The organism is Pantoea sp. BRR-3P (assembly GCF_039621635.1).
Taxonomy (GTDB): Bacteria; Pseudomonadota; Gammaproteobacteria; order Enterobacterales; family Enterobacteriaceae; genus Pantoea; species Pantoea floridensis.
In genome coordinates, this window is sequence record NZ_CP155066.1 from 3047158 (window position 1) to 3162500 (window position 115343).

106 protein-coding genes (1 of these 106 running past the window's edge) are annotated in these 115343 nt (G+C 55.3%); 35 read left to right on the forward strand and 71 right to left on the reverse strand.

Annotated features, from left to right (window positions below; all coding sequences use genetic code 11):
- Window positions 1-309: 309 nt before the first annotated feature.
- The 4 genes from AAGR08_RS14230 to phoB form a co-directional block, all read right to left on the reverse strand.
- Window positions 310-1413, reverse strand: coding sequence for a cobalamin-independent methionine synthase II family protein (locus AAGR08_RS14230; protein WP_345827171.1), 1104 nt, complete (start codon window positions 1411-1413; stop codon window positions 310-312).
- A gap of 168 nt (window positions 1414-1581) precedes the next feature.
- On the reverse strand, window positions 1582-2508 hold the full coding sequence (locus AAGR08_RS14235; protein ID WP_345827172.1) for a phosphate ABC transporter substrate-binding protein PstS family protein: 927 nt from the start codon (window positions 2506-2508) through the stop codon (window positions 1582-1584).
- Between the two features lie 326 nt (window positions 2509-2834).
- The gene (phoR, locus tag AAGR08_RS14240; protein WP_097094748.1) at window positions 2835-4148 is read right to left on the reverse strand and encodes a phosphate regulon sensor histidine kinase PhoR; all 1314 of its coding nucleotides are present in this window, start codon (window positions 4146-4148) and stop codon (window positions 2835-2837) included.
- A 14-nt stretch (window positions 4149-4162) separates the two neighbouring features.
- A complete protein-coding gene (gene phoB / locus AAGR08_RS14245) occupies window positions 4163-4852 on the reverse strand; it encodes a phosphate response regulator transcription factor PhoB (RefSeq protein WP_007887040.1) in 690 nt (229 codons plus the stop codon).
- Window positions 4853-5049: 197 nt separating this feature from the next.
- On the opposite strand from phoB, the gene sbcD reads away from it, so the two are divergent.
- Together sbcD and AAGR08_RS14255 are read left to right on the forward strand one after the other, a co-directional pair.
- Window positions 5050-6267: an exonuclease subunit SbcD gene (sbcD, locus tag AAGR08_RS14250; protein ID WP_345827173.1), complete on the forward strand. Its 1218-nt coding sequence runs from the start codon at window positions 5050-5052 to the stop codon at window positions 6265-6267.
- Window positions 6264-9941, forward strand: coding sequence for an AAA family ATPase (locus AAGR08_RS14255; protein WP_345827174.1), 3678 nt, complete (start codon window positions 6264-6266; stop codon window positions 9939-9941). The genes sbcD and AAGR08_RS14255 overlap by 4 nt, the downstream gene beginning before the upstream one ends.
- A 58-nt stretch (window positions 9942-9999) precedes the next feature.
- On the opposite strand, the gene AAGR08_RS14260 is transcribed toward AAGR08_RS14255, so the two are convergent.
- Genes AAGR08_RS14260 through AAGR08_RS14270 form a run of 3 tightly spaced genes read right to left on the reverse strand, consistent with a single transcriptional unit; the run spans window position 10000 to window position 11701 of the window.
- Complete coding sequence (locus AAGR08_RS14260) at window positions 10000-10656, reverse strand: DUF799 domain-containing protein (RefSeq protein ID WP_097094751.1); 657 nt, start codon at window positions 10654-10656, stop codon at window positions 10000-10002.
- Window positions 10653-11012 (reverse strand): DUF4810 domain-containing protein, encoded by a 360-nt coding sequence (locus AAGR08_RS14265; RefSeq protein WP_097094752.1) that lies wholly within the window; start codon window positions 11010-11012, stop codon window positions 10653-10655. Before AAGR08_RS14265 ends, AAGR08_RS14260 begins: the two co-directional genes overlap by 4 nt.
- An 11-nt stretch (window positions 11013-11023) precedes the next feature.
- Complete coding sequence (locus tag AAGR08_RS14270; RefSeq protein WP_097094753.1) at window positions 11024-11701, reverse strand: CsgG/HfaB family protein; 678 nt, start codon at window positions 11699-11701, stop codon at window positions 11024-11026.
- 153 nt (window positions 11702-11854) lie between these two features.
- On the opposite strand from AAGR08_RS14270, the gene AAGR08_RS14275 reads away from it, so the two are divergent.
- The gene (locus AAGR08_RS14275; protein ID WP_345827175.1) at window positions 11855-12274 is read left to right on the forward strand and encodes a cell envelope integrity TolA C-terminal domain-containing protein; all 420 of its coding nucleotides are present in this window, start codon (window positions 11855-11857) and stop codon (window positions 12272-12274) included.
- On the opposite strand, the gene AAGR08_RS14280 is transcribed toward AAGR08_RS14275, so the two are convergent.
- Window positions 12234-13295 (reverse strand): AraC family transcriptional regulator, encoded by a 1062-nt coding sequence (locus AAGR08_RS14280; protein ID WP_345827176.1) that lies wholly within the window; start codon window positions 13293-13295, stop codon window positions 12234-12236. The two genes, AAGR08_RS14275 and AAGR08_RS14280, sit on opposite strands and share 41 nt — an antisense overlap.
- A gap of 151 nt (window positions 13296-13446) precedes the next feature.
- Window positions 13447-14451, reverse strand: coding sequence for a phosphotransferase (locus AAGR08_RS14285; RefSeq protein WP_097094756.1), 1005 nt, complete (start codon window positions 14449-14451; stop codon window positions 13447-13449).
- Window positions 14452-14711: 260 nt separating this feature from the next.
- Here AAGR08_RS14285 and eat point away from each other — a divergent pair, with 260 nt between their 5' ends.
- Window positions 14712-16076 (forward strand): ethanolamine permease, encoded by a 1365-nt coding sequence (gene eat / locus AAGR08_RS14290; RefSeq protein ID WP_097097586.1) that lies wholly within the window; start codon window positions 14712-14714, stop codon window positions 16074-16076.
- A 76-nt stretch (window positions 16077-16152) separates the two neighbouring features.
- Here the strand turns inward: eat and mak are convergent, their stop codons facing one another.
- Window positions 16153-17064: a fructokinase gene (gene mak / locus AAGR08_RS14295; RefSeq protein ID WP_345827177.1), complete on the reverse strand. Its 912-nt coding sequence runs from the start codon at window positions 17062-17064 to the stop codon at window positions 16153-16155.
- Between the two features lie 145 nt (window positions 17065-17209).
- On the opposite strand from mak, the gene rdgC reads away from it, so the two are divergent.
- Both rdgC and AAGR08_RS14305 read left to right on the forward strand, forming a co-directional pair.
- Window positions 17210-18121 (forward strand): recombination-associated protein RdgC, encoded by a 912-nt coding sequence (gene rdgC, locus AAGR08_RS14300; protein ID WP_097094758.1) that lies wholly within the window; start codon window positions 17210-17212, stop codon window positions 18119-18121.
- Window positions 18122-18209: 88 nt separating this feature from the next.
- Window positions 18210-19604 (forward strand): hypothetical protein, encoded by a 1395-nt coding sequence (locus AAGR08_RS14305; protein ID WP_345827178.1) that lies wholly within the window; start codon window positions 18210-18212, stop codon window positions 19602-19604.
- Between the two features lie 32 nt (window positions 19605-19636).
- On the opposite strand, the gene ppnP is transcribed toward AAGR08_RS14305, so the two are convergent.
- The 7 genes from ppnP to aroL all read right to left on the reverse strand — a co-directional run bounded on the left by ppnP (window position 19637) and on the right by aroL (window position 25289).
- Window positions 19637-19921 carry a pyrimidine/purine nucleoside phosphorylase gene (gene ppnP / locus AAGR08_RS14310; RefSeq protein ID WP_007887052.1) on the reverse strand — a complete coding sequence of 95 codons (285 nt, stop codon included), beginning with the start codon at window positions 19919-19921 and terminating at the stop codon, window positions 19637-19639.
- A gap of 104 nt (window positions 19922-20025) precedes the next feature.
- On the reverse strand, window positions 20026-20703 hold the full coding sequence (locus AAGR08_RS14315) for an AroM family protein (protein ID WP_345827179.1): 678 nt from the start codon (window positions 20701-20703) through the stop codon (window positions 20026-20028).
- A 2-nt stretch (window positions 20704-20705) separates the two neighbouring features.
- Window positions 20706-21638: a DUF1177 domain-containing protein gene (locus AAGR08_RS14320; RefSeq protein WP_345827180.1), complete on the reverse strand. Its 933-nt coding sequence runs from the start codon at window positions 21636-21638 to the stop codon at window positions 20706-20708.
- Window positions 21639-21653: 15 nt separating this feature from the next.
- The gene (locus AAGR08_RS14325; RefSeq protein WP_345827181.1) at window positions 21654-23213 is read right to left on the reverse strand and encodes an OPT/YSL family transporter; all 1560 of its coding nucleotides are present in this window, start codon (window positions 23211-23213) and stop codon (window positions 21654-21656) included.
- Window positions 23214-23402: 189 nt separating this feature from the next.
- Window positions 23403-24155 (reverse strand): IclR family transcriptional regulator, encoded by a 753-nt coding sequence (locus AAGR08_RS14330; protein ID WP_345827182.1) that lies wholly within the window; start codon window positions 24153-24155, stop codon window positions 23403-23405.
- 309 nt (window positions 24156-24464) lie between these two features.
- Window positions 24465-24656: a YaiA family protein gene (locus AAGR08_RS14335; RefSeq protein ID WP_097094764.1), complete on the reverse strand. Its 192-nt coding sequence runs from the start codon at window positions 24654-24656 to the stop codon at window positions 24465-24467.
- Between the two features lie 108 nt (window positions 24657-24764).
- Window positions 24765-25289, reverse strand: coding sequence for a shikimate kinase AroL (gene aroL, locus AAGR08_RS14340; RefSeq protein ID WP_345827183.1), 525 nt, complete (start codon window positions 25287-25289; stop codon window positions 24765-24767).
- 285 nt (window positions 25290-25574) lie between these two features.
- On the opposite strand from aroL, the gene AAGR08_RS14345 reads away from it, so the two are divergent.
- Window positions 25575-26276, forward strand: coding sequence for a DUF2076 domain-containing protein (locus tag AAGR08_RS14345; protein WP_345827184.1), 702 nt, complete (start codon window positions 25575-25577; stop codon window positions 26274-26276).
- Here AAGR08_RS14345 and AAGR08_RS14350 read toward each other — a convergent pair whose 3' ends face one another.
- Window positions 26277-26720: a YaiI/YqxD family protein gene (locus AAGR08_RS14350; protein ID WP_097094767.1), complete on the reverse strand. Its 444-nt coding sequence runs from the start codon at window positions 26718-26720 to the stop codon at window positions 26277-26279. It abuts the gene before it with no gap.
- 148 nt (window positions 26721-26868) lie between these two features.
- Between AAGR08_RS14350 and proC the strand changes: the two genes are divergently transcribed.
- Window positions 26869-27681, forward strand: a complete 813-nt coding sequence (proC, locus tag AAGR08_RS14355; RefSeq protein ID WP_097094768.1) for a pyrroline-5-carboxylate reductase — start codon at window positions 26869-26871, stop codon at window positions 27679-27681.
- Between the two features lie 170 nt (window positions 27682-27851).
- On the opposite strand, the gene AAGR08_RS14360 is transcribed toward proC, so the two are convergent.
- From AAGR08_RS14360 to AAGR08_RS14390, 7 genes are all read right to left on the reverse strand, one after another.
- On the reverse strand, window positions 27852-29378 hold the full coding sequence (locus AAGR08_RS14360; protein WP_345827185.1) for an FAD-dependent oxidoreductase: 1527 nt from the start codon (window positions 29376-29378) through the stop codon (window positions 27852-27854).
- 145 nt (window positions 29379-29523) lie between these two features.
- A complete protein-coding gene (locus AAGR08_RS14365) occupies window positions 29524-30690 on the reverse strand; it encodes an amidohydrolase family protein (protein ID WP_345827186.1) in 1167 nt (388 codons plus the stop codon).
- Window positions 30683-31456, reverse strand: a complete 774-nt coding sequence (locus AAGR08_RS14370; protein WP_345827187.1) for a glucosamine-6-phosphate deaminase — start codon at window positions 31454-31456, stop codon at window positions 30683-30685. Before AAGR08_RS14370 ends, AAGR08_RS14365 begins: the two co-directional genes overlap by 8 nt.
- Window position 31457: 1 nt before the next feature.
- The gene (locus AAGR08_RS14375) at window positions 31458-32981 is read right to left on the reverse strand and encodes a sodium:solute symporter family protein (protein ID WP_345827188.1); all 1524 of its coding nucleotides are present in this window, start codon (window positions 32979-32981) and stop codon (window positions 31458-31460) included.
- A gap of 289 nt (window positions 32982-33270) precedes the next feature.
- On the reverse strand, window positions 33271-33573 hold the full coding sequence (locus AAGR08_RS14380; RefSeq protein WP_097097587.1) for a PsiF family protein: 303 nt from the start codon (window positions 33571-33573) through the stop codon (window positions 33271-33273).
- A gap of 103 nt (window positions 33574-33676) precedes the next feature.
- Window positions 33677-33931, reverse strand: coding sequence for an anti-adapter protein IraP (iraP, locus tag AAGR08_RS14385; RefSeq protein WP_097094773.1), 255 nt, complete (start codon window positions 33929-33931; stop codon window positions 33677-33679).
- Window positions 33932-34138: 207 nt separating this feature from the next.
- On the reverse strand, window positions 34139-34273 hold the full coding sequence (locus tag AAGR08_RS14390) for a hypothetical protein (RefSeq protein ID WP_345829948.1): 135 nt from the start codon (window positions 34271-34273) through the stop codon (window positions 34139-34141).
- 262 nt (window positions 34274-34535) lie between these two features.
- On the opposite strand from AAGR08_RS14390, the gene AAGR08_RS14395 reads away from it, so the two are divergent.
- On the forward strand, window positions 34536-37616 hold the full coding sequence (locus AAGR08_RS14395; RefSeq protein WP_345827189.1) for a beta-galactosidase: 3081 nt from the start codon (window positions 34536-34538) through the stop codon (window positions 37614-37616).
- Here AAGR08_RS14395 and AAGR08_RS14400 read toward each other — a convergent pair.
- Entirely contained in the window at window positions 37555-38859 is a 1305-nt protein-coding gene (locus tag AAGR08_RS14400; protein WP_345827190.1) for a multidrug efflux MFS transporter, read from the reverse strand. The genes AAGR08_RS14395 and AAGR08_RS14400 overlap by 62 nt on opposite strands.
- A gap of 392 nt (window positions 38860-39251) precedes the next feature.
- Here AAGR08_RS14400 and AAGR08_RS14405 point away from each other — a divergent pair, with 392 nt between their 5' ends.
- Window positions 39252-39503 carry a biofilm development regulator YmgB/AriR family protein gene (locus AAGR08_RS14405; protein WP_097094776.1) on the forward strand — a complete coding sequence of 84 codons (252 nt, stop codon included), beginning with the start codon at window positions 39252-39254 and terminating at the stop codon, window positions 39501-39503.
- 12 nt (window positions 39504-39515) lie between these two features.
- On the opposite strand, the gene AAGR08_RS14410 is transcribed toward AAGR08_RS14405, so the two are convergent.
- The 3 genes from AAGR08_RS14410 to AAGR08_RS14420 form a co-directional block, all read right to left on the reverse strand.
- Window positions 39516-39833, reverse strand: coding sequence for a hypothetical protein (locus AAGR08_RS14410; RefSeq protein WP_097094777.1), 318 nt, complete (start codon window positions 39831-39833; stop codon window positions 39516-39518).
- A gap of 172 nt (window positions 39834-40005) precedes the next feature.
- Complete coding sequence (locus tag AAGR08_RS14415; protein WP_097094778.1) at window positions 40006-40305, reverse strand: I78 family peptidase inhibitor; 300 nt, start codon at window positions 40303-40305, stop codon at window positions 40006-40008.
- A gap of 459 nt (window positions 40306-40764) precedes the next feature.
- The gene (locus AAGR08_RS14420) at window positions 40765-43350 is read right to left on the reverse strand and encodes an EAL domain-containing protein (protein ID WP_345827191.1); all 2586 of its coding nucleotides are present in this window, start codon (window positions 43348-43350) and stop codon (window positions 40765-40767) included.
- A gap of 217 nt (window positions 43351-43567) precedes the next feature.
- Here AAGR08_RS14420 and AAGR08_RS14425 point away from each other — a divergent pair, with 217 nt between their 5' ends.
- The gene (locus AAGR08_RS14425; RefSeq protein WP_097094780.1) at window positions 43568-44215 is read left to right on the forward strand and encodes a CPBP family intramembrane glutamic endopeptidase; all 648 of its coding nucleotides are present in this window, start codon (window positions 43568-43570) and stop codon (window positions 44213-44215) included.
- 36 nt (window positions 44216-44251) lie between these two features.
- Here the strand turns inward: AAGR08_RS14425 and AAGR08_RS14430 are convergent, their stop codons facing one another.
- On the reverse strand, window positions 44252-44983 hold the full coding sequence (locus AAGR08_RS14430; protein WP_345827192.1) for an SDR family oxidoreductase: 732 nt from the start codon (window positions 44981-44983) through the stop codon (window positions 44252-44254).
- A gap of 98 nt (window positions 44984-45081) precedes the next feature.
- Here AAGR08_RS14430 and AAGR08_RS14435 point away from each other — a divergent pair, with 98 nt between their 5' ends.
- Window positions 45082-45462 carry a helix-turn-helix domain-containing protein gene (locus AAGR08_RS14435; RefSeq protein WP_345827193.1) on the forward strand — a complete coding sequence of 127 codons (381 nt, stop codon included), beginning with the start codon at window positions 45082-45084 and terminating at the stop codon, window positions 45460-45462.
- 141 nt (window positions 45463-45603) lie between these two features.
- On the opposite strand, the gene AAGR08_RS14440 is transcribed toward AAGR08_RS14435, so the two are convergent.
- The gene (locus AAGR08_RS14440; RefSeq protein WP_176519132.1) at window positions 45604-45771 is read right to left on the reverse strand and encodes a hypothetical protein; all 168 of its coding nucleotides are present in this window, start codon (window positions 45769-45771) and stop codon (window positions 45604-45606) included.
- 213 nt (window positions 45772-45984) lie between these two features.
- Between AAGR08_RS14440 and AAGR08_RS14445 the strand changes: the two genes are divergently transcribed.
- Window positions 45985-46155, forward strand: a complete 171-nt coding sequence (locus AAGR08_RS14445; RefSeq protein WP_007887091.1) for a hypothetical protein — start codon at window positions 45985-45987, stop codon at window positions 46153-46155.
- Between the two features lie 111 nt (window positions 46156-46266).
- Complete coding sequence (locus tag AAGR08_RS14450; protein WP_064740385.1) at window positions 46267-46500, forward strand: hypothetical protein; 234 nt, start codon at window positions 46267-46269, stop codon at window positions 46498-46500.
- Between the two features lie 114 nt (window positions 46501-46614).
- Here the strand turns inward: AAGR08_RS14450 and yniD are convergent, their stop codons facing one another.
- The 6 genes from yniD to AAGR08_RS14480 form a co-directional block, all read right to left on the reverse strand.
- Complete coding sequence (gene yniD, locus AAGR08_RS14455) at window positions 46615-46722, reverse strand: small membrane protein YniD (protein ID WP_097094784.1); 108 nt, start codon at window positions 46720-46722, stop codon at window positions 46615-46617.
- Window positions 46723-46801: 79 nt separating this feature from the next.
- On the reverse strand, window positions 46802-47230 hold the full coding sequence (locus AAGR08_RS14460) for an OsmC family protein (RefSeq protein ID WP_097094785.1): 429 nt from the start codon (window positions 47228-47230) through the stop codon (window positions 46802-46804).
- Between the two features lie 64 nt (window positions 47231-47294).
- Complete coding sequence (lldD, locus tag AAGR08_RS14465; RefSeq protein ID WP_345827194.1) at window positions 47295-48485, reverse strand: FMN-dependent L-lactate dehydrogenase LldD; 1191 nt, start codon at window positions 48483-48485, stop codon at window positions 47295-47297.
- Window positions 48482-49270: a transcriptional regulator LldR gene (gene lldR / locus AAGR08_RS14470; protein WP_345827195.1), complete on the reverse strand. Its 789-nt coding sequence runs from the start codon at window positions 49268-49270 to the stop codon at window positions 48482-48484. Before lldR ends, lldD begins: the two co-directional genes overlap by 4 nt.
- The gene (lldP, locus tag AAGR08_RS14475) at window positions 49267-50913 is read right to left on the reverse strand and encodes an L-lactate permease (protein WP_345827196.1); all 1647 of its coding nucleotides are present in this window, start codon (window positions 50911-50913) and stop codon (window positions 49267-49269) included. The genes lldR and lldP overlap by 4 nt, the downstream gene beginning before the upstream one ends.
- A gap of 237 nt (window positions 50914-51150) precedes the next feature.
- Complete coding sequence (locus AAGR08_RS14480; protein WP_345827197.1) at window positions 51151-52311, reverse strand: cyanate transporter; 1161 nt, start codon at window positions 52309-52311, stop codon at window positions 51151-51153.
- 87 nt (window positions 52312-52398) lie between these two features.
- On the opposite strand from AAGR08_RS14480, the gene AAGR08_RS14485 reads away from it, so the two are divergent.
- A complete protein-coding gene (locus tag AAGR08_RS14485) occupies window positions 52399-53259 on the forward strand; it encodes a LysR family transcriptional regulator (protein WP_097094790.1) in 861 nt (286 codons plus the stop codon).
- Window positions 53260-53346: 87 nt separating this feature from the next.
- The gene (locus AAGR08_RS14490) at window positions 53347-54708 is read left to right on the forward strand and encodes an amidohydrolase family protein (protein ID WP_345827198.1); all 1362 of its coding nucleotides are present in this window, start codon (window positions 53347-53349) and stop codon (window positions 54706-54708) included.
- Between the two features lie 28 nt (window positions 54709-54736).
- Here AAGR08_RS14490 and AAGR08_RS14495 read toward each other — a convergent pair whose 3' ends face one another.
- Window positions 54737-55024 carry a hypothetical protein gene (locus AAGR08_RS14495; protein ID WP_345827199.1) on the reverse strand — a complete coding sequence of 96 codons (288 nt, stop codon included), beginning with the start codon at window positions 55022-55024 and terminating at the stop codon, window positions 54737-54739.
- Between the two features lie 72 nt (window positions 55025-55096).
- On the reverse strand, window positions 55097-55294 hold the full coding sequence (locus AAGR08_RS14500) for a hypothetical protein (protein ID WP_039333073.1): 198 nt from the start codon (window positions 55292-55294) through the stop codon (window positions 55097-55099).
- Between the two features lie 401 nt (window positions 55295-55695).
- On the opposite strand from AAGR08_RS14500, the gene dbpA reads away from it, so the two are divergent.
- The 3 genes from dbpA (at window position 55696) to AAGR08_RS14515 (ending at window position 60043) form a co-directional block, all read left to right on the forward strand.
- Entirely contained in the window at window positions 55696-57075 is a 1380-nt protein-coding gene (gene dbpA / locus AAGR08_RS14505; protein WP_345827200.1) for an ATP-dependent RNA helicase DbpA, read from the forward strand.
- Window positions 57076-57203: 128 nt separating this feature from the next.
- Window positions 57204-58166: a chemotaxis protein gene (locus tag AAGR08_RS14510; RefSeq protein WP_345829924.1), complete on the forward strand. Its 963-nt coding sequence runs from the start codon at window positions 57204-57206 to the stop codon at window positions 58164-58166.
- 320 nt (window positions 58167-58486) lie between these two features.
- Window positions 58487-60043 carry a methyl-accepting chemotaxis protein gene (locus tag AAGR08_RS14515; RefSeq protein ID WP_097094793.1) on the forward strand — a complete coding sequence of 519 codons (1557 nt, stop codon included), beginning with the start codon at window positions 58487-58489 and terminating at the stop codon, window positions 60041-60043.
- A gap of 79 nt (window positions 60044-60122) precedes the next feature.
- Here AAGR08_RS14515 and AAGR08_RS14520 read toward each other — a convergent pair whose 3' ends face one another.
- The 4 genes from AAGR08_RS14520 to AAGR08_RS14535 form a co-directional block, all read right to left on the reverse strand.
- Window positions 60123-61406 (reverse strand): HAAAP family serine/threonine permease, encoded by a 1284-nt coding sequence (locus AAGR08_RS14520; RefSeq protein WP_097094794.1) that lies wholly within the window; start codon window positions 61404-61406, stop codon window positions 60123-60125.
- 457 nt (window positions 61407-61863) lie between these two features.
- Entirely contained in the window at window positions 61864-62859 is a 996-nt protein-coding gene (locus tag AAGR08_RS14525; RefSeq protein ID WP_345827201.1) for a glycosyltransferase family A protein, read from the reverse strand.
- Window positions 62856-64163, reverse strand: a complete 1308-nt coding sequence (locus tag AAGR08_RS14530) for an oligosaccharide flippase family protein (protein ID WP_345827202.1) — start codon at window positions 64161-64163, stop codon at window positions 62856-62858. The genes AAGR08_RS14525 and AAGR08_RS14530 overlap by 4 nt, the downstream gene beginning before the upstream one ends.
- Window positions 64164-64179: 16 nt before the next feature.
- Window positions 64180-65157 carry a glycosyltransferase gene (locus tag AAGR08_RS14535; RefSeq protein WP_345827203.1) on the reverse strand — a complete coding sequence of 326 codons (978 nt, stop codon included), beginning with the start codon at window positions 65155-65157 and terminating at the stop codon, window positions 64180-64182.
- Window positions 65158-66188: 1031 nt separating this feature from the next.
- On the opposite strand from AAGR08_RS14535, the gene AAGR08_RS14540 reads away from it, so the two are divergent.
- The 6 genes from AAGR08_RS14540 to AAGR08_RS14565 all read left to right on the forward strand — a co-directional run bounded on the left by AAGR08_RS14540 (window position 66189) and on the right by AAGR08_RS14565 (window position 76530).
- On the forward strand, window positions 66189-67841 hold the full coding sequence (locus AAGR08_RS14540; RefSeq protein WP_345827204.1) for a sensor histidine kinase: 1653 nt from the start codon (window positions 66189-66191) through the stop codon (window positions 67839-67841).
- Complete coding sequence (locus AAGR08_RS14545) at window positions 67834-68535, forward strand: response regulator (RefSeq protein WP_345827206.1); 702 nt, start codon at window positions 67834-67836, stop codon at window positions 68533-68535. The genes AAGR08_RS14540 and AAGR08_RS14545 overlap by 8 nt, the downstream gene beginning before the upstream one ends.
- 175 nt (window positions 68536-68710) lie before the next feature.
- Window positions 68711-69799: an ABC transporter substrate-binding protein gene (locus tag AAGR08_RS14550; protein WP_097094800.1), complete on the forward strand. Its 1089-nt coding sequence runs from the start codon at window positions 68711-68713 to the stop codon at window positions 69797-69799.
- 74 nt (window positions 69800-69873) lie between these two features.
- Complete coding sequence (locus AAGR08_RS14555) at window positions 69874-71643, forward strand: iron ABC transporter permease (RefSeq protein ID WP_097094801.1); 1770 nt, start codon at window positions 69874-69876, stop codon at window positions 71641-71643.
- Window positions 71636-72706, forward strand: a complete 1071-nt coding sequence (locus AAGR08_RS14560; RefSeq protein WP_097094802.1) for an ABC transporter ATP-binding protein — start codon at window positions 71636-71638, stop codon at window positions 72704-72706. Before AAGR08_RS14555 ends, AAGR08_RS14560 begins: the two co-directional genes overlap by 8 nt.
- A gap of 311 nt (window positions 72707-73017) precedes the next feature.
- The gene (locus AAGR08_RS14565) at window positions 73018-76530 is read left to right on the forward strand and encodes an autotransporter outer membrane beta-barrel domain-containing protein (protein ID WP_345827207.1); all 3513 of its coding nucleotides are present in this window, start codon (window positions 73018-73020) and stop codon (window positions 76528-76530) included.
- A gap of 127 nt (window positions 76531-76657) precedes the next feature.
- Here AAGR08_RS14565 and AAGR08_RS14570 read toward each other — a convergent pair whose 3' ends face one another.
- The 8 genes from AAGR08_RS14570 to proB form a co-directional block, all read right to left on the reverse strand.
- Window positions 76658-78403 carry an amylovoran biosynthesis protein AmsF gene (locus AAGR08_RS14570; protein ID WP_345829925.1) on the reverse strand — a complete coding sequence of 582 codons (1746 nt, stop codon included), beginning with the start codon at window positions 78401-78403 and terminating at the stop codon, window positions 76658-76660.
- 202 nt (window positions 78404-78605) lie between these two features.
- Complete coding sequence (locus AAGR08_RS14575) at window positions 78606-78899, reverse strand: hypothetical protein (RefSeq protein ID WP_097094804.1); 294 nt, start codon at window positions 78897-78899, stop codon at window positions 78606-78608.
- Window positions 78896-79240: a hypothetical protein gene (locus tag AAGR08_RS14580; protein ID WP_176519195.1), complete on the reverse strand. Its 345-nt coding sequence runs from the start codon at window positions 79238-79240 to the stop codon at window positions 78896-78898. The genes AAGR08_RS14575 and AAGR08_RS14580 overlap by 4 nt, the downstream gene beginning before the upstream one ends.
- Before the next feature lie 2 nt (window positions 79241-79242).
- The gene (locus tag AAGR08_RS14585; RefSeq protein ID WP_097094806.1) at window positions 79243-79710 is read right to left on the reverse strand and encodes a hypothetical protein; all 468 of its coding nucleotides are present in this window, start codon (window positions 79708-79710) and stop codon (window positions 79243-79245) included.
- A 185-nt stretch (window positions 79711-79895) separates the two neighbouring features.
- On the reverse strand, window positions 79896-80174 hold the full coding sequence (locus tag AAGR08_RS14590; protein WP_097094807.1) for a hypothetical protein: 279 nt from the start codon (window positions 80172-80174) through the stop codon (window positions 79896-79898).
- Window positions 80175-80589: 415 nt separating this feature from the next.
- Window positions 80590-81321: a S24 family peptidase gene (locus AAGR08_RS14595; RefSeq protein WP_345827208.1), complete on the reverse strand. Its 732-nt coding sequence runs from the start codon at window positions 81319-81321 to the stop codon at window positions 80590-80592.
- A 353-nt stretch (window positions 81322-81674) separates the two neighbouring features.
- Window positions 81675-82928, reverse strand: coding sequence for a glutamate-5-semialdehyde dehydrogenase (proA, locus tag AAGR08_RS14600; protein WP_345827209.1), 1254 nt, complete (start codon window positions 82926-82928; stop codon window positions 81675-81677).
- Between the two features lie 10 nt (window positions 82929-82938).
- Window positions 82939-84042 carry a glutamate 5-kinase gene (gene proB, locus AAGR08_RS14605; RefSeq protein ID WP_097094810.1) on the reverse strand — a complete coding sequence of 368 codons (1104 nt, stop codon included), beginning with the start codon at window positions 84040-84042 and terminating at the stop codon, window positions 82939-82941.
- A 246-nt stretch (window positions 84043-84288) separates the two neighbouring features.
- Here proB and ompC point away from each other — a divergent pair, with 246 nt between their 5' ends.
- Window positions 84289-85380 carry a porin OmpC gene (gene ompC, locus AAGR08_RS14610; RefSeq protein WP_097094811.1) on the forward strand — a complete coding sequence of 364 codons (1092 nt, stop codon included), beginning with the start codon at window positions 84289-84291 and terminating at the stop codon, window positions 85378-85380.
- Between the two features lie 81 nt (window positions 85381-85461).
- Here ompC and crl read toward each other — a convergent pair whose 3' ends face one another.
- The 3 genes from crl to gpt form a co-directional block, all read right to left on the reverse strand.
- Window positions 85462-85863, reverse strand: coding sequence for a sigma factor-binding protein Crl (gene crl, locus AAGR08_RS14615; protein WP_097094812.1), 402 nt, complete (start codon window positions 85861-85863; stop codon window positions 85462-85464).
- 109 nt (window positions 85864-85972) lie between these two features.
- Window positions 85973-87220 (reverse strand): esterase FrsA, encoded by a 1248-nt coding sequence (frsA, locus tag AAGR08_RS14620; protein WP_345827210.1) that lies wholly within the window; start codon window positions 87218-87220, stop codon window positions 85973-85975.
- 121 nt (window positions 87221-87341) lie between these two features.
- A complete protein-coding gene (gpt, locus tag AAGR08_RS14625; RefSeq protein ID WP_007887137.1) occupies window positions 87342-87800 on the reverse strand; it encodes a xanthine phosphoribosyltransferase in 459 nt (152 codons plus the stop codon).
- A gap of 255 nt (window positions 87801-88055) precedes the next feature.
- On the opposite strand from gpt, the gene pepD reads away from it, so the two are divergent.
- From pepD to AAGR08_RS14645, 4 genes are all read left to right on the forward strand, one after another.
- Window positions 88056-89516: a beta-Ala-His dipeptidase gene (pepD, locus tag AAGR08_RS14630; RefSeq protein ID WP_176519196.1), complete on the forward strand. Its 1461-nt coding sequence runs from the start codon at window positions 88056-88058 to the stop codon at window positions 89514-89516.
- 279 nt (window positions 89517-89795) lie between these two features.
- The gene (locus AAGR08_RS14635; protein ID WP_097094815.1) at window positions 89796-91301 is read left to right on the forward strand and encodes a sugar ABC transporter ATP-binding protein; all 1506 of its coding nucleotides are present in this window, start codon (window positions 89796-89798) and stop codon (window positions 91299-91301) included.
- Window positions 91298-92296: an ABC transporter permease gene (locus AAGR08_RS14640; protein WP_097094816.1), complete on the forward strand. Its 999-nt coding sequence runs from the start codon at window positions 91298-91300 to the stop codon at window positions 92294-92296. Before AAGR08_RS14635 ends, AAGR08_RS14640 begins: the two co-directional genes overlap by 4 nt.
- A gap of 27 nt (window positions 92297-92323) precedes the next feature.
- The gene (locus AAGR08_RS14645; protein ID WP_097094817.1) at window positions 92324-93394 is read left to right on the forward strand and encodes a sugar ABC transporter substrate-binding protein; all 1071 of its coding nucleotides are present in this window, start codon (window positions 92324-92326) and stop codon (window positions 93392-93394) included.
- A 32-nt stretch (window positions 93395-93426) separates the two neighbouring features.
- Here the strand turns inward: AAGR08_RS14645 and dinB are convergent, their stop codons facing one another.
- Window positions 93427-94479 (reverse strand): DNA polymerase IV, encoded by a 1053-nt coding sequence (gene dinB / locus AAGR08_RS14650; RefSeq protein ID WP_345827211.1) that lies wholly within the window; start codon window positions 94477-94479, stop codon window positions 93427-93429.
- A gap of 98 nt (window positions 94480-94577) precedes the next feature.
- Window positions 94578-95369 (reverse strand): FkbM family methyltransferase, encoded by a 792-nt coding sequence (locus AAGR08_RS14655; RefSeq protein ID WP_345827212.1) that lies wholly within the window; start codon window positions 95367-95369, stop codon window positions 94578-94580.
- Between the two features lie 312 nt (window positions 95370-95681).
- On the opposite strand from AAGR08_RS14655, the gene dpaA reads away from it, so the two are divergent.
- Complete coding sequence (gene dpaA, locus AAGR08_RS14660) at window positions 95682-96425, forward strand: peptidoglycan meso-diaminopimelic acid protein amidase (protein ID WP_097094820.1); 744 nt, start codon at window positions 95682-95684, stop codon at window positions 96423-96425.
- On the opposite strand, the gene AAGR08_RS14665 is transcribed toward dpaA, so the two are convergent.
- Window positions 96396-97163 (reverse strand): class II glutamine amidotransferase, encoded by a 768-nt coding sequence (locus AAGR08_RS14665; RefSeq protein ID WP_097094821.1) that lies wholly within the window; start codon window positions 97161-97163, stop codon window positions 96396-96398. The genes dpaA and AAGR08_RS14665 overlap by 30 nt on opposite strands.
- A gap of 51 nt (window positions 97164-97214) precedes the next feature.
- Window positions 97215-97793, reverse strand: coding sequence for a D-sedoheptulose 7-phosphate isomerase (gene lpcA, locus AAGR08_RS14670; protein WP_097094822.1), 579 nt, complete (start codon window positions 97791-97793; stop codon window positions 97215-97217).
- A gap of 243 nt (window positions 97794-98036) precedes the next feature.
- Between lpcA and fadE the strand changes: the two genes are divergently transcribed.
- Window positions 98037-100481, forward strand: coding sequence for an acyl-CoA dehydrogenase FadE (fadE, locus tag AAGR08_RS14675; protein WP_097094823.1), 2445 nt, complete (start codon window positions 98037-98039; stop codon window positions 100479-100481).
- A 45-nt stretch (window positions 100482-100526) separates the two neighbouring features.
- On the opposite strand, the gene mtnK is transcribed toward fadE, so the two are convergent.
- Window positions 100527-101726, reverse strand: a complete 1200-nt coding sequence (gene mtnK / locus AAGR08_RS14680; protein ID WP_097094824.1) for an S-methyl-5-thioribose kinase — start codon at window positions 101724-101726, stop codon at window positions 100527-100529.
- 105 nt (window positions 101727-101831) lie between these two features.
- Here mtnK and mtnA point away from each other — a divergent pair, with 105 nt between their 5' ends.
- Window positions 101832-102851 (forward strand): S-methyl-5-thioribose-1-phosphate isomerase, encoded by a 1020-nt coding sequence (gene mtnA / locus AAGR08_RS14685; protein ID WP_345827213.1) that lies wholly within the window; start codon window positions 101832-101834, stop codon window positions 102849-102851.
- A gap of 88 nt (window positions 102852-102939) precedes the next feature.
- Here mtnA and AAGR08_RS14690 read toward each other — a convergent pair whose 3' ends face one another.
- Genes AAGR08_RS14690 through AAGR08_RS14700 form a run of 3 tightly spaced genes read right to left on the reverse strand, consistent with a single transcriptional unit; the run spans window position 102940 to window position 104778 of the window.
- Window positions 102940-103482 carry an acireductone dioxygenase gene (locus AAGR08_RS14690; RefSeq protein ID WP_345827214.1) on the reverse strand — a complete coding sequence of 181 codons (543 nt, stop codon included), beginning with the start codon at window positions 103480-103482 and terminating at the stop codon, window positions 102940-102942.
- Window position 103483: 1 nt separating this feature from the next.
- Complete coding sequence (gene mtnC / locus AAGR08_RS14695; protein ID WP_097094827.1) at window positions 103484-104167, reverse strand: acireductone synthase; 684 nt, start codon at window positions 104165-104167, stop codon at window positions 103484-103486.
- A complete protein-coding gene (locus AAGR08_RS14700) occupies window positions 104164-104778 on the reverse strand; it encodes a methylthioribulose 1-phosphate dehydratase (protein ID WP_097094828.1) in 615 nt (204 codons plus the stop codon). Before AAGR08_RS14700 ends, mtnC begins: the two co-directional genes overlap by 4 nt.
- Window positions 104779-104908: 130 nt before the next feature.
- Between AAGR08_RS14700 and AAGR08_RS14705 the strand changes: the two genes are divergently transcribed.
- Together AAGR08_RS14705 and AAGR08_RS14710 are read left to right on the forward strand one after the other, a co-directional pair.
- A complete protein-coding gene (locus tag AAGR08_RS14705) occupies window positions 104909-106069 on the forward strand; it encodes a pyridoxal phosphate-dependent aminotransferase (protein WP_345827215.1) in 1161 nt (386 codons plus the stop codon).
- Window positions 106057-106827, forward strand: coding sequence for an amidohydrolase (locus AAGR08_RS14710; RefSeq protein ID WP_097094830.1), 771 nt, complete (start codon window positions 106057-106059; stop codon window positions 106825-106827). The genes AAGR08_RS14705 and AAGR08_RS14710 overlap by 13 nt, the downstream gene beginning before the upstream one ends.
- A gap of 43 nt (window positions 106828-106870) precedes the next feature.
- On the opposite strand, the gene katG is transcribed toward AAGR08_RS14710, so the two are convergent.
- The 9 genes from katG to AAGR08_RS14755 form a co-directional block, all read right to left on the reverse strand.
- Entirely contained in the window at window positions 106871-109069 is a 2199-nt protein-coding gene (gene katG / locus AAGR08_RS14715) for a catalase/peroxidase HPI (protein ID WP_097094831.1), read from the reverse strand.
- A gap of 355 nt (window positions 109070-109424) precedes the next feature.
- On the reverse strand, window positions 109425-109760 hold the full coding sequence (gene uraH / locus AAGR08_RS14720) for a hydroxyisourate hydrolase (protein WP_097094832.1): 336 nt from the start codon (window positions 109758-109760) through the stop codon (window positions 109425-109427).
- Entirely contained in the window at window positions 109757-110251 is a 495-nt protein-coding gene (uraD, locus tag AAGR08_RS14725) for a 2-oxo-4-hydroxy-4-carboxy-5-ureidoimidazoline decarboxylase (protein WP_345827216.1), read from the reverse strand. Before uraD ends, uraH begins: the two co-directional genes overlap by 4 nt.
- Window positions 110252-110261: 10 nt before the next feature.
- Window positions 110262-111521 (reverse strand): allantoate amidohydrolase, encoded by a 1260-nt coding sequence (gene hpxK, locus AAGR08_RS14730; RefSeq protein WP_345827218.1) that lies wholly within the window; start codon window positions 111519-111521, stop codon window positions 110262-110264.
- Window positions 111518-112753: an alanine--glyoxylate aminotransferase family protein gene (locus AAGR08_RS14735; protein WP_345827219.1), complete on the reverse strand. Its 1236-nt coding sequence runs from the start codon at window positions 112751-112753 to the stop codon at window positions 111518-111520. The genes hpxK and AAGR08_RS14735 overlap by 4 nt, the downstream gene beginning before the upstream one ends.
- 21 nt (window positions 112754-112774) lie before the next feature.
- Window positions 112775-113506 carry an amino acid ABC transporter ATP-binding protein gene (locus AAGR08_RS14740; RefSeq protein ID WP_064740345.1) on the reverse strand — a complete coding sequence of 244 codons (732 nt, stop codon included), beginning with the start codon at window positions 113504-113506 and terminating at the stop codon, window positions 112775-112777.
- Window positions 113487-114143 carry an amino acid ABC transporter permease gene (locus AAGR08_RS14745; protein WP_007887184.1) on the reverse strand — a complete coding sequence of 219 codons (657 nt, stop codon included), beginning with the start codon at window positions 114141-114143 and terminating at the stop codon, window positions 113487-113489. Before AAGR08_RS14745 ends, AAGR08_RS14740 begins: the two co-directional genes overlap by 20 nt.
- A complete protein-coding gene (locus tag AAGR08_RS14750; protein ID WP_007887186.1) occupies window positions 114140-114805 on the reverse strand; it encodes an amino acid ABC transporter permease in 666 nt (221 codons plus the stop codon). The genes AAGR08_RS14745 and AAGR08_RS14750 overlap by 4 nt, the downstream gene beginning before the upstream one ends.
- A 3-nt stretch (window positions 114806-114808) precedes the next feature.
- Window positions 114809-115343, reverse strand: partial view of a transporter substrate-binding domain-containing protein gene (locus AAGR08_RS14755; protein WP_345827220.1) — the 3' portion only. It continues 251 nt past the right edge of the window; the window shows 535 of its 786 coding nt (coding positions 252-786); its start codon lies beyond the right edge, outside the window; the stop codon is at window positions 114809-114811.

Below are 115343 nucleotides of genomic sequence, written 5' to 3' on the forward strand. Positions count from 1 at the left end.
CAGCGTGTTATACCGGTCAAAACGCCAAAGCGCAGGTGATTTAAACTACTTTTCTTCTGTTCGCAGAGGGATAAATCGACAACGGCGCAAATTAGAACGTTTATAGCGAAGAAAGGCAATACAGGATCGGAAAACCAGAAGGATATAACAAGATAGCGGCATAAAGCAGTGAATCACGGCGGATTAGCGGTAAAACACCCCAGATGATTTGCTTAAACTTTCCTCAGAGCGAAAGATTTCTTTGCATAAATCCGCCTGAAAATGCACAAAAGGCGCGATTTACGCGCCTGTTTGCTCAGGTTTACAGCATCACCAAACGCTTTTAGCGATATCGACCACCAGACGAATCTTCTGCCACTGCTGCGCTTCGCTCAGGCTGTTCCCCTCTTCCGTTGAGGCAAAACCACACTGTGGGCTCAGGCAAATCTGGTCCAAGCTTACGAACTGCGACGCTTCCTGCAGACGTGCTTTCACCTGCTGCGCGTCTTCCAGCTCGCCGGTTTTGGTGGTGATCAGCCCGAGAACCACCTGCTGATGGCCTGGCTTGAGGAAGCGCAGCGGTTCAAAGCCACCCGAACGCTCGTTATCATACTCCAGATAGAAGGCATCAATATTTACCCCGCCAAACAGCACTTCGGCCACCGGTTCATAGCCGCCTTCAGAGATCCAGGTTGAACGGAAGTTGCCGCGACACACATGCAGCCCAACGGTCAGATCTGCTGGTTTGCCTTCCAGCGCGCTGTTCAGTACGTGAGCGTAGATGCGCGCCAGTTCCTGTGGATCTTCACCCCGTTCACGGATCTGCTGCTGCTGTTCGGTAGAGCACAGATAGGCCCACACCGTGTCATCCAGCTGCAAATAACGGCAGCCTGCGTCGTAAAACGCTTTGATAGCATCTTTGTAGGTTTGCGCCAGATCGGCGAAGTATTGCTTAAGGTCGGGATAAACCGTGGCATCAATCACCTTACGGCCGCCGCGGAAGTGCAGCACGCTTGGGCTCGGAATGGTCATCTTCGCCACCGCATCGCCCGCAATGCTTTGCAGGAAACGGAAGTGATCCAGCATTGGGTGATGCGGATTAAAAGCCACTTTGCCGGTGACTTTCACGCCGTGGGCTTTGGTCTGTACGCCATTGAATTGAATGCCCTGCTCCGCCTCGAACAGCTCAACGCCGAGCAGATCGCCGAAGAAATCGAAGTGCCACCATGCACGACGGAATTCACCATCGGTAACGATTTGCAGGCCATTGGCGCGCTGCTGCTCGACGACATTGCGGATTTCACGGTCTTCAACCTGACGCAGTTGGTCAGCATTGATTTCACCTTTGGCGAACTGCTCGCGCGCCTGCTTGATAGCGGCAGGACGCAAGAAACTTCCCACGGTATCGGCACGGAACGGGGCTTGAGCTGGCATCTTCACTCCTTTAACCCCACGTATAATTACGACAGGGTATAATTTCATTGGGTTATTTTAGCCGTCTGGATGGCTACATGTCCAAGAAGAGTGCCACGCTATGCTCATCCCGGCAATAGAAGAAATTTCAGCTCACATGAAGGAATTTCATGATCAGATGCACGTTCTTCAATTTCCTTCAACGGCGGCACGCGCCTGTGCCATTTGGCTGTCCGATAACGGCAGATAACCGGCTTCGCTCACCCGCCGCTGTCCTTGTGGTGATAGCACCTGATGCAGGAAGGCATTGACCAGCGGCGGTAAGGGTTTGCCCGGCGCTTTATTCACGTAGATATACAGCGGACGCGACCACGGATAACGGCCGCTACGAATGGATTCGGCATCCGGCATCACGCTTTCGCCCGCCGGCGTATCCACCGGCAGCATTTTCACACCGCTGAGATGAAAGCCAAAGCTAGCGTAGCCAATGCTGTTCGGTGTGGCGGCGACGGCCTGTACCACCGCTGCGGAACCGGGAAATTCAGCGACATCCGCCCGAAAATCGCCGTTACACAGCGCCTGCTGCTTAAAGAAACCCCAAGTGCCTGAAGCGGAGTTGCGGCCGTAGCGCTGAATGCTGCGCGTCGTCCATGCGCCGCGACTCAAGCCGAGATCGCCCCAGTGCTGCGGCACCTGTTGCGCGCCACACAGTCGGGTAATGGAAAACAGCGCATCAAGCTGCTGCGGCGCGATATGCGACAGCGGATTGTCCTGATTAACGACCACCACCAGCGCATCCATCGCCACCGGAACCGCCAGCGGCGGGTAGCCGTAGCGGGCGATAAACAGCTGACGTTCATCACTCTGCATCGGACGGCTCATCGCCCCCAGCTGCGCCGCCCCCGCCGCCAGTGCGGTAGGCGCCGTTGAGGATCCCGCCGCCTGTACCTGCACGTTCACACCCGGTGACTGGCGGCTGAAATCTTCCCCCCACAACGTCATCAGGTAACCTAGCGTATCCGATCCCACGCTGCTGAGATTGCCCGTCAGCATAGTTTGTTGGGCGTGCGCTAAAGCAGAGCAAAGCAGCAAGCAGGAGAGCAACAGCGATTTCATGAGTGGTTCCGCAATTCAATAAGGGCTCTATTCTGTCGCGGCGCGATTTATCGCGCAATTAAATGCGTCATGGCAGCCAGCGAGGCGCGAATAGGTCGCCATGAAAGGCGTAATGCTCGTCAGTTAAGCATGCATCGGTCACCATGAATGGTGACCCTACGTGGATATCGCCGGGTTTTCGTAGGGTGCGCATTCATGCGCACCTGCATAAACAGGCATTTTTTTGCTTAAGTGAGCGGCATCACGCCATGAATGGCGCCCCTACGTTTGCGGAGCTGGGTTTTCGTAGGGTGCGCACCTGAATGCATAGGCAATAAATTGACTCACTAGGTGTTAACACGCTCTTGAGCCACGTTAGCCACAATCAACCGTGGCGGCAGAAGAAAGCTGAAGCAGGTTTCCTGATGCGGCACGCTGGTGATCTCCAGCCGCGCATTATGATGGCCCAACGCGTGTTTCACGATCGCCAGCCCTAGCCCGCTACCGCCGGTGGCGCGCGAACGTGCTTTATCCACGCGATAGAAGCGTTCAGTCAGGCGCGGCAAGTGCTGCTCGCTGATGCCGGGGCCGTCATCGCACACCTTAAACTGCGCGCCTTGTTTGGTACGCAGCCAGCTGATGTCGATACGCGTCCCTTCCGGCGTGTGGTTCACCGCGTTATACACCAGGTTGGAAATGGCGCTGCGCAGTTGCTCATCATTGCCAAATACTTTGAGATGCGGATCGGTATGGAAATGGAGGGTATGACGTCCCTGACTCAACGTTTCTGCTTCACGCTGCAGCAGCAGCAGCATGCCCGGCACATCTACCGTCTCTTTCAGATCGATGGCCGGCGCCGCTTCAATACGCGATAAGGTCAGCAACTGTTTTACCAGGCTGTCCATGCGGCGCGTTTGCTCTTGCATGGTGTGCAGCGCTTTGCTGCGCGTGCGCTCGTTCATCACTGCGTCATCCATCATCTCCAGATAACCCTGCAACACGGTGAGCGGCGTGCGCAGTTCATGACTAACGTTGGCAAAGAAGTTACGTCGCGCGCCTTCCAGCTGGTGCATCTGGGTAACATCACGCGCCACCATCAGCCATTGCCCTTCACTGTAAGGCATCACGCGGAATTCCATATGATGCTGATTATTGAGGATCTGCGTCAGCGGCGCGTCAAAATTGCGCTGACGGATATAGCGGGAAAACTCGGGATAGCGCAGTAAGTTGAGGATGTTCTGCCCGTTATCCTCTGGCCAGCGCAAGCCCAGATGCTGCTGCGCCAGGCCATTACACCAGAAAATGGTGCCCTCTTCGGTGGTGAGCACCACGGCATCCGGCAGCGATTCTGCGCCGCTACGGAAACGTTTGATCAGGTTACCCAGCTCGCGCCGACGCCGGCGGTTACGCAGCTGCATCTGATACAAACCGTAAAACAGCGGTTCCCAGCTGCCGCGCCCGGCAGGCGGCGTCATGGAGCGATCAACCCACAGCCAGTGCGACAGGCGCATGAGATTCCTGAAGTGCCAAAACAACACGCCGGTGACGGCAATCAGTAGCAGCCACGGCAGATAACCGAACAACAGACCGAGCACCAGCGCAGGTAAACACACCAGCGCCAGCTCAATCAACAATCTCTTCCAGGAGAGTCGTTCCAGCACGGTAAAAACTCCGTTTAGTAGCGGGCAGAGAAACGATACCCTGTTCCGCGAACGGTTTGAACCATGCGATCGTGGCCGGTGAGCTCCAGCGCTTTGCGTAAACGGCGAATATGCACATCGACGGTACGATCTTCGACATACACATTGGTGCCCCAGACGTGGTTCAACAGCTGCTCGCGACTGTAGACGCGTTCCGGGTGGGTCATAAAGAAGTGCAGTAATTTATATTCGGTCGGTCCCATCTCCAGCGGCGTGGTTTCGGACATCACACGATGCGAGGAGGGATCGAGGCTTAAACCCTGCATCTCAATCACCTCTTCCACCGCCATCGGTGAAATTCGGCGCATGACCGCTTTGATACGCGCCATCAACTCTTTCGGCGAGAACGGCTTGGTGATGTAATCATCCGCGCCCACTTCCAGACCACGCACGCGATCTTCCTCTTCACCACGCGCCGTCAGCATCATCACCGGAATGTCGCGCGTCATCGCTTCGCGTTTCAAATGTTTAATAAATTGAATGCCACTGCCACCGGGCAACATCCAGTCCAGCAGAATTAAATCAGGCCAGGGTTCGATCAGCTTACCAATCGCGCTGTCATAATCTTCCGCCTCAATAGGCTGGTAATCATTCTGTTCCAGCACGAAACATAACATTTCACGGATGGGAGCTTCGTCTTCCACAACCAAAATGCGCTTAGCCATTGTAACTCCTGCTAGTGTGACACCGTGTCACTGGGATTTGCGGCGCCATTATGCGTCAGTTTTATGACACTTTTATGAAAACCCCGCCCCGTGATAAATAGATAAAAAACAGAAATGTGACAAGCAAAATCCCCTTTTTTCGTTTGCTACTGAAGCCGTTATACTTGCGCATTGTTTTTATTTAGCAGGAAGCATACATGCGCATCATTCACACCGCTGACTGGCATCTTGGCCAGTTCTTTTACAGTAAAAGTCGCGCCAGGGAACATCAGGCGTTTCTCGACTGGCTGCTGGATCAGATTGTGCAGCATCAGGTGGATGCGCTGATTATCGCCGGCGATCTGTTTGATACCGGTTCGCCGCCGAGCTATGCGCGTGAAATGTTTAACCGCTTTGTGGTGGCGCTGCAGCCCTGCTGCTGTCAGCTGGTGCTGCTGGCGGGCAATCACGATTCGGTTGCCACCCTGAATGAATCGCGCGAGCTGCTGGCCTGCCTGAATACCCAGGTGATCACCAGCGCCACACCGCAGGGCGAGCAGCAGGTGCTAACGCTGAAGCAGCGCGATGGCGCGCCGGGCGCGCTGCTGTGCGCCATTCCTTACCTGCGCCCGCGCGATATTCTGCGCAGCCAGGCCGGACAATCCGGGCGCGAGAAACAGCTTTCGCTGCTGGAAGCGATCGAGCAGCACTATCAGCAGTGCTTTGCCGCCGCCCAGGCGCAGCGCGAGGCGCTGACGAACAAACTGCCCATTATCGCCACCGGCCATCTCACCACCGTTGGCGTCACCAAAAGTGACTCGGTGCGCGACATCTATATCGGCACGCTGGATGCCTTCCCGGCGCAGGCGTTTCCACCGGCTGATTACATCGCGCTCGGCCACATTCATCGCGCACAGCGCATCGCTAACAGCGACCATATTCGCTACAGCGGCTCGCCGATTCCGCTCAGCTTTGACGAACTTGGGCGTGAAAAGAGCGTGTTTCTACTGGAGTTCAGCGCCACGCTTGATGCCGTTACGCCGTTGACCATTCCACTATTCCAGCCGATGCAGATGCTTAAAGGCTCAATGGCGGAGATCGAACATCAGCTGGCGCAGTTCAGCGAGCGTGCCAGCGAACATCCCACCTGGCTGGATATTGAGATCACTACGCAGGAATATCTCAGCGATTTGCAGCGCCGCATCGAAGCATTAACAGAAAATCTACCGGTTGAAGTGCTGCTGGTGCGCCGCAGCCGCGAACAGCGGCAGCGCAGCCTGGAACGTCTGGAAAACGAAACCCTGAGCGAATTAAAAGTCGAAGAGGTTTTTGCCCGCCGCCTGGCGCAGGAAGAGCAGCTGGATGCTGAGCAGGCCGAGCAGCTGACGCTGATGTTCCGCCGCCAGCTTGCAGCGCTGGAGAATCCATCCGCATGAAAATTTTGACGCTCCGATTTAAAAATCTCAATGCGCTGCGCGGCGAATGGTTTATCGACTTCCGTCGCGAGCCTTTCGCCAGCAACGGCCTGTTTGCCATTACCGGTGCCACCGGCGCGGGCAAAACGACGCTGCTTGATGCCATTTGCCTGGCACTTTATCACCAGACGCCGCGCCTTGGCGTGCTGTCGCAAACGCAGAATGAGCTGATCACCCGTGACACCGCCGAATGTCTGGCAGAAGTGGAATTCGAAATCAAAGGCGAAGCCTGGCGCGCCTTCTGGAGCCAAAACCGCGCGCGCGGGCTGGTTGACGGCAAATTGCAGGCGCCGCGCGTCGAGCTGGCCCGCGTCGCCGATAATCAAATCATCGCCGATAAAGTGGGCGACAAGTTAAAAGCGATCGAAACCTTATCAGGACTGGATTTTGCCCGCTTTACCCGCTCAATGATGCTGTCACAGGGCCAGTTTGCCGCCTTCCTCAATGCGAAACCTGGCGAACGCGCCGAGCTGCTGGAAGAGCTCACCGGCACCGAGATCTACGGACAAATTTCGATTCAAATCTACGAACGCTGGCGCAGCGCACGTGGCGAGCTGGAGACGCTGCGCGCCCGCGCGGGCGGCATGTTGCTGCTGGATGAAGCGCGACGGGCAGAACTGACGCAGCAGCTGGCGGAGCTGAGCGCTCAGGAAAAAACGTTAAGCGAACAGCTAATACAGGCCCAGCAGCAGCAGCAGTGGCTGACGCAGTCACAGCAGCTGGCGCAGGAACAGCAGCAGGCCGAACAGGCGCTGCTGAGCGCACAGCAGGCATGGCAGCAGGCCGATAGCGATCGTCAGCGCCTGGCGCGCGCGGAACCGGCGGAAAAGCTGCGCGATAAACTCCAGCAGCGCGAACGGCTGCAAGCCGATCGGCAAGCTCTGGAACAACACTCACAGCAGTTGCAGAGCCAGCAGCAGCAAGCCAAAGCGACGCTAGAGCAGAGCGAGAATCACTATCAGGCAGCACAACAGGCGCGTGAGCAAGCGCTACAACAGCAGCAGCAGCTGGAAACGCTGCTCACCGAGCAGGTCATTCCGCTCGATCACAACATCGCGCATACGGCGCAACAACTTGAGGAACAGCAGCGGCTGCATGCCCAGCAGCAACTGACACTGCAAAACAGCCAAAGCGCGCTCACCCTGCAACAGCAGGTGAGTGAACGTTTACAGCAGCAGCTGGCGCAGCAGCAGGAATATCGTAGCCGCGAAGCGGCGGTGGCCCATTGGGGCGCAGAAATAACCCGCTGGCAGGCCGACATTGCCCGGTTGACCGAACGCGAACAGGCGCTGACACAGCTGGCTCAAAAACAGCTGCAGCAGCGCAGCCAGCTTGAACAGCTGCAACAGGCGCAGGCACAGCGCGAGCAGGCCGCGCAGCCTCTGCAACAGGCTGAAGCACAGGCCGCACTGCAACAGCTGCAAGCAGAGCAAGTACTGACTTCGCTTGAGAATGAGCTCAGCAGCTCGCAGCTGCGGACCGCCCTTGCCCAGCATCAAAAACAGCGTCCAGCGCGCCAACAGCTCACTCTGCTCGCCGCTCAGTGGCAATCGCTACAACCGCAACGCTTACAGCGTCAGCAGAAATTAGCCCAGCTGCAGCAACAGCATCAGCAAGCAGAGCAGGCGTTGCAGGAGCTGCGCGAGGATTATAAGCGGGAACATCAGGCGCTGCTTGATGTGCGCAGAATCTGCGAGCTGGAGCGCACCATTGCGCAGCTGGCCGAGGAACGTGCAAAGTTGCAGCCAGATCAGCCCTGCCCGCTGTGTGGCTCATGTCAGCATCCGGCGATTGCGCAATATCAGCAGCTTGAACCTGGCGCAAATCAGCAGCGTCTAAACGCGCTGGAAACACGCGTGGCGCAGCTAAAAGAATCCGGTACGGCCAAAGGCGAGCAGCAGAAACTGTCACTGCAACAGCAGCAGGCATTGCAGCAGGAAATCAGCGAATACGATCGGCAGATTGCGACGGCAGCCACTCAGTGGCAAGCGCTGTGTGGTGAGCTGGCACTTACCTGCACGCTGGAGCAGCAGGCCGAATTTGCTCAATGGCAGCAGCAGCAGGATGCACAGGAACTGACTCAACAGCAGCAGCTTCAGGCGCGGGAAGACGCGGTGCGCGCCGCACAGCAGGCGAAGGATGCGCATCTGCAACAGCAGCAGCAGTGGCAACAGCACCAAAACCAGCAGCTATTGGCGCAGCAGCAGATCGCCAATATCCAGCACGTGCTGGAAGAACATAGCCAGCATGAAAGCAGCGAACGCCATGCGCATCAGCAGCTGGTGCAGCAGCTGTCACACCAGGTAGAGCAGCATCAGCTCAGCCTGCCAGAGCCGACCGCGCGCGATAGCTGGCTCGACGCACTACAGCAGCGCTGGAGGAAATGGCAGGATAGTGAGCGGTTGCTAGCTGAATTGCAGCCACAGCGGGCAAAAGCCGAGAGCGAACGCAGCAACCTGCAACAGAATCTGGAACGTGAACAGCGGCGCAGCGCTGAGCTACAGCAAACGCTCAGCGCCTTGCAGCAACAACAGCAGCAATTGCAGCAGCAACGTCAGCAGCTGTTTGGCGAGCAATCAGTGGCGACAGCGCGTCAGCAGCAGCATGCCGCCCTCCAACAGTGTGAACAGGTGCTGGCGCAGCAGTTGCAGCAATGGCAACAGGCGCAAAGCGCGCTGCACGGCCTGAAGGGGCAGTGTGAGCAAATTGCCGCGCAGCAGCAGACGTTGCATGATCGCGTAGCCGCGGCTGAAGCCGCCCTGCAGGCGGCGCTACAGCAGAGTGATTTTGCTGATGAAGCCGCGCTGCGTGCCGCACTGCTGGAGGAAAGCGAGGTGCAGCAGCTGCGTCAGCGGCTGCAAACGCTTGAGCAGCAGCGTCAGCAGCAGTTCACGCTACACGAGCAGCTCACCCTGCGACAAGCCGCACATCAGCAGCAGCGTCCGGCGGATCTCCGCGATGACACCGCCGCCAACATCCAGCAGCAGCTGGAACAGCTGCGTATTGCGCTGCGCGACAATGCCCGTCAGCAGGGTGAAGCGCAGCAGCAATTGCAGAGCGATGCCGAACAGCGTCAACAGCAGCAGGCGCTGCTGGCACACATCGCCGCCGGGGAAGTGGAGCTTGCACAGCTTGGTCGCCTGAACGATCTGGTCGGCTCGGCTAAAGGCGATAAATTCCGCCGTTTCGCGCAGGGGTTGACGCTTGATCACCTGGTATGGCTGGCGAACCGGCAGCTGGATCGTTTGCATGGTCGCTACCTGCTGCAACGCCGCATCAGCGAGGAGCTGGAGTTGCAAGTGGTGGATACCTGGCAGGCGGATGCTACGCGCGATACGCGCACGCTATCGGGTGGTGAGAGTTTCCTGGTAAGTCTGGCGCTGGCGCTGGCGTTATCCGATTTGGTCAGCCATAAAACGCGTATCGAATCGCTGTTCCTCGATGAGGGCTTCGGCACGCTGGATGCCGAGACGCTGGATACCGCGCTGGATGCGCTCGACGCGTTAAACGCCAGCGGTAAAACCATCGGCGTGATTAGCCATGTTGAAGCGATGAAAGAGCGCATTCCCGTGCAGATTAGAGTGCGCAAGATGAACGGATTGGGTTACAGCAAGCTGGAGCTGCCGGGCGAGTAAACCAGGTCGTCATAAATGGCGACCTTACGAAGGGTGCGCATTGCTGCGCACCTGGTTTTTACCTTACGGTCGCCAACTTATAGCGCGGGCCGACCAGTAAACCGCCCTGCTCGTTTTGCGCTAACAGGCGAGCGCTGGTAACGCCGGCAATGGTATGGGCTTTATCCGAGACATTGCTGGAAATCTGCTTGATGGCTGCCGACACCAGCATGCCGATAAGGCCGCCGTTGTTATTGTTGTTGTCTTCCGCATCGCTGGCGGTGGCAACGCCCTGCCAAATCTCTTTACCCGTGCGCAAATCCACCAGACGTGCCGTCGCCGATACGGTAGTGACGCTCTGGATCACCTGATAGCTGCTGCCGTAATCGTTAACGGAAATATAAAGTGCACTGTCCGCATGGAAAATATCGTGCAGGCGCTGTGGGCTAACCGCTTGAATTTCATGACCGTTAGTCAATCCATTCTGCTGGAAAGTTTCATCCACCACCGCGACCGGGAACACGTAATAGCCCGCTTCTGCCAGCGGTTCGGTTACCAGCGACGTGAAACTGCTCGCCGCGTTCACATCAGGAGCTTTGTTATCTGCCGGCAATACCAAAATAGAGGCGGGTTTGCTGGCGCGGAATGCGCTGTAGTCGTAGGGTTTTTTATGCGGTGCACAGCCGGTCAGCAGCAGTGCCGCCAGCACGCCACAAGCAGCAATGAGTTTCTTCATTGTGCAACTCCTTGTTTTTTCTTCATCAGAAAGTCCATATAGGGGGCAGATTCCGGGAACAGCTGTTTTTCGGTAGCAAACTGTCCGAAGGCTTTATCGGTAGCACCGGTTTTGGCATACAGCAGCCCCAGCTGCGCGTGCAGACCCGGTGCGACCGGCTTATTAACGGCCCTGGCTTTTTCGATATCCAGATTCAGCGCGTCGATCTGCTTCTGCGGATCGCTATCTTTTTTGTAGTAGCTGTAGATCTGCTGCTGGTAATCCCCCCAGTAATAGATCGGCTCCGGTGCTTTAGGCGCACAACCCGCCAGCACGCCTGCGGCGATCAGTGCCGCACTCAGTTGCAACATTTTCATGCTCAATATCCTTATTTCGCTGGACGCCATGCGCCGCTGTTAATGCCATCCACTAAGTGATCCACCGCTTCACGGATCGCCAAATCCATCACTTTGCCATTCAGCGTAGAGTCATAGCTGGCGGTGCCACCAAAGCCAATGATCTCACGTGCCGACAGCTGGTATTCACCGGCACCTTGCGCGCTATACACCACTTCGGACGTGGTCACATCCACCACGTTCAGGTTCACTTTGGCGTACGCGACCTGGCTCTTACCACGACCGAGGATGCCCCACAGCTGCTGATCGCCCACTTCTTTGCGACCAAACTCAGTAATATCACCGGTGATGATGTAGCTGGCACCCTTGATATTCTGCTCGCTCTTTTTAAAGCCCGCTTCCTGCTGCAACTCTTTCAGGTTGCTACGATCCAGCACGTTGAAGCGATTGGTCTGCTGCAAATGCGTAACCAGAATGGTTTTTGATTGATTGCCGAGACGATCAACACCATCTGAGAAGATGCCATTCATATACGAGGAACGGTTATCGAACTGTCCAACGGCAATCGGGCTGCGTACGCCTTGATACGCAGGCTGGCTGGCCGCGCGTACCTGTGGCGCTTCAATGGCGCGTGACGATTCGGTGGCACAGCCGCTAATCAGCGTCGCGCTTAACAAGGAGAGTGCCGCAAGGGCATATTTTTTCTGCATTTCTAATCCATGAATCAAGAAAGGATAACACCGCAAGACTGCGGCAAATTCTGGTTCTGCCGACTGTCAGAGTAATGCCATAGCATTGATTGAGTCGGTCTGTAGACTGTCGGCAGAGCGAGAGAAAACCTTTAGTGAAAAATAGGCATATTAATGAATTTAATTAATAGAATGATGGGATTATTGGGCGGGTTAATGATTATTGCTTTACTGAGTGCCTGCCAGCATTCTCAGCCAAAGCAACAGGATAGCATCGTCAATCTGTGCCAGCCGCAGAGCGAGCCGGGCAGCGCATCCTGTAAATGGGCTGATGAGATGCAGCATCAGCTTAACCAGCATTTCCGCGATGCCCCGCGTTATGCTGGTCAGCAATGTCTGGTGCGTCTGGAGTGGCAAACCAGCGGGCGCTATGCGGTGACCCAGACGCAAGGCGATGAAACGCTTTGCCTGCGCGCCTGGCAACTTATTGGCCAAACCAAGGACCTACCGCCCCCGCCCGATCGCAAACAACCGGCGTGGTTCGGTTTTGCCCCTAGCTCGCCAGCCCATCCTGGCGCCACTGGCGCGGGCTGATGCCAAACCAGCGGCGGAAGGCGCGTGAAAAGGCGCTGACTTCGGAGTAACCGAGCAGCAGCGCCATTTCCGAGATCGGCAGCTGCTTTTGTTGCAGATAATGCGTGGCCATCTCACAGCGCACCTTATCCACCAGCGCCGTGAAGCTGATCCCCTCTTCGCGCAGTCGCCGTTGCAGCGACCAGCTCGACAGCCCCATTTTTTCAGCAATCTCTTCCAGCACCGGTTCGCCCTGCATCAATGAGAGATTGACCTGCGAGCGCGCCTGTTCTACCACGCTTTGCAGGCTGGCAGAACTGTTAAGGCGACGAATGGCATCCTGCATTACCATCAGCAGCATCGGATCCTGCTCTGGCATGGTGCGCAACAGATCGCGCTTCGGGATCAATAAGGAGTTAAACGGCTGATCAAACCACACGGGCGCATCAAAGACTTTGCAGTGCTCGTGCCACTGTTCAGGACGCGGATGTTCGAAATGTACCTCGCGCGGCGCCCAGTTTCTCCCCGCAACGTGGCGGATCAAATTGAGGAACATGCCGAGCGTCAGCTCTGCATCCTGACGCCGCGACAGAATGGCGCCGTGGCGCACCTGGTAATCGAGCCGCCAGCAGTCGCCCTTATCCACCAGCCGCGTCAGCGTATCATGCTGGTGCCACGGAAAGGCATTCACTACGTTATGCAGCGCCTGCTCCAGCGTCGGCGAGCACAGGCCGATATAACCAATCAGGCCTAATGACTGCGGTTTGAACTGCTTGCCGTAATGCAAACCGAAGTTATCAAAACCGGAGTGACGTGCCGCCTCCTCCATCACGCGACAATAGTTCACCAACCCCAGACTTAACGTTGGGCTTGCCAACAGCTCTGAGTTAATCCCGCTGATACCGAAGATGCGATCGACATCGCCGCCCTTGTCCGTAATAAACGCGCTAAGTCCAGTGGCCGCCGCCGCCAGCACGCCACGGTTGCTGGCGCTGACGGATAACGCGCTAAACGCTGCCGTCGGTGTCATCATTGATTGCATTAGAACCTCACAGGGTGGCGTGAATGAAACAGGTGGAGGATTCCAGCAATTTTCATACCAGGCGGATGATCTGCGGGTTTTGTCGTAGGGTCGCCATTGATGGCGACCTCAATTGCGCAGTGACAGCGCAAAGCTGCTCACTGCTGGTGCATCAAACGCCGAGCGGCAGCTGATTGGTTTCCAGATAACGGCGGCAAAGCCGTACCGAATGATCGGCCCACTGCGGCCCCAGACTCCGCGCCATGTCGGTTTCCGCGTGCGATCCCATCCACGCTGTCATCTGAATACGCCGCTGGATCAGCAGCGTCGGCACCAGCGCCATCTCTTCATCGCTGATGTGGGCCACTTTTTCATAGCCGAGGATCCAGTTATCTACCCATTCGGCAGCGCGTGGATGGTGCTCGACAAAACTGACCGCCGCCGCCAGATCGTGCAGATACCAGCCGAGCCCGCAGTCATCAAAATCGATCACCCGCGTTTCGCCCTTGTGCAGCAGCAGATTGGTTAGACGCAGATCGGCGTGGATCAAACCATAACGATCCGCGCCTTTGCCAAAGCCCTGCAGCTCTTGCCCCACTCGCGCCACCGCCTCCGCAACGATGCCGTGATCGGCCGGATTAAGATTCGGCGCATCCTGCCAGCGTCCCCAATGGCTGCGATCGCTGACCATGGTGTGATGATCCCAAATGATGCGCTGGAAAGCGGCCGGTTTCTGCCAGCTACGGCTGTGCTGATGCAGGCGGGCGGTAATCTGTCCCAGCTGCTGAAAGGCTTTGGGATCGACATCGGTAGTTGGCATCTCCCCCTCGATCCAATGGAACAGCACCGCGTAGCGCTCGCCGCCATCCGCCATCGGCAGCGTTAGCACGGTTTCACCCTCGCTGGTGGGGATCGCCTGCGGCACCATAATCCCGGTATCGCGAAGCGCATCCAGCCACAGCAGTTCGCTCAGAATATCTGCTTTGCTGTGATAATTAGGACGATGCAGCCGCAGCGCATAACGCTTGCCCGCCGCCATCAATAAGAAAGTGGCATTTTCAGAACGACACAGGAGCTTCAGCTCCCCGCACAGCGCGGCAGGAAAACGGGCCAGCGCCTGGTGCGCCAATAAGGTGATTTCCGCATCGGTTAAGGTATCGGATTGTTCGGCACTCATTCATCAGTCTCCAGCATCAAGCACGTGTTATCAGCATGGAATGACGTCGTCCTGACCGCTTGACCGCAGACAACCCAAAGTTGACCGCAGCGTGCATCTGGCACTTTTCTTGCCGCAGAGTTGACCGTGGAGGACAAAACTCACTGCGCCCGCGTCAAGTTTTCCCGCATAAGGCGGCGGCATTATCACTTCACTGTAGCGCAAACAATAAAAAAGCGCGGTGAAGCTGCCGCACCAACAATGACGACGGGGAGAAGATGATGACGACTAAGCTCAAACCCACGCTGGGCACCCTGCATTTGTGGGGCATCGCGGTTGGACTGGTGATTTCCGGTGAATATTTTGGCTGGAGTTACGGTTGGGGCGTGGCGGGCACGCTGGGATTTTTGATCACCACCGCGATGATCGCCACTATGTATACCTGCTTCATTTTCAGCTTTACCGAACTGACCACCGCGATTCCGCATGCCGGCGGCCCGTTTGCCTATAGCCGCCGCGCCTTTGGTGAAACCGGCGGCCTGATTGCCGGCCTGGCCACACTGATTGAGTTCGTGTTCGCACCGCCCGCTATCGCGATGGCGATTGGCGCCTACCTCAACGTGCAATATCCCGATCTCAATCCGAAAACCGCTGCGGTGGGTGCTTACGTGGTGTTTATGACGTTGAATATTCTGGGCGTGAAACTGGCAGCGATGTTCGAACTGGTGGTCACCGTGCTGGCGGTACTTGAACTGCTGGTGTTTATGGGCGTGGTATCGCCGGGCTTCAGCATCGCCAATTTCGCCGCCAACGGCTGGGCCGGTAGCGATCACTTTGGCATGCCTGCGCTCTCCGGTATCTTCGCTGCCATTCCGTTCGCCATCTGGTTCTTCCTGGCCATTGAAGGTGCCGCAATGGCAGCCGAAGAGGCCAAAGATCCCAAACGAACCATTCCTAAAGCCTACATCACCGGCATCATGACGCTGGTGGTGCTGGCGATTGGCGTGATGCTGCTGGCCGGCGGCGCGGGCGACTGGCGCAAGCTGTCTGACATCAACGATCCGCTACCGCAGGCGATGAAGATGATTGTTGGTGAGCACTCGAACTGGATGCATATGCTGGTATGGATCGGTCTGTTTGGCCTGATCGCCAGCTTCCACGGCATTATTCTGGGCTATTCCCGCCAGTTTTTCGCCCTCGCCCGCGCCGGTTATCTGCCGCAAAGCCTGGCGAAACTGTCACGCTTCCAGACGCCGCACCGCGCGATTATCGCCGGTGGCTTAATAGGGATCGCCGCGATTTACAGCGATGGTTTCGTCAATTTGCAGGGCATGACGTTAACCGCCGCGATGATCACCATGGCGGTGTTCGGCGCGATTGTGATGTACCTGATGAGCATGCTGAGCCTGTTTAAACTGCGCCGCACGGCACCCGAAATGGAACGCAGCTTCCGCGCGCCGGGCTATCCGATTGTGCCGGGCATTGCGCTGGTGCTGTCGCTGGTGTGTCTGGTGGCAATGCTGTGGTTTAACCCGGTGATCGGTGGCTTATTCGTGGCGATTATGGCGGTGGGTTACGTCTACTTCCTGGCCACCAAATCACAACGCGATAACGCGCCGCAGGATTCGATGTTAATAGGTGAGTGATGTTTGCAGGTCGCCATCAATGGCGACCCTACGGCATATGCGGGTTGTGTTGGGTCGCCATTCATGGCGACCTCTGTTAACCCTTCACCGGCCACAGCCACGCCGCACCGCGTACGCCGCTTGAATCACCGTGCACCGCTTTCAGCACCGGGGTTTCACACTCACGGCCAAATACCCACTGCTTCATCAGCGCCGGCACGGTTTGATACAGACGATCGTTATTGCTCATTCCGCCGCCCAGCACAATCACATCCGGATCAAGTAAATTCACCACCTGCGCCAGCGATTTCGCCAGGCGCATTTCGTAGCGATTCATCGCCAGCTCTGCCACGGGATCCTGCTGCTCAATCAGCTTAATGATCTCAGCCCCTTTCAAAGCCTTACCGCTCAAACGCTGGTAATCGATGGCAAAACCGGTGCCAGACACGAACGTCTCAATACATCCCTGCAACCCGCAATAACACGGCACTTCCGCGCGGTAACGCAGCTCATCTTCATCCATCCACGGCAGCGGATTGTGGCCCCATTCGCCGGCGTTACCGTTACCGCCGATGCGCGACTCGCCGCCAATCGCCACGCCCGCGCCTGAACCGGTACCGATAATCACCGCAAACACCAGCGACTTTCCGGCGCCTGCTCCATCCACCGCTTCGGAAACCGCCAGACAATTCGCGTCATTGGCGATGCGCACGTCACGATTCAGCGCCTGCGCCAAATCCTTATCCAGCGGTTGCCCGTTTAGCCAGGTGGAGTTGGCATTTTTCACCCGCTGGGTGTAAGGCGAAATCGTGCCCGGAATGCCGATGCCGACGGTACCCTGCTGCCCGGTTTTCTCTTCCGCTAACAGCACTAAATCGACAATCGCCTGAACCGTGGCAGCGTAGTCATCACGCGGCGTATTGACGCGATGGCGGAACAACTCTTGTCCCCGATCGGAGAGTGCAATCACTTCAATTTTAGTGCCGCCTAAATCAATCCCAATCCGCACGATTTATTCCTCATTATTCGTTCTGGTGACCAATACAGTAGAAGGCTGAATCGGGAAAGGCAATGAAACGAATCCGATGTTTCGCTATCATGCGCGCTGACTTTGAGACTTGTGCGCCCGATCGCACCCACGGTAAGGAATCCCGATGTTGTGGTTTAAAAATATGATGGTTTATCGTCTGAATCGTGACATTCCGCTGTCCGCAGACGATCTGGAAAAGCAGCTCGACGCCTTTACCTTTTCCCCGTGCGGCAGCCAGGATATGGCGAAAACCGGTTGGGTTTCACCGATGGGCAACCGCAGCGAAGCGCTGACGCATGAAATCAACGGTCAGATGGTAATTTGCGCGCGCACCGAGCAAAAGATCCTGCCATCGCCGGTGGTGAAACAGGCGCTGGAAGCCAAAATCGACAAGCTGGAGGCGGAACAGAGCCGCAAGCTGAAGAAGACCGAGAAAGACTCGCTGAAAGATGAAGTGCTGCATAGCCTGCTGCCGCGCGCGTTTAGCCGCTTTAGCCAGACGTTTATGTGGATCGATACCGTCAATAACCTGATCATCGTTGACTGCGCCAGCGCCAAAAAAGCCGAAGATACGCTGGCACTGCTGCGTAAAAGCCTCGGTTCATTGCCGGTGGTGCCGCTGACGCTGGAGAATCCGATCGAGCTGACGCTGACTGAATGGGTGCGTTCCGGTGAATTGCCGGCCGGTTTTGCCCTGATGGATGAAGCCGAGCTGAAGGCGATGCTGGAAGATGGCGGCGTGATCCGCTGCAAGAAGCAGGATCTGATCTCCGATGAAATCGCCACGCATATTGAAGCCGGTAAAGTGGTCACTAAGCTGGCGCTCGACTGGCAGGAACGCATTCAGTTTGTCATCGCCGATGATGCTTCGGTGAAACGCCTGAAGTTTAGCGACACGCTGCGTGAGCAGAATGATGACATTGACCGCGATGATTTCGCTCAGCGTTTCGATGCCGATTTCATTTTGATGACCAGCGAACTGGCCGCGCTGATCGCTAATCTGGTGGAAGCGTTAGGCGGCGAAGCGAAGCGTTAACGACGATGACAATGCAGGGCAAAACGTCTTCCTTAAGTTTTGCCCTGCGCTGCCGATAGCCTCTTCTTTCGGCAAAGGGATTCTGCATATGTCTTCTTCAATTCAACGCGCGGTATTATTCGGCGCACTCTCACTATTCACCGTCAGTAGTTTCAGCGAACCAGTCATTACCCGACTCAATGCAGTGCGTATTGGTGATCGTCTTAATGTCATGGTTGCGTTGGCCGGAAAACAAGGCGGCGCCATGCAAGTGTGGCAAGCCTACGACTGTAAAACGCTACGCGCTGAAGCACTCTATCGTAACTTCCTAGATAATGATGGGTCGACAAAAGGCCGCTTTTATGGTTCTGAATTCAGCCACTATCTGGCCCCACAGCCCGGCCCAAACCAGGATCCTGAAATCATTAAACGGATTTGCTCGCTACCCGAGCGAGCTGTCGTGTGGGAAAAAATTCAAACCGAAGATAAGTATGGCAGCACAGCGTTGATTGACATCGCTAATCTAAAGCGCGACGGCGATGAATTGCAGGTACGTGTTGGTTACGATTATGCAGCTAAGGACTTCGATCCACCGTACGATGCACCTTATGCGCTGAAAGTTGAAAATTACCGCTTTAACTGTAAAACGCAATTACATATTCCTGTGTCTGCGCAGGATATTGATGAAAATGGCTATGTGACTGACTCGCTCGATAGTGCAGATATTGAGCGGCGAAAATCCTCTTTTCCGTTAACAACGCTTTTGGAAAAAAACTTCATTCAGCTTTGCTCGCTGGCCGATCCGCAGCACTTTCGCGCGCTGGGGCGCTTTACCGCCGCTACACACAAGCCTCTCAGCACAACAGCCATGCCTGTGCTACCCGACCTAAGCGCTAATCCTTCCTCTGTCATGGCAAGATTTCCTTTATCTGCCTCAGTGCAGCAGCAGGCAAAATCGATTATTCATCCTTGGGCGACGCCACGTTTTCGTCAGATCAGCTGGGTAGAGAAAAATCGTAGCGGTGAAGTCAAAGTACTCATGGATGTAGACGAGCAAGGCTTTATTCGCAAACTTGAAGATTACGGTATCTGGAAAGTACAGCGGTTATCGTTAGCAAACGACACACAACTCGAATTTGCCATGTCGATAGCTTCCTATCCGACTCGACTTAAAAAGCTGGACACCACGCTACGTTACCCGTTGCATGCCGGGCAGCAGTATAAAAGTGTGCTGATCAATGAGGACCCGGTGAAAAGGGTCAGCGAAAGTTATCAAAGTGAAACCTGCAATGTTTACGAAGGCGGCAACGCTCACGAAATTACCCCCGCGTTCAGCGGTCACTATTTACGCGTGGATTGCCTGATTGAATCTGATAAACAGCCGGCACTCGTGTCACGTCAGGCGTGGATCGATGATTTGAAAGTGATGGTTCCAATCAGTGCGAAGATAGGTGACAAGCCTGAGGAACAGACACAACTGCTTGATGTGAAGATTTGGCGTTAAAAAATGGCCGCATCGCGCGGCCATTTTAAGTCTTACAAGTAGCGGCACAGATATGAAGAAGGCTCGGCCACCTGCAAATGGAATTCGCTCTGGCCCGGTACGCTGAAAACGGAACCGGCTTCGTACCATTTCCACTCGGTTTCGCCCGGCAGCAGCACTTTCAGTGCACCGCTGACTACCGTCATCTCTTCCGGCTGAGCAGTGCCAAAGGTGTATTCACCTTCCGCCATCACGCCGACGCTGGCACGGCCAATGGTGACGCTGTCGAAACCAATGGATTTCACTTTTCCGTCGAAATACTCACTCGTATTGAGCATATTACTTCCTCACAGCACATTATCGTGACTGGCAGATTACTAAGGAACTCGCTGATCTGTCACGCGAAATAGCGCCACAGATCGCAAGTTGTGATCTCTTCGCATTAGACGATCAATTCTGCTGCCAGCTTGGCCACCAGCACGTTCGATAACAGTACTGGAATACCCAGCATTTTCTGCAGGAAATCACGGTGCTTCTGGTGGTAACCGATGCAATCCAGTACCACCACATCCGCCCCCTGCTCCTGCAACGACAATCCTGCTTCCACCAGATCCGACTGCTCTGCCAGGTAAGGGCTGGCAACCGCAAAACACGGCGGGCAGTTCAGATTGCGCCATTTACTGGCCTGCTCGGCAATCTGCTCTTTGACCGGTACCACAATGCCCACTTTGTGCTCCTGCACAATTGCACGCACCAGCGGCGGAATGATGCGATCCGGCTCCAGCAGCAAGGCGGATTGCGTTTTCAGCGTGCCAAACTCGCCGGTGCACAAAAGCAGAATAGTGTCGTAGCCCTGCTGTTCCAGCGCGTTGATTTTTCGCTGCAATTCCTGCTCCACTTTGGGTGCCGACAGGCGCACCTGCTCGCCGCTGGTCATGCGCGAGACCAGTACTTTGTCACCCGGCGCGGGCGCGTACTGCTGTTCAACGTCGGCCAGCGTCAGGCCGTCGAGCAGTCCAGCATGTGCCACCTGTTCAGCGGGTAAATGCTCCAGCAGCAGCGGCAGAATGTCGCTGCGCGGTGATTGACCAATCGTAAGTGTGACCAGAGACGTATTCATTATCAGGCTTTCCGGTTGCGCAGGTGGCTGAGGCTACCATACAAAGATAGCAGCAGCGCATACTCTTGCGGGTCATAGAAGTGGCAGGTTTCACGCCCAAACTCCTTCGCCACTTCTACCGCAAACTTCACCGCAGAGGCGATATCCACTTCATGGCTGGCGCCGGTACCGCAGCCCGGCACCACCGATTCGGCACAAATTGCCACGCCGACCACCGGCACATCAGTGGCGGTGGAGGGCTGCAGAATGCTGTTGAGGTGATAAACCCCGTTGCCGTAAGGCGTGATGTCCTGCGTGGTGATCGGGAAAGTGACCGCCGGTTTGCCGCTGGTCATCTCCATAATGCGCAGCAAATCCTCCGAGACGCGCAGGATGTAGCCCTCTTTCACCGTCGGCGACAGCGCATAACCTTTGTGATTAAGGATGCGATTCCCTTTGGTGGTATCGATCGAGAGAATCGCATCGACGCCCGCAATCACTTCATTGTCATTCATGGTGATGTCGTCGCACGGCGAATCCATGAAATCGACCGGTTCGTGCGGACGGGTTGGCGCATCCGGACAGATGTGGGTGGTGATGATCACGTCACCCGCCAGCACGTCGCCTTTGGTCTGCATGTGCGCCAGCTTCAGCGCGCTGCTCACCGCCGCCACCGCGCCATCGGCATCAGAGACCATGCCAATGCGCGTTGGGCGCGCACCGATGCCGCCGAGGCGACCAATAATTCCCAGCGTCGGCGCGTTGCCGCCGTTGCTTTTGCCCTGCGCGCCGGGGATATCGATGCGCACAAAATCGGTACGCCCTTTCGGCCCGCTGACGCGTTTGGTGCTCGCCGTCACACCGGGATAAGCCGCAAAGAGATCCACGATCTGCTGACCATCAATGTAGGCGCTGTCGAGTAACTCAAAAACCTGCAGTGTCTGCTGTAAACTCATAATAATTTCCCTGGATTATTTCTTGGTGCTGCTGGCAAAAAGTGAATGGAAGAAGCTGTAGAGCGCATCGCCCGCGATAAATCCAGCGGCCATCACCTCCATCGGTGAACGTCCACGCTCGCCCCACACGCGCAGGATCAGGATACGCAGCGCGATGCCTACCATCACTGCCCAACCGGCAGCGGCATTGTTAATGAGCAAACCGGTTGCCAGCAGCACGCCAAGCTGACGTTTCGGCCCACCGATCAATTGAATGATGGCGCCTGGAATCGCCCACATCAGCAGGTTACCGGCGATACCCGGTTCCGCGCCGGCCTGAATCGTTTTGGCATAGACGCGCGCCACCGGCGGCAGCAGATTTTCGGCAAAGAAAATGGTGTGCGCATACCACACCACCGGAATACAGATGACAAAGGCGATCATCGCGGCGATCAGCTGAATGCGGCGGCCCCACAGCTCCTGCTGCACATCCGCGCCGTTACCGCGCAGAATAAAGCCGGCTTTCAGGTCATAGCCCATATCGGCAAATGCCGGGCCGGTGGCGGCGGTGAAACCACACAGCAGGCACAGCGCCAGCGGCGGAAAGCCGAGCAGGATCCCAAGAATCAGCGTGATCAGCGCCACCGCAAAGGCGGGGAACCAGCCCGAGTGCATGGCGGCGATGCCAACAATCAGTTCATGCACAAAGGCAGCAAACGCGGCGTAAACAATAAACAGCACCAGCATCGGCAGCCCCATCTGGCTCCATAATCCGCCCGCCAGCGCCAGCAGCGTGGAGATGACGATGTAACCCACGGTGCCGAAACCGAGCGAACGCTTCACTTCGCTGTCGCTGCGGCTGACGTTAACCTGATCGTTGCGGCGGCTGCGAATCACCTGCACCACCTGAATCAGCGCGACCAAACCAGCACCGACCATCACGCCGTGCGGAATATAGAGTGCGTTGATGTCAATACCGGCAACCGGTTGCGCATAAGCACGCAGCAGGAACCCCAATCCGAGCATGCTCAGCGCCCAGATATTGCCGATAAATGCAGTACCAAACGCTGACATGGGGATTTTCAACATTGAGCCGACAATGCCACCGACAATCCCCACCACCAGCAGCCACGCCTGACGACCGCCTTTATCACCGGCTTTGATCGCTTCGGCTGCCGCCACGCCCGGTGGCCACGCATTGCTGGCCGGGAACACGCGCGTATCAAACAGGCGATAGAGTAAATAGGCATCCAGCAGCATCGCTGCACTGACGCCGACAAACAGCGGCAGCACCAATTGCGGTTCACCCAGCGCCCACGGCACGGCAATCGGCATCAGCAGGCTGTTGGCTGCGCCGAAGGTGGCTGAGGAGATCGCGGTCTGCGCCAGGTTTTGGACTTCTATCGAACGGTAGCGACGAAACCATTGCAGAGGAATACGCGCCAGCAGCATGGCAAACAGCGCGCCAATAATAGACGTATTGGGTGTTACCCCAATGGTGGTAATAAGCTGAACCCCAATAATGGCCCCTGCAACAGAAAGCAGAACCAGCATTAAGGCAACGCCAACACTTTTTATTGGATTATTTTGACGCATGATATCCCCGTATTTTCACCCTGAAGAAAACGCATTTAAAATGCAACGCCCGACACGCGGGACATCCACATATTTATTTAATCGTTCCCTGATTATTGAAATAAGCAGGTCCGAAGACCTGTTATTTCCCTGGTGTGGCGCGAATAAACGCCTTTAAAACAAAAATAGGGTTTTCCTGTTTAAACAGGATTATGCGCCGTATTTTTCGGCCATCAGTGCAGCCGTTGCGCGTAGTTCACTGAGCAGCGTCTCCGGATAACCGGGCGCCGCCTCTTGCGATAAAAACGAGAGACAGAGCGCGGCACTTTCTCCGCGATGTTTATTGGTTACCGCAACGGCCAAAGAGCTGATGCCCGGCAGCGTCTCATTGCGCGCCAGTGCCCAGCCCTGCTGGCGAATCACAGCCAGTTCACGACATAAATCATCCAGCGTGAGCGGTGAGTTCATCGAAGCCGCCTGCCAGTGGCTGGCAAAACGGTCGCGCACCTCCTCATCACTGAGCTGTGCAAGCAGCACGCGTCCGGTCGAGGTGCCGGTTAATGAAACTCGCGTGCCCGGCGGCGTCACCAGCTGGGTAAAGAAGCGACCGTGATACATGCGCATGACCAGCACATCGTCGCCATCCAGCACCGAGATATAGCCCATGCAGCCGCTGCTGGCTGCCAGACGCGCCATCGGTGCTGAAGCGCTATCTACCAGCGGCGTTGACAGATAGTGACCAGCCACCGAGAGCAGAACGCGGCCAATCTGGAAGCAACGGCTCTCGACATCACGCTCAAGCAAGCCTTCATTTTCCATGGTTGCCAGCAGGCGCGACACCGTACTTTTTGGCAAACCCAATGCGTCAACCACCTCGGTAAAGGTGAGGCCCGGATGGCCTTGCGTCACGCCAAAGCGCTGGAACAGCTTTAATACGGCAGAGGCATTTTCGAGTGTGGTCATGGCGCCTGTTTCACTATATGGAACTGAGTTCCTCTATCAAGATCTCGAAAGTAAAACGCACGGCTTTATGCGTCAAGCGCAAATTTTGAGCCGCGCCGTTGCCACTAAATTTAGGACAGCAGAAAATACGGTGGAAAAAGAAAATTGAAAGATGTTATCAGGCCAGATAAATAGTTAGCAGGAAAGTATGCAGATTTATTTGAGGATGACAGCGCGTTTGCGGAAATATAAAAAAGCATGTAGTGACAGGCGGTAATTAATTATGTGCTAGCATCCTTGCCAGCCGACGTTAATCTTTTTCGACGTTAATCAATCTTTGCCAGCATCCTCATAGCGCTCTTTCGCATCTTGCGCTTCGGCTTCCGTTTTGTGTTCGCTAATTAGGGTATCGGGTTTGGGATGGTCGGCGCGTAATTCATACCAGGTGACGGTTTGATCCGCCGAACCCTTTTCAACCGTGACGATGCGCGCTTCACGCGGATAGGGTGGTTTAGTTGGCATAATTTTCCCTCTTCTATCAGTTGTCCACGGGCAGCAGTGATCCTCTGCCTACCATTCAGTATAGACAACGGAGGATCGCTGCAAAAAAAGAGAGAGAAATCTGAGGGTTTAGCTGGCGCGGGCGAGCGAAAGCGACTGCAGTATATGTTCCACCACGCGATCGGGTGATTGCATGGCGTTGACTTCGTGATGCGCCGTTTGACGATAAAGATGCGCACGCTCGCGCAGAATATCGCCCATCTCTTCGGCAATCGGACGCCCGGTTAAGGTGGGACGCTGCGCCGCTTCCGGCTGATGTTCCAGCCGTTCAGCCAGCACATCCGATGGCGCATTGAGCCAAATCACCTGACCGTGTTCGCGCATAAAGCGGCAGTTGACCTCAGCCAATATCATGCCGCCGCCGGTGGCGATGACGGTGTTAGGTGCAGTGACGGCGCGCAGCGATTCAGTTTCACGCGCGCGAAAACTCTCCCAACCTTCAGACGCTACAATCTCCGCCACGCTACGCTGCGTGCTGAGTTGCAGATGGTGATCGGTATCGTTAAAGGCATAGCCCAACGCTTGCGACAGCGCCTGGCCAACAGTGGTTTTACCGCAACCGCGTGCGCCGATCAGATAGATGGGTAATGACATCCGGGCTCATCCTCCGCCGTAATGTGCCGCACGGGCAACGTCATCAGGTCAATAATGCGTCGCATAATACCTGGATTTTATTTTATCAGCCACCCGCCAGGCACGATTTACGCATATTTCAGCGCTTGGCTGAGCTACTTCTTTGTTAAATAAAAGAAAAACAATGCTTGAAACGTGCATCAGGCTAAATGTAAGAGCAGGCAACATTTCCTTACCAGGCCGTTGATTTACTTTCTCTGTTCGCACCCTCATATAGTGTGATAAGTCGCAAACGGAGGATTCCCCATGCAAAGCGAAGAACAACAACTCATTGAAAGTCTGTTCAGCCGTCTGAAACAGGCTGAAACGCAAAGCGGCCCGCGTGATGCGGGTGCCGAGCAATTAATCAAACAGCATTTACAGAACCAGCCGGGCGCGCCCTACTACATGTCGCAGGCGATTTTGATTCAGGAGGCCGCGCTGAAAAAGCTTAATGCGCAGGTCACCGATCTGGAAAATCGTCTGGCGCAGGCGCAGCAGCAACAGGCGCCGCAGCAGAGCAGCGGCGGCTTTCTCTCTAGTCTGTTTGGCGGCGGCTCACGCCCGGCAGCATCACAACAGCAGCAACCGGCATGGGGCAATCCACCGCCACAGCCTCAGCAACAGTATGCGTCGCCGCCGCAGCAGCAATATGGTGCAGCGCCGGCGCGCGGTACCGGTTTCCTGGGCGGCGCATTGCAGACGGCGGTGGGCGTGGCCGGAGGCGTGGTCATGGCGGATATGCTGACCAGCATGTTCCACCACTCGCAGCCGGAAGAGATCGTGAACATTATCAATGAACCCGCGCTGCCGCAGGTGGATAACAGCCTCGATACCTTTAACGGTAACGACAGCAACAGTGCCTTCCTGAACGATAACTCAGGTTGGGATAACAACCTGGCGGATAACAATGATTTTGGCGACTTTGGCAGTGGCGGCGACTTTGATGACGATGACAGCTTCGTCTGATTACCGCTGACGTAGCCACTTATCCAGTTCGTTAGCAAACAGTTGGCGGTCGCGTTGGCTCAATGTCGATGGGCCGCCACTCTGAATCCCGCTGGCGCGCAGAGTTTCCATAAAATCACGCATGGTCAAGCGCTGACGAATCGTATCCGCCGAGTAGCGTTCCCCACGCGGATTCAACGCCGCCGCCCCTTTCTCCAGCACTTCCGCCGCCAGCGGAATATCGCCAGTAATGACCAGCTCACCGGGCTGCACGCGTTTTACAATCTCATTATCAGCCACGTCAAAACCGGCGGCGACCTGTAGCGTCTTGAGCCACGGCGACGGCGGCACACGTAACGGCTGGTTGGCGACGAACGTCACGGTAACCTTGGCACGCTCGGCGGCGCGGTAGAGCACCTCTTTGATGACATTGGGGCAGGCATCAGCATCAACCCAAATCGACATAGTGAATCCTTTTTCGCGGAGAATGTGGCTGATCTTGCCGTGCTGCTGAAGAATGGCAACTGTTTTTGATAACTGCCAGCCTTGTTATTCATGGCCGCTAACGTAAGCTTATCCCCACAGAAAAATGAACCACGTGAAGGAGAATGCGATGCTGGAGAAAAAAATCGGGTTTGTTGGCTGCGGCAATATGGCAAAAGCCATCATCAGCGGACTGGTCAATAGCGGAAAAATCGCCCCGGCCAATATCTGGGTGTGTGACCGTAAGCCGGCAACCAACCAGGAGATGGCGCAGCAATACGGCGTAACCGCCGCCGCAAGCGTTGAAAGCATGGCGCGTGAAGTCGATATTCTTTTTGGCGCGGTAAAACCCAACGTCATCCTCAAAGTGCTGAAAGATCTTGCCGGCCAACTTAAAAAAGACGTGCTGGTCGTATCGATTGCCGCAGGCGTGACGCTGGATTCGTTAGCCTCAGTCTTGGGCCACGATCGTAAAATCATTCGCGTGATGCCAAATACACCGTCGCTGGTGAATGAAGGCATGACGTCGGTGACGCCAAACGCGCTGGTTGAACCGCATGAAGTGGATGAAGTGGTCAGCATCTTCGAAAGCTTCGGCAAAGCGGCGGTGGTGAACGAATATCTTATTCACGCGGTGGTTGGCGTGAGCGGATCGGCGCCCGCCTATGTGTTTATGTTTATTGAAGCGATGGCCGATGCGGCAGTGCTTGGCGGCATGCCGCGGGCGCAGGCGTACCAGTTTGCCGCGCAGGCGGTTAAAGGCTCGGCGCAGATGGTGCTGGAAACCGGCAAGCATCCGGGCGAGCTGAAAGATATGGTGTGTTCACCAGGCGGCACCACCATTGAAGCGGTAAAAGTGCTGGAAGAGAAAGGCTTCCGCGCTGCGGTGATCAACGCGATGCAGGCCTGCATGGCGAAGTCAGAGGCATTGAGTAAGCAATAATCGGAGCGGCTTGCCCCTCACCCTAACCCTCTCCCGACAGCGGGAGAGGGAACCGATCGAGCATGTTGCAGCATCTATCTTTCCCACAGGCGGGAGAGGAAATAGTTAGCTCGGACGGCCCCCTTCTCCCGCTGGCGGGAGAAGGTTGGGATGAGGGGGCTGCGCGCACTTTACCCCTGACTCGCCTCATACAGCGCAATCCCCTGCGCCAGCGTCATTGGCTGCTGCATCTGCTGCACCAGCGCTGCCGTCAGCGTATACAGCCCGGCAGAACACACCGCCGCAATCATTCCTTCGCGGCAATAGAAGGCGATAAAGCGCTTATCCTGCAGCGATCCCAGCAGACGATAATCATCCCACTCTTCCGCATGGCCTAAATATTCATAGCGCGTACCGTAATGTGCGGTCCAGAAGAACGGCACGCGATCGTACATTATCTGTTTGCCCAGCATATTCAGTGCGGCAATGCGCCCCTGCTGATGTGCCACGCGATAATGCTCAATACGTTGCGGGCCGCGCACCGAAGGATAGCTGGCAATATCACCGGCCACCCAAATGTTGTCAGCCACACGCAGCTGGCTATCCGTCAGCAAACTGCCATCCTCTTCGAGCGGCAGGTCGTGAATAAACTGCGTGGCAGGCACCACGCCGGTTCCAAACAGCACCAGGCTGGCCTCCACCGTGTTGCCGCTTTTTAACCGCACCGCCTTTACCTTGCCCTCGCCCTCCAGCGCCACTGGATCGCCCTCAACAAACTTCACGCCGTTGCTGCGGTGCAGATCGTAAAAGTGGCGGCCAATCTCTTCGCCAAACTGTTTAGCAAAGGGCAGCGGATGACGCGCAATCACCGTGACATCCACATCACGATTGCGCAGCGATCCCGCCATCTCCATACCAATAAAGCTATTGCCAATGATCACCAGCTGCTCGGTTTTATCTATCTCTTTCAGCAGTTCATCGGCCTGATTGAGCGAGCGCAACAGATGCACGCCGTCCAGATCTTTGCCTGGAATGTCCAACGGCTTCGGCACGCCACCGCTGGCAATCAGCAGCTGATCGAATTTAACCTGTTGGCCGCCCTTGAGAATCAAGGTTTGCTCATGTGCTTTGAGTTGTTCTACTTCTCCCTGAATCCGCTCCACCGCGCCCAGCACATCCTGCTTTAACAGTTTTGGCACATCCTCAATCGCCATTTTTCCCGACGGCACAAATTTGCTCAAAGCCGTGCGATCGTAAGGCGCCGGTGATTCGCGCTCGATCAAGACGATGTGTCCGTTAAAGCCTTCATCACGCAGCGTCCAAATCGCAGCGCTACCGGCAGCACCGGAACCCAGGATCACGCAAACCGGGGATTGACCTTGAGGAGAAGGCGAACTGGCGGGCGACATCGCTTGCGGATTGACCAGCACTTTGCCCTGTTCAACGCGCACCGGATAACGCTTCAGATGAGCCAGCGCCAGCGGCTCGCACATCTGACCATCCTGCAGCTGAAACACCGCTTTATGCCACGGGCACACCAGCTTGTCGCCACATACTGCGGCCTGCTCTAACGGCGCACCCGCATGCGGGCATTTGGCTTGAAACGCTTGTACCCGCTCATCGTCACGAATCAACACCACATCGGTATCACCCACGGTAAATTTGGTGGGTTTGCGCTGCGCCAGCGACTTGAGTTCCACGACGGTTTGATAGCTCACGATAGGCCTCCATTCTTCTGGTTTTTGATGTAGACAACAAATCCCTACAAAGAGTAAGCCTGGCAAAACGTCGTGATTTGTCCGCAACAACAAAGCGCAGCGGTGGATAAGTGGTTGTTTAACTTAGAAAGATAATCTGCGGCTGTTACGCCGCAGCGTCATGACTCCACACCCGAGCGCCCTGTTTTACGCAGCCGCGTAGCGTCACGCTCCCGTCCGCCAACGGCGCCAGCAGCAGCACATCAGCGGGAGCGCCGCACGCTAAACCTTGCTGCTGTGGCAGATCAAGCTGGCGCGCCGGCCGCAGCGATGCCATCTCAATCGCCTGCGCCAGCGTGGCGAGCTTGTGGCGCAAGAGAACGTTTACGCCGTCCAATAGCCCGCGCGCTGAGCCCGCCAGCAGCTGCGGGGCATCCGCCATGCTGAGACGTCCGCTGGCGCTAAGCTGCACGCGGCCACCAATAGCGGTGTGGTAGATGCCCGGCGGCTGTCCGGCAAACGAGGTCACATCACTCACCAGCAATGCCTGCTCCCCTTTCGCGCGCAGAAATACTTTTAGCACCTCTGGCGGCAGATGATCGCCATCGGCAATTAGCGTTGCCGTCAGCGCGTCTTCCGCCAATTGCTGCCAGATGTAATTCGGATGACGCGGCAGTTGCAGATGCGCACCATTGCCGAGATGCGTAGAAAGCGTGGCGCCGGCTTCCACCGCCGTATGAATCTGTTCCGACGTTGCCGCAGTATGGCCAATCGCGACGCGCACCTGCTGCGCCACACAATGCCGAATCAACGCCCCGCTTTGTGGCCACTCCGGCGATAGCGTCAGCATTCGGATACGCCGCTGTGCTGCGCGCTGCCAGCGGTCGAACAGGGCGATATCCGGTGCGCAGATCGCCTCACGCGGATGTGCACCGCGCGGACCATCCTCCAGGGATAAAAACGGTCCTTCCAGGTGGAAGCCCGGCACCGCGCGCGCCACGTCCGCATAATGTTCACAGGCGCTGGCAAGCCGCTGCATGGCCTGGTCGATCGCTTCTGGCATAGCGGTAATGACCGTCGGCAAATAGCTGGTCACGCCCTGCTGCCACAGCGCGCGTGTAGCATGCAGCACATCCAGTTCACTGAACGGAAAATGGTTGAAATCCACGCCCTGAAAACCGTTAACCTGCAGATCCACCAAACCCGGCGCGAGTATGACATCCTCCTCAACGTCACGCAGGGAACGCACCTTGATGATGTAACCGTGCTCAATCTCCAGCTCAATCGGTTGCAGCGTGCGGTAATCACGGCCGCGCAAAATGGAACTAGTCAAACGTCACCTCCGCGCAGGCTTCGCTATCGGTATACAGCGTGCAGTGCGGATGCTGGCGCAGCCGGGTTGCCGGACAAGCGGTGGAGAGTTCATCATTGAGCGTTGCGTTTACCGCCGCACGTTTGCTGGCCCCCGGCACCATGCAGAACAGGCGCGCCCCGCTCATCAAGGCCGGAATGGTCAGCGTCACCGCCTGTGTTGGCACCGCGTCCAGCGTCGCGAAGCAACCATCGTTGACCTGTTGCTGACGGCAGGCGGCATCCAGTTGCACCGTCTTGACGGTGAAAGGATCGTTGAAGTCAGCCACTGGCGGATCGTTAAAGGCTAAATGCCCGTTCTCGCCAATGCCGAGGCACACCACGTCAATCGGCGCAGCGTGGAGTTTTTGGCTGTAATCGGCGCAAATTGCCGCCGGTTCGCCCTCATAAGGGATCAGATGAACCTCACCCGGCCGCACCGCATCAAACAGGTGTTGACGGAGAAACTGACCAAAACGCTGCGGGGCCGCGCGATCGAGTCCAATGTACTCATCCATATGGAAGGCGTGAATACGCGACCAGTCGATATCGTTCTCCGCAATCAGCGCAGCGAGAAACTCGTTTTGCGACGGCGCAGCAGCAAATACCATGCGCACTGCATCTTGTGTGCTCAACAGCTGACGCAAATGCGCCGCAACGTCATGTGCAGCCGCGACTCCCAGCGCAGCGCGGCTGGCGAAGCGTTTGACCCATAGACGATCTCTTTTCCCCTGTTGTAATAGCGTCATGTTATCCCTCCTGAGAAATATTGGTTTTCTGCGGCCAGCGCTGATCGCCGGGCACATGCTGATCCTGATTCAGTGCGTTGAGCAACTGGTCCACTTCCGGACGTACCGGTGCGCGGCGCAGCCAGCCCATCACCACGAAAAGCACCAGCGATGACATCACCGGTGCAGCCACCACGGTGGCGGTGCTGACATCGGCAAAAACGAATTTCACGCAGAAAAAAGTCCCAACGCCGACTGCCCAACTCACCAGCGCGGCGGCACTGCCGCTGCGACGAAAAGCGGGTAGTAAACCGAGCAGCATCGGAATCGAAATCGGGCCGACCAGGCCGCCAAACCAAACGATCAGCAGCGACAGTACGCCGCCAAAGTGGCTGGCATTGATGGCAATCACCAGCGTGGTGATAATGAACAGAAAGGCGGTGAGTCGCGCTACCAGCAGCGAGCTGTTACCGCGCTGAAAGCGTTTTGGCAGCATGCCCGGCAGAATATCGCGCGTGACGACGGCGGTGATGGCGTTGGCGTCAGAGGAGGTCATCGATAGTGTATGAGTGAACATCGCCACCAGCACCAACCCCACCAGGCCATTCGGCAACAGCTCCATCGCCATCATCGAATAGGATCGCGACGGGTCGCTCAGACCGGGAAACAGCAGCGGCGCCGCCCACATTGGCCAGAACAGAATCAGCGGCCAGATGAGATAGAGTGCCGCAGAAAGCAGCGCCGCTTTGCGGGCATCGCGGCCAGCGGGTGCGGCAATAAATCGTTGAGCCAGGTTCCACGTCCCGCCGTTGTAACTCAGGGTATAAATCACAAAATAGGCGAGGATAAAGCCGAGCGAATACGGTTCCTGAATAATCTGTGTGTGCGTGGATGGCAGGCGTTGCCAGATGGTGAACAGCTCAGCAAAACCGCCCAGATGCATTGCCACCGCCACCACCATCACTATGGCGGCAACAAACTGTACGACAAATTGACCGAAATCGTTGCAGGCATCGGCCCACAACCCGCCCATTACGGTATAAAACAAACTCAGCGCACCCGATACGCAGATGCCCACCAGCGGATCGAGTCCGGTGAAAACGTTAATGATTACCGCAATTGCCGCCCACTTTGCTCCCACATCAAAGGTTTTCAGCAGCACCCCACTCCACGCCAATATCATTTGCGTCGGCAAGTTATAGCGCGTGGCGAGATACTCCATCGGTGATTCGATGTTCATATAAATGCGCAGTCGCGCCCAGCGCGGCGCAAACAGACGCGATCCCAACAGCACGGCAATCGCAATGGGAAAGGCCCACCAAAAGTAGATGGTGATGCCCATGTTGTAAGCCACCGCAGCGTAGGCCACGAACACCGCGGCGCTGTAACCCGACATGTGGTGCGATACGCCAGACAGCCACCACGGCATTTTGCCACCCGCAGCAAAGAAATCGCGCGTGCTGCCCACCTTGCGCATCGCCCACAGGGTTATCGCTACAATCATCAGCGCGTATAGCGCCATCACTGCATAATCAAGCACATTCATAGCAGACTCCACAGGTAAAGGCTGCCCAACGAACGGTCTGGCTTCGCGGGGATTAAAAAGATTCGAATTAATTAGTCACTAATTAGGACTAATGCATCCTGCCAGTGTTGTTGGCCTTATTTTGTGATGTGCATCCTGGTATGAGTTTTTCCTCTGACGTGATAAGAGAAGATGAATATTTCGATGAGCGCATCATCAAGATAAAAAAAGGGTTCATGTTTACCATGAACCCTTCTTATCTCTACTTTGCCATTAATTACACGCGACGAGTAGGTTCGCGGGAATTAAATCAGCTCTTCTTTAAACAGGAACTCATAAAAGTTTTACGTGCATCGCCGGTGAGTTTTTTATCGCCCGCGTCGGCATTACAGGTTTTCATCTTCATTTGTTGCGGTGACATGCTGCCCATTTTGCTGTCTTTTTTCAGACAGTCACTCATAAAGCTTTTACGCGCATCACCTTTCAAATTCTGCGAACCTGCATGCTGATTACACATGGTCATTTTTTCCTGCTGTGCGGTTTTTTCGGCCGCACTCGCACCGCCTGCCAACAGCAAGCCTGCTGCCATTATTGCCAAAAGACACGATTTCATTACCGGATTCTCCATAGCATTATTGCCTGTTAAGCATGGCACGGAATAAGCAAATGCGAGAAATCAATAATGGAAATCGCCTGCAAAAACAGGCGAAACAGGGTTAAACGCGGGGATGATCCAGCAGTTTTTCAACGTAATTGCGCAGCAGGGTGGTATCAGGCGTTTCAGCAGCGGGGGCAACGGGCGGCATGGCTAATTTAATACCCGCCGCAATGTCATGGAACTGTTGTGGATCCAGTTTGCGCAGCATCGCCGTTAACACGATTTCTAACGCCTCAACCTGAACCACTAATTCTTTAGACTCTTCTTCTTTTTCAGCCAGCTTTAGAAGGAGTTCCGCAATCAGGTTTTTCATGCGACAAGCTCATTGAGAGAAGAAAAAAAGACGTTAGCACTGAGCAGATTAAAACAACAAGAAATTTTCAGTATTTTTGAGAAAAAAAAGACGCGCTGCGACGCGAAAAAAGAAATGTATTTCAATATCTAACGGCGAAACGTTTCACTGACGTGAAGCCTATTTATTGAAACGTTTCGCTTAAAAGTTAAATAATACTAAGACGCATTAATGAGGCCCGACAAATCCGCGTCCCGGTCCGCCGCCATGGCCATGACCGCCACCCCAACCGCCGCCCGGCGGTGGGAAAATACAGCCGCTCAACGCGGTAACCAATGCCACAACTGCGGCGAGTTTAATCATACGAACCATAATTACCTCAGAATGGTGAAATCGGGCTGAGTGTATGAGGCCGCATCGGGCGCGACAATACAGAATTCTCCGCAACCCCACGCTATTCATCTCTGCTCACCACGCTTAACAATTTACTGGCACTACCCCGGCAAAAACATCACACAGCTGGCATGCAAGTCAGCCGATGGCTCTCGCAAAATCACTGTCGTTCACTTTACAGCTGACGCAAATTCACGCAATGTGAGCGCATTACAATAAATGAGATCTTATCATGAAGTTATCTGCTGTTTCCCTCAGTGAAATTCTGGCGCGCCGGGATTGGGAAAATCCGGTGATCACCAGCCTTAACCGGCTGGATGCGCATCCACCGTTTGCCAGCTGGCGCGATGAATTGGATGCGCGCGACGATCGCCCATCGCCCTCGCGCATGTCGCTTAACGGTCAATGGACCTTCAGCTACTTCACCCAGCCTGAAGCGGTGCCGCAAAGCTGGCTGCAGCAGGATCAGCCTGATGCACGCGCCCTGCCCGTACCCGCTAACTGGCAGTTGCATGGTTTCGATACCCCAATTTATACCAACGTACAATATCCGATTGCGGTGACGCCACCATATGTACCGCAGGAAAACCCCACAGGATGTTATTCGCTCACATTTAATCTGGATAATGGCTGGCTGCAACAGGGTCAAACGCGCATTATTTTTGATGGCGTCAACTCGGCATTTTTCCTGTGGTGTAACGGCCACTGGATCGGTTATTCGCAAGACAGCCGCCTGCCCGCTGAATTTGATCTCAGCGCAGCGTTACAGCCGGGCCAAAACCGCTTAGCCGTGATGGTGCTGCGCTGGAGCGATGGCAGCTACCTGGAAGATCAGGATATGTGGCGTATGAGCGGCATCTTCCGGGACGTCACGCTGCTGCATAAACCAGCAACGCAGCTGGCAGACGTGCAAATTGAAACCGCGCTCAGCCCGGAATACCTGCGCGGCGATCTGCGCGTTAGCGTCAAAATCGATGCGGGCACTCGCCAGCTTGCGCAGTGCCGTTTGCGCGTCAGTTTGTGGCGCGGCGAAAGCTGTATTGTGGAGCAAGAACAAGCCCCCGGCAGCGCTATCATCGACGAGCGCGGTCACTATCCAGAGCGCGCGTTGCTGATCTTGCCGGTTCACCAACCGCTGCTGTGGAGTGCCGAAACGCCGCATCTCTATCGCGCCGTGGTTAGCCTGCTGGATGAAAATGGCATGCTGCTGGAGGCCGAAGCCTATGACGTTGGCTTCCGCCGCGTCAGCATTGAGAACGGCCAACTGTGCCTGAACGGCAAGCCGCTGCTGATCCGCGGCGTTAACCGCCACGAGCACCATCCGGAAAACGGCCAGGTGGTGGATGAAGCCAGCATGCGCCGCGACATCGAATTGATGAAGCGCCATAACTTCAACGCCGTACGTTGCGCGCACTACCCCAATCATCCGTTGTGGTATCGGCTATGCGATGAGTACGGTTTGTACGTGGTGGATGAAGCCAACATTGAAACCCACGGCATGCAGCCAATGAACCGGCTCTCCAGCGATCCGCGTTGGTTTGCCGCGTACAGCGAACGCTTGACGCGCATGGTGCAGCGCGACCGCAATCATGCCTGCATTATTATCTGGTCGCTGGGGAATGAATCCGGCCACGGCAGCACGCACGATGCGCTCTATCAATGGGTGAAAAGCAGCGATCCCACCCGTCCGGTTCAGTACGAAGGTGGCGGCGCAAACACGGCCGCCACTGATATCGTCTGCCCCATGTATGCACGCGTCGATCAGGATCAGCCCTTCCCCGCCGTACCAAAATGGTCGCTGAAGAAGTGGATTGGCCTGCCTGGCGAAACGCGCCCGCTAATCCTGTGTGAATATGCGCATGCGATGGGCAATAGCTTCGGCGGCTTCGAAAAGTATTGGCAAGCCTTCCGGCAGTTCCCGCGCTTGCAGGGCGGCTTCGTCTGGGATTGGGTGGACCAAAGCCTGACGCGCTATGACGATAACGGCGCGGCATGGCAAGCCTACGGCGGCGATTTTGGCGATACGCCCAACGATCGTCAGTTCTGTATGAACGGCTTAGTTTTTGCCGATCGCTCGCCGCATCCGGCGCTGTTTGAGGCGCAGCGAGCGCAGCAATTCTTCCAGTTCCAGCCAGATGCTACCAATGCGTATCGCTTTACCGTCAGCAGCGAATATCTGTTCCGCCGCAGCGATAACGAGCTCCTGCGCTGGTCGATTGAGCAGGACGGCATCGCCCTGGCCAGCGGTGAATGGCCGCTCGATCTCGCTGCACAAGGTCACCAGTCGTTTACGCTGCCAGTCAGTGAGAATCTGCAGGGCAATGCCTGGCTCAACGTGGCGGTTTATCAACGTAACGCCACCCCGTGGTCCGAAGCGGATGCCCGCGTCGCCTGGGATCAGTGGCCGCTGCCTGCGGCACTGCCTGCGCGCGCGCCAACGCTCAGCGCCACCGCACCTGAGCTTATCGCCAATCACGAGCTGGTGGCGGTGGTGTTGCCGCAGCAGTGCTGGCACTTCTCCCGCCGCAGCGGCGAGCTGCTGCAATGGTGGGTAGATGATGAAGAAACGCTTCTGACGCCGCTGCAGGAGTGCTTTATTCGTGCGCCGATTGATAACGATATCGGCACCAGCGAAGCCGCTAACATTGACCCCAACGCGTGGGTCGAGCGCTGGAAACGAGCGGGCTACGATGCGCTAGAAGCGGTGCTGGTAGATATGCAGGTCGATAGCCTGAAACATAGCGTGCTGATTGAAACCTGGCATCAGTGGCTGGCTCACGGAGAAGTGGTTTTCACCAGCCACAAACGCTATCAAATTGGTGGCAATGGTGAGTTGTCGATAAGCGTGCAGGTGGAACAGGCGCCGGGCTTACCGCCTCCGGCGCGCATCGGCCTGCGCTGCCAGCTGATGCAAGCACCACAGCAGGTGAATTGGCTCGGTCTGGGACCACACGAAAACTATCCGGATCGCCAGCTGTCAGCGCAGTTTTCCCGCTGGCAGCTTCCGCTGGCGGCGCTCAGCACCACGTATGTGTTTCCGGGGGAAAATGGCTTGCGCTGTGGCACGCGTCATTTAATGTGCAATGGGTTACAGGTCAGCGGTGATTTCGCTTTCTCGCTCAGCCGTTACAGCCTTGAACAGCTGCGCGCAACCTCACATCGCCACTTATTACAGGAAGAGGATGGCTGCTGGCTGCATCTCGATGGCTTCCATATGGGTGTCGGCGGTGATGATTCCTGGAGTCCGAGCGTTAGCCCGGAGTTTTTGCTTTCTCAGCAGCGCTGGTACTACGCGTTGACGCTGCGTCAGTAGGTTTTTCCGCTGTATCACGCTGGCTCAACGGTGGAGTCAGCGTGGTTTTCGGGCGACGATAAAAACGACGCAGCAACACCACGTTGGCGAATACCACCATCGCCGTAGCGAAGAAGACCCAGCGATAGCCGGTGGCTGCCGAAACTGCAGCCCCCAGCAGCGGCCCCGCCACATTCCCCAGATACATAAACGATTGGTTATAGCCGAAGATGCGGCCCGTGACGTTATCGCGTGAATGGCGTACCAGCAACGTTTGCACTGCTGGCATCATGGCGCCATCGGCGAATCCCAGCAAGAAACGCAGCACACCAAGCTGAGTGGCGCTGGTGACAAATGACATCGCCACCAGCAGCAGCAGCGAGGCGATCATGGTGGCGATGAGAATGCGCTGCGTGCCAATACGGTCGCCCAGTTTACCGAGCCGCGGGGCTGAGATCAGCGCTGAAAAGCCCGGTAGCGCAGCAATCACGCCGCTGAGAAAGGCGATGTTCTGCGCATTCGGTGCCAGTTCGCGCACAAACAGCGTCAGGATTGGATTTACCGAGCCGTTGCACATCTGGATCACCATGGTGGTGATAAATAAGCACAGCATCAAACGCGGGTTATCAAGGCTGCGAAACACCTCACGTCCACTTAATTTGTCTTTCTTGCTGACCGGGGTATAACCGGTCTCTTTAATCAGGAACAGCGTCACCAGGAAGCTCACCATCAGCAATACCGCAGTGACAATAAACACCATGCGTAATCCGAGCCAGTCCGCCAACAGGCCGCCAATCATCGGCCCAAGGATCACCCCGCTAATCTGACCGGTAGAGACACAGCTCAGCGCCCAGCCGCTGCGTTCACGCGGCACCTGCGCCGCCACCAGCGCCATCGCATTTGGAATATAGCCGGAGGTCAGCCCCATGAGTGCGCGCAGCAGCAGCAACTGCCACGCCTGAGTGACAAACGCCTGCATTAAGATCACTGCGCCCATGCCAAACGAGGCGCGCAGCAGCATCAGCTTGCGCCCTTTACGGTCTGCCAGGCTGCCCCACAACGGCGCAACGGCCGCAGACACAATGAAGGTGACGCTAAAGGTGAGCCCTGACCAAACGCTAAGCGCATTACCGCCATGAATCCCGAGTTCTTCAACATACAGCGGGAGGAAGGGAATGATCTGACTGATGGCAAGACCGGTAAAAAAACAGCCAAACCAGACCGATATCAGATTAACTTTCCAGGACTCGATGGAGCGTAACATGGGCGTGAGCGTCAGAAGAATGAAACGAGGGTTCAGTCTAACAATCCCGTAACATTACTGGACGGCAAAACATGGCATCGGGGTAAAAACGCAGTTTTACGCTGTAGAGCGTGATTCTGCTCACAGCAAATCATGCAAGAGAGCGTTTTTTTAGTGGCTTTATGTGCTGAAACCTCTTTCCCCGCAAGATAAGCGCATCCTGATGACCGGCAAACGTGAAAAAATATGTCTACTCGTTACTGACAATCGTCATCACCGCATCTATGTTTAAAAAACAACCAGCCATCGCTGGCGACGTACTGCCCGTTCTGGACAGTCCGCATGCTTAAACCTTATTTCCCCATGCTGCTACTCTCAGGCGGCGGGCATCGTTGTCTCTGCGGAGGTCAGCCATGAGAACCCAACCAAACAGCGCCAGTCGGGCGATTACCGACTACTTCAACAGTCCGGCCTGGCATGCGCCTCATGAGAGCGATTTGCTGGCGGCAATCATGCGCGAAATGATGGATGAAGGGCAGCCAGCGACCAGCAAAGCCATTATTGCGCGCGTAATCGATAAGCTGGAATTTGCCGGGGATGAGCAGCAGCTGCAAAGCTATCGTGCGCTGCTGGCAAAACTGCTGGAATCAGGGCCGCAGAAGTAGCAGCCCGAAGGATTATTTCACCGCGCGCAGCTGGTCGGCTTCGCTGACAAACGCCTTACCGCTTTGACGCTGATACAGGCATAGCTCGCGCCCGACCTGGTTCTTCATGTGCTTCTGCGGATAGCGGCCTTCCAGCAGCAGCGCATCAATACCGATGCGGTCGTCATACTGGATCGGCTTGCCGACCACTTTCACGCTCTTCAGACCGCTGGCCTTAAGACAGCTTTGTAGTCTGTTATTGTCGTTCTGCTGCCAGGCCGCTTCGCTTGATGCCTGCGCCAGCGGGCTTACCAGCAGGGCTAACAACAGTAATTTTTTGGTATGTCTCATCATCACTCCTCAATTGGCGGCATTACGCCAACCGATAAAAAAATTCCCGCCGAAGCGGGAAGAAATAAGACGAGCATTGCATATTCGAGAGTGACGAGGAAATCTCCGTAGTGCGCAGCTATCCTCGCCCGGCGCTGTGACAGCCGGATGACAATGCAATGTCGGTTTAGTGTTATCCGCAGTAAACCCGTGAAATCTTACCGCTCTGATCCGCCGCGAAATTCACCCGACGCAGATTGAAATCCATCGTTACCGCTGAATTCCAGGGAATCGCGCGTACCGGAACGGCAAAGCGCTTGTTGTCGAGGGTCGATAACGGTTGACCAACATAGTTCTGATATTGCGATGCGCCACACTGATCGGTTTCCGGATCGTGGCTGGCCGCCGCACTGGTGTCAGGTTTGCTGGCAGACTGGCAGGCGGTCAGGGCAAACAAGGCCGTAACCAGCAGCGCTTTTCCATAATGGGTCACAAGTTTCTCCTCCTGGATAAATAGACAACCGGTGGGTGAGAGTAACAAAGCACGACCGTGAAGCGAAAATTTTTACAGCAGATAGTGGGTCTGGATCGGCTTTAAAGCGCGATCTTGTTCCCAATTTTTAAGATTAATCGCACACACTGTCTAAAAAACAATCCTTCAGCCACTAAAATTACCTAAGACAATTCTTAGAGGAGGTCATTATGGAACTGGTGATTTTTGTTGGCTTCGCCGCATTGATGACGTTTGTAGCGATTAGAGTGCGTTGAGTCACTGCATGTGGTTGGTCGCCATGAATGGCGTAATGCTGCTCACTTAAGCAAAAAAATGCCTGTTTATGCAGGTGCGCATGAATGCGCACCCTACGAAAACCCGGCGATATCCACGTAGGGTCACCATTCATGGTGACCGATGCATGCTTAACTGACGAGCATTACGCCATGAATGGCGACCCTACGATGCAACTTCCTCCTGTAACCGCGCATTAAACGCCGCTAACGGCATCGGACGCCCCAGGAAATACCCCTGTCCCTCCTCGCAAGAAAGTGCTTTTAGCGCATTTAACTGCGCTTCGGTTTCGATCCCTTCTGCGGTGATGGTGAGCGCAAACGCGCGTGCCAGCCCCACAATACCGGCCACCACCGATTGTGCCTGCTGCGACTCTGGGAACTCTTTCATCCACGAACGATCAATCTTTAAGCCATTGAACGGGAAGGCTTTCAGATAACCGAGCGCCGCATAGCCGGTACCAAAATCATCCACGGTTAAACGCACGCCAAGCGCGCGCAGACCTTGCATGATCTCCAGCGCGCGATCCGGGTTTTCGAAAGTGACGTTTTCGGTAATTTCCAGCTCCAGCCGCGTCGCGGGTAATCCGCTGATGTCCAGCGCATGCGCGACGCGCTTGACCAAATCACTATTACGGAACTCCACCGGCGAAATATTCACCGAAACATAGCGATGTTCGCCCCAGTGACTGGCATCGAGACAGGCACGCATTAGCACCCAGTCGCTGATGGCGGTGATTAACCCTTTCTCTTCCGCCAGAGGAATAAAGCGGTCTGGTGTGATCCATTGTCCCTCCGCGACCTGCCAGCGTATCAGCGCTTCAGCCCCCGCCAGCTGCCCGCTTTGCAGCTGATAACGCGGCTGATAGTGCAGCGTAAACGCGTTTGACTGCAGCGCCTGTTCAATCGCCTGCACCATCTCGCGTTTTGACTGCAGGTGATTCGCCATATCGCTGGAGTACCACATCCATTGATCGCGACCGGCGCTGCGGGCCTGGCTCAATGCAATATCCGCGAGCCGCAGCAGCGCTTCCGGCTGTGCCGCATCCTGTGGCGCAGAAACAATGCCCATACTGGCGGTCAAACTGATCTGATGCGAGCCGCTGAAAATCGGTTGATGAACGATGTGTTGCAGTGCCCGACAGCGATACTCCACCCCCGCACGACTGTTTTCACGCAGCAGCAGAATAAAAGCATCGCCGCCAAGACGCGCCGCCAGCTCATTGGGTGCCAGCAGGCTTTTTAAGCGCTGTGAAACCTCATTCAGCACCTCATCTCCCACCGCGTGGCCCCAGGTATCGTTGATGGGCTTGAACTGGTCGATATCAAAACTGATGATGAACAGCGGATCTTCTTCACTGACGCGCTCCAGATACGCGGTTAAATACTCCTGCAGCTGGACGCGGTTGGCCAATCCCGTCAGCATGTCGTGGCGTGACAAAAACTGAATGCGCGCTTCTGCATCCACTTCATGGGTGATATCTGACACCGTGCCACGAAACCCCGTGCGCAGGCCGCTGCGGCGAATAGCCTTCGCCATCAGCTGTCCAATACGTCGCTCGCCGCTGGCTGACATAAACTGGCAGCGCAGCGGCACATGCTGCACCTCTTCTCCCTGACGCATCAGCCAGGAGACCAGCGAATGGCTAGGATGACTGAGGAGCTGGTCGAGCGGGCGCCCCATCCAGCTTTTCACTTCATGGCCGGTTACCACGGCAAAACGCGACGAGAGATAGCAGAGACACCCGCGATCGTCGATTTCCCAAATCCAGTCCGACGCGGCTTCCGCCAGATCGCGAAAGCGTTCTTCGCTGTCAGCCAATTCGCGCTGGCTGATGGCCAGCAATGCAAAGCGCCGATCGGAAATGACGGCATTGTGCAAAGCATGGCGCAGCACCCGACGCGTAACCAGCGTCACGGCCAGCGCCGTGAACAGCAGCAGCGGCATCATCAGCCAGATCACCCCAAAGCCCGGATCTTTCGGCTGCCAGCGAATCACCATCGCTTCACCCTGCAACACCGGCTCTACCAGCCGCGGCTCATACCGCGCATCGGCTACATCCGAGGCGATACGCGGCGCAATCACATTTAGCGATTTACCCAGCGCCTGCAGTTTATCCGGGGTAAACACATTGATGAACACCATCACCGAAGCGGGACCGGGAAGGCTTGGTAAATCGGGGACTTTTCCCGGCGTAATGGGGGCGGCCACCATAATCGCCGGGTTGTTATCTATGATAACGTTGCGCGCCACTCCGTCACGCAGGGTGCGCGCCGAGTTCAATAACAGCGCGCTTTGCGCACCTAACCAACTCTCAAGTGACACATCGGATAATTTGCCGCGAACCACCGCATAACGGGTTTTACCGGCACCATCGACAACAAAGACACCGTCGTAGTGATACTCCTTGTAAAGCCCCGCGCCAAAGTTCTCTTCATCCCAGGCCCAGACTTTGTTTACCGTGAGATGCAGGTTTTTCCAGCCTTCGCCCCAGTTGGCGTAATCTCGCGCATCAACAATCATCTCCTGCTGCTGTTGCTGCCACGCCTGACGCATCAAATTGACGTCCTGGCGGATCGCGTCGCGGTTTTGTCGATGGGCGATAACCAGCACCATTACAACAGAGAGAAGCAGTACGCCAAACAGCAGCGAGGATAAGGTGCGAAGACTGCGCCGCGTCACCCGAACCGTATGTGCCTCCATATTGGCCCTGGCGTTTAACGCCGGCTGCCGGTGATACTCAGAATTCATGCGCATTGCTCGTAAAATGCAGGCGGCGAAAAGAGGCGGATGAGGGGCAACAACCGCCCCTCTCCACCCTGTAAGGTTTGATCGGTTATCGGCGCTGGCCGTCGCAGATTTAGCCTTGGCGGTGGAATATTTGAACAGCGCAAATGTGCAGCACACCACCTCGACAGCGATCACCGCCGTTGCTACTATGCGCTCTCCTCTGTCCGCTGAGTCGCCTATGGATACGCAATCCGACAAAGTTACGTTAACGCTCTTCTACGTTGGTAGCTTTGTGGTCTATTACCTTGTGACCATGCTTGTTACGCTGTTTCCCAACTATGGGGTGCTGCGTAACGATGGCTTGCTGATGCCGGTACTTTGCTTATTTGAATTCGCCGTGATTTACCCGCTCTACCGCTTTTATTGCCAGCGTCGTAGCGATATTCCACTTGGCTATGTGCGTCCGCTGCAGGCGCTGCTGTTTATTGGCCTGCTGTTCGCGTTGATGGTGGCACAAACCCAGTTTTTGCAGCCGGAAGGTTGGTTGATTGCGCAATCCCAGCAGGGACGCAGCTCCATGCTAATTCTGTTGCTGACGGCGGTGCTGCTGGCACCGGTGTTTGAAGAAGTGCTGTTTCGCGGATTCTTACTGCAAGGTTTTCTACTGTGGGCGCCAAAAAGCCGTTTTGCCTGCATGCTGCTGACATCCCTGCTGTTCGCCGCCATGCATACCCAATATGTGCACTGGGAAACGCTGGTCGCCTTAACGCTGTTTTCGCTGCTATTATGCTATGCGCGCCTGCGCAGCAATAGCCTCGCGCTCCCGATTTTCCTGCATACGCTGAATAACCTGATTGCGATCCTGCCCGCCTGGTATTTCGCCTGAAAACAGCCATCATACGATGGCCGTAAACCTAGCGCCTTACACCTGCGTTAAACCGCCATCCACACAGATCTCTGCCCCGGCAATATAGCTGCTCTCGTCACTGGCGAGGAACAGTACCGCGTTAGCGACCTCTTCTGGCTTGCCCATGCGGCTCAGCGGAATGGTGCTGGTGATGCCCGTGCGCACCTCTTCAGAAGCCGCCTGCATCATATCGGTATCAATGGGCCCAGGCGCCACCACATTAATCCGGATGCCACGCGCGGAGAGTTCACGCGTCCAGGTGCGCGCAAAGGAACGCAGCGCCGCTTTACTGGCGCTGTAAACACCGTAACCCTGCGTACCAATGACATCGGCGATCGAACCAATCAGCACCACGCTGGCGCCAGGTTTCAGCAGCGGTAGCGCTGCCTGCAAAGCGAAGACCGGCGAGCGCACATTGAGGCCGAAGATCTGATCGAAATGCTCTGCGCCGATCTCATCAATGGTGGCGTACTCGGCCATGCCCGCGTTAATCACTAGCACATCCAGCTGCCCGGCTTCGGTCTTGATCGTCTCCATAATGCGGGTGAGTTCGCTTTGCTGGCTCACATCGGCACGCAACGGGTGCGCATGACCGGTAATGGTGCTGCCGGCCGCCTGTAACTCTTCATCACGACGCGAGGTATACCAGGTTGTCGCGCCTTCGCTGGCAAAACGCTGGCTGATTGCCAGCCCAATCCCTTTTGCGCCGCCCAGGACGACGGCCACTTTTTTTTCCAGTCTGCTCATTTGCTTTCTCCGGTTGGGTAGAAAGCTGATGGTATATATTTTATACTTGATATCAATTACGCACTTTATTTATACCAGATATCGCGGAGTATATCGCCATGGCAGAAATCAACGGTAACAGCTTGAAAGAGGTAGGAAAAACGCGTCCAATCCTGGAACACATCACCAATAAATGGTCGATTTTAATTCTCACCGTGCTCTGCACTCAGCCTGCGCGGTTTAATGAAATTCGCCGGCGACTGGATGGCATTACTCATAAAGCGTTGGCGGATGCGTTAAAGCGTCTGGAGCGCAATGGGTTAGTGAATCGTGAGGTGCTGAACACGGCACCCATCGGGGTGGAATACAGCCTGACGCCGCTGGCGCAGACGCTACAGCAGCCGTTTATCGCGCTGTACGATTGGGCATTGGAGCATGGCCCTGCGCTGGAACGCGCGCAGGCAGAGTATGATCGCACTCATGCAGAAGCGCTGTTGTAGGGCCGCCATGCATGGCGTAATGCTCGTCAGTTAACCGTAGGGTTTTCGTAGGGTGCGCATTCATGCGCACCTGCATAACGCGGTTTTTATGGCTCAAATGAGCGGCATTACGCCATTCATGGCGATCGCTGACCAGAAAAACTACGCTTTTTCCGCTTCGAAATGGTTTTTGAACTGCTCGTAAATGGAGATCATATTTGACGCATCGCCGTGCAGCGGGCTCAGTTTTCCCGCGCGGACCAGTTCAATCACCAGCTGCAGGGCGGCTTGTTTAGGGCTGCTGGCCGGATGGGCAATTTCGTTAGACATGGTTTACTCACTCATCATTATTGTCAGGGCCGCACAGTTTAGCCCAGATTACGCTGCTGATGCGCGCCACGATGGGTATAATCTTGCCGACCGAACAAGAAAGCCGCTCAGGGTGATAATTGACTCCCGACGCGTTTAGCTATACTGGATCAAAAAAGGGAACGACCAGCCACACATTCCGTACCAGCGAGAAGGTGTTAAAGGAGTCTGAGTATGCTGATTGGTTTTGTTTTGTTAGTGAGCGCGTGTGGGCATGATGCCTGCGATGCGTTGCCGGTATCGGAGCGGATTTACCCAACCAAAGTGGCCTGTGAGCAAATGGCCGATCGCATCCATAAAGTTCGGCCTAACGTGGTCTTACTTTGTGGCGAAGTGCACCGTTAATTCGGTGCCAGTTTTATTACAGTCGCGCAAAAAACAGCCAGGCGGCATTGCAAGAATGGGTTGTAGCGTTCAAAATATAAGCTGCTTTTCACTATTACCGTTGTGAATCCAATGAAAACATCTCGCCCCCGTCGTCCAAACGGACGCTGGGTTTATTACATTTTGTATGATGGCATTCTCTGGCCCTGCCCCGTGCGTTGGGAATGGGAGAGCGGCTTCGGCGGCTGGCTGCCGTTTTACTTCTCGCCAACCTTTGAGTTTGTGGCGGGCGATCCACGCAAGGCTTATCGCATTGCGCGCAGCAGCGTGCGTAACGTACGTCAGACAGACGGCGAGTACGCCTGATTGATTAGCTAATCTGCCACGGGAACCATGACGCCGTGAGCAGATAGTGCAGCAGCTCCAGCACTAAAATCACCATCACCAACACGCCGAGCTTGTGGCTGCAAATCCAGTCTTTCAGCCCCATAACATGGCCGCCCAGCGAATTAGCATCAGCGCGCCACAGATGCATAACAGCACCACTATCATTTTCCAGTGTTTGGTTGCAGCCAGTTTTTTTGCCACGCACCCTCCAGATGACAGAAAGCAACAATGCGCCCTGAGGCGCATTGTTGATTCTAACGCTGGTCACCCGGAAGGGCGATTATTTATTCAGCGTATAGTCGAGCGTGATCTCAGCGTTCAGTACCTGAGACACCGGGCAGCCCGCTTTGGCTTTCTGGATAATCTCATCGAACTTCGCATCCTCAATGCCTGGCAGCACAATGGCGCTGGTCAGCGCGATTTTGGTGATGGCAAAACCCTCGCCCTTTTTATCCAGCGACACATCAGCAGTGGTATCGATGCTGGTCGCTTTATGTCCTTCATTGCCCAACATCAGCGACAACGCCATGGAGAAACAAGCGGCATGTGCTGCACCAATCAGCTCTTCCGGGTTGGTACCCTTCTGCCCTTCAAAACGGGTGTTGAAACCGTACGGTTGATTGCTCAACACGCCGCTTTCAGTACTTACCGTTCCTTTGCCTTTGATGTCGCCTTCCCAATGGGCCGATCCTTTCTTATGAATGGTCATGTCATTCCTCCTGTTTAGTTCGACAGGTAATGAGTATAGACAACCTCCCTGATTTTGCTGGCGCTTAGCTCACCGCGCGCGGCCGTGCCGGGCTCAATCCTGCCTCGCTCAGCAGCGCATTGGCCTGCACCAGCGACGCCTGCGTAATCTCTTGAATGGATTTCGCACCGGTCAGCGTCATCGCCACTTTCATCTCTTTCTCAATCAAATTGAGCAAATTCTCCACGCCGCGCTGACCATGCGTTGCCAATGCATACACAAAAGCGCGGCCCAACAGCACGCTATCGGCACCAAGCGCGATCATGCGCACCACATCCAATCCGCTACGAATACCGCTGTCGGCCAGAATGGTAATGTCACCTTTTACCGCATCGGCAATTGCCGGTAACGCGCGCGCTGAAGAGAGCACGCCGTCCAGCTGGCGCCCGCCATGATTTGACACCACAATGCCGTCGGCGCCAAAGCGCACCGCATCGCGCGCATCGTCGGCATCGAGAATACCTTTGATCACCATCGGTCCATCCCAGAATTCGCGGATCCACTCCAGATCTTTCCAGGAGATCGACGGATCGAAGTTGTTCGCCAGCCAGCCAATGTAATCTTCCAGCCCGGTCGGTTTGCCAAGATAGGTAGAGATATTGCCAAGATCGTGCGGACGGCCATGTAACCCCACATCCCACGCCCATTGCGGATGCGTTGCCGCCTGCCAGTAACGGCGCATGGCCGCATTCGGGCCGCTCATCCCCGAGTGCGCATCACGATAGCGCGCGCCCGGCGTCGGCATATCCACGGTGAATACCAGCGTGGTACAACCGGCGGCTTTGGCACGCTCCAGCGCATTGCGCATAAAGCCGCGATCGCGCAGCACGTAGAGCTGGAACCACATCGGACGGTTAATCGCCGGTGCCACCTCTTCGATCGGGCAAACCGAGACCGTAGAGAGCGTAAAGGGAATGCCTTTCAGCGCCGCGGCACGTGCCGCCTGCACTTCGCCGCGTCGCGCATACATGCCGCACAGTCCCACCGGTGCCAGCGCCACCGGCATCGATAAAGTTTCATTGAACAGTTTGGTCTCAAGGCTCAGTTCCGACATATTTTTCAGCACGCGCTGGCGCAGCGCGACATCGGAGAGATCGGCGACGTTGCGCTTCAGCGTGTGCTCGGCATAGGCGCCACCGTCCAGATAGTGAAACAGGAACGGGGGCAAGATGCGTTGCGCCGCGGCGCGATAGTCACTGGCAGCTGAAATGATCATCCGTTTTTTTCCTTATGCTGAGGTAAATCATGGCCCGGCAGACGCGTAATCCGCGCCTGCCGCGCTTCATCTTCATGCAGAGTTTTCATGGTGGTGTGCACAAAACCGAGGTGATCCATCGCCGCCTGGCGCGCGGCTTCAGCGTCGCCGGCCATGACGGCATCAAACATCGCCTGATGCTGTTCGTGCAGGCGATTGAAAATCACCGGATGGGTATACATGCGTTGACGGCTGTGCAGCACCGAAGATTGCAGCAGATCGAAAAAACCGCGCATGGTTTGCAGCAGCACCACGTTATGTGAGGCTTCGGCGATGGCGAGATGGAAGCGCAGATCGGCCTGCGCGGCGAGATCGGGATCGTCGCTCTCATGCATCTTCAGCAGCGCGTCAAAGGCGTAGCGCAGCTTCTCTTTGTCAGATTCCGTGGCGCGTAACGCCGCATGCCACGCAGTACTGGCTTCAATAGCGTGGCGCGCTTCCAGAATGTCATAGCGATAATCGGGATCGGCGGCCAGCAGCTGACGAATCGGCTCAACGATACGCTGCTCCGGCCACGGCTCCTGCGGTTGACACAGCCAGGTGCCGCCGCCGCGTTTACTGATTAACACGCCGCTGCTGATCAGCTGCTGAATCGCCTCGCGCAGCGACGAGCGCGAAACACCCAATTCGGCTGACAGCGCACGTTCCGAGGGTAAACGCATCCCCGGCTCAAGCTGGCGTTCACTCATCCAGGCGCAGAGGCGCGCCCGTAGCGTATCCGCTGAGCGCGGCGTGTTTTCAGTCATGGAATCATCCAGGTGAGGACATAAGCCTGAAGCGTGGTAATCACGCCGACCATGCAGGTAAAGATCAGGCTATGTTTGACGGTGAAACGGAACAGATCCGACTCTTTGCCCACCAGCCCAACGGCGGCACAGGCAATGGCAATCGACTGCGGTGAAATCATCTTGCCGGTTACCCCGCCGGTGGTATTGGCCGCCACCAGCAACACATCCGACACGCCAATCTGCTGCGCCGTTGTTGCCTGTAGCGCAGCAAACAGCGCGTTCGATGAGGTATCTGAACCGGTAAGAAACACGCCGAGCCAGCCAAGGAACGGCGAGAAGAAAGTAAAGGCATTACCGGTATGCGCCAGCGCCAGCGCTAAGGTCGCCGACAGGCCGGAATAGTTGGAGATAAAGGCAAATGCCAGCACCATACCGATGGAGTAAATCGGCAGCGCCAGCTCCTTCAGCGTTTCGCCAAAGGTCTCGATTGCCGCCTTCGGCTTCATGCGCAGCCAGATGACAGACAATACCGCCGCCAGCAAAATCGCCGTACCGGTGGCCGACAACACATCAAACTTGAACAGCGCCGGATATGGCGTCGCCGCGTTCACCACCGGCGGCATGCGCGCCACCAGTTCATTCAGCAGCGGCACCGGCACGGTGAACACCCAGTCATACATCGCGCCGCCTTTGGCGAACAGCGCTTTAAACGGCGGAATACTCCACAGCGTTACGGTGGCGGTGAGAAACAGGAACGGCATCCATGCACGCACAATCTGGCCCAGGCTGTAGTGCTGCTGCGTATTGTTCGCATCGACCGCGGCCTGCTCAAAGCGGAAAATGCGCACCGGCTGCCAGCGGCGCAGAAATAGCGTCAGGCAGACCAGCGATACCAGTGAGGAGATGATGTCGGGCAGTTCCGGGCCAAGAAAGTTAGAGCTTAGGAACTGGGCGATGGCAAAGGATCCGCCTGCGACGATCACCGCCGGCCAGGTCTCTTTCACGCCGCGCCAGCCATCCATAATCGCCATGATCCAGAACAGCACAATCATGGTGAGGAACGGCAGCTGACGCCCCGCCATCTGTCCAATCTGGAAGCTGTCGATTCCGGTCACTTGCCCGGCAACAATAATCGGAATGCCCATCGCGCCAAACGCCACCGGTGCGGTGTTCACAATCAGGCAAAGCCCTGCGGCATACAACGGATTGAAACCCAAACCCACCAGCAGCGCGGCGGTGATCGCCACCGGCGCACCAAAGCCCGCCGCACCTTCGAGGAAGGCACCGAAACAGAAGCCAACAATCAGCATCTGCAAACGCTGATCGGGCGTTATCGTCAGGATCGAGGCGCGAATGATGTCGAACTGGCCGGTTTTTACCGAGATTTTGTAGACAAACACCGCCGCGACGATAATCCAGGCGATGGGCCACAAGCCGTATAAAAATCCGTAGACCACGGATGCCAGCGCCTGGCCTAACGGCATACCGTACAGAAACAGCGCCACCAGCAGCGCAATCACCACGGTGGCGGTACCCGCCTGATAGCCTTTTAGCTTGAGCTTAATCAGCGCGAAGAAAAAAAACACAATCGGGATCACCGCCACAAGGCTGGAGAGCCACAAATTATCGAGCGGATCGTAGTTTTGTTGCCATACCTGCATGCCGTTTACTCCAGAGGTGACCAGAAGGGGGGCGGCGCATCGGCTAATGCAGGTGCGCGCCGCCGCTATTGCCCTGTTCTGCCCTGAATTGGTAGGACCACATTCAGGGCGCCGGGCTTTCTGGCTCCAGATAGTTAATGCATTGTTAACCTAAAGCAACGAAGCAGGTGTGATTTTTCGTGTTATGTGACGATATGGCAACATTTAACGGTTTTGGTAGGACCAATTATCGTTAATTCAACCAAAGGCCCGACCATAACTGCGGGGATGGAAGCGCAGATTGAGCACAATTAGCCCAACTGTCACCAGGGTTTGCATCAGCCAGACGCTGCTGAAACTGTGGGTGAATGCCTGAAGCTGGCCCGCGATAAACGGCATGCAGCCGGCGATGATAAAACCCGCCCCCTGCATAAACGCCACCAGCCGTGCGCCAGCCTGCGGATGCGGCAGGTGATCGAGTGCCAATACCATCGCCAGCGGAAACGCCGCGCCCAGGCCAAAACCGGCGATCGCGGCCCACAGCCACGGTGCCAGCAGCGGTGCAAACAGAAAGCCGCTCATGCCGAGCAACTGACAAATCAGGCTAATAATCAGCTGTGGACGGCGATCGGCCTTGCGCGCCAGCAGCGGCATCAATAACGCTCCAGCCACCTGACACAGAATCATCACCCCCAGCAGCGAGCCACCGGCCTGCGCCGACCAGCCAAGATGATGGTAGGCATCCGGCAACCAGGCAACACAGGTTGCATAACCGCCGTTCACCAGCCCGAAGCTCAGCGCCAGCGTCCAGGCGCGCGGCTTGCGCCACAGCGCTGGCAGCACAATATTCTCCCTGCTGGCTGCGGCAGGCACGCGCACGCACAGCCACAATGCTATTGCCAGCAGCACCGGTAGCGCCCAGCCCGTTAGCGCCAGCGACCAGCCGAACTGCGCGCTGAGCCATGGCGACAGCGCCGCTCCCAGCCCGCCGCCGCCCATCAGCGCGCCGGCCCATAAGCCGGTCACCGGTGCGCTACGCTGGGCAAAGCGTTGACGGATCAATCCCGGCATCGCCATCTGTACCACGCCCACGCCAAGTCCACCGAACAAGGCGCTGATCACCAGCCAACTGCCGTCATGGATCACGCCACGTGCCAACAGCGCCAGCAATAACAGGATTAAGCCGCCCAATAATAATCGTTGCAGCGGCACGCGCTGCATCAGCGAGGCGCTGAGCAGCGCAACCGCCCCCATCATCACCATCGGCACGGCGGGCAGCAGCGAGGCGGCCAGCGGAGAGAGCCCCATCGCCTGGCGTAACTGGCCGAGCAGCGGGCTAATTGAAGTCAGTAACGGACGCATATTCAGCCCAGCCAGCACTAAAGCGGCGAGCGTCAGTCCGTTGGAATGTCGGTTCATACGCAATCCAATAGTGAAAAGGTTGCCAGCATCGCAGCAGTCAGTACTATTTGGAAATGAAATAACACCATAACGACCAGTGGAAAAATGAATCGTCAGCCGATGTTTACCCCGCAGCAGCTGCTCAGTTTTGTGGCGGTATGCGAAACCACCAGCTTTACCCGCGCCGCCGAGCGCGTGCATCTTTCGCAATCTACCGTCAGCCAGCAAGTACGCCGTCTGGAAGAGATGATAGGTAAAGCGCTGCTGGAGCGGACGTCGCATCAGGTGGCGTTAACCGAAGAGGGGGAAAAACTACTCGGTTATGCGCGGCGCATTATTGCCCTGAACGGCGAAGCGCACGATGTGCTGAGCGACAAATGGCGCGATGGCATTTTGCGCCTGGGGGTACCGGAAGATTTCGCCGCGCCCACGGCCAGTTTGCTGGCGGAATTCAGCCGCGAGCATCCGCAGCTACGGCTGGATGTCATGAGCGGCATGTATGTCGATCTGCACCGCGCGTGGCAGCGCGAAGAGCTGGATATCATGTTGATCAAGCAGCCGGGCGGCGAGCGGCCGCTGGCCTCGCGCCCGGAGCCGCTGCTGTGGCTGGATAGCGCCGCGCATCCCTGCTTTGAGCAAACGCCGGTACCGCTGGTGGTGTTCCCGCAGCTCGGGTTGTATCGCGAAGAGATGGCGCAGACGCTGGATCACCTTGGCCGCGGCTGGCGCATCAGCTACAGCAGCGCCAGTCTCGTCGCGCTTGCCAGCGCCAGCGCCGCCGGATTGGGTGTCACCCTGCTGCCCGCCAGCTGTCGACTGCCTGAACATCGCGTATTAGGCGAAGCCGAAGGTTTACCTGACATCAGCCATTTTGAACTGGCACTGTTTTGCCGTTCGCCGCAGGACGATTTGCAACAGGCACTGGCCGCCGCGCTGGTCAGGTTTTGCCATTTGCAGTGGCAGTGATTTTCCCACTGCCAGTCAGTGGAAAATATCGCAGCGCCCCGCGCCGGGTTTTGCCAGATTAGGCGTTTTCATTTGATGGAGCCTCTGATGCAACTCACCTCTCCCAGCCGTCGCGAATTTCTTAGTCTGACTGCCGCCGGTAGCCTACTGGCAGCCGGTATCAGCTATGCCGGACAAGCTTCGCCGTTATTGCCTGAAAAAACGCAGCCTCATACTCCACCCCCGCGCGTCGCCCATTACCAGCTGCTCAATGTGCGCCTCGAAGAGGGTTTTGAGCGCGACGGTAACGACGTGATTGCCACGCGCACCGCGCTGTATGACATCACCGTCAAAGAGGGCAAATTCGCCGCGATTGAACCGGCAGGCAAGGCCCGTAATGCCGCATTGCCCCAGTGGGATGCCAACGGCGCTCTGCTGCTGCCGCGCACCCGCGATATGCATATCCATCTCGACAAAACCTTCTACGGCGGTCCGTGGCAAGCACCACGTCCGCGTCAGGGCAAAACCATCATGGATATGATTGCCCGGGAACAGGTGCTGATCCCGCAGCTGCTGCCCACCTCACAGGCACGCGCCGAAGCGATCATTGGCTTGTTGCACAGTAAAGGCACCACCGAAGCGCGCAGCCACTGCAATATCGATCCGGTTAGCGGCCTGAAAAGCCTTGAGCATCTCAAGCTGGCATTGGCTAACCATCCGCAATTCCCGTGTGAGATTGTCGCTTTTCCGCAGCATGGTTTGCTGCACTCGAAGGTTGATGGATTAATGCGTGAAGCGATGCAGATGGGCGTCGAGTTCGTCGGCGGACTCGATCCAACCAACGTGGATGGCGCGATGCAGGCGTCGCTGGATGCGATGTTCCAGATAGCGCTTGATTTCCAGCGCGGCGTAGATATCCACCTGCACGAAACCTCGCCCTCCGGCGTGGCGGCCATTCAGTACATGATCGATACCATCGCGAAAAATCCACAGCTGAAAGGCAAAGTCACGCTGAGCCATGGCTTTGCGCTCGCAACGCTTGAAGGCAAAGCGCTGGATCAGATGATTGCCGGCATGGCCGAGCAGCAGATGAGCGTGGCCTCTACCATCCCAATCGGTAAGCTGACCATGCCGCTGCCGCAGCTCCAGGCGGCGGGCATCACGGTGATGACCGGTACCGATAGCGTGTTCGATCACTGGTCGCCGTTTGGTAGCGGCAGCATGCTGGAAAAAGCCAATGTGTATGCGCAGCTGTATCGCGGTTCTGATGAGTTTGGCTTAAGTCGTGCACTGCACATAGCCACCGGCGGAATTTTGCCGTTGTCGAATCAGGGCGAGCGGCAGTGGCCCCAGCTGGAGGATGAAGCCAGCATGATGTTGGTCGAGGCCAGCTGTTCCGCCGAAGCCGTGGCACGCATTTCCCCGGTGAGCGCCACCTTCCAGCGCGGATTGCCGGTGTTCAGCGCCTGATGTTCCCAGGTGCGCATGAATGCGCACCCTACAGTGTTGTAGGGTCGCCATTTATGGCGACCGTCCCAATCATTGCGCGAATCATATTGACGCCATTTATGGCGACCGTCCCAATCAAGGCGCGAATCATATTGACGCCATTAATGGCGACCGTCCCAATCATTGCGCGAATCATATTGACGCCATTTATGGCGACCGTCCCAATCAAGGCGCGAATCATATTGACGCCATTAATGGCGACCGTCCCAATCATTGTGCGAATCATAGTGACGCCATTGATGGCGACCGTCCCGCATTCGAGTCCTGCCAGCAACAAAAAAGCCTCCGCAAGGAGGCTTTACGTACGACATAAAAAGGGTGGCATGCGCACACCCGATGAGTGCTGGATTTACGAAAGCATCTGAATCGCCAGCGCATACAATCGCTGGTTTTCATCGTCGCTGACAGGCTCTTCTTCCGCGTAACAGGCAATCATAGAGCTCACTTTATCCGAAGATAACGTTTCCCCATGCAGATGCAGCGTTAACACGGCGCGGCCGACGATTTTCAGAATGTCTTCGTTTTGTCCCTGGACATAATGACTCAATGAAATGACCTCTGAAGTATCTTGGGTTTTAATCGTTCGCCAAATGGCGCGCTAAATATAAAGCAAATCGACCATAATCTTTAATCAGAATTTTCCCAGCCCTTAGGCACACATAAGCATAACGCCTGCAAAAGGGTGGTGAATAAGCGCTGAATAAGCGGCAAATTCTTGCTAATCACCCCAACTGGCTAAAGATGTCTGATTCTACCCCCCTCATGGCGCAACAAAATCAACCGCAAAAACATTAGAACTATGCGATAGTTTTCGCTCATAATCTAATCAATGCGGTGGCGAGGCTAACTGGTTTCCGGGGTAAACCACCTGCGCTTTTGCCATTGCCGATCACCGCCCTTTCTGCCAGACTGACCGCCGCAATCCTACCCGCAATTAGAGACATTTCCGTGACTGCTTTTTCTACCCTGACGCAACTGCCTGCCAGCCAACTCGATAACCTGCGCGAGATGGGTTTCGACGCCATGACGCCGATTCAGGCCGCTTCCCTGCCCGCCATTCTGGAAGGGCGCGACGTGCGTGCGCAGGCGAAAACCGGCAGCGGCAAAACCGCCGCATTTGGTGTCGGCTTATTGAACCGCATCGATAACAGCCAGTTTCATACGCAGGCGCTGATCCTCTGCCCCACGCGCGAACTGGCCGACCAGGTGAGTAACGTTCTGCGCCAGTTGGCACGTTTTACCCGCAATATTAAGATCCTGACGCTGTGTGGCGGCCAGCCGATGAGCGCGCAGCGCGACTCGCTGGTCCATGCGCCGCATATCGTGGTGGGCACGCCGGGCCGTCTGCTCGATCACCTCAAGCGCGACAATCTCGATCTCAACCAGCTGCAAACGCTGGTGCTGGACGAGGCGGATCGCATGCTTGAGATGGGCTTCCGCGACGATATGGAAGCGATTATTGGTTTCACCCCCGAAACACGGCAAACGCTGCTGTTCTCCGCTACCTGGCCAGATACCATTGCCAGCCTCAGCCAGCGTTTCCAGCGCGATGCGCTGGCGGTGGCCACTGAAGATAAGTCTGAACTGCCGGCCATTGAGCAGCAGTTTATTGAAGCCAGCGCCAAAGAGCGTCACAGCCTGCTCGGAGCCCTGCTCAGCCAACAGCAGCCGGCATCGTGCGTGGTGTTCTGTAATACCAAACGTGAATGCGATGACATCGCCGCTGCGCTAAATGAACGCAACATCAGTGCTCTGGCGCTGCATGGCGATCTCGAGCAGCGCGATCGTGAACGCGTGCTGATTCGCTTCGCTAATGGCAGCATCCGGGTGTTGATCGCCACCGACGTGGCCGCGCGCGGTCTGGATATTAAATCGCTGGCCTTAGTGGTGAACTTCCAGCTGGCGTGGGATCCGGAGGTACACATTCACCGTATCGGTCGTACCGGGCGCGCGGGTGAAAAGGGATTGGCGGTGAGCTTTGTGGCTCCCGACGAAATGGTGCGCGCGAATGCGCTGGAGGAGTATCTGCAGCAGAAACTCAACTGGGTTTCCTCCAGCACGCTGAAAGGCAGCAGCGCGACGCCGTTGCCCGCCACGAAAATGACGCTGTGCATTGATGGCGGCCGCAAAGCGAAAATCCGTCCGGGTGATATCCTCGGCGCGTTGACCGGTGAAGCCGGATTCAGCGGCGATCAGATTGGCAAGATCGACATGACCGCAACGCATGCCTATGTTGCTATTGATGCCGCACAGGCGAAAAAAGCGCTGATCAAGCTGAAAGAGGGCAAGATCAAAGGCAAAAGCGTGCGTGCCATCCTGCTGAAGTAATCTCCTCAAGCGTGAGGGCGTCGCTCTCACGCTAAAATTTCATCCCCTTTCCCTTCATTTTTTCGCCCTTCTGCCGATAAGTTAATCATGGCGATTTTGCCCTGCCCAGATTCAGCCCCGAGGCCATGATGGATAATTTTCAGAAAGAGATCGATGAACGCGCCAATCTTGCGCTTTCCAATAAATTCGAACTGCTGTTGTTCCGCCTGGGTTCCGATCAGCTGAAAGGCAAATCTGAGCTGTACGGCATCAACGTCTTTAAGCTGCGTGAAATCGTGCCCATGCCAACCATTACGCGCGCGGCAGGTATGCAATCACCGCTGCTAGGCATGGCGAGCATTCGTGGTCAGTTTATACCGGTAATCGATCTGCCTGCGGTGACCGGCTGTAAACCAGAGACCGGACTGAATCTGCTGCTGGTGACCGAATATGCCCGTAGCACCCAGGCGTTTGCCGTTGAATCCGTGGAGAATATTGTCCGTCTCGACTGGAGCCAGGTGCATACCGCGGAAGCGGGCATTGGTAGCCGTAACATCACCAGTATCGCCTGCCTGGATACCGATGGTCAGAGCAATAATCTGGCGATGGTACTGGACGTTGAGCAGATTCTCTATGACGTGATCCCTTCCGTGCGTGGCGTTGAGCCAAGCGCAGAGACGGCCAAAGATTTCAATTTGAAGCCGGGTCAGGTTGCTATTGTGGCGGAAGATTCCAAAGTGGCGCGCCAGCTGCTGGAGCAGGGTCTGAAAAGCATGGGCATACCGGCCATCATGCATAACACCGGGCTTGAAGCCTGGATCAAAATTACCGAGATGCAAAAAGAAGCCGCGGCTAACGGGGAGTCGATCCACGATAAGATCGCGCTAGTGCTGACCGATCTCGAAATGCCAGAGATGGACGGTTTTACCTTAACGCGTAATATCAAGCGCGATAACGTGTTGCGCCATATCCCGGTGGTGATCCATTCGTCGCTCTCCGGCAGCGCCAACGAAGATCACGTGCGCAAAGTGGGCGCCGATGGATACGTAGCAAAATTCGAAATCAATGAGCTCTCCAGTGTGATCCACAGCGTGCTGAAAACGCCGCGTTAAATCCTTTCGCCCTTTTCCCGGTGCGCGTAAATGCGCACCCTACGAAATCCGCATCCGCCATTTATGGCAACCTCATACGCACATATCTAATGCCAGCCAAAAATCCTCGTTTACACCATTCACCAAACTGTGACCTACCTCTAAAAAATTAAAGTTAAAACATTAACAACCGATAACAGAAAGCGCTTGCGCCGGTGCTGCCATACCAGTTTTGTCACGCTGCGTAATTATTTTCACCTTTAAAAACATCAACCTGCTGTGGGCGCCTTGCCTGCGCTTCCATCTTGAAACATCAATTTTTGGCATTACGGGGAGATCCAATGTTGAGCTTAAAGAATATGAAGGTCGGCGTCCGTCTGGGCATCGCCTTTGGTTTAGTGGTGGCACTGCTCGTCATCGTCGGTGTGACATCAATTAGCAAAATCAACACTATCAAAACCGGCATCACATCAATCGTGGAAGATCGCTATGTGAAAGTGCGCCTCGGTTTTGATGTGCGTGATGGCGTCAACGATCAGATTAAATACCTGCGCGGCATCGTGATTGATACCACGCGCCCCGAAAATAATGTCAAACGCTATCAGCAACTCGCCGATGCCACCGAACATACCAATAGCGCGATGAATAAAATCAAAGCGGTTCAGGTAACTGAAGTGGGTAAAAAGAAAATTGCCGGGTTGCTGGCCGCCAGTGACAAGTTCGAAGTAGAGAAAAAGGCGTTACTGGAGCTGGTGCGCGCGGGCAATGCGGATGCGGCCAGCACCTATGTGCTGAAATCCATCACCGAAACGCAAAACGCGTTTCTGGATAGCGCGATAGCCTTTGCCAATTCTCAATCGGCACAGCTGGAACAGGAAGGCACAAAAATTATTGATAACGGTTCATCGGCGATTGAAATGACGCTGATCTTTTCCGCTATCGCCATTGCTGCCGCTATCGTACTGGGCTTTATGCTGACGCGTTCAATTGTGCGTCCGCTCAACGAAGCGGTAGAAATTGCCGGGAAAGTGGCGGCGGGCGATCTGAGCTCACACATTGAAGTCACCGGCAAAGATGAAACCGCCGTGCTGATGCAGGCGCTGCAGGCGATGAACGACAATCTTTTGACCATCGTCTCGGACGTGCGTGCGGGTTCCGATACCATCGCGGTGGCGTCAAATCAGATCTCCAGCGGCAATATCGATCTCTCCTCACGTACCGAGCAGCAGGCGAGCTCGCTGGAAGAGACGGCTTCCGCCATGGAGCAGATGACCGCCACGGTGAAACACAATGCCGAGAATGCGCGCGAAGCCAATCAACTGGTCGCCAATACCTCGAGCGTAGCCAAAGAAGGCGGCGTGGTGATGGAACAGGTGATTGAGAAGATGGAAGCCATTACCCTGTCATCGAAGAAGATCGTCGATATTATCAGCGTGATTGACTCCATTGCCTTCCAGACCAACATCTTGTCCCTCAATGCTGCCGTCGAAGCGGCGCGCGCGGGTGAACAAGGTCGCGGTTTTGCCGTGGTCGCCACCGAAGTGCGTAATCTGGCAGCACGTTCCGCTTCTGCGGCTAAAGAGATCAAGGTGTTGATTGAGGATTCTGTCGCGAAAGTGGATGAAGGCAGCCGTCTGGTGACACATGCGGGTTCCACCATTGGTGAAGTGGTCAACAGCGTAAAAAGCGTGGCGGATATTATGAGCGAAATCACCATTGCCAGCAGCGAGCAGAGCAGCGGGATCAGCGAGATAAACTCTGCGATTACGCAGATGGAAGCGGTAACGCAGCAGAACGCCGCATTGGTGCAGGAAGCCTCAGCGGCATCACAGGCGTTGCAGGAGCAGGCCGATCGTTTGGCGCAGTCAATGAGCGTGTTTAAAACGGCTGCGGTGTAAGGTTTGCCAGGTCGCCCTAAATGGCGACCCTACCAAATTGTTAGGTGCGCATTAATGCGCACCTTATTGATAACGAAGATCAATTCACCAATGAATACGCGATAGAAGAAATCGCCAGCACGCCAATCATCACCACAAATACGTTACTGATCTTACCGCTGTACTGACGCATTGCCGGCACCTTTTGGATGGCGTACATCGGCATCAGGAACAGAATCATCGCAATAATCGGCCCGCCCAGGGTTTCAATCATCCCCAAGATGCTGGGATTCAACGTCGCCACCAGCCAGGTGGTCAGCAGCATAAAGCCGGTCGTCAGACGATTCAGGCGCTGCGGCGTGACACTTTTACCGCGGCTGCGCAGCGATTTCACCACCATGCCGTTAAAACCTTCACGGGCGCCCAGGTAGTGGCCGAGGAACGATTTGGTAATGGCGACCATCGCCACGATCGGCCCCATCCACGCAATCATCGGCACATTAAAGTGGTTCGCCAGGTAGGAGAGAATGGTGATGTTTTGATCTTTCGCCGCCTGTAAATCAGCAGGTGACAGGCTCAGCACACAGCTGAACACAAAGAACATCACCGTAAACACCATCAAAAGATGGGCATTCGCCAGGATGCGTGAACATTTCTTCTCAGCGCCATCGCCGTACTCATTACGCTTGGCGACGGCAAAAGAGGAGATGATCGGCGAGTGATTGAAGGAAAACACCATCACCGGAATCGCCAGCCATAGCGTCATCCAGATACCACTGCCGCTCTGGCTCAGGGACAACGTTTCCAGCGCCGCGCCATGCCAGTGCGGTACCAGATAAGCCGCCAGCAGCATTAGCACGGCCACAAACGGAAACACCAGCACGCTCATGGCTTTCACAATCATCTGCTCGCCAAAGCGCACCACCGTCATCATGCCGATGATCAAAATCAGCGACAGAAGCACACGCGGCGGCGAAACCAGGCCCAGCTGATGCACGATAAAACTATCGACGGTATTGGTGATCGCCACGCTGTACATCAGCAGGATCGGATAGATAGCAAAGAAGTAGAGCAAGGTGATGATCTTGCCGGCACCGACGCCAAAGTGCTCTTCCACCACTTCGGTGATGTCTTCGCCGGGATTTTTACCGGAAAGCACAAAGCGCGTCAGCGCGCGGTGCGCATAATAGGTCATTGGAAAGGCAAGAATCGCCATAATAATCAGCGGAATCAGCCCGCCTGCACCGGCGTTAATCGGTAAAAAAAGCACGCCCGCTCCAATCGCCGTACCGTACAGACCCAGCATCCACACGGTATCACTCTTGCGCCAGCCCTTAGCTACCGTTTCAACGGTGCCAAGCGTACCGGTTTGTGAGTTGTCCATCTGTCTCTCCACAAGTTAAAGCTTAATCAACGCAGCCAAACGGTGGCTGCCAATTATGGCGCGGGCTTTGCAGCTCTGCCGTTGCGCAAAGGATGACGCTTAAAGACCACAATTTCACGCGTCCTGATGTTTTGCGCCGCAGTAAATGCACGAAACATGCGCGCAATCGATTGCATGGGGCGCTATTTGACATGAGACGCGGGATGAGTGCAAGAAGGAGTCACGGAGAGGAAGCAGAAAGGTCTGGTAAGCGTGGGGAAAGGTAGGTCAGTTGCGTTAATCGGTCGCCATGAATGGCGACCCTACGTTTGATGAGCGGGGTTTTCGTAGGGTGCGCATTTATGCGCACCTGGATACAAGCGAAAGTGGCAACGGTGAGTTGTTGCCACTGATAGCGGTTTTCTCCCAAATGATTCACGCAGCCAACGCACCTGCAGCGTGAAGTATGAAGGGAGAATCAGAATGCGCGCATCCTGTAGAGAGCATAAAGAAAATAGTACGCTGTGAGAGTATTCAAATTCATAATCATGTACTTCAGTTTTTCATTTTTATTTAGCAGTATGAAAATACCTTTTGAGTATTTCCCCCGCTTAATTTCATTAATTTCCTGGGCAATATCCGCAGGTGAAAACGAAGAGTGATACATTGCGGTCACGATTTGCATATCTAACGCTAATACGCGTTTTGAAATGCCTTTCAGGAAATAATCGAGATCGCTGGAGTGATATTTACTGATAATAGCGTCATAAAGTGCCGTCAGAAACTGCTTTCTCACTTTTAGTTCACTGTATTGCACCTTACGCTTGGATAATGATGCCTCCACATCTTCATAGTGATAAGCCGCGCCCGGTGTCACCAGGAAATTGTTAATACAGCTAAAGAACTTCAGGTTGAACAATAAATCCTCGCTCATTGAGATGCCTTCTAAAAAGCGCAGATTCAGTTCTTCGATGATCTGACGGCGATAACATTTGTTATGCAGATAACCGATGTTATCACTCATCTCCAGTTCACCGAGCACGTAGGGAATATCCTCATTACTGAAGAAGCCCGCCTGCGATACCTTCCCCACGCGGTTATCATTGAGGTTTCCTACCATCAAATCGACAGTTTCAGCTGGCCAGGCATCAAGATTCTGTTTGAAGATCATTAGGAAGTTATCATCCACCCAATCATCCGCATCGAGAAAGAGTACATATTCACCACGCGCCTGTTGCATTCCGCTATTGCGCGCCGCGCTAACACCGCCATTAACCTGGTGAATAACGGTGACTTGCGAATAAGCGCTAAACTCCTCCAGTATTTTCGGGGTTGTATCGCTGCTGCCATCATTAACGACAATAACCTCATAATTGCTGAACGTCTGTTTAAGTACGCTCAGCAAAGTACGCTTAATGGTTTTTTGTGAGTTATAGACGGGAATGATAAGACTAAATAGGGGTTTTTCATTCATGATAAACTCTCTTTACTGTCTGAGGTTTTGATATTGCTAAATAACAGCCATAGTTTCCTGGGGTTGATAAACACTTGATGAATACGCATAACTGGCTGAGCCGGGAAAAAGTAATTAAGTAGCGAGAAGGAGAGGAACTCGGTTAATACCACGCTCATTGCCGCGCCGTTTAAACCAAAATACGGTACCAATAACAGTGATGACGCCACGCAGATAACTAATACGACGAAGGTTTTCTTCACCAAATAACGATAACCGTTGTACTTAATAATAAAGCGATCCATGACGCTACTAAGCACCGCGCACATCGCCCCTACGCTGAGTAATAACGTTGGCGCTACCGCATCGAGATACTCGGCACCGTAAAAGTCGCGGATGAACCATCCGGACAGCAACCAAATAGCCAGAATCACCATTGATGAGACGCCAATCACCAGCAAATGTAATTTCTGCGCCTTGATAATCGACTGCTCATCATCACGTTCGGCAAAGAACGCAGGGAAAAATGAAGCCAGCAAGGCATTGGGTAAAAATACCCACGCGGTGGCTAACGTCAGCGCCACCGAGAAAATGCCCGCCTCTTTAACACCAAGGAAATAGGAGACGCTGATTTGGTTAACACGCGTATAGATCGCGACAGCAATCACGGAAAACACCAGGGAAATACCCGAGGCCACCATATAGCGTGAATACTTTTTCATCTGACGAATGGCCGGAATAGGCACCTGACGATGATATCTAAGAAAGATGGCGAGCTTAATGACGAACGGAATAAAGGTGGCCAGCACGATAGGAATAGCCAATAACCTGGCGTCCAGTTCAAACCAGGAAATAAAGAAGCGCACGGTTAAACTGATTGCCAACCCCGCCAGGTTGGCGATGACATTCAGGCGGGCATTAAGCATCGCCTCATTGTAGATATTCACCAAATCGAGTGACGAGAAGAGACAGGCAATGGCCGCCGCACAAATAAATACCAGCGCCTCACTACTCCACTCCTCGCCCATAATCAGCATACCCGTTGCTGCCAGCACGCAGTAAATCACCAACACCAGCAGGAACGTGGCCATCATTAAGCGCATACCGGAGTGCCGGTTTTGCGATATACGTTTCAGCAGAATGACATCGCTGCCCATCAGCGCGATGCTTTGAATGAACTGAAAGACCAGCATCGAGATCGAGATAATGCCGAAGGTGGTGGGACCTACATATTTCGCCACATAGGAAGTGACAAATATCAGACCGAACACCGCAATCAGCTTTTCAGCGATCATCCACATGGAGTTTTTTAATTTATCTTTCACAACTCAACCTCAGCGTTTATTTCTGTGCCAGCCGGCGCAGACGCGATACCAGTCGTGGACTGACGAAAAACAGCGCAAAGTACAGACTCCACGGATTGAGCATCAATCCTGATGTGAAATAAGACTTAAAGCTGCGGCGGTAGAGTGAGATATATTCATCAACAAAGGCGCGACTAAATCCGTCGCTGTACAACGCTTTATAGATATAAGAGGAAGTGACTTTTAAATAGAGATGGTAATAACAACGGCTGTGCTGTGCAGATAAAAACGCCTGCATACCATTAAAGGAGCGCGCAAAGGAGAAGTGCTTTTCCCGCAGTGCCGAGCGCGTCGCGGAGTTATCCGATACCACATAGTGATAAACCACCCGTTGCGTAAATATCACCTGGCGATCCTGTTGCAGATGCAGGTAATTAATCACAAACAGCAGATCTTCAAAGTTATAAATTTCTTCATTAAAGCTAAGCTGATGCTGACGAATCACATCGCCGCGAAACACCTTATCGCAGATGCCGTGGCGGGGATTGAAATAGAGCAAATCGTTGATAGCCGCAGACGCCGCCAGCTGGCGCGTATCGGTGGCGTTGGCCGGGAAATCAAGAGGCTGCCCCTGCGGCGTGAAGTGCTGCGACTCCCCCACCACCAGCGCGACCGGGTTTTGCATCAGGTGCACATAGGTGGCAAACGCGCTGGGCGGCAGAAAATCATCCGCATCTAAAAAGCACAGCAGTTTGCCGCGCGAGGCGCGAATACCCTGATTGCGTGCCGAAGAGACGCCGCCGTTGGCTTTATCGATAATGTGAAAATGCGGGTAATGGGCGTAATGCTGTAATATCGCGAGCGAGTTATCGCTGGAACCGTCATTAATGAAGATGGCTTCAAAACGGGTTTCATCCTGCTTTAGCAGGCTATCAATGCATCGCTCCAGATACGCTGCGGCGTTATACACCGGCACAATGACGCTGAGTAAAACGTCGTTAACGGGATTTTGCATATGACCTCTGGACTCTGTCGACTTTAAAATTGCGGGCGGATAAAAACATCGGTGAACGCAATGGTGATTAATCGATAACTATCACTACACGTTGCTTTCGCCCTGCTTAACATTTATGGGATAGGTATTTCAGAGTTTCCTCAGGCTAATTAAAAAAGCCGGGAAATGCTGGCTATAAAAAAAGCGTAATAAGATAATCGCCATATAAACTGAGCAATCTCATTCTGTTTTCAGCTGCTAAAATAGGCAGGCTACCGCCCCAGGCTTACAGCTACCCGTGTACTGAAAACAGTTAACTCTTTTTTTTGGCGTAAAGAAGCTGCGCTGCACTCACAGGAGTTCAGTTGTTTTTCAGCAAGTTACGCTTTCATGCGGCGATTTTTGCATTACGCAGATACCGCATTCATCAATGTGTACTTAAATTAAATTTTTATCTTTTATGTAATGAGAATAAAAAACGCTGGCGCTTTATTGCACCCATTACGTAACGCAAGACATGTCGATCGGCGGTGAAAAGACGCATCAAAAAACGGGCCTTTTCAACCCACGTGACGACATTAACGATATTTGCTGTATGCCCTGCACTTTTATTACCTCGGTGCGTCTTTCGCTAGCCGATAAGTGCAAGTGGCGTTAATCCAGTGCGGCTCTCGCAGCCGCACTGCAACGGGCATAAGGCCCAAAATTTGCGATCTGGTTCAAAACTTATAGCGGCATTCTCACCAGTAGTGGTTATAAGGTCAATGGCTTCCAGACCAAAACGGAATTTACTCAGGGGCAGCATTGATAAATTTTAAGCCTATAGATTAGCCGTGATGAATGAATATTTACGCCATTGATTAGCGCCAGCAACTCGATAGGCCAGGAATAAGAGGGGGAAGCCCGATCTCAACGTACCAGCACAAACCACCCCTTACGTCGCGAGGAGATTGTAGCCAGCTCACAACTCTGGCGTTAGTCGATCACCGCCTGCATTTTCGCGTGCTAGTCTGCCTGGATGCCACTCTCCAGTTTTCCTTACTGCAGGCCGTATGAAACGCAGACTCCCTTTTCAGGTAAAACTCTTTCTCTCTCTGGTGCTTTTTTCCTGCCTGCTGCTGGCTTTGCTGGGCACAATTCTGTTTCATTTTATCGACAGGCAGTTGCATCACGATCTTGGGCAGCGCGCACGCGTGCAGGCCAGCGAAATTGCGCTGATGCCGGGCCTGGCGGATAAGGTGGCGCGTCGGGATATCGCGGGGATTGCCGCGTTGATTCAGCCGCTGCGCGACCAAAGTGATGCCAGTTACATCGTGATAGGTGACGTGCGTGAACAACATCTTTACCACTCGGAATCGCCCGAGCGCCTTAATCTGCCCTTGATTGGCGGCGACAATGCCGAGGTGCTGCAAGGCAAAACCATCATTTCCGTACGCAAAGGTGGCATCGGCGTTTCCCTGCGCAGCAAAGCCCCGATTTTTGATGCGCAGCATCAGGTGATTGGCATTGTCTCGGTGGGTTATCTCACGTCCTATATTGCCAATATCAATGCCAGCCTGCTGTGGCAAGCCAGCCTCTACGGTGTGGCCCTGCTGCTGCTGCTGTTTATTTTTTCATGGGTGTTTAGTCGCAACCTGAAAAAACAGATGTTCTGGCTTGAGCCAAAAGATATTGCGCTACTGGTGCTGCAGCAAAAAGCGTTGCTGGAGGCGATGTATGAAGGCGTGTTTGCCGTGAATGCAGAAAAACAGCTGATTTTGATCAATCGCGCCGCCCGGGAATTACTGGATTTGCAGCAGAGCGAAAAAGAGCTGCTGGGGAAACCGCTTGATGCGGTGTTGCAGATACACCCCGCGTTTCTCAGCCAACGTGACGTACATGAGCCAAATCGTCATCATGACCAGATTACCGTACTGAATCAGCGCCAGGTGATCGTCAATCGGGTCGCGATTGAGCTGGAGCCCGGCGAGCCCAGCGGCTGGGTATGCAGCTTCCGCGATAAAAATGACATCAATACGCTGAGCAGCCAACTAAGCCAGGTGAAGCGCTACGCGGATAATTTACGCATCATGCGCCATGAACAGCTGAACTGGACGGCGACGCTGGTCGGCCTGCTACAAATGCAGCGTTATGACGATGCCATGCGCTATATCCATGCGCAATCTGCGGGCGCGCAGCAGGTCCTGGATTTTGTCTCGGCGCGCTTTACTTCGCCCGCGCTCTGCGGACTGCTGCTGGGGAAATATGTTAGTGCCAGAGAGAAAGGCGTCGAGCTGAAATTCGATCCGGCCTGCCAGCTTACGCGTCTTCCCGCCGCGCTGAGTGAAACGGCGCTCATGTCCGTGGTGGGAAATGTGCTGGATAACGCCGTGGATGCCACGCTGAACGTTAGGCCACCGGCCAACCCTATCGAGCTCTATATTTCAGACAGAAATCACGAGCTGTTAATTGAAGTCGCCGACCAGGGCTGCGGCGTCGATGAGGCGATAAAACCGCATCTGTTTGAGCAAGGCGTGACCAGCAAACCCACCAGCGGCGACGATATGCTGGGTTCCGAACACGGCATCGGCCTCTACCTGGCGGCGGGTTATGTTCATCAGGCGGGCGGCAGCATTGAGATCAGCGAAAACGCGCCACAGGGCACCATTTTCTCCATTTTCATTCCGTTCCAGCCCGAGGTTTCAACAGGACTATCCCATGAATAACGCCAAAGCACTTGATGTCGTCATTGTGGAAGATGAACCCCATCTGGCCGATTTGCATCGCGAATTTATCGAGCAACATTTTCATCTGCGCGTGGTAGGTATTGCCGCCACGCTGCAGCAGGCGCGGGATCTTATTCGCGTGCATCAGCCGCGCCTGGTGCTACTCGATAATTACTTGCCGGATGGCCAGGGCGTCACGCTGATTGACGATCCTCTCCTGAAGCGATTTGAGTGCTCAGTGATTTTCATCACGGCCGCCAGCGATATGCAAACCTGCAGCCACGCGATGCGCAGCGGCGCTTTCGATTACCTGCTAAAACCGGTGTTTTTTCATCGCCTGCGCGCCTCGCTGGAACGCTTTATGCTTTTGGTCCAGACGATGCGCCAGATGACGAATGTTGATCAGCACGCGCTGGATAAGCTGTTCAATTTGCCCACCAGCGATGTGCCCGCTGCCCCCTCGACTAAGGGGATAGAAACCATCACGCTGGAACGGGTTAAGCACTTTTTTAGCGCTGCGCCCGCCGCCAGCTGGTCGGTGGAGCAAGTGGTGGAGAGCGTGGGAATCAGCAAAACCACTGGACGCCGTTACCTGGAATATTGTGTCGAAATCGGCTTTATTGGCGTGGAGATGCAGTATGGCAATATCGGCCATCCGCGTCGGCTCTACCGTAAAATCACGCAGGCGGAATAGTGTGACCGAGCGCAAATGCCAGGCCGCCGTGTGCGTGGTTTTAATGGTGTTAATTGGCTAAACAGCGCCAACAATCACACTTCGTGAAGATAACGATCTGTCACCTCTTGTCTGACAAAATCGATCGGCTATGTTGACCTTTAGTTCCTCAAATGTAACTAAAAGGTTAATTATAATGTCGAACACTTTCCATCTCTCTCTGGTTGCTACTACTGTCCTGCTCGCCTCTTCTGCCTTCGCCGCCCCGCCGCAGGGCTATCCGGCCAACTATCAAAACGTGATAGATGCCGCGACAAAAGAGGGCAAAGTGGTGGTTTACTCCACCACCGACACCAAAGCGGCCGGTCCGCTTATTCAGGGCTTTGAATCCACTTATCCGGGTATCAAAGTGGAATATAACGATATGAACAGCACCGAGCTGTATAACCGCTTTATCAGCGAGCAGGCTTCAGGCGGCAGCAGCGGCGATGTGGTGTGGAGCTCCTCAATGGACACCGGCCTGAAGCTGGCGACCGACTATGCGCAGGAGTATCAATCGCCAGAGTTGAGCCAGATCCCTAAGTGGGCGGTGTGGAATAATAAAGCCTACGGCACCACCTACGAACCGGTGGTTTTCATTTACAACAAACGCCTGATTCCCGCCGCTGACGTGCCTGATTCACACACCGCGCTGGCCAAGCTTATTGCCAGCCAGACGGACAAATTCAAGAGTAAAGTCACCACCTACGATATTGAAAAATCGGGCCTTGGCTTCATGCTTTCGGTGCAGGATGACAAAGCCGATCCTCACTATTTCACCACCCTGGCTGACGTCGCCAAAGGTGGGTTAGCCGTACAATCCTCTACCGGCACCATGATGGAAAGGGTGTCATCCGGCGAAAACCTGATCGGTTTCAACATCCTCGGTTCCTACGCGGAAGCCCGCGCCAAAACCGATCCTTCACTGGGTATTTCCTATCCGAAGGATTACACCCTGGTCCTGTCTCGCGTCTCCTTTATCAGCCAGCAGGCGCACAACAGCAATGCGGCCAAACTCTGGCTCGATTACGTGTTGTCGGAGAAAGGACAAAGCATTCTGGCCAATCAGGCCGATATCCCTTCCCTGCGTAACGATATCGAAGGCAAAAACGATATTGATGGCATGACCAAAATGTTAGGCAAAGCGCTGAAACCGATCCCGGTTGACGAGAGCCTGCTGGAATATCTGCAGCCGAAAAAACGTCTCGATTACATCAAACAGTGGCGCACGGCCGCCGGTAAATAACGGCAGTAAGCAAGCGCGGCGGCTGCGTCGCGCTTCTCTTTCTCTTATCTGATTTCGCCATTCAGGGTCTCATTATGAGTACATTGCGCAGAAAGTGGCAAAGCTTGCCGCGCGGCGTCGTGGTGCTGATAACCGCGCTGGTTATCTACGTACCGCTGTCGTTCATCGTGATACAAAGTTTTCTCTCCGCCCCGTTCTTCTCTCCGTCGAAAGCGTGGAGCCTGGAAGCATTCGAATTTATTTTTACCGATCCCGATTTCTACAAGGCATTGCGAAGCGGATTTATTCTGGCCTTCGGCCTGGTGATCATCGCCATCCCGCTGGGCGGCATTTTGGCGTTCTTAATGGTGCGCACCGATCTCCCCGGCAGACGCATTATTGAGCCACTGATCCTCGTACCGATTTTTGTCTCGCCGATGGTGCTGGGCTTTGGTTATGTGGTGGCGGCCGGGCCGGTGGGATTCTTCTCGCTGTGGGCGCAGTCGCTGCTGGGATTTGTGCCGTGGAATATCTACGACATGTCGAGCATCGTGGTGATTGCCGGTTTAACCCACGTGCCCCACGCCTATCTTTACATCTCATCAGCCCTGCGCAGCGTGGGGTCGGATGTGGAAGAAGCCGCACGTATCGCCGGTGCCTCGCCGTTGCAGGTGATGACGGCCGTGAGCCTGCCGATGGTACGTCCGTCAATCCTGTATGCCATTGTGCTGCTGTTTTTCCTCGGGCTGGAAGTGTTCGGCCTGATGCTGGTGCTGGGCGATCCTGAAGGCAACATGGTGCTGGCAACCTATCTCTACCAGCTCACTAATAAACTCGGCACACCGTCCTACCACCTGATGGCCGCAGTGGCCGTGGTGCTGATTTGTATCACGGTGCCGCTGGTGATGCTGCAACGCCGCCTGATGCGCACCGCCAACCGCTTTGTCACCGTCAAAGGGAAAGCCTCGCAGGCGCGCGCCCTGCCGCTGGGCAAATGGCGCTGGGTGGCCGGTGCGGTGGTCGCCTTCTGGCTGACCGTGACCATTGGTGTTCCGCTGCTCGGCGTGGTGCTGCGCGCCTTTATCTCCAACTGGGGCGTTGGCGTCTCGCTGTGGGATGAGCTGTCGATCAAAACGTTCCAGACCATCTGGGCGCAGCCCAATCTGCTGCGCGCCATCGTCAACTCCATGGCGATCGGCGTCATTGGCGGTGCCGTGGCGGTAGGCTGTTATCTGTTTATCGGCATCGCTATGCACCGCAAACCGGACAACACCACGCGCTTCCTTGACTACAGCGTGCTGGTGCCGCGCGCGGTGCCGGGATTGCTGGCGGGCCTGGCGTTTCTCTGGGTATTCCTGTTCCTGCCAATGTGGCTGGACAACGCGCTGAAATCAGGCTGGCTTTCCGATTTTGCCTGGTCGCAGTGGCTGCGCGATAACCTGGTGGTCTGGCTGCGATCGCTGCGCAGCACCATCTTCAGCGTCTGGCTGGCCTACACCGTGGTGTGGATGGCTTACGGCCTGCGTTTGATCTCTTCCACGCTGCTCCAGGTGGGTCCGGAACTGGAAGAGGCGGCACGCAGCACCGGCGCCACGCGCGGACAGATTACGCGTCACGTGACCATTCCATTATCCCGCTACGGCCTGATTGGCTCCTGGCTGCTGATGTTCCTGATATTCGAACGCGAATACTCAACGGGCGTTTATCTGCTTTCGCCGGGTACAGAAACCATCGGCTCAATGCTGGTTTCTCTGTGGGCGGCAGGCGCGATTGATATCGTCGCCGCACTCTCCTTTATTAATATCCTGCTGGTGGTCGTCGGCTTGGGTATCGCTTTACGCTTTGGAGTGAAATTACATGATTGAATTATCGGTCGAGAACCTGCACTTAACCTACGGCGACAACCCGGTGCTGAAAGGCGTTTCAATGAACCTGCAGCGTGGTGAAGTGGTGTCCCTGCTGGGGCCCTCCGGCAGCGGTAAAACCACGCTGCTGCGCGCGGTCGCCGGGCTGGAGAAGCCGACTCAGGGCACGATTATCATCGGCAAAAACCAGGTTTACGCCGGCACGCCGCGCAGCGAGATCCCCGCGGAGGAACGTAATCTGGGATTAGTGTTCCAGTCTTACGCGCTGTGGCCACACAAAACGGTGTTTGAGAACGTCGCCTACCCTTTGAAACTGCGCAAAGTGGCCTCTGCTGAAATCACCCAGCGGGTGAATGATGTTCTCTCACAGCTTGGCCTTGGCCATTTGGGTAAACGCCATCCGCATCAGCTTTCCGGTGGGCAGCAGCAGCGCGTGGCGATTGGTCGCGCGCTGGTTTACAACCCGCCGGTGATCCTGCTGGATGAGCCACTTTCAAACCTGGATGCCAAATTGCGTGAAGAGGCGCGCGTGTTCCTGCGCGAGCTGATCATCAAGCTGGGCTTGTCGGCGTTGATGGTGACGCACGATCAAAATGAGGCGATGGCGATTTCCGACCGTATTTTGTTGCTGAATAACGGCAAGATCGAGCAACAGGGTACGCCGCAGGAGATGTACGGCTCGCCGAAAACCCTGTTTACCGCCGAGTTTATGGGTAGCAATAACCGGCTGCACGGCAAAATCACCGAGCTGCGCGACGGCAAAGCGCGGATCGAGGGGAAAGGCTGGGCGTTATGGGGGCTAGCGGGTGAAGGTGTGCAACAGGGGCAGGACGCCACGGCGGTGATTCGCGTGGAGCGCGTGAGGTTGGTTGATGGCCCTGGCGAAAACCAGCTGGAACTGCCGCTGCTCACCAGCATGTATCTCGGCGACCGCTGGGAATATCTGTTCCGCACCGTCGGCGACGATTTTGTGATTCGCGCCTACGGCACCGAGGTGCGCGATCCGCAGCACTGCCATCTGGCATTGCCGGAAAACCATGTATGGATTTTCCCGAAAGGGTGAGATGTTTGGGAGCGGTTTTTGCCGCTCCCTGCTGGGTTGGCTCTCAATACTTCCTGATTCTCCATCCCGATAAAAAATTAGCCAAACCATCACGACAACACAAACAATAAAATTAAGCGCCCTTTTCACCCATAAGTAATAACTATCGTTAACGGAATAATTCAAGACCAGTCTCAATTATATTTTCTGTGTAATTCAAATATCATCCCTCCCGCAAAGCATCGACTTACCCATATTAATCTCAACCACCAACCAACCCATTCAGCGCACGAAATTATTTTTCGCGCGTAATTTGCTTGCGGGAATAAAAAATGAACAAAAATTATCGCGTCATCTGGAATCATAGCCAGGGTAATTATGTTGTAACCTCAGAACTTGCGCGCGGAAAAGTTAAATCATCCTCCTCAACATCTGTCATTCAGGTTATTCGCCGCGGAGCACTGGGTGCCTTAATTACGGCAGCAGCAGTAGGGCTCTTTATTCAACCCGCATTCGCCGCTCCCGCCTACGGAGAATACGCATCCGGCCAGGGAAACATCCTCAATATTAAAGATAAAGATGTCAATACCACTGGCGCTGATGCCCATGGTTTATTCGTTGAAAAAAACGCCACTGCTAATAGTAACAATGTGAATTTTAATACTTCCGGTAGTGGTGCTTACGCCGTTTATGTTACTGGCGCAGGCTCAAATATTAATGTATCCGGAGGAAGTGTTACCACCACAGGCGCAGCCGGGCATGGGTTAGTTGCGGGTAAAAGCGGTAACCTGACGGCCAGCGATATCACTATCAATAGTTCGGGTAAAGGGGTGTACGCGAACGCAGCAACGATTAAAGCTAAAAATCTGAATGTGAACGCCGCTGGATTTGGCGTACATGGTTTAGGTAAAGGTGCACTCGTGGACATCGCAGACAGCACGGTTAACGTGGCGGGAAATGGTGCCTATGCCGTTGCAGCTGAGACCAGCGGAAAAGTCTCCAGCACTAACGTTGACTACATCACCAGCGGTGAAAAATCATATGGTGGCTGGGTGGGCGGCGGTTCACAGCTGGATATCACTGGCGGTTCGATTACCGCCACCGGTGCGGGAAGTTACGGTATTTATACTAAAGGTAGCGGTATTCTTCATGCCGATGGCGTAACGGTAAACTCCGCACGCTGGGGGGTTTACAGTGAAAACTCGGCTGTAACGCTCAAGAATATGCATATTACTTCAGGCTCTTCAGGTATCTATGCCACGGGAAGCAACGCGATATTCAATATTGAACATACCGATATATTAAGTACGAACAATGGCGCAGAAGCCGTTTCCTTTAAAAAAGGTGCCAGCGGAATATTGAATCATGTCAATGTTGAAACGACCGGTGATAAAGCCTACGCCATTTATGCCAGTGGCCAAGGTTCCACACTGACTATCAGCGATACGCGCGTAACAACCCATGGTGCGGCAAGTTACGGTATTGCTGCACTCGATAACGCACAACTATTTATTAAGGATGTTCAAGTTGCTTCAACGGGTTATGGTCTCTACGCAAATTCGTCAACTGTTGACGTCAGCAATGTAAATATTAATGCGAAGTCATCCGGCATTTACGGAACTGGAAGTGGCACCTCAATTAAAATTGACAATAGTACGATTTCTGGCAGCCAATATGGCGGAGGTGCAGTTTATATTTCAGGCACGGGTACTTCCGCAACGATTAGCAATAGTAAGTTAATATCAGTAGGTGCCAACTCCGGTGCTCTTACTTCACGCTACTCGGGTATCATCGATGCCGATAATGTTGATATTGAAATCGTCCAAGGCGGCAGCGGGGCCTTAGCGACCCATCGGGGAAAATTAGTAATTTCAAATTCAAAAATAACCAGTTCGAGTGGTGGCGTGGCTTTACAGCAGGAGAGCGGTGCATCCCTCACCGCTAATTCTGTGCTGGTGGACATGAATAATAATAACAACCCAGGTTGGGAAACCATTGCAATTTCCACCTCCAGCATTGACTCAGCCAACAAATATCTTCAGTTTAATATTGATAATTCATCCCTGAATATACGTGGCGATAATGCAATTGGCATCAGAACCCGCAAATCTGAAAGCGAAATAAATTTAAATAATACGTCATTGATGGTTGAAAATGGACCCGCCGTGCTTGCCTACAATGCCGCGTTAACCACTATCAACCTGGATAATAGCGTTTTGTCCGGCAGTACATTGCTGGAAGCGGGTAAGCTGGCATCCGGCGAAGATGCGGGTGCCGATGTCTTAGGCATCACGCTGAACGCCAGCAATCATTCTCTGCTGCAGGGCGATATCAATATTGAACGCAGCAAAACGTTAGACAGCACTCTCTCTTTGAACGCCGGTTCGACCTGGCGCGGCGCGGCTCATGACCTGCAAAACCTGACGCTGGGCGACAACAGTAGCTGGAATATTACCGGCGACTCCACGGTTGACAACCTGACAGCAAAAGACAGCATCATCAGTTTTGATCACAGCGACGGAAGCTTTAAAAACCTGACCGTTAACGGCAATTACCACGCTGACAACGCTAGGCTGGTAATGAACCTGGCGCTGGGCGATGACAACTCCGCCACGGACCGCCTGCATATCACTGGCGACAGCAGCGGCACCACCAAAGTTCAGGTGCATAATGCTGGCGGCAAAGGTGATGCCACGCTGCAAGGCATTGAGCTTATCAAGGTTGACGGCAACGCAGCGGGCAAATTTGAACAGGATGGCCGCATTGTTGGCGGCGCGTGGGATTACGATATGGTGCAAGGCGATAACGGCAAATGGCAGCTGACGAGCTGGTCGCCGGTTGATCCCACCACGCCGATTGATCCCACAATACCTGTTGATCCAGGAATCACACCGCCTGAGCATGCACCGCGCGCACGTCCTGAAGTTGGCAGCTATATCGCCAATCTGGCAGCGGCTAACAATCTGTTTACGCTGAGTGCCGCAGATCGGTCCGGTATCACCGAATATCGAGATCCGATGACCGGCAAAGTGGAAAAAACTACGCTGTGGCTGCGCAATAAAGCGTCGCACAATCGCTTTGACGACAGCACCGGCCAGCTGAAGAGCACCACCAATATCGCTATGACACAGCTGGGCGGTGACGTGGCGCAGTGGAGTCTAAACCGCAGTGAACGTTTCAGCCTTGGCGTGATGGCCGGCTACGGTAATGCGAAAAGCCATACCAAATCTACCATCACCGGCTACACCGCCAGGGGCCAGATTAATGGTTACAGCGGTGGTGTTTACGCAAACTGGCAGCAGGACAGCGTGTCAAAAACCGGTGCCTATGCCGACAGCTGGCTGGCTTACAGCACATTCAACAACAGCGTGAAAGGTGACGGTATCGGTCAGGAGAGCTATAAGTCGCACGGCCTCAGCGCATCACTGGAAGGTGGCTATACCTTTGCGTTCGGTGAGCAGCAGCAATATCGCCTGCAGCCAAAAGCACAGGCAGTATGGATGGGTGTGAAACCGGGTGATTACACCGAACAAAACGGGACGCACGTCAGCGCCACCGGCAATAATAATGTGCAAACCCGCGCTGGCGTGCGTGCTGCGATGAAGAGCGCTATCGTTGAGCCCTATGCAGAAGTGAACTGGCAGCACAACACGCAGCGCTACGGTAGCCAGCTAGACGGCGTGAAGATCGAGCAGGCCGGCGCGCGCAATATCGGTGAAGTGAAGCTCGGCATGGAGGCAAAAGTGCTCGACCGCGTGGGTGTCTGGGGCGGCGTGGCACAACAGGTTGGTGGTAAAGGCTTTAGTGAATCTAGCGCCTCTCTGGGCGTCAACGTCAGTTTTTAATCGCGCAATCGGCCTGTCTTAATCAGAGCATCGCTGGAAACAGCGGTGCTTTTTTTATGGCCTGGATTCTTCCCCCCACAAACAAAAAAAGGCGAGGCCAGAGGCCTCGCCAAACAGGTGCTGGACCTCAATCGTAATAGGGAAGCTTACGATCGACACCGTTGATATTGACCAGCACAAAGCCCGTCGGAGCGGTGGCATTGGTTGGTGTACCGGCCGCCGTCGCCACGGTCAGCACCCCTTTCTCATTGGCGCCAATACCCGCCAATCCGTTATGCAGACCGAAGCGCGCCGCCGGTTTAAAGCCGCCCAGCTTGGTGGTATCGGTCACTACCGAGAAGTCCTGCTGGAACAGCGAGCAGGAACCGCTATCGAAACGCGTTGGACCGGTGCATTTCAGGTTCATCATGGTGTCACCGCTGTTGGCGCGCAGCTTTACCCACACCGCCGCATAGGTGGTGCCCACGCGGCTGTAGCGGATATCCAGCACCGCTGGCTGTCCCATGTGATAGACATCGGCCCAGACCGTTTCCAATCGCTGCAGGTTGATCCAGGTTTTCCCGGTCGCCGCCACATTCACCGGCGACCCCGCGGTACCGGTTGGCTGGGTGGCATCCGCCTTACCAATAAACTCCATCACCCACTGCTGGTTGGCGTTGGGGAAGAACAGCTGCCCCAGGCGATACCAGTTATCGGTGTCGGTATTGTTAGTGATTTTGTAGCCGCTGAAATAGCCGGCACGCAGCGATCCGGTGAGGAAGCTGCCGTAGCTTTCATCACGGCGGTAGCCATATTCAAAGGTGGATAACCAGCGTCCGGCGGCGGCATCGGTACTCACTTTAGCGCCCGATTGCAGGTTGAGCTGGCGGATAGTGACGCGCGCGTTGTTGAGGTTGAACGGATTACCGCAGTCCTCAATATTCAGCGTATCAATGGTCCAGCCGCCGTCGGAGAGATCGCCCGGGTTGCGCGTGTGCTCGATCCACACGTTACGCAAAATCCCCTGCGTCACGCGCGGCATGTAGAGCGTGGCATCCGCATAACCGGTCTGGAAGTTACAGTTACAGATCTCAATTGCCGTGGAGTGATCCCAGGCGCCCTTCGGCGAGTTCGACCAGCCAACATCAAACACGCGCCCGTAGGTATACAGGGTGTAAATCTGGTCAAATTTACTGTCCAGCGTATCCAGCAGCTTGATCACCGTACCGCCGTTATTCTGCGCGCGGAAACAGTAGATATTGACGGTGGTGCCTTCGATACAGGTATTCTCGAAGAACGGCTGCACGTTGCTGCACATATCGGCGGTGATGGTGCTTTTGTTGGTAGTGACGTCCGCTGATGCCTGACCGTTCCACGCAATGCCTCGGATCGACGTGCGGCGCGCCTTCACCTTAAATACCGTGTTGGGGCTTTTGTCAGAGATGATGGTCGTACGCGGTAAAGAGCCCAGCTCCACGTCATCGCCTTGTAAACCAAAATAGGCGCGCTCGGTGCCGCTAATGTCAATGGGGTTAATCAAGAACCGACCGCCAGGGAAACGCACCGGTAAGGCAGCAATATTTCCTGAATAATTTTGCGTCCACGCCAGCATCCGATTGAACGCATCGGTATCGTTGGCGTAACCATCACCTTTGGCACCAAAGTGATACACGTTGATATCGGAAGGATCGTTAATCACACGTTTCCAGTAAAACCCGTTCCCCACCGCCAGCGTACCGCCATCATCGGCGGCCGTGGTGCTGCCGATAAAGCCGGTAAAGTCACCGCCGCCGTGGAAGGTGGAGTCGGCGTTGTAGCGACGTAAGAATGCCAGATCGCCGTTTTTGGTCGGTACAGTGGTGCGCAGTTCTGCATAAGAGTTAACTTCGATCATCATAGCCTCCTCGGCTTTTCAGGTAGGTAATGCAAATACGTGAGAGCAGCGTTAGGGGGCCGGTTGGCCGCAGTGCCGATCCCAAAGGTCGTTGTGGTTGTTAATGGCGCGCACGGTGCGAACGTCCATGCGCTCGGCGTCATTGCCGTGGGTATAAATCGGGGAAAAAAGCGTACAGGCAGAGTCGATGACGACGGGGGCTTCAGGGTTGGTGGTATTTCGATTGCTGCAGCTTGTCGCGAGCAGCAGCGTCATCAAGATTAAGATTGCTGGCTTCCACACGTTTGGCCTCCTCGCGCAGCTGTTGCTGCTGCTGATTAACCGCCACCGCCTGTGCCGCCGCTTTGTCGGCGCTTTCCACTGCGGATTGAGATTGTTGCTGCACCTTGCCGATCTTCTTGCCGCCGAAGTAGCTGGCAGCTAGCGCGGCAATCACGCCCGCCAGCGCGGCCAGCCAGTGCCAGCTGCCGCCGAGCAATGTCATTAGAAACGTCATGCTTTTTCCTCCAGCGCCGTTTTCTGTTGGTTAAGGCTCTTCTGACGAATGAACTGAGCAATCACGCCCATCGCCACCATGAAGGCGCCAATCAGCCCAAGGTAGTTATGCGGCAGAATCTCTTTCACGTCTGGCGGCATGTTGTTCCACGCATCAAGCGCCGCGGAGGGGAAAGATTGCACCCATGCGCTCAGCATTGAACCCAGCGACGCCAGCCACACCGACCAGGTTTTAAACAGCAGGCGCGCATGCTTCACGAACTCCAGCGTGGTGAAGCGCTGCATGATCAGCACCACAATGATCACCAGCAGCACAGCAATGATAAAAATCAGTAGTTTCAGGTTCATAGCAACCCCCGATAGATGTCGTAGGTGCCGCTACGCATCACTTCCGCATGCCGCCGCGCGCGTCCTGAGGTCTGGCGCGCCCACAGGCTATCGAGCATGGCGTTGGCAGCAGCGTCAAAGTCACCTTGGGTGATGGACGTCAGCATGCCGCGAAACATCGCCAGCCCATCAATACCGAGTTGATAGCCCATGCTGATCAATACATCGCAGCGCGCTTCGTTGCATTTGGCGAGCGCCTGTTGCACCAGCGCACGCTGATTCATCTGCTGCACCTTGCCCTCGACAATGCACTGCTTCCACACGTCGCCCACGGGCCGTGGCACCTGAAAGATGTAATTGCTGAGCGAGGCACCTTTCGGGCCAATACGAATTCCCCCCGCGACGGTGGGAAACCCCAGGGTGTCAAGGTAAGGCGCTTCGCGGTAACCCTCTTCGAAATTCAGGATGGCAATAATCTGGCTCATAGTCGTTCCTCTTTGACGGGCGCAACGGCCTGAAATGGGCTGCGCAAAACGGCAAACAAACATAAATCACGCTGATCCTTCACCGGCTTGAGCGCGTCATTTGATAAGCGAAACGCTCAAGGATGCTTAAACAGTGAGCAACAAAGAAACGTCCCGTTTAAAACTGGGGAAAAGTGATGAAAGGATTAGCGCACGGCGTACAAATACACATGGGGTAAACAGCAGTTATCAAAGCTGGCTTGTTCCTGCTGAACGCGCGTCGGCGCCAGAACGGCGCAATCTACGCGTGAGTGCGTCTGGCGCTGACAGATGCGTTCAGCGGTACGCAAGGTGATGTTATCGGGTTCGATGCCGAGAGCGCTGTCGATGCTGCGCTTAAGGCGGCTGATGGATTGACGCCGCCGATGGCGGCGCGTGCGTGTATTTCCTGAAAATACTGATTTTCCGTACTGGATAATCGCCATAACTCCTCCTGTGAATGAGTCTTTGGCGATGGGGTGGCAGGCACGGCAACTCGGCTTAAACCGAAGCGTCCGCTGTTCCTCTGAAAAATACTCGACGTCAACTCGCCCGGCAGTATTAACGGCCAGGGTGAAGTAGAGGAGAGTGAAAAACAGAGGGCAACTGACAACGCTGCAAAGTGCGTATCCACCCCATCCCAAAGTTCACTAACTTTGGGTGGTATGCATCGCGCTTGTGCAGCGCCTCAATTGTTTAAGAGCGGGCTCATCCGGGAGCAGGTGTGTCGTCCTTCTATGCTCAAATTATTAACAGGATCTAATACATTGGCAAACACCAATGGTTAATTTTTTATTTACCATCAGTTAAATTTTTGATTTCAGCCACAATATTTTTTTGCCCGTGGCTGAGGTGATGCGATCAGCCCAGGATTTGGTAATCGCGCGCCTGGCTCATGATGACCCGCGCCACCACTTGCAATGTTTTGGCTTCGTCGAGGGTTAAATACCAGGTTTCATAACGCTTGTTATCGGAGATCACCGCCACCTTTTTGTGCTGTAACTGCAGGCGTTTGAGATAGAGTTGATCGTCAAGCGTGAATAAATAAATGCCATCGCCATCAAAGCGATGCACGCTGATATCGACAAACAGCTGATCGCGTGGCGCAAAAGTGCCCGCCATCGAATCGCTGTTGAGCGCAATGAGGCGAATGTTTTCGGCCGGACGGCCATTAAACAACACGCGCGCTTCTTCCAGACCGTATTCAATGGCTTGAATGGTTTCGACCAGTTCATCACGCGTGCTGCTGCTGCGGACGCCATGTTGTCCAATATCCAGACTCTCGACGCGAAATAAATGCTGCGAAGGGGTGAGACTGTGATGCGTGAGTAAGGCAGCCGGTTTTTCCATACCAAATTGCAGCCACTCAACGCGCACGTCTAACAGCTGGCTGAGCGCCAGTAGATTGTTATCGTCAGGAATCGATTGTCCGTTAAACCATTTCCAAACCCCCGGCGTTGAGATCTTGCATCCCCTCTCCTGCAGAGCAAGCGCAACCTGTTTGTTCCGTCCATGTCCGACAATTCCCGCGCTTTCACACGCGGCAATCAGCCTGGCAGTAAACCCTTGTCTGGTACTTTCTTTTTTAACCATCAGTTAATAATCTGCCTTCAGTAAAAGACTGAATGTTATTTTCATTTTTGCTACCAGTTCATTTTATATTACCGTCAGTTTACTACCCAACCGCTTTTATCAATGAGGCTGCATGATCATTATCCCCTTCGGTTATGCCGAAACCAGTGAACAATGCCATATCGCTTGTTCTGACAGGGGTTTTCAGGATTGTTCTGTAGCAGTAAGACCAGTATCTAAAGGAAAAAATGGGTGAAAAGCCGTGACCCCGCCATAGATGACAGAAATAAATCAAAAACCTCTGGAAATAACTGGATCGAAAGCGAAAAAAATGGGCACCGTTTTCGGTGCCCATTGTCATGCAGGAGCGAACATTAGCGACGTAGCGTATCGTCGCCCCAACCAATCCATTTGTAGGTGGTTAGCGCTTCCAGACCCATGGGACCGCGCGCGTGCAGCTTCTGCGTGCTGACTGCCACTTCGGCACCCAGGCCAAACTGGCCGCCGTCGGTGAAACGGGTGCTGGCATTAACGTAGACCGCAGAGGAATCAACCTGGTTGACGAAGCGATTGGCGTTGCTAAGGCTGCGCGTCAGGATGCCGTCGGAGTGCTGCGTACCGTGCTCGCGAATGTGCGCGATGGCGGCATCCATATCGGCCACCAGTTTGACGTTCAGATCGTTCGACAACCATTCGTCGTCGTAGTTTTCCGCTTGCACGGCCACCACGTCAGCGGGGCCGTTTTGCAGCAGCGCCAGCACGTTTTTATCGCCGTGCAGCACGATCTTCTCCTGCGCCATGCGCTGCAGGAATGCCGGGATAAAGCGCTCCGCCCGATCGCGATGAATCAGCAGCGTTTCCAGCGAATTGCAGGCGCTTGGCCGCTGTTTCTTCGCATTGACGATCACCTCCAGCGCCGCCTCGGTCTCCATGGTTTCATCCAGATAGAGATGGCAAACGCCGATGCCGCCGGTGATGACCGGGATGGTCGAATTTTCACGACACAACTTGTGTAAACCTGCGCCGCCGCGTGGGATCAGCATATCGACGTAGCGATCGAGCTTCAGCAGCTGATTAACCAACTCGCGATCGGGATTTTCAATCGCCTGTACCGCACCCGCTGGTAAACCGTGCTGCGTCAGGGCATTTTGAATCACCCGCACCGTGGCCGCATTGGTGCGATACGTCTCTTTACCGCCGCGCAGAATCGCGGCATTGCCGGTTTTCAGGCAAAGGGAGGCGACATCGACGGTGACGTTCGGACGCGCTTCATAGATCACGCCAATAACGCCGAGCGGTACGCGACGACGTTCAATGCGCAGACCGCTATCCAGCTGGCCGCCATCCATCAGCTGCCCCACCGGATCGGCCAGGCGGCAGACCTGGCGGACATCATCCGCGATCCCTTTCAGGCGCTGCGGATTAAGCGTCAAACGATCGAGCAGCGCTTCACTCATGCCGTTTTGCCGCGCATCGGCCAGATCCTGCTGGTTCGCAGCCAGAATCTCGGCGCTGTCGGCTTCAAGGCGATCGGCGATAGTGAGCAGCACCTGATTTTTTTGTTCGGTGGTGAGTTCCGCCAGCTTGTACGACGCTGCACGCGCCGCTTTACCCATTTCATCTAACATCATCCACTCCTTAACTGACGATCATGTCGTCGCGGTGCACCGCTACCGGGCCATATTCGTAACCGAGAATCTCGCCAATTTCCTGGCTGTGATGACCGGCGATCATGCGCATGGCATCGCTGTTGTAGCGCGTCACGCCGTGAGCGATATCCCGTCCTTGCAGGCTGCGAATGCGGATCACTTCACCACGTGAGAAGTTGCCCTGCACCTCACGAATCCCTTTCGGCAGCAGCGAGCTGCCGCGCTCCAGCATCGCCGCCAGTGCCCCATCATCAATGGTGATCTCTCCGGCAGGCGGCGCGCCAAAGATCCAGCGCTTGCGGTTTTCCAGCGGCGATTGCTGCGCGTGGAAGCGCGTGCCCACCGGTTTGCCATACAGCACGTCGCTGATCACGTCTGGACGACTGCCAGCGGCGATGATCACATCAATGCCGGCGCGACAAGCCACGTCCGCCGCCTGCAGCTTGGTGGCCATGCCGCCGGTACCGAGGCCGGAAACGCTGCCGCCCGCCAGCGTGCGTAGCGCGTCGTCGATCTGGTGCACGTCGCTGATAAGCGACGCTTCAGGATTAGTACGCGGATCGGCGGTGAATAGCCCTTGCTGATCGGTGAGCAGCAGCAGTTTGTCGGCGCCGCCCAGCATCGCCGCCAGCGCCGACAGATTGTCGTTGTCGCCGACTTTAATCTCGGCGGTGGCTACCGCATCGTTCTCGTTGATTACCGGCACGATGTGGTTATCGAGCAGCGCACGCAGCATATCGCGCGCGTAGAGGAAGCGTTCGCGATCTTCCATATCGGCGCGCGTCAGCAGCATCTGCCCAATGTGGATACCGTAAATCGAAAACAGCTGTTCCCACAGCTGGATCAAACGGCTCTGCCCCACCGCAGCCAGCAGCTGCTTTGAGGCGATGGTAGGCGGCAGTTCGGGGTAACCAAGGTGTTCGCGTCCAGCGGCAATCGCGCCGGAGGTAACGATAACAATGCGATGGCCCGCCGCGTGCAGTTGTGCACACTGACGAACCAGCTCCACCATGTGCGCCCGATTCAGCCGACGCGAACCGCCGGTGAGGACGCTAGTACCCAACTTGACCACAAGGGTCTGACTGCCACTCATGTTTTTCCTGCCATATAAGAAAAAAATCTGCGAAGGGACGTTTTATCAGGAGTGAGCAAGGAAGCCAACAGCAGCAAGGGGAAAAGCACAAAAATCCGCTGACAATGCGCTAGACCAAAAGTTCGCAATTAACAAGAAATCCGAAAAACTGTCATAAAACGTTCATCGCCACCCGGTAAAAAGTCCCGTGTTTTACAAAACCTTTCACGGGTACAACAAATTTTACTCATTGGGATTGATAGCAAAATGAAGAAAAGCACACTGGCATTAGTCGTTTCAGCGCTGGCGCTGGCTTCCACCGCAAACGCCGCAGAAGTTTATAACAAAGATGGTAATAAACTCGACTTCTACGGCCGCGTTAAAGCTGAACATTACTTCAGCGATAATGCGAGCCAGGACGGCGACAAATCTTACGTTCGTATCGGTTTCAAAGGTCAGACGCAGATCAATGACCTGATGACCGGTTATGGCCAGTGGGAATATCAGTACAACGTCAATAACTCTGAAGGTTCTGACGCGAACGCCGGCAACAAAACCCGTCTGGGCTTTGCCGGTCTGAAATTCGGTCAATACGGTTCATTCGATTACGGTCGTAACTACGGCGTGCTCTACGACGTAGAGGCATGGACGGACGTATTCCCAGAGTTTGGTGGTGACGGTACAGCGCGTACCGATAACTTCATGACCGCGCGTGCTACCGGCGTGGCCACGTACCGCAACAGCAACTTCTTCGGTCTGGTTGATGGCCTGCGCTTCGCGCTGCAATATCAGGGCAAAAACGATGCGACCAGCGCCAACGCCCGTGGCAGCATCACCGATACCTCTCGCCAGAACGGTGACGGTTACGGTGCATCACTGGGCTACACCATTGGTGATACCGGCGTCAGCCTGATGTCGGCTATCACCTCTTCCGATCGTACCATTCAGCAGCAGCAACAGGCGCTGGGGCATGGCGATAAAGCTGATTCCTGGGGCGCGGGCATTAAGTATGATGCCAACAGCATCTACCTGGCCTCTATCTACACCGAAACCCGCAATATGACGCCAATCGGTACACGTGGCTTTGCTAACAAAGCGCAAAACTTCGAAGTGGTGGCGCAGTATCAGTTTGACTTCGGCCTGCGTCCGTCCCTTGGCTATATCCAGACCAAAGGTAAAGACATCGAAGGTATCGGTGATGAAGATCTGGTTAAATATATCGACGTGGGCATGACTTACTACTTCAACAAAAACATGTCGACCTTTGTTGATTACAAAATCAACCAGCTGGATGATAACAACAAGCTGAACCTGAACAACGATGACATCGTAGCCGTGGGTCTGACTTACCAATTCTGATTGCGTATTACCCTTGCTGTGTCGATAAAAAAAGAGCCGGCTCATCACCGGCTCTTTCTTATTTATTCACGCGCGAGAGTGTCAGGCGCTCAATTTTACCGGCTCGTCTTTAAACCCTTCCGCCGGTTTCAGATCCAACTTCTGCTCTAACAGCATCGCTTTCAGACGCTCGTGGAAATTACGCAGCGTGCTCTCCACTTTGGCATTGTTCTCTTTGCCCTTAATGGTTGCGGTGCCCCAATCGCCGGCTTTATCAAACAGACCAAAGTGATATTCATAGGTGAAGTGATCTTCGTGCGCTTCCAGCGTCATCCACCAGCCCCAAAATTCACGCAGCTCCGGCGCAGGCTTGACGTTGACGCAGGCCGCCAGGCAATCAAAGAAGAAACGCGTCTCTTCGCATTTTCCTTCACGGATGTACGGCCCCAATTCGGTGAAGCGCTTAAGCAGGCGACTACGGGGGTGACCACTCGGTAACGTCATGCAAACTCTCCCTCAAATAAACCGCATCAAATGCATTTTTAGCTTCCCATGAAACTAAAAATGGAAAATCCCGGATATAAGTAGTAGCAGAGGTTTGAGGTTTCGCCAGTTAGTTTTGCAACTGTTTTGCCAGCCAGTCACAAATTTGGTTTAAAGCTTTGTCGAAACTGGCAAAAACCGGCTTGCCTGCAATTGCCAGCGTCTTACCTTGCGCAGAGGAATTCGCGATCAACTGCGCATCCTCTTCCGGGCCAAAAATATCATCCGGCCAGTACGCTGCCAGCATTGGCGTTGGCGTGCGGCGACCGAGCAAGCCCTGCACTTTCAGGGAATAGCGGTTGAGCTCGATACGCAGATTACTGTCGGAGGTGGATGACATGCCGAGACGGCTCGCCAGCATATCCATATACATATCCGGTAACTGCTGCTGTTGCTGCGCATCAACAAACACGTTGTGCACCATCGCCCCCAGCGTGGCGACGGCACGCACGCGCGGCACTTCAAGATACGCCAGCCGTGTTGCCACATTGGCACCGAAGCGGTAGCCCAGCAGCGCAACGCGGGTATGATCAATCCACGGCACGTTACTCAGCTCGCGCAGCACCTGCTGATGCAGCTGGCTGGTGTCCTGATTCAGCGTCCATTTGCTGCTGAAACCCACCGACGGCATATCCAGCGTCAGCATAGCAATGCCACGTGGTGCCAGGTAATCGTGGAACAAGCGATAGTGATCGCTTTGTAGCGAATCGAGACCGCCGCACAGTAACACGGTGGGATACGGCGCTTTAGCCTGCGCAGGCATGTGCAGGAAGCCGGTCACCGGCGCGCCACCGTTTATCGGGAACGTCAGTGATTTCAGTTCACCCGGCAAACGCTGCGTGGCCTCTTCATAGGCGCGATTGGCTAACACCTGCGCCTGATCGGCCAGCTCATCGCCTTTAATATAAGGATAGGCCGCGAGGCTGAATAAATTGGCGGCATGCAGCCAGTGTTGTCCGGCTTCGTCGTGATTTTCAGATTGCATCGCGCGCTGCTGCCAGATTGCCGCCTGTTTTGACCACTCATAATTCCAGTTGCCGCCGCGATAGCCAATCACGGTATCCAGCAGAGATTCCGTGGTGCGCTCAAAGTTGCTCACCGCAATGCGCGCCAGCACTTCGCTGATCTCCTGCGGCGATAAACCCCGCCACGTCCACAGCAGCTTATTCAGCATGCGATACCAGCCGCGCTGGGTATCCCCTTCCAACGCGTTATGCACCTGCGCTGGCGTGTGATGCTGACGCCGCACCAGTGAAGAGGTTTCCGGGTGTTTAAAACGGGGTTTAAAGAGTTCTTCGCTCAGGTTTTTATCAGACATTTTTGTGATTCTCCTGCCAACGTTACAGCGATGGCTAAGAGTGTACTGCACACGTCATACGCGCGCGAGACGCAGAAAGCACAACGCCCGGCATAACCGGGCGTTGTTTGCGATGCATCAATCAGCTTTTAACGATAGGCGGGATATACACCACGCCCATATCCCAGGGCTGCTCGATCCAGGTGTTCTGCGGGATATCGACAATATAGTCGTCCACCAACGCACGGCCTGCTGGCTTAGCGAAGATGGTGCAGAAACGCGCTTTTGGATACATATCGCGGATCGCCTGCGCGGTGCCGCCGGTATCCACTAAATCGTCAATTACGATGAATCCTTCACCGTCGCCTTCGGCACGCTTCAGCACTTTCATTTCACGCTGATGATCGTGATCGTAGCTGGAGATGCACACGGTATCGACATAGCGAATACCCAGTTCGCGCGCCAGCAGCGATGCCGGAACCAGACCACCGCGGCTCACCGCGATAATACCTTTCCACTGTTCCACAGGAAGCAGGCGCTGGGCCAGTTTACGGGCATGAATCTGCAGCATGTCCCAGGTTACGACGTATTTTTCGCTCATATGAAGGAATCCCAACCAATAAACTTGGCTTAAAAAATATGCAAGGGGGAAAAGGTTGCGCGAGATTATAAGGATCTGACGCCTTAAAAACCAGCATCTGTCTTACTGGTTGCAGGTTTTTAGCGCGCCTGATTACGCACCCGGTGAGAAACAGTGATATTCTCAGCCCCATCACGTCAGATGTTCTGACGACGATTTTTACTGGAAACCCGCGTGCGTGCGGTATGTCCGCCACGCTGACACAGGAGACGCATGGTGTCTGAATTGTCGCAACTTTCACCCCAACCGCTGTGGGATATTTTTGCCAAAATTTGTTCCATTCCACACCCTTCTTACCACGAAGAAGCGCTGGCCGAATACGTTGTTGGCTGGGCCAAAGAGCAAGGTTTTTGGGTTGAGCGCGATCAGGTTGGCAACATCCTGATTCGTAAACCCGCTACCGCCGGCATGGAAAAACGCACGCCGGTGGCGCTGCAGGCACACCTTGATATGGTGCCGCAGAAGAACAATGACACGGCGCACGACTTCACCAAAGATCCGATTCAGCCGTACGTTGATGGCGACTGGGTAAAAGCGCGCGGCACCACGCTCGGCGCCGATAACGGCATTGGTATGGCGTCTGCGCTGGCCGTATTGGCTGACAGCAGCCTGACGCACGGTCCGCTGGAAGTGCTGCTGACCATGACCGAAGAATCCGGCATGGACGGGGCATTTGGTTTACAGCCAAACTGGCTGCAGGCCGACATCCTGATCAACACCGATTCCGAAGAGGAAGGTGAGATTTACATGGGCTGCGCCGGGGGGATCGACTTCATCACCACCCTGCCGCTGACGCGTGAAGCCATTCCAGCGGGTTATGAAACCCTGAAGCTGACGCTGAAAGGCCTGAAAGGCGGTCACTCCGGTGCCGACATTCATCATGGTCTGGGCAACGCCAATAAACTGCTGGCGCGTTTTCTGGCGCTGCACGCGCGCGATCTCGATGTGCGCCTGATTGAATTCACCGGCGGTACGCTGCGCAACGCTATCCCGCGTGAAGCCTTCGCGACGCTGGCGATCGACAGCCATAAAGTGGATGCCCTGAAATCGGCTGCGGCCCATTTCCAGGCAACCTTGCTGAACGAGCTGGGAGCAAAAGAGAAGAATATCGCGGTCGTGACTGAGTCGCTAGCGCATCAGGGCCAGGCGCTGAGCAGCGATAGCCGCGATCGCTTCCTGAATCTGCTAAACGCCACGCCAAACGGTGTGATTCGTAACTCCGACGTCGCCAAAGGCGTGGTGGAAACCTCGCTGAACGTTGGCGTGGTGAGCATGGATCAGGACAATGCCGAAATTATCTGTCTGATTCGTTCGCTGATCGATACCGGTAAAGATTGGGTGGTTGAAGTGCTGACTTCGCTGGGAGAACTGGCTGGCGCGCAAACGGCACCCAAAGGCGGCTACCCAGGCTGGCAGCCCGATGCCGATTCACCGGTTATGGCGTTGACGCGTAAAACCTATGAAGCGCTGTTTGGCAAAACGCCAAACATCCAGGTGATTCACGCCGGTTTGGAGTGTGGCCTGTTCAAGAAACCGTATCCGAACATGGATATGGTTTCGATCGGTCCCACTATCACCGGCCCGCATTCACCGGATGAGCAGGTACACATTGAGAGCGTTGGTCTTTACTGGAAACTGCTGACAGCGCTGCTGAACGTGGTACCCGAAAAAGCGTAAGTTTACGTTTGACCTATCAACCAGGCTACGGCCTGGTTTTTTTATGCCTAAGCCACTCGTTTCCGGCTATCGCCTTCAGCAGCACAATACTCTACCCATTATGTATAACGCCTCGTAGTTAAACCACCGCTTTCCCTTGCGCCAGCGTTAGCCACCATTACATCCAGATGTCTGGATGGCTAATAAGATTTCGTGCTAGCTTATGCCCTTTCGTTTGTTGCCCAGCGCGAGGGTTCAGGAAAAAATGCCCCCAACTCAAATAATTAAAGGCACGGCTGCATGACGGCGATCAACCGCCTGGAGATGCGTAATATCTCCATCGCTTTTGGCGGTTTTGCCGCGCTATCGCAGGTCGATTTTCTGACTGAAGGCGGTTCGGTACATGCTCTGACGGGCGCCAACGGCGCGGGGAAATCGACGCTCATGGCGGTGCTGGCTGGAGCGCACACCCATTACAGCGGGGAAATTTTGCTGGATGGCGTTCCCGTCGCCCTGCGCTCGCCGCGTGATGCCAAAAAGCTTGGCATTCATCTGGTTCAGCAGGAAGTCGACGTGGCGCTGGTGCCGCAACTCAGCGTAGCGGAGAACATTCTGCTCGACCGCTTAGCGGAGCCGGGCCATGGCTACAACTGGCATGAAACGCGCCATCAGGCGCGCGCGCTGTTGGCACAGTTGGAAGTCAACCTGGATGTGAACCGTTTGGTTGAGCGCTGTTCGCTGGCGGAGAAGCAGCAAATCTTGCTGGCGCGTGCGCTATCTCACCACTGCCGCTTCCTGATTCTTGATGAACCCACTGCCCCGCTCGATCAGCATGAAAGCGAGCGCCTGTTTGCCGTCGTGCGCCGCTTGCAGTCGAGCGGCATTGGCGTGGTATTCATCTCGCATCGCATTCATGAACTTAAAGCGATTTGCGATCGGCTGACGGTGCTGCGCGATGGACGCCTGATCGAAAGTAGTCCGATGGCGGCGCTAAGCGGCGAGCAAATCGTTGAGAAGATGCTGGGACATCAGCTCGACGATGTCTTTCCACCGCGCCGTATACATCAGGCGCAGCCGCTGCTCCTGTCGGTTGAAGGCTTACATGACGATCGTCTGCTGCAAGATATTTCGTTGCGCCTGCATAAAGGCGAAATCCTTGGCATTGCAGGTTTAGCCGGTGCCGGGAAGACCGAACTGTGCAAAGCGTTGTTTGGAGCCAGCAAAAGCCGGGTTGAGAAAGGCGAGTTACATGGCAAGCCGTGGCGACCGCGTTCGCCGCATGATTCGGTGGAAAACCGCATGGCGCTGGTGCCGGAAGAGCGTCGTAAAGAGGGTATTTTCATTGATGAGCCGGTGAGCATGAATTTGAGTATTAGCGCCGATAACAGCTTTTCACGCTGGAGCCTGTTTGGTCATCGTCAGGCATGGCGCTGGGCTGAAGAGGTGATTCAGCGCCTGAATGTACGCACCACCGGGCCGGCGCAGATCCTGCGACGTCTGTCGGGTGGCAATCAACAAAAGGTGGCGATTGGCAAATGGCTGCGTAATAACGCCGATGTTCTGATTTTTGACGAGCCCACCAAAGGCGTGGATATCAAAGCTAAAACCGAACTGTTCAGCCTGATTGACGGCTTAGCGCGCGAAGGTAAAGGCATCATTTATGCCTCGGGTGAGTTTGCTGAACTGGTCGGCCTATGCGACCGCATTTGTGTGCTCTGGGATGGGCGCATCGTGGCAGAAATGGACGCCGATGTAGCTACAGAAGAGATGCTTCTGCTTTATTCCACCGGAGGAACACCTGCGTGAGCAGCAAAGAATTATCCCTAAACCCGCGGCCTTCTCTGCGCCATCAACTCTTCGAGTTCCTTTATAAATGGGGCATGTTGCTGACGGTTGTCATCCTGATTGCGGCATTTGGACTCGCCTCAGATAGCTTTCTGGAACCGACCAACATCATCAACATCCTGCGATCGATTGCCATCGTTACGGTGATCGCGATTGGCGTATCCCTTTCGCTGACGGTTGGCGGCTTTGACCTGTCGGTGGGCTCTACGGCGTCATTAGCCAATGCGCTGGTGATATCGCTGTTCGTGTGGCACGGCTTTGGCACTACCGAAGCTATCATCATTACGCTGCTGCTGTGCACGCTGGTCGGGCTGTTCAACAGCTTCCTGATTGTGATTCTGCGGATTCCCGACATGCTCGCCACCCTGGCCACGCTGTTTGTGATTCAGGGCGTCGCAATGACCTACAGCTTTGGCGGCTCGATCACTGAAAACATGGTGCTGCCCAGCGGCGATATGGCCGAGGGCACCATTCCTGCCGCCTTTGGTCTGCTCGGCCAGGTGCCAACTATCGTGATTATCATGCTGGTGGTAACGATTGTGGCGCAGCTGGCGCTGTCGCTAACGAAGCATGGTCGTCGCATGTATGCGCTGGGTGGCAACCCGGAAGCGGCGCGCCTGTCGGGCATTCGCACTACACGCTATCGCGTGCTGGCCTATGTGCTGGCATCGCTGCTGGCGGGATTGGGCGGCATTTTACTGGCTTCGCGTATTGGCTCCTCGCAGGTGAATGCCGGCGGTGGCTATTTAATGGATGCCGTGGCCGCAGCGTGGATTGGCTTCTCGCTGGCCGGTTCCGGCAAACCTAATGCGCTCGGGACCTTAGTGGGCGCCGTGATCCTCGGTGTGTTGCAAAACGGGCTGGTGATGCTGTCAGTACCCTATTACGCCATGGACATTATCAAAGGCCTGGTGCTGGCGCTGGCGCTGGCCATCACTTACATCCAGCGCCGCTAAGGCGCGTTAAACCAGAAAGAGATCATAATGAAAAAAATCACCCTTTCGCTGCTGGCCGTTAGCCTGCTCAATACCAGCATCGCCTTCGCCGACACCGTCACACCGGTGCCTGCGGCGATCGCCAACCACGAAGGTCCGGTGCGCATTGCGATTATCCGTAACCTCGGTTCAGACGATAACACCACGCAGTTTGTTGCCGGGGCAATCCAGCAGGGACGCAAGCTGGGCTTTAAAGTCAGTACTTTCCTAAGCAACGGTGACGATGCGCGTTTCCAGGATTTCGTTAATCAGGCGATTAGCCAGAAATATGACGGCATTATTCTGTCGCACGGTAAAGATCCTTACTCTACCGCGCTGGTGCAACGTATCACTGCGGCCGGCATTAAGCTTTCCGTGTTTGATACGCCGGTTAATACCCCGGTGGAGGGCGTAACCGTAACGGCACAAAACGACGCCTCGCTGGCGCAAGAATCACTCGGCAGCTTGATCAAAGACTTCAACGGCAAGGCGAACATCGTCAAGCTATGGGTGGCGGGTTTCCCAGCGATGGATCGCCGGCAGGTGGTGTATGAGAAGCTGTTAAAAGCGAATCCTGGCATTCATCAACTGGAATCGATTGGTGCGGTTTCCTCTGATGTGCAAGGCGATACCGCCAACAAGATTGGCGCCATTTTGGCCAAATACCCGAAAGGTAAGATCGATGCCATTTGGGGATCGTGGGATGCCTTCAGCCAGGGCGCTTACAAAGCGTTGCAGGAGAACGGCCGTACCGAGATCAAACTCTATAGCATCGACGTATCCAATCAGGATCTGCAGCTGATGCATGAGAAGAACAGCCCGTGGGTGCAAACGGTAGCGGTGGATCCAAAAACCATTGGCGCGGTCAATATGCGCCTGGTGGCGAATAAGATTGGCGGCGAAGCAACGCCCGCAACCTATGAGTTCAAAGCGGCGTCGATTTCGCAGCAGCAGCTGAACAGCCAGCAGGGTGCAGTTAACATGGCTTCACTGAATAACATCATCCCAGGTTGGGGCGAGAACAGTGATTTCGTCGCGCCCTGGTTTGCCACGCTGGAAGCGAAGTACGCTAAGAAGTAATGCTTTGACAGGGCGTGCACCAGCGCGCCCTGTTATAACCCCAGCACCAGCTGCCGCTCCAGCTGCGGATCCACCATGGTGACATGCAATCCCACCAGCCTGACACCGCGCCCTGCCCGACGATCATCCCAGGCCTGACGCGCGACGGCGATCATGTCCTCTTTATTCAGCACCGGCCAGACATGTTCCTGCGTGGTCTGCTGGAAATCGTTAAACTTTAGCTTAACGCCCTGGCGGGCAATCTGCTTATCCGGCTTGATGGCGGTTAAGCGACGCTCCAGCTCAGCGTAGAGAAAATCAATAATTTCCAGGCACTGCTCCCAGTGATGAATATCTTCCATTAACGTGCGCTCAACGCCGAGGGATTTACGCTCACGCTCCACCACGACATTTCGCTCGTCAATGCCGTTGCTGCGTTCCCACAATATGCGGCCAAACTTGCCAAAGCGCTTGAGCAGCAGGGCAAGATCGGCCTGCTGCACATCGGCGCAGGTGCGTAAGCCCATCTCTTCCAGCTTTTTGGTGGCGACTTTGCCAACGCCGGGGATCTTACTCAGCGGCAGCGTCAGTAAAAAATCAGACATGGCGTCAGGCGTTATCACATATTGCCCATTGGGCTTGTTGAGATCGGAGGCGATTTTGGCAAGAAACTTGATGGGCGCGATACCGGCAGAAGCGGTCAATCCGGTTTCGCGCAGAATATCCGCACGAATGGCCTGCGCCATCAGCGTTGCCGAGCCCTGGCAATGCAGGCTGTCGGTAACATCAAGGTAGGCTTCATCCAGCGAGAGCGGTTCAATCAGCGAGGTATAGCGCGCGAAGATGTCGCGAATCTGGTGCGAAGCTTCTTTATACGCATCAAAGCGACCGGGCAATAAACGCAGATGAGGGCAAAGTTTTAGCGCCATGCCGGTGGGCATCGCGCTGCGCACGCCATACTTACGGGCCGGATAGTTGGCGGTACTGATCACGCCACGTCGCTCACGGCTGCCACCAATTGCAATGGGGATATCACGCAATGAGGGATCATCGCGCATCTCCACCGCCGCATAAAAGCAGTCCATATCGACATGAATGATTTTCACGTGTGTAACTAACCCAGATTAAAAATAAGACCTCATTATAATACTGGATATTTGTACAGATGCAAAAGTGTTCACAGAGCGCGCATGTGGGATTAATTTCAGGGATTAATCACCATTCCTTTATCGCTGATGGTGATATTTAAACGTTTGTTAGAGGGATGTTGTGCGATAGCAAGCTCACCAAACAGCTCGACTTCATAGCCCAATTCCCCGCGCACAAAGTCCAGCAAGCGGTTACGTTTTGGAACGAATGCTTTGAGCTGCTCTCGCCAGACTTCGAACAAAATGGGCGGATAAGCAGACGTTTCAAGCCAGTGACGAGCGCCCCTGAGTACTTCAAGCTCCAAACCTTCAACATCCACTTTAATGAGGTGCGCGCCAGGCAATTCCAGACTATCCAGCGTTGCAATACGCACAGATTCACTCTCGGTTAATTTGGTACTTAATACCTGCCTTTGGGCACGAATTTCAGCATCCAGAGAAAGCGCACCAACATTAATCTCGGTTTGCATATCCAGCACCGGAACATCAATTTCACCATTGATATCACCTATTGCCATCTGCCTTGCATGACAATGAAACAGCTGATTGATAAACAGATTGGCGCACAGCTGATAAAACACCTGCCGCTGAGGTTCGAAGGCATATAACGTGCCGCCCTGCTCACGAATATGGTCTCCCATCGGCACCGACCAGGCCCCCAAATTGGCCCCGACATCGATCAACACCGGGCGATCTATCCCTTTAATGAGTAATTTTGAGAGAGAGACCATTGCCGGTTCCCATGGGGTGCCATTCCTGAGATGCCGATTAATCAGGTCAGGACCGGGCGACAACATATAATGAAGCTCCTCAACCTGATAAACCGAAGGGGCCACCGAAGGATTCATAGATTTTTTCCTGCTGAAAGGGTTTGGCGCAGTATAAGGAGGTGGCTGACCCCTTCCGACAAGACCGTTCTTGTTTGCTGCTCGGATTATAAATTTTAACCTTCGTACAAAATGCGCGAAATTTTTGTCGGACTAATTAAAGTTTACAAATTTATGGCCGCATTCCCTTTAGGAACGCGCCATTTTCTCGGACACTGGCTTGATTAAAAGCCAGACAATGTTAATGTTGCGCAGCGATAGCGGATATTTCCGATAATGCAATACCCAGACGCGCAGCGTCATCGTCTCTCTTCACATCAAGGTATCTACAGAATGGGCAGAATCGCATTATTGCTTGCGATGATTCTTATGCCGCTCCTTAGCTGGGCAATTAACCCCGAGCCTACGCAACCGCTGGCTCCGGTGAGCAAAGAGTTAAAGAAACAACTGATTGGAACCCCGGTTTTTATTCAGATTTTCAAGGAAGAGCGTACGCTGGAACTGTACGGCAAAATCGGTAATGAATATCGTCTGCTGGACAGCTATCGCATCTGTAATTTTTCTGGCGGTTTAGGACCTAAACGTCGTCAGGGCGATTTTAAAAGTCCGGAAGGCTTTTATAACGTTAAGCTTAACCAGTTAAAACCCGATAGCCGTTTTTACCGCGCCATTAATACCGGTTTCCCTAACCAGTACGATCGCGCTAAAGGTTATGACGGTAAGTTTCTGATGATTCACGGTGATTGCGTATCGATTGGCTGCTACGCGATGACCAATGCGTCAATGGATGAGATCTTCAACTATACCAACGCCGCGCTGCGTAATGGTCAGCAGGAGATTCAGGTCAACATCTATCCATTCCGCATGACGGAAAGCAACATGCAGCGCCATCGTTATTCAAGCGATATTAATTTCTGGCGTGAACTGCAGCCGGGCTATGCCTACTTTGTGAAGTACCGCGTGCCGCCAACGGTGAACGTGACGGCAACCGGCCAATATGCGGTGAACAACACGCCGGTGATATCGACACCGGATGCTGCCTCGAAATCATTCCTGGCGCTCACCCAGGCAAAATAACGCCCACTCGCCTGGCACTATCCGGTGCCAGGTTTCATTCCCCGTTAATGGCTGTGTGGCAATCACTGTCACCACATCTTGCGGCGTAGTCTGCTGCTGAAAATCAATTTCTACGTCCTGATCGAGCAGCGTCGCTTTGCCAAACGGCGCGCGGCGCGTGATCCAGTAAAGATTGGTTGAGCAGAAGGCCATTAGGTAACGCCCATCCGATAACAGCATGTTAAATACGCCCTTCTCACGCATTTCTGCAGCCAGCTCTGCAATATAGCGAAACACCGCAGGCCAGTTACCCGGCGTGCGCGGATAGCGCTCGGTAAGTTTGTGCAGAATCCAGCAAAACGCCTTTTCACTGTCGGTTTCGCCAATAGGACGGAAGGGCCCGGTATCCAGCTGGCGATAGCCTTTCAGCTGCCCATTATGGGCGTAGGTCCAGTTACGCCCCCACAGCTCACGCGTAAACGGATGGGTATTTTCCAGCGACACTTCACCGCGATTCGCCTGGCGGATATGCGCCACCACCGAATGCGATTTGATGGGATATTCCTGCACCAAACGGGCAATAGGCGAGTTAAAGCTCGGCTGCGGATCTTTGAACGTGCGGCAACCTTTGCCTTCGTAAAAGGTGATGCCCCAGCCATCTTTGTGCGGCCCGGTTCCACCGCCACGCTGCACCAGACCGGTAAAACTGAAACAGATGTCCGTAGGGACATTGGCGCTCATCCCGAGCAATTCGCACATAGCAACCGCCTTAAATGAGTCCCTCTCGCAAGCGGCGAGAGGAACACGTCATTACTTAACCATCTCTTTTTCGATTAACAGCATCAGGATATGAATCACTTTAATGTGGATCTCCTGTATGCGGTCGGCATAGCCAAAGTGCGGCACGCGAATTTCGATGTCCGCCGAGCCCGCCATCTTGCCGCCATCTTTGCCGGTCAGGGTGATCACTTTCATCCCTTTGGCGCGGGCAGCTTCAATTGCTTTAATAATGTTGGCGGAGTTACCCGAGGTAGAGAGCGCCAGCACCACATCCCCTTCACGGCCCACCGCTTCGATGTAGCGTGAGAACACATAGTCATAGCCGAAATCGTTGCTGACGCAGGAGAGATGGCTGACATCCGAAATGGCAATGGCTGGATAACCAGGACGATTTTCACGATAGCGCCCAGTCAGCTCTTCAGCAAAATGCATGGCATCGCAGTGTGAGCCGCCGTTACCGCAGGAGAGCACTTTGCCACCCGCTTTAAAGCTATCGGCCAGCAGAACCGCGGCGCGCTGAATCGCATGAATATTGGCTTCGTCACTCAGGAACGTAGTGAGCGTATCGGCTGCTTCATTGAGTTCTGAGCGAATAATGTCCTGATACATAGTGATGTCCTTTAGAGGAAAGATTGACCCAGCAAGTTTAACGGAATGGGGCTAAGCCGCAAAGCGCCAGCACCGAGGAAAAGCGCGATGGCTGAAGGAAGTTTGGCAGTTGTTGCCGTACACGCAATGAATTTGTGAGTTGGGTTGTAATTGCGATGTAAACAGATTGATAAATTTTGCCCGCTATTCTAAACCTACACCCATAACAGGTCAGACCTCTTACTACTTATGGAGTGGTTCATTATGTTGGTTGCCTCAATTGTTGCGACGCTAATTTTACTTAGCGTCTTGTTTTACCACCAAATCTCCCTGCAGCTGAGCAGCGTCATATTGCTGCTGTGGACCGGCGCACTCGCGGCCGCTGGCCTCTGGACCCCGTGGCTGCTGGTGCCGCTGGCGATTATCCTGCTGCCGTTTAACCTGCCTGCACTGCGCCGCAGCATGTTTTCAAAACCGGCGCTGCGCAGCTTCCAGAAAGTGATGCCACCGATGTCACGCACCGAAAAAGAGGCGATTGACGCGGGCACCACCTGGTGGGAAGGCGATCTGTTCCGCGGAAAGCCGGATTGGCAGAAGCTGCACAACTATCCGCAACCGCGACTGACCGAAGAGGAACAGGCCTTTATTGATGGCCCGGTGGAAGAAGCATGCCGCATGGCGAACGACTTCGAAATCACCCATGAAATGGCCGATCTACCGCCGGAGCTGTGGGCGTATCTGAAGCAGCATCGCTTCTTCGCCATGATCATTAAGAAAGAGTACGGCGGCCTGGAGTTCTCAGCTTATGCGCAGGCGCGCGTGCTGCAAAAACTGGCCGGCGTTTCCGGCATTCTGGCGATTACCGTCGGCGTACCAAACTCACTTGGCCCAGGCGAGTTACTGCAGCATTACGGTACCGATGAGCAGAAGGATCACTATCTGCCGCGTCTGGCACGCGGTGACGAAATTCCCTGCTTTGCGTTGACCAGCCCGGAAGCCGGATCTGATGCCGGCGCTATTCCTGATACCGGCGTCGTGTGCATGGGTGAATGGCAAGGTCAGCAGGTGCTGGGCATGCGCCTTACCTGGAACAAACGTTATATTACGCTGGCACCGATCGCGACCGTACTCGGTCTGGCGTTTAAGCTTTCCGATCCGGACCATCTGCTGGGCGAGACGGAACAGCTGGGTATTACTTGTGCACTGATCCCTACGCACACGCCTGGCGTGGAGATTGGCCAGCGTCACTTCCCACTTAATGTGCCGTTCCAGAACGGCCCAACGCGCGGTAAAGATATCTTCGTACCCATCGATTTCATCATCGGTGGCCCGTCGATGGCCGGCCAGGGCTGGCGTATGCTGGTGGAGTGCTTGTCTGTAGGCCGTGGTATTACGCTGCCATCCAACTCTACCGGCAGCGTGAAGAGTATGGCATTGGCAACCGGTGCCTATGCGCACATTCGCCGCCAGTTCAAACTTTCCATCGGTAAGATGGAAGGGATTGAAGAGCCGCTGGCACGCATCGCCGGCAATGCCTACGTGATGGATGCCGCTGCGACGCTTATCACCAGCGGCATCATGCTCGGTGAGAAACCGGCGGTGCTGTCAGCGATTGTGAAGTATCACTGCACCCATCGCGGCCAGCGCGCCATCATCGATGCGATGGATATCGCCGGTGGTAAAGGCATCATGCTGGGCGAAAACAACTTCCTGGCCCGCGCTTACCAGGGCGCGCCGATCGCCATCACCGTGGAAGGCGCCAACATTCTTACGCGTAGCATGATTATCTTTGGTCAGGGCGCCATTCGCTGCCATCCATGGGTGCTGGAAGAGATGAACGCCGCGGCGAAAAACGATTTGATTACCTTTGACCGCGCGCTGTTCAGCCATATCGGCCACGTGGGCAGCAATAAAGTACGCAGCCTGTGGCTGGGTTTAACCGGCGGCCGTACCAGTGCCACGCCAACCCGCGACGTTACGCGCCGCTATTATCAGCATCTCAACCGTTTAAGTGCCAACCTCGCGCTGTTGTCGGATGTATCGATGGCGGTACTGGGTGGCAGCCTGAAGCGTCGCGAACGCATCTCGGCGCGCCTCGGCGATGTACTCAGCCAAATGTATCTGGCATCGGCCACTCTGAAACGCTATGACGATGAAGGCCGTAACGAGGCTGATTTACCGCTGGTGCATTGGGGGGTGCAGGATGCGTTGCATCAGGCCGAGGTAGCGATGGATGATCTGCTGCGCAACTTCCCAAATCGCATGGTAGCCGGTGCGCTGCGTCTGGTGATTTTCGCTGGCGGTCATCACTGCCCTGCACCATCAGATAAGCTGGATCATAAACTGGCGAAACTGCTGCAACTGCCCTCCGCCACGCGCACCCGTTTAGGCCGCGGCCAGTATCTGGCACCCAGCGCGCACAATCCGGCCGGTCAGCTGGAGCAAGCGCTGCAGGATGTCATGGCAGCAGAAGTGATTCACGATCGCCTGTGCCAGCAGCAGAAAAAACATCTGCCGTTTACCCGGCTGGATGCGCTGGCGCAGCGTGCGCTGCAAGAGGGATGGATTGATGAGAGCGAAGCCCAGGTACTGGTGCGCGCTGAAGCAAGCCGCCTGAAAGCGATTAACGTGGATGATTTTGCTCCCGAGGCGCTGGCGGTCCCCAAGCCGCAAAGCAAGCCTAACCCACGAGCAAGTGAAGCCGCATAAAAACGAAAAGCCTCCTTCTGGAGGCTTTTTTTTTTTATCAGAAATTCAGCCCGCCTGGCGAATCCGCGCAATCAACGCATCAACATCCGCAACATGATCGGCGGCTAAAATCAGCGTGCGTCCCAGCGTTATGCAGCTGCGGATGCATTCAGTGCGCATCGTCACATCTTCAATCTGTTTGAAATCCGCAACATGTGACATGCCTACGGTACGTCGAATCAACTCAGTGCCGCAGTAGCCGATGGTGTCGCGCCAGACTTTTTGCAGGAACGATGCGGCATAGCCGGGATAAGCCAGCGCCACGTCGGTGGTTTTTTCCTGTGCCAGCTCAAGGAAGCGGCTAGCAAAGTGGCTCCAGATATCGTGTACGTCACTCAAGCGACGCTCACGCCCTTCCGCCGCTTCACGCGGGGCCAGCAGGCCCGGCAGGCAGCAGTAATTAATCAGCAGGTTGCCAATAGCGCTGCCGACGTCAAAGCCGATCGGTCCAAAGTAGCCAAACTCGGCATCGATCACTTTCAGGCTGCCATCTGCCACGAAGATCGAGCCACTATGAACATCACCGTGCAGCAGCGCTTCCGCATCAGCGAAAAAGCGGTGCTTCAGTCCCGCGACGGCGATTTTGAGTGCGTCGTCGGTGCGCAGGCTAACCACCAACGATTCCAGCGCGGTGGGATAGCTATTGCGTTCGTGATCGGTAAAGGGATCGTTGAAGAACAGGTCTTCTGTAATTTCACACATTTCCGGATTAATAAAACGCGCGACTTCCGCTTTTTTCTTGTGGGGATGCAGGAAGAAATCGGAAGTATGGAACAGCGTCTGTGCCAGATATTCCCCTACCTGACGGCCCGCCAGCGGGTAGTAGGCGCCTTTCACCAGCTCGCCGCGCCAGATGCGATGGCTGGAGAGATCTTCCATCACCATCACCGCTAAGTCTGCGTCGTAATGCGTGATGTTAACGGTGTGCTGAGGACAATATTTGTAGTGTTCAACCAGCGTCTGCGCCTCCAGACGCGCGCGATCCAGCGTGAGCGGCCATGACTCGCCCACGCAGCGCACATACGGCAGCGCCTGCTTGACGACCACACGGCTGCGGCCTTGATTATCGAAAATCTTAAATACCAGGTTGAGATTGCCATCCCCGATCTCTTCAGCGCTCACCAGCGTGGACGGGTCGTCAACACCGCCAAATTTTTTAGCATATTCCACAGCATCGGCAGCGGTGAACGTACGGTATTGCGACATTGCCTGTTCCTCGAGTTTCGATAGTAATAAGCCGTTCAGACGTCTATACATCCGTTCAGCATGTTGGCACAATAGCCAGCATCAACGCAACAGGGATTTCACATCATGCAAACACTTCGCACCACCAGCCTTGAGGTCCGCAATAATCAACTGTGGATCCTTGACCAGCAGGCGCTGCCACAACAGAAAAACTGGCAGCCTGCGCATAGCGTTGCTCAGCTGGTTGATCATATTCACGCCCTGCGCGTGCGCGGAGCGCCATTGATTGGCCTCTCCGCCAGTTTGCTGCTGGCGCTGCTCGCCGAGCAAGGTGCAACGCGCCCCGAACTGGCTGAAGCGCTTAACGTGCTGCGCGCCGCTCGTCCAACGGCGGTGAACTTAATGAACAATCTTGATCGCATGAAAACGGCGCTCGCTGAGCACGATTATGGCGCGGCGCTCAGTGCCGAAGCACTGCGGCTGGTGGCGGAAGATAAACAGCTATGCGACAACATCGCTCGCGCCGGGAGCACACTGGTGAAACCGGATAGCCAGTTGCTGACGCACTGTAATACCGGTGGGCTGGCGACGGCGGGCGTCGGTACGGCGCTCGGCGTGATTGCCTATGCCCATCAGCAGGGCTTGGTGAAAAATGTCTGGGTAGATGAAACCCGACCGCTGCTGCAAGGTGGGCGTTTAACCGCGTGGGAACTTGGCGAGCTGAATATTCCCTATCAGTTGATCACCGATTCGATGGCCGCCAGTTTGATGGCGCGCGGCGTGGTCGATGCGATTTGGGTGGGTGCGGATCGCATCGCTGCCAATGGCGATGTGGCGAATAAGATTGGCACTTACAGCCTGGCCGTGCTGGCGCAGTATCACGGCATTCCCTTCTATGTGGCGGCACCGCATACCACGCTGGATCGCTTATGTCCGAACGGTAACGCAATACCGATTGAACAGCGCGCCGCCAGCGAAGTGACGGGCGTAGCGGGCAGTTTTGGCAGCGTGCAGTGGGCACCCGCCAACGCAGCGGTGTATAACCCGGCGTTTGACGTCACGCCTGCAGCGCTGATTAGCGGTTGGGTGCTGGATACCGGCGTGGTCACGCCGGCGCAAGTTCAGGAAGGGATTTTTCAGCCGTAAGCTGATTGCCGTTGATTAGTGGTCGTCATAAATGACGACCTTACGGTTGGCGCATGGTTGTAGGGGCGGCATTCATGCCGCCCCATGATCACGCCAGGCGCGGATAGGCATCGGCAATCTTGTCGCCGGTAAAGTTCGCTACCCAGCCTTCCTGGTTATCGAAAATACGAATCGCAGTAAAGTGCGGCTCAGATCCCATATCAAACCAGTGCGCGGTACCCGCTGGCACGGAAATCAAATCGTTCTTCTCACACAGAATCTGATAAACCTCGCCATCCAAATGCAGGCAGAACAGCCCTGAACCCTCAACGAAGAAACGCACCTCATCTTCGCTGTGCGTGTGTTCATTGATAAACTTAGCGCGCAACACCGCTTTCTGCGGATTATCCGCCCGCATGCTCAGCACGTCCCAGCTCTGATAACCCTTCTCAGCGACCAGTCGATCTATCGCATGTTGATAGGCGTTAATCACCGTCTCTGCATCGGGATTCGCCCCCAAATCACGATCGGCTTCCCAGCGTTCAAAGCGCACGTTTTTAGCATTCAGGCGGTCGCGAATCGCTGACGCATCGGTGCTGTGCCACACCGGCTGATGGGCTTCGGTATCGGTAAAAATGGTCAATGCGCTCATGTTAAATCGACTCCGGTTTAATCTGGGAAAAATCATTTACCTGGTGATGACGACTGGCGTTATCCGCCTCGCCACGAATTAACTGCACCGTGTGCCAGCCCGCTTCCGCCGCCGCGTCGAGTTCCTGATGGATGTCCGACAGGAACAACAACGAGCCCGGCGCGTGGCCGATTTTTTCGGCGATAGTGCGATACGATTGCGTTTCACGTTTCGCGCCAACGCCGGTATCAAAATAGCCGCTAAACAGCGAGGTTAAATCACCTTCATCGCTGTAGCCAAATAACAGTTTTTGCGCGGCGATCGATCCGGAGGAATAAACATACAGGCTAATACCTTGCTGCTGCCAGCGTTCAAATGCTGGCAGCACATCGGGATAAAGGTGGCCGGTAAACTGGCCGTCAACATAACCCGCGCGCCAGATCATCCCCTGCAATGCCTTGAGGCCCGGTGACTTGCGATCTTCATCGATATAACCCATCAGCGTGGTAATCAGCTGATCAAGCGTGGCCTGCGGTGTGCCCGCTTCGTCACGCACCGCGTTTAGTGCGGCAGCCACATCTTCATCTGCATGCTTCTCGCGCACAAAGGCGGCCAAATGCTGGCGGGCATAGGGGAACAAAACGCTATGCACGAACTGGATATCGCTGGTGGTGCCTTCAATATCGGTAACAATGGCGCGGATCATTTAGCCTCCAGCAGGCGACGTTGCAGTTCACATTCAAACAGGAATTCCAGCCCTTCCAGGTGGCGGCGCGCTTCATTCACATCTTTGCCCCAGCAGGTCAAGCCGTGGCCGCGCAGCAAAAAGCCATATTGCAGCGGGGTGTTTGCTGCAAAGGCGGCAATACGCTGTGCCAGCGCGTCAATATCCTGATCGTTATCGAATAAAGGAATGGCAATGGTATTAAGGTGCGTCTGCTGGCCGGCCAGCGTTTTCTGCATTTCATAGCCACTTAACCGCAGCGCATCTCCCTGCTCAACGCGCGACAGCACGGTGGAGTTGACGGTGTGGGTATGCAATACCGCGCCAGCCTGGGGGAAAAGGCGATAAATCAAGGTATGCAAACCAGTTTCCGCCGATGGCGTGCGCCCGGATGGCACGGCGTTATTCGCAATCTCCACCTGAATAAAATCATCACGCGTCAGGCTGCCTTTATCTTTCCCTGACGCGCTCAGCAGACAATATTCTGCGTCCTGCCGCACCGACATATTACCGCCGGTGGCGGGTGCCCAGCCTTTGCCACCAATCCAGTGGCAGGCGGCCACTAAATGCTCCAGTGGGAGAAAATCCGTCATAGCGATATACAGGCTCCGCAGGTTAGTTTAGACGTCTAAGCGTCTCGATTGCCAAATATTAACATCCTGTTTATAGTGGCAGCAACACAGGGTTTCTCCGCAACGACATTCGCGCTTAAGGCCACAAATAATGACGCAGCACAACCTGATCCCCGAGAGCAAATTACCGGCGCTCGGCACCACCATTTTTACGCAAATGAGCGCGTTAGCGCAGCAGCACAACGCTATCAATCTTTCGCAGGGCTTTCCCGACTTCGACGGTCCACGCTATCTGCAAGAACGTTTGGCCTATCACGTTAGCCAGGGCGCGAACCAATATGCACCGATGATCGGCGCGCTGCCACTCCGTCAAGCCATCGTAGAGAAAACCGCCGAACTTTATGGCCACACGCCCGACGTTAACAGCGACATTACCGTAACCGCCGGCGCTACCGAAGCGCTCTACGCCGCGATCACCGCGCTGGTACGCCAGGGCGATGAAGTGATCTGCTTCGATCCCAGCTATGACAGCTATGCACCTGCTGTTCAGCTCGCCGGCGGCGTGTTGAAACGCATCGCGCTGCAGCCGCCAGAATTTCGCGTTGATTGGTCTGAATTCCGCACGCTGCTAAGCGCCAAAACCCGCTTAGTGATTCTGAATACGCCGCACAACCCTTCCGCCACCGTATGGCATAAAAGCGATTATGCCGAACTGTGGCAGGCGATTGCAGAGCAGGAAATTTATGTGCTGAGCGATGAAGTCTATGAACACATCTGCTTTGCCGATGAAGGTCACGCCAGCGTATTAGCGCATGCCGACCTGCGTCAGCGCGCTATTGCCGTGTCGTCATTTGGTAAAACCTTCCATATGACCGGCTGGAAAGTGGGTTATTGCATCGCACCAGCCGCGATCAGCGCCGAAATCCGCAAGGTGCATCAGTATTTGACGTTTTCAGTCAATACGCCAGCGCAGTTAGCGATTGCCGATATGCTGCGTCAGGAACCCGAACACTATCGTGAGCTGTCAGCGTTCTACCGTGGCCGCCGCGATCGGTTGATCGCGGCACTCGCAGGCAGCCGGTTTAAGGTGTTACCGTGTGAAGGCACCTACTTCCTGCTGGTGGATTACAGCGCCATTTCCGATCTGGATGACGTGAGTTTCTGCCAGCTGCTGACCAAAGAGGTCGGCGTGGCGGCCATCCCCCTTTCGGTGTTCTGCGCCGATCCTTTCCCGCACAAGCTGATTCGCCTGTGCTTTGCCAAACAGGAAGCGACGCTCGACGCCGCTGCGGAGCGCTTATGTCAGCTTTAAAAATTACCGTTCTGCAGGAAACGCTGAGCTGGATGGATGGCGCGGCTAATTTGCACCATTTTGATGGCGTACTGAAAGGTATTGAAGGCCGCGACATCATTCTGCTGCCAGAGATGTTTACCACCGGCTTTGCCATGGAAGCCGCCGAAGGCTCGCTGCCGCAGGATGACGTGGTGGCGTGGCTGCACGCACACGCGCAAACCAGCAATGCTTTAGTCGGCGGTAGCGCAGCAATTCAGACGGCGAAAGGCGCGGTTAACCGTTTCCTGCTGGTGGAACCCAACGGCACGCTGCATCAATATGACAAACGCCATCTGTTCCGCATGGCCAATGAACATCAGCACTATGTGGCGGGTGAAACGCGCGAAGTGTTTGAGTGGCGCGGCTGGCGCATTCTGCCGCAAATATGTTACGACCTGCGCTTTCCGGTATTTTCGCGCAATCATAATGATTACGATCTGGCACTGTATGTCGCCAACTGGCCAGCGCCGCGTGCGCTGCATTGGCAATCACTGCTGCTGGCGCGTGCGATTGAGAACCAGGCTTATGTCGCCGGCTGCAACCGCGTTGGCAGCGATGGCAATCAGCATCAATACAGCGGCGATAGCCGGATTATTTCGCCGCAGGGTGAGATTCTGGCGAGCGGTGAGCCTTTTGCACGCGCACGCCTCGACGCTGAGCTGTCACTGGAAGAGCTACAAGCCTACCGCGAACGCTTCCCGGCGTGGCGCGATGCGGATGCTTATATGTTGAAGTAATAAAAACCCCCGGCTAGCCGGGGGTTTATTTTGGTTTATTGAATTACAGCTCGAACCGATCCAGATTCATCACTTTCGTCCAGGCAGCAATGAAGTCGGCCACGAATTTCTGCTTCGCATCGCTGCTGGCGTAAACTTCTGCCAGGGCGCGCAAAATAGCGTTCGAACCAAACACCAGGTCGGCACGTGTGGCGCTGAACTTCACTTCTCCCGTCAGACGATCGCGACCTTCAAACAGCTCCTCGCTCTCATCGGTAGCTTTCCATGCGGTACGCATGTCGAGCAGATTAACGAAGAAGTCGTTGCTCAGCACGCCAACGCGATCGGTGAATACGCCGTGCTGGCCGCCGTCAAAGTTAGTCCCTAACACGCGCAAACCGCCAATCAATGCCGTCAGCTCTGGCGCACTCAGCGTCAGCTGCTGCGCTTTATCCAGCAGCAACGTTTCCGTCGAAGAACCTTTGGCAATGCGGCGATAGTTACGGAAACCATCCGCCAGCGGCTGCAGGAAGTTGAACGACTCGATATCGGTTTGATCCTGACGCGCATCAACGCGCCCTGGCGTAAACGGAACTTGTGTCGCCACACCCGCCGCAGCTGCAGCCAGCTCGATACCGACGCTGCCCGCCAGCACAATCACGTCAGCGAGTGAAGCTTTGCCCGATTCCTGCTGAATCTTCTGCAGGATCGGCAGTACATCACTAATAACGCTGGCGTTGACCGCCCAACCGTTTTGCGGAGCCAGCGCCAGACGCGCACCGTTTGCACCGCCGCGTTTGTCACCACCGCGGAAGGTTGATGCCGAAGCCCAGGCGGCAGAAACCAGCTGGCTTACGCTCAAACCTGACGCCGCAATACGCGCTTTGATATCGCTAATATCCGCCGGCGTTGGCTGATGAATGGCCTGCGGTAACGGATCCTGCCAGATCAGATCTTCTTTCGGCACTTCCGGACCGATGTAACGCGCTTTCGGCCCCATATCACGGTGCGTCAGTTTGAACCAGGCACGAGCAAAGGCTTCGTTAAACGCCTGCGGATCGTTGAGGAAGCGGCGCGAGATCTTGCCGAACTCTTCATCAAAACGCAGCGTCAAATCGGTAACCAGCATGGTCGGCTTGCGTTTTTTCTCGGGATCAAACGGATCCGGGATAATCGCTTCGGCATCCACCGCTTCGAACTGAATCGCGCCTGCTGGGCTGTGCGTCTGTACCCACTCGTATTTGAACAGGTTTTCGAAGAAGTAGTTGCTCCACTGCGTTGGCGTTTGTGTCCACACCACTTCCAGGCCAGAAGTAATGGCATCTTTGCCGACGCCGCTGCCGTAGCTGCTGCTCCAGCCAAGGCCCTGCGCTTCAATCGGTGAGGCTTCCGGATCGACACCCACATGGCTGGCCGCAGCCGCGCCGTGGGTTTTACCCAACGTATGACCACCGGCGATCAGCGCGACGATCTCTTCATCGTTCATGCCCATGTTGCCGAAGGTGGCGCGAATGGCCGGTGCGGCGGATTTCGGATCGCCGCTGGCTTCCGGACCTTCCGGGTTAACGTAGATCAGACCCATTTCAGTCGCGCCCAGCGGAGCGTTAGCCAGCGCTTCGGGATGGCGATGTGCCAACCATTCGGTTTCGTGGCCCCAATCCACATCCATATCCGGTTCCCACACGTCTTCACGACCGGCACCAAAGCCGAAGGTGCGGAAGCCGGCGTTTTCCAGCGAGACGTTACCCGCCAGAATGTAGAGATCGGCCCAGGAAATTTTCTGACCGTATTTTTGTTTCACCGGCCACAGCAGACGACGCGCTTTATCGAGGCTGACGTTATCCGGCCACGAGTTAAGCGGGGCAAAACGCTGCTGCCCACGCCCTGAACCGCCGCGACCATCGATGGTGCGATAGGTGCCCGCGCTGTGCCACGCCATGCGAATGAACAGCCCGATATAGCTGCCCCAGTCGGCTGGCCACCAGGATTGCGAATCGGTGAGAATGGCGCGGATGTCGGCTTTTAATGCGGAGTAATCAAGTTTGCTGAATTCGTCGCGGTAGTTGAAGGTATCACTGAGTGGGTTGGAACGGTTGGAGTGCTGGTTTAACAGATCGACACGCAGCATATTGGGCCACCAATCGCGGTTAGATGTCCCACTACCGGCGCCGCGTGCTAATACGCTCTTCTCTTCTGAAGCCCCGTGATGAAAGGGGCATTTACCTGAGGCTGCTGCATTATCGTTATTGTCGTGCGTGCTCATTTTTCGGCTCCATTGGCTTCACATTGCTTTCTTTAATGCGACTAAGATTAGCCGCACTTGAGCCAAGAATATATTTGGATGAACCGAAGGTTTTGATAGTTACTGGCTTTCAAGCGCAGCCGTGTGATGCAGTGCGCATTTATACAATTGGTCGCCATGAATGGCGCCCCTACAACCGCCGCAGCCACTTTTGTCAGGTGCGCATTTGTGCAATTGGTCGCCATGAATGGCGCCCCTACGACCGCCGCAGCCACGTTTGTCAGGTGCGCATTTGTGCAATTGGTCGCCATGAATGGCGACCCGACGGTTTTTGTAGGGGGCGCATTGATGCGCACCAGGCGTACTACAGCGCGGATCAACTACCGCGGTACGTCGACCACGACCACGGCGAAATCAGAAACGGCAGATGATAGTGGCTGCCCGTCGCGCCAATCACGAAATCGATCTGCGCACTCACATACAACGCATCACGTCCTGCACCCGCAAAATAATCGCCGATCTCTGCCGTCAAACGATAATGACCGGGCGCGAGCGGCTCGGGCGTTAGATCTTTGATGCGCCCGTCGCTGTCGGTTTCTCCTTCCACCAGCGGCAGCCAGCCTTCCGGGCTGTTTTGCTCGAGCGAAACCGCCACGCCAATCGCTGGTTTTCCCAGCGCGGTATCCAAAATGTGGGTAGTAATGGTGCTCATCTGATGCTCTCCTTCAGGCGTAATAGGGTGATTTCGCGCAGCTGCGCCAGCGCTTCACGCTGTTCACTCTCCGCATCATTGTTCAGCCGGCGCTGTAATTCCGCCAGCATCTCCTCGCCGCTGCGCCCTGTGGCGCGAATCAGGAATACCCGACCAAAACGCTGCTCGTAGGTTTGATTGCCCGCCAGCATCGCCAGCTGCAGTGCGCCGCTAGCCTGCTGCATCGCTGACTGCTCCTTGCGCGACAGCGCTGCTTCTTTATCTGCCCCCGCCACCTTATCACCAATGCGCGGGTGGGCGCTCAGCGCCTGACTCAATTCATCAGCCTGCCACAACTGTGCCAGACGATCGGCGGTTGCCTGCAGCGCCGCCATATCGGCAAAAGGTCGCGCTGCCACCAGCGCCTGTTGCCAGGCCGGAATCGCCACGCAGTGCGCAATCGCCGCCTGTGCCGCTTCGGGTGGCAACTGATTAAAGCTGACCAAATCCATATTTGTTCCTTTATACGCGGGCGATATCGCAAACTGCTTGCAGATAGGCCTGTACGCCGAGCGCCACATCGTCAGCCTGCACCGATTCCGCCGGATGATGGCTAATACCGCGATGATTGCGCACAAACAGCATCCCCACCGGCCAGCGCTCGGCGATAGCAATCGCATCGTGGCCCGCGCCGCTCGGTAGCGACAGGCTGCGCCCCTGCACGGTTTCCACCGCATGGCTCAGCGCCTGCTGCAAGCGCGCATCACAGGCGGTGGCGGCAATGTGGTAATACTCGTTGGCGCTGAAGGTTAAGCCGCGACGCAGCGCAATCGCCTGCGCCTGAGTCAGCAGCGTGGAGAGCAGGCGCTCCAGCGGCTCATCCTGCGGACCGCGCACATCGAGCGAAAGCTGTACTTCACCGGGAATCACGTTAACCGCGCCCGGCAAGCAGCTTAGCGTGCCGACCGTCGCCACCAGCTGCGGATCCTGCTGCTGCGTAGTGTGTTCAATAAACACCATCCATTCGGCAGCGGCGGCCAGCGCATCTTTGCGATGCGTCATCGGCACGGTGCCGGCGTGGCCCGCTTCGCCAACAAAACTGCAGTTCAGACGACGGGCGCCGTTAATCGCCGTGACCACGCCGAGCGCCAAATCTTCCTGCTCGAGACACGGCCCCTGTTCAATATGCAATTCCAGATAGGCCGCGATGTCATTCACCTCGCGCGCCGCGTCGAGGATTTTTGCTGCATCGAAACCGACATCCTGCATCGCTTCCGCCACGGTGATACCGTTGCCATCCGGATGCGTGACCCAACTTTCGGGCCAGCTGCCGGTTATGCCACGGCTGCCGAGCAGCGTAATGCCAAAACGCGTGCCCTCTTCATCGCCAAAGCCGACAATCTCAATCGCCAGCGGCAAACGCTGTTGACGATCGTGCAGCCACTGCACGGTTTCGATGGCGCTTAATACCCCGAGCATGCCGTCATAGCGACCGGCATTGCGCACCGTATCCAGATGCGAACCGAGCAGCAGCGCCTGCGCGCCCGGCTGCGCCGCTTCATAGCGGCCGCAGATGTTGCCCACCGCATCCTGCCATGTCGTCATGCCCGCAGCCTGCATCCACTCAGCCACGCGTGCGTTAGCGTGCAGCTGTTCCGGCGACAAATAAACGCGCGTCAGCCCCTCTTCGCTTTCACTGATCGCCGCTAACGTGTCACAGCGCACCATGACGCGCGCGGCGGCAGATTGTGCCTCGCTGGCGCTCATCAGGCTTTGTGTCATGCGCGGCTCCCGTAAAGATCCCACGCCGCCTGCAGCGCGGCGCCTTGCGTGGTGCGGAAACCCACGTGATTCAGCACAGCTTCCAGCGCGCTGAGGGTTTGCATCACGCAATCTTTGCGCGCGTTGTAACCCATAGTGCCGATGCGCCACACTTTGCCGTGCAGCGGCCCAAACGAAGTGCCGATTTCGATGCCGAAATCTTCCAGCACCAGTTTACGTACCCGATCGCCATTCACGCCCTGCGGGATCACAACGCCGAGCACGTTATTCATTTTGTGTTTAAGATCGCCGAAGGTTTCCAGACCCATGCCCTGAATGCCTTTCAGCAGCGCATCGCCGTGCAGCTTATGGCGCGCGATGCCGTTATCTACTCCTTCCTGCATCATCAGCCGCGCACATTCTCGTGCGCCAAACAGCGCGGTGGTGGCTTCGGTGTGGTGATTGAGGCGTTCCGGTCCCCAGTAATCCATGATCATGCCGAGATCGAAATAGTTGGAGTAGATCATCTCGTCGTCGCCATCCTGATGATCGGCAGTGCGGATGCCCTCCTCCACGCACTTACGCTTGCGGATCGCCGCTTCCATCTGCGGACTGAGGGTGATCGGCGAGGTGCCGGACGGTCCACCAAGGCATTTCTGCATGCCAGCGGAGACCGCATCAAGGCCCCACGCATCGGTTTCCAGCGCGTTACCGCCGAGCGAGGCGGTGGCATCGGTATAAAACAGCACGCCATATTTCTGGCAAATCGCGCCCAACTCCTCCAGCGGCTGCAGCATGGTGGTGGAGGTGTCGCCCTGCACCGTCAGCAGCAGGCGCGGCTGCACCTTTTTGATCGCATCTTCAATCTGATCCGGGGTAAACACTTCGCCCCACGGCACTTCAATGGTATGTACTTCCGCGCGGCAGCGACGGGCAATTTCACACAGCAGGTGACCAAAACGGCCAAATACCGGCACCAGCACTTTGTCGCCTGGACGGATCGCCGACAGCAGAATCGCTTCGATCCCGGCGCGCGAGGTGCCGTCGATCAGCATCGTCCAGCGGTTTTCAGTGCGAAATACGCCACGGTACAGCGCCATCACTTCGTTCATGTAGTGCGTCATCGCCGGATCGTACTGACCAATCAGCTGGCTCGACATGGCGCGCAGCACGCGCGGATCGGCATTGATCGGGCCCGGTCCCATCAGCAGACGCTGTGGTGGATTGATTTGCGAAAATTGGCTGATATCCATGTTGTATTCCTTAATGAAAACCTAGAGGCGGACCGTGGAAATAAACTGCTTCAGCTCCGCAGTTTGCGGATTGGCGAACAGCGTTTTGCTGTCGCCCTGCTCCCAGACGCGCCCCTGATGCATAAAGACCACGCGATCGCCCACGTCGCGGGCGAAGTTCATTTCATGGGTGACGAGAATCAGCGTCATGCCTTCGGCGGCCAGCTGCTCCAGCACTTTCAGCACTTCGCCCACCAGCTCGGGATCGAGCGCTGAGGTGATCTCATCACAGAGTAAAACTTTCGGCTGCATCGCCAGTGCACGGGCGATCGCCACGCGCTGCTGCTGGCCGCCAGACAGATTGGCCGGGTAGTAATTGATGCGCTCACCAAGGCCGACTTTTTCCAGCATCTGCGTCGCCAGCGCGCGGCATTCGGCTTCGCTTTTCTTCAGCACGCGGCGCGGTGCCAGCATCACGTTTTCCAGCGCCGTCATGTGCGGGAACAGATTGAAGTTCTGGAATACCATGCCGACCGAACGGCTGATTTCCCGCGCCTGCGATTCGCGATCGGTAATGGTCATGCCGCCCAGTTTGATGCTGCCATCCTGATAGCCTTCCAGCCCATTCATGCAGCGCAGCAAGGTACTTTTGCCCGATCCGCTGCGGCCAATAATCGAGATCACTTCGCCGTGATCGACATCGAGATCGACCCCTTTCAGCACGTGATTATCGCCGTAGTACTTCTGTACCTGATTAATGGTGATGAGCGGCATTGAATTTTTTCTCCAGGTACTGGCTGTAACGCGACAGCGGATAACACATCAGAAAGTAACCGAGCGCCACCAGGCCAAACACCTTGAAGGGCTCATAGGTCACGTTATTCAAAATGGTGCCGGCTTTGGTCAGCTCGACGAAACCGATAATCGAGGCCAGCGCGGTGCCTTTAATCACCTGTACGGCAAAACCGACCGTGGGCGCGATGGCGATACGAATCGCCTGCGGCGCCACCACGCGAAACAGCGTTTGACCAAAGGTCAGGCCGAGGCAGCGCGACGCTTCCCATTGTCCTTTTGGCAAGGCGCGAATGCTGCCGTACCAGATATCCACCAGAAACGCGCTGGTGTAGAGCGTTAATGCCAGCGAGGCGGCGGTCCAGGGCGCTACGTCAATGCCGAACAAACCGACGCCGAAGAAGGCGAGGAACAGCTGCATCAGCAGCGGCGTGCCCTGAAACAGTTCGGTGTAAGCGCGCACCAGCCGCATTGGCCATTTGCGTTTCAGCAAGCGCATAAACAGCAGCGGCAAGGTCACCAGCGTGCCGCCGAAAAACGCCACCAGCGAGAGTAATATTGTCCAGCGCGCCGCCAGCAGCAGGTTGCGCAGGATGTCCCAGTCGGTAAACGTCGTCATGCCGGCTGCGCTCCTAACCATTTACGTCCCAGCGCCAGCAGCAGTTGGCGCATGGCAATCGACAACGCCAGATAGATCAGCGTGGTCACGAAATAGACTTCAAAACTCAAAAAGGTGCGCGACTGAATCAGGTTGGCGGCGAAGGTCAACTCTTCGTACGACACCTGCGACACCACCGATGAGCCGAGCATCACAATGATGCACTGGCTCACCAGCGCCGGATAAATGCGCTGCAGCGACGGCGGCAATACCACGCGGATAAAGGTTTGCGTGCGGGTTAAGCCCAGCACACGCCCCGCTTCCCACTGGCCGCGCGGCGTCACCTGAATCCCGGCGCGAATAATTTCGGTGCTGTAGGCACCCAGATTAATCAACATCGCTAGCAGTGCAGCTTCGCCCGCCGTCAGTTTCAGACCAAGATTGGGCAAACCAAAGACGATAAAAAACAGCTGCACCACAAACGGCGTATTACGAATCAGTTCAACGTACACGCCCCAGAGGCGGCTCGCCCAGCTCGGTTTACCGCTGCGCAACGCCGCGCCGAGAATGCCGAGGCTAACGCCGCCCACGGTGGCGAGCACGGTGATCTGAACGGTGACCCACAGCCCGGCCAGCAGCTCTGGCCAATGTGGCCAGAGATCGGCAAAGTTAAGTTGCCCCATGTTTTATGCGCCGAGGTTGGCTGGCAGCGGCGCTTTCAGCCACTCTTCCGACAGCTTGTTCAGCGTGCCGTCTTTGATGCCCTGCTCAATCAGCGCATTCACTTTCTCTTTCAGCGCCGGCTCATCTTTTTTCAGGCCGATGTAGCACGGCGAATCTTTCAACATGAACTGGGCAACCGGCGCTTTATCGGCATTTTGGCGCGCAATCGCGGCGACAACCAGGTTGCCGGTAGCCACATACTGCACCTGACCTGAGAGATAAGCTGACAGCGTGGTGTTGTTATCTTCATAACGCTTCACCTGCGCGTCTTTTGGCGCGATATCGCTTAACACCATGTCTTCCACCGCACCGCGCGTCACACCGATGGATTTACCGCTGAGTGCCGCCGCATCCTTCAGCGTGTCGCCTTTCGGACCAAATACGCCGAGGAAGAACGGCGCGTAGGCGCGGGTGAAATCGATCACTTTCTCGCGCTCGGCGTTTTTGCCCATGCTGGAAATCACCAGATCGACTTTATCGGTTTGCAGATATGGCACG

What these genes read in the sequence shown, in the direction of transcription:
- AAGR08_RS14230 (WP_345827171.1), bottom strand. Translation starts at nt 1,413, where the DNA reads ATGCCAGCTCAAGCCCCGTTCCGTGCCGATACCGTGGGAAGTTTCTTG.
- AAGR08_RS14235 (WP_345827172.1), bottom strand. Translation starts at nt 2,508, where the DNA reads ATGAAATCGCTGTTGCTCTCCTGCTTGCTGCTTTGCTCTGCTTTAGCG.
- phoB (WP_007887040.1), bottom strand. Translation starts at nt 4,852, where the DNA reads ATGGCTAAGCGCATTTTGGTTGTGGAAGACGAAGCTCCCATCCGTGAA.
- sbcD (WP_345827173.1), top strand. Translation starts at nt 5,050, where the DNA reads ATGCGCATCATTCACACCGCTGACTGGCATCTTGGCCAGTTCTTTTAC.
- AAGR08_RS14255 (WP_345827174.1), top strand. Translation starts at nt 6,264, where the DNA reads ATGAAAATTTTGACGCTCCGATTTAAAAATCTCAATGCGCTGCGCGGC.
- AAGR08_RS14260 (WP_097094751.1), bottom strand. Translation starts at nt 10,656, where the DNA reads ATGAAGAAACTCATTGCTGCTTGTGGCGTGCTGGCGGCACTGCTGCTG.
- AAGR08_RS14265 (WP_097094752.1), bottom strand. Translation starts at nt 11,012, where the DNA reads ATGAAAATGTTGCAACTGAGTGCGGCACTGATCGCCGCAGGCGTGCTG.
- AAGR08_RS14270 (WP_097094753.1), bottom strand. Translation starts at nt 11,701, where the DNA reads ATGCAGAAAAAATATGCCCTTGCGGCACTCTCCTTGTTAAGCGCGACG.
- AAGR08_RS14275 (WP_345827175.1), top strand. Translation starts at nt 11,855, where the DNA reads ATGAATTTAATTAATAGAATGATGGGATTATTGGGCGGGTTAATGATT.
- AAGR08_RS14280 (WP_345827176.1), bottom strand. Translation starts at nt 13,295, where the DNA reads ATGCAATCAATGATGACACCGACGGCAGCGTTTAGCGCGTTATCCGTC.
- AAGR08_RS14285 (WP_097094756.1), bottom strand. Translation starts at nt 14,451, where the DNA reads ATGAGTGCCGAACAATCCGATACCTTAACCGATGCGGAAATCACCTTA.
- eat (WP_097097586.1), top strand. Translation starts at nt 14,712, where the DNA reads ATGACGACTAAGCTCAAACCCACGCTGGGCACCCTGCATTTGTGGGGC.
- rdgC (WP_097094758.1), top strand. Translation starts at nt 17,210, where the DNA reads ATGTTGTGGTTTAAAAATATGATGGTTTATCGTCTGAATCGTGACATT.
- AAGR08_RS14305 (WP_345827178.1), top strand. Translation starts at nt 18,210, where the DNA reads ATGTCTTCTTCAATTCAACGCGCGGTATTATTCGGCGCACTCTCACTA.
- ppnP (WP_007887052.1), bottom strand. Translation starts at nt 19,921, where the DNA reads ATGCTCAATACGAGTGAGTATTTCGACGGAAAAGTGAAATCCATTGGT.
- AAGR08_RS14315 (WP_345827179.1), bottom strand. Translation starts at nt 20,703, where the DNA reads ATGAATACGTCTCTGGTCACACTTACGATTGGTCAATCACCGCGCAGC.
- AAGR08_RS14320 (WP_345827180.1), bottom strand. Translation starts at nt 21,638, where the DNA reads ATGAGTTTACAGCAGACACTGCAGGTTTTTGAGTTACTCGACAGCGCC.
- AAGR08_RS14325 (WP_345827181.1), bottom strand. Translation starts at nt 23,213, where the DNA reads ATGCGTCAAAATAATCCAATAAAAAGTGTTGGCGTTGCCTTAATGCTG.
- AAGR08_RS14330 (WP_345827182.1), bottom strand. Translation starts at nt 24,155, where the DNA reads ATGACCACACTCGAAAATGCCTCTGCCGTATTAAAGCTGTTCCAGCGC.
- AAGR08_RS14335 (WP_097094764.1), bottom strand. Translation starts at nt 24,656, where the DNA reads ATGCCAACTAAACCACCCTATCCGCGTGAAGCGCGCATCGTCACGGTT.
- aroL (WP_345827183.1), bottom strand. Translation starts at nt 25,289, where the DNA reads ATGTCATTACCCATCTATCTGATCGGCGCACGCGGTTGCGGTAAAACC.
- AAGR08_RS14345 (WP_345827184.1), top strand. Translation starts at nt 25,575, where the DNA reads ATGCAAAGCGAAGAACAACAACTCATTGAAAGTCTGTTCAGCCGTCTG.
- AAGR08_RS14350 (WP_097094767.1), bottom strand. Translation starts at nt 26,720, where the DNA reads ATGTCGATTTGGGTTGATGCTGATGCCTGCCCCAATGTCATCAAAGAG.
- proC (WP_097094768.1), top strand. Translation starts at nt 26,869, where the DNA reads ATGCTGGAGAAAAAAATCGGGTTTGTTGGCTGCGGCAATATGGCAAAA.
- AAGR08_RS14370 (WP_345827187.1), bottom strand. Translation starts at nt 31,456, where the DNA reads ATGACGCTATTACAACAGGGGAAAAGAGATCGTCTATGGGTCAAACGC.
- AAGR08_RS14375 (WP_345827188.1), bottom strand. Translation starts at nt 32,981, where the DNA reads ATGAATGTGCTTGATTATGCAGTGATGGCGCTATACGCGCTGATGATT.
- AAGR08_RS14380 (WP_097097587.1), bottom strand. Translation starts at nt 33,573, where the DNA reads ATGAAATCGTGTCTTTTGGCAATAATGGCAGCAGGCTTGCTGTTGGCA.
- iraP (WP_097094773.1), bottom strand. Translation starts at nt 33,931, where the DNA reads ATGAAAAACCTGATTGCGGAACTCCTTCTAAAGCTGGCTGAAAAAGAA.
- AAGR08_RS14390 (WP_345829948.1), bottom strand. Translation starts at nt 34,273, where the DNA reads ATGATTAAACTCGCCGCAGTTGTGGCATTGGTTACCGCGTTGAGCGGC.
- AAGR08_RS14395 (WP_345827189.1), top strand. Translation starts at nt 34,536, where the DNA reads ATGAAGTTATCTGCTGTTTCCCTCAGTGAAATTCTGGCGCGCCGGGAT.
- AAGR08_RS14400 (WP_345827190.1), bottom strand. Translation starts at nt 38,859, where the DNA reads ATGTTACGCTCCATCGAGTCCTGGAAAGTTAATCTGATATCGGTCTGG.
- AAGR08_RS14405 (WP_097094776.1), top strand. Translation starts at nt 39,252, where the DNA reads ATGAGAACCCAACCAAACAGCGCCAGTCGGGCGATTACCGACTACTTC.
- AAGR08_RS14410 (WP_097094777.1), bottom strand. Translation starts at nt 39,833, where the DNA reads ATGAGACATACCAAAAAATTACTGTTGTTAGCCCTGCTGGTAAGCCCG.
- AAGR08_RS14420 (WP_345827191.1), bottom strand. Translation starts at nt 43,350, where the DNA reads ATGAATTCTGAGTATCACCGGCAGCCGGCGTTAAACGCCAGGGCCAAT.
- AAGR08_RS14425 (WP_097094780.1), top strand. Translation starts at nt 43,568, where the DNA reads ATGGATACGCAATCCGACAAAGTTACGTTAACGCTCTTCTACGTTGGT.
- AAGR08_RS14430 (WP_345827192.1), bottom strand. Translation starts at nt 44,983, where the DNA reads ATGAGCAGACTGGAAAAAAAAGTGGCCGTCGTCCTGGGCGGCGCAAAA.
- AAGR08_RS14435 (WP_345827193.1), top strand. Translation starts at nt 45,082, where the DNA reads ATGGCAGAAATCAACGGTAACAGCTTGAAAGAGGTAGGAAAAACGCGT.
- AAGR08_RS14440 (WP_176519132.1), bottom strand. Translation starts at nt 45,771, where the DNA reads ATGTCTAACGAAATTGCCCATCCGGCCAGCAGCCCTAAACAAGCCGCC.
- AAGR08_RS14445 (WP_007887091.1), top strand. Translation starts at nt 45,985, where the DNA reads ATGCTGATTGGTTTTGTTTTGTTAGTGAGCGCGTGTGGGCATGATGCC.
- AAGR08_RS14450 (WP_064740385.1), top strand. Translation starts at nt 46,267, where the DNA reads ATGAAAACATCTCGCCCCCGTCGTCCAAACGGACGCTGGGTTTATTAC.
- AAGR08_RS14460 (WP_097094785.1), bottom strand. Translation starts at nt 47,230, where the DNA reads ATGACCATTCATAAGAAAGGATCGGCCCATTGGGAAGGCGACATCAAA.
- lldD (WP_345827194.1), bottom strand. Translation starts at nt 48,485, where the DNA reads ATGATCATTTCAGCTGCCAGTGACTATCGCGCCGCGGCGCAACGCATC.
- lldR (WP_345827195.1), bottom strand. Translation starts at nt 49,270, where the DNA reads ATGACTGAAAACACGCCGCGCTCAGCGGATACGCTACGGGCGCGCCTC.
- lldP (WP_345827196.1), bottom strand. Translation starts at nt 50,913, where the DNA reads ATGCAGGTATGGCAACAAAACTACGATCCGCTCGATAATTTGTGGCTC.
- AAGR08_RS14480 (WP_345827197.1), bottom strand. Translation starts at nt 52,311, where the DNA reads ATGAACCGACATTCCAACGGACTGACGCTCGCCGCTTTAGTGCTGGCT.
- AAGR08_RS14485 (WP_097094790.1), top strand. Translation starts at nt 52,399, where the DNA reads ATGAATCGTCAGCCGATGTTTACCCCGCAGCAGCTGCTCAGTTTTGTG.
- AAGR08_RS14490 (WP_345827198.1), top strand. Translation starts at nt 53,347, where the DNA reads ATGCAACTCACCTCTCCCAGCCGTCGCGAATTTCTTAGTCTGACTGCC.
- AAGR08_RS14510 (WP_345829924.1), top strand. Translation starts at nt 57,204, where the DNA reads ATGGATAATTTTCAGAAAGAGATCGATGAACGCGCCAATCTTGCGCTT.
- AAGR08_RS14515 (WP_097094793.1), top strand. Translation starts at nt 58,487, where the DNA reads ATGTTGAGCTTAAAGAATATGAAGGTCGGCGTCCGTCTGGGCATCGCC.
- AAGR08_RS14520 (WP_097094794.1), bottom strand. Translation starts at nt 61,406, where the DNA reads ATGGACAACTCACAAACCGGTACGCTTGGCACCGTTGAAACGGTAGCT.
- AAGR08_RS14525 (WP_345827201.1), bottom strand. Translation starts at nt 62,859, where the DNA reads ATGAATGAAAAACCCCTATTTAGTCTTATCATTCCCGTCTATAACTCA.
- AAGR08_RS14535 (WP_345827203.1), bottom strand. Translation starts at nt 65,157, where the DNA reads ATGCAAAATCCCGTTAACGACGTTTTACTCAGCGTCATTGTGCCGGTG.
- AAGR08_RS14540 (WP_345827204.1), top strand. Translation starts at nt 66,189, where the DNA reads ATGAAACGCAGACTCCCTTTTCAGGTAAAACTCTTTCTCTCTCTGGTG.
- AAGR08_RS14545 (WP_345827206.1), top strand. Translation starts at nt 67,834, where the DNA reads ATGAATAACGCCAAAGCACTTGATGTCGTCATTGTGGAAGATGAACCC.
- AAGR08_RS14550 (WP_097094800.1), top strand. Translation starts at nt 68,711, where the DNA reads ATGTCGAACACTTTCCATCTCTCTCTGGTTGCTACTACTGTCCTGCTC.
- AAGR08_RS14555 (WP_097094801.1), top strand. Translation starts at nt 69,874, where the DNA reads ATGAGTACATTGCGCAGAAAGTGGCAAAGCTTGCCGCGCGGCGTCGTG.
- AAGR08_RS14560 (WP_097094802.1), top strand. Translation starts at nt 71,636, where the DNA reads ATGATTGAATTATCGGTCGAGAACCTGCACTTAACCTACGGCGACAAC.
- AAGR08_RS14565 (WP_345827207.1), top strand. Translation starts at nt 73,018, where the DNA reads ATGAACAAAAATTATCGCGTCATCTGGAATCATAGCCAGGGTAATTAT.
- AAGR08_RS14570 (WP_345829925.1), bottom strand. Translation starts at nt 78,403, where the DNA reads ATGATCGAAGTTAACTCTTATGCAGAACTGCGCACCACTGTACCGACC.
- AAGR08_RS14575 (WP_097094804.1), bottom strand. Translation starts at nt 78,899, where the DNA reads ATGACGTTTCTAATGACATTGCTCGGCGGCAGCTGGCACTGGCTGGCC.
- AAGR08_RS14585 (WP_097094806.1), bottom strand. Translation starts at nt 79,710, where the DNA reads ATGAGCCAGATTATTGCCATCCTGAATTTCGAAGAGGGTTACCGCGAA.
- AAGR08_RS14590 (WP_097094807.1), bottom strand. Translation starts at nt 80,174, where the DNA reads ATGGCGATTATCCAGTACGGAAAATCAGTATTTTCAGGAAATACACGC.
- AAGR08_RS14595 (WP_345827208.1), bottom strand. Translation starts at nt 81,321, where the DNA reads ATGGTTAAAAAAGAAAGTACCAGACAAGGGTTTACTGCCAGGCTGATT.
- proA (WP_345827209.1), bottom strand. Translation starts at nt 82,928, where the DNA reads ATGTTAGATGAAATGGGTAAAGCGGCGCGTGCAGCGTCGTACAAGCTG.
- proB (WP_097094810.1), bottom strand. Translation starts at nt 84,042, where the DNA reads ATGAGTGGCAGTCAGACCCTTGTGGTCAAGTTGGGTACTAGCGTCCTC.
- ompC (WP_097094811.1), top strand. Translation starts at nt 84,289, where the DNA reads ATGAAGAAAAGCACACTGGCATTAGTCGTTTCAGCGCTGGCGCTGGCT.
- crl (WP_097094812.1), bottom strand. Translation starts at nt 85,863, where the DNA reads ATGACGTTACCGAGTGGTCACCCCCGTAGTCGCCTGCTTAAGCGCTTC.
- frsA (WP_345827210.1), bottom strand. Translation starts at nt 87,220, where the DNA reads ATGTCTGATAAAAACCTGAGCGAAGAACTCTTTAAACCCCGTTTTAAA.
- gpt (WP_007887137.1), bottom strand. Translation starts at nt 87,800, where the DNA reads ATGAGCGAAAAATACGTCGTAACCTGGGACATGCTGCAGATTCATGCC.
- AAGR08_RS14635 (WP_097094815.1), top strand. Translation starts at nt 89,796, where the DNA reads ATGACGGCGATCAACCGCCTGGAGATGCGTAATATCTCCATCGCTTTT.
- AAGR08_RS14645 (WP_097094817.1), top strand. Translation starts at nt 92,324, where the DNA reads ATGAAAAAAATCACCCTTTCGCTGCTGGCCGTTAGCCTGCTCAATACC.
- AAGR08_RS14655 (WP_345827212.1), bottom strand. Translation starts at nt 95,369, where the DNA reads ATGAATCCTTCGGTGGCCCCTTCGGTTTATCAGGTTGAGGAGCTTCAT.
- dpaA (WP_097094820.1), top strand. Translation starts at nt 95,682, where the DNA reads ATGGGCAGAATCGCATTATTGCTTGCGATGATTCTTATGCCGCTCCTT.
- AAGR08_RS14665 (WP_097094821.1), bottom strand. Translation starts at nt 97,163, where the DNA reads ATGTGCGAATTGCTCGGGATGAGCGCCAATGTCCCTACGGACATCTGT.
- lpcA (WP_097094822.1), bottom strand. Translation starts at nt 97,793, where the DNA reads ATGTATCAGGACATTATTCGCTCAGAACTCAATGAAGCAGCCGATACG.
- fadE (WP_097094823.1), top strand. Translation starts at nt 98,037, where the DNA reads ATGTTGGTTGCCTCAATTGTTGCGACGCTAATTTTACTTAGCGTCTTG.
- mtnK (WP_097094824.1), bottom strand. Translation starts at nt 101,726, where the DNA reads ATGTCGCAATACCGTACGTTCACCGCTGCCGATGCTGTGGAATATGCT.
- mtnA (WP_345827213.1), top strand. Translation starts at nt 101,832, where the DNA reads ATGCAAACACTTCGCACCACCAGCCTTGAGGTCCGCAATAATCAACTG.
- AAGR08_RS14690 (WP_345827214.1), bottom strand. Translation starts at nt 103,482, where the DNA reads ATGAGCGCATTGACCATTTTTACCGATACCGAAGCCCATCAGCCGGTG.
- mtnC (WP_097094827.1), bottom strand. Translation starts at nt 104,167, where the DNA reads ATGATCCGCGCCATTGTTACCGATATTGAAGGCACCACCAGCGATATC.
- AAGR08_RS14700 (WP_097094828.1), bottom strand. Translation starts at nt 104,778, where the DNA reads ATGACGGATTTTCTCCCACTGGAGCATTTAGTGGCCGCCTGCCACTGG.
- AAGR08_RS14705 (WP_345827215.1), top strand. Translation starts at nt 104,909, where the DNA reads ATGACGCAGCACAACCTGATCCCCGAGAGCAAATTACCGGCGCTCGGC.
- AAGR08_RS14710 (WP_097094830.1), top strand. Translation starts at nt 106,057, where the DNA reads ATGTCAGCTTTAAAAATTACCGTTCTGCAGGAAACGCTGAGCTGGATG.
- katG (WP_097094831.1), bottom strand. Translation starts at nt 109,069, where the DNA reads ATGAGCACGCACGACAATAACGATAATGCAGCAGCCTCAGGTAAATGC.
- uraH (WP_097094832.1), bottom strand. Translation starts at nt 109,760, where the DNA reads ATGAGCACCATTACTACCCACATTTTGGATACCGCGCTGGGAAAACCA.
- uraD (WP_345827216.1), bottom strand. Translation starts at nt 110,251, where the DNA reads ATGGATTTGGTCAGCTTTAATCAGTTGCCACCCGAAGCGGCACAGGCG.
- hpxK (WP_345827218.1), bottom strand. Translation starts at nt 111,521, where the DNA reads ATGACACAAAGCCTGATGAGCGCCAGCGAGGCACAATCTGCCGCCGCG.
- AAGR08_RS14735 (WP_345827219.1), bottom strand. Translation starts at nt 112,753, where the DNA reads ATGGATATCAGCCAATTTTCGCAAATCAATCCACCACAGCGTCTGCTG.
- AAGR08_RS14740 (WP_064740345.1), bottom strand. Translation starts at nt 113,506, where the DNA reads ATGCCGCTCATCACCATTAATCAGGTACAGAAGTACTACGGCGATAAT.
- AAGR08_RS14745 (WP_007887184.1), bottom strand. Translation starts at nt 114,143, where the DNA reads ATGACGACGTTTACCGACTGGGACATCCTGCGCAACCTGCTGCTGGCG.
- AAGR08_RS14750 (WP_007887186.1), bottom strand. Translation starts at nt 114,805, where the DNA reads ATGGGGCAACTTAACTTTGCCGATCTCTGGCCACATTGGCCAGAGCTG.